Annotated in this window: 90 protein-coding genes, 1 tRNA gene, 3 pseudogenes and 1 other annotated feature (2 of these 95 only partly in view); of the genes and pseudogenes, 37 read left to right on the forward strand and 57 right to left on the reverse strand. The window is 40.8% G+C overall.

The window, feature by feature from the left end; all coding sequences use genetic code 11:
- The 3 genes in view from HGO23_RS09245 to HGO23_RS09255 are tightly spaced (each overlapping or abutting the next) and all read right to left on the reverse strand, a layout consistent with a single transcriptional unit that may run on beyond the window.
- Window positions 1-1217, reverse strand: partial view of an ABC transporter ATP-binding protein gene (locus tag HGO23_RS09245; protein WP_209028617.1) — the 5' portion only. 598 nt of this gene lie to the left of the window's left edge; only the first 1217 of its 1815 coding nucleotides appear in the window; the start codon lies at window positions 1215-1217; its stop codon lies off the left edge, out of view.
- Window positions 1207-2454 (reverse strand): MFS transporter, encoded by a 1248-nt coding sequence (locus tag HGO23_RS09250; protein ID WP_099135167.1) that lies wholly within the window; start codon window positions 2452-2454, stop codon window positions 1207-1209. Before HGO23_RS09250 ends, HGO23_RS09245 begins: the two co-directional genes overlap by 11 nt.
- Window positions 2451-4448 carry a TonB-dependent receptor gene (locus HGO23_RS09255; protein ID WP_209028618.1) on the reverse strand — a complete coding sequence of 666 codons (1998 nt, stop codon included), beginning with the start codon at window positions 4446-4448 and terminating at the stop codon, window positions 2451-2453. The genes HGO23_RS09250 and HGO23_RS09255 overlap by 4 nt, the downstream gene beginning before the upstream one ends.
- Window positions 4449-4713: 265 nt before the next feature.
- On the opposite strand from HGO23_RS09255, the gene HGO23_RS09260 reads away from it, so the two are divergent.
- Complete coding sequence (locus tag HGO23_RS09260; RefSeq protein WP_244589861.1) at window positions 4714-5727, forward strand: helix-turn-helix transcriptional regulator; 1014 nt, start codon at window positions 4714-4716, stop codon at window positions 5725-5727.
- Between the two features lie 291 nt (window positions 5728-6018).
- On the opposite strand, the gene fabI is transcribed toward HGO23_RS09260, so the two are convergent.
- From fabI to pspF, 7 genes are all read right to left on the reverse strand, one after another.
- Window positions 6019-6807: an enoyl-ACP reductase FabI gene (gene fabI, locus HGO23_RS09265; RefSeq protein WP_099135169.1), complete on the reverse strand. Its 789-nt coding sequence runs from the start codon at window positions 6805-6807 to the stop codon at window positions 6019-6021.
- A gap of 164 nt (window positions 6808-6971) precedes the next feature.
- Window positions 6972-7781, reverse strand: coding sequence for a putrescine export ABC transporter ATP-binding protein SapF (gene sapF, locus HGO23_RS09270; protein ID WP_099135170.1), 810 nt, complete (start codon window positions 7779-7781; stop codon window positions 6972-6974).
- Complete coding sequence (gene sapD, locus HGO23_RS09275; RefSeq protein ID WP_099135171.1) at window positions 7782-8774, reverse strand: putrescine export ABC transporter ATP-binding protein SapD; 993 nt, start codon at window positions 8772-8774, stop codon at window positions 7782-7784. It lies immediately after the preceding gene.
- Window positions 8774-9661, reverse strand: coding sequence for a putrescine export ABC transporter permease SapC (gene sapC / locus HGO23_RS09280; RefSeq protein WP_209028619.1), 888 nt, complete (start codon window positions 9659-9661; stop codon window positions 8774-8776). The genes sapD and sapC overlap by 1 nt, the downstream gene beginning before the upstream one ends.
- On the reverse strand, window positions 9648-10613 hold the full coding sequence (sapB, locus tag HGO23_RS09285) for a putrescine export ABC transporter permease SapB (protein WP_099135173.1): 966 nt from the start codon (window positions 10611-10613) through the stop codon (window positions 9648-9650). The genes sapC and sapB overlap by 14 nt, the downstream gene beginning before the upstream one ends.
- Window positions 10610-12355: an ABC transporter substrate-binding protein SapA gene (sapA, locus tag HGO23_RS09290; RefSeq protein WP_209028620.1), complete on the reverse strand. Its 1746-nt coding sequence runs from the start codon at window positions 12353-12355 to the stop codon at window positions 10610-10612. The genes sapB and sapA overlap by 4 nt, the downstream gene beginning before the upstream one ends.
- Before the next feature lie 331 nt (window positions 12356-12686).
- The gene (gene pspF / locus HGO23_RS09295) at window positions 12687-13715 is read right to left on the reverse strand and encodes a phage shock protein operon transcriptional activator (protein WP_099135175.1); all 1029 of its coding nucleotides are present in this window, start codon (window positions 13713-13715) and stop codon (window positions 12687-12689) included.
- Window positions 13716-13943: 228 nt separating this feature from the next.
- Here pspF and pspA point away from each other — a divergent pair, with 228 nt between their 5' ends.
- From pspA to tyrR, 6 genes are all read left to right on the forward strand, one after another.
- On the forward strand, window positions 13944-14615 hold the full coding sequence (pspA, locus tag HGO23_RS09300) for a phage shock protein PspA (protein WP_099135176.1): 672 nt from the start codon (window positions 13944-13946) through the stop codon (window positions 14613-14615).
- A gap of 44 nt (window positions 14616-14659) precedes the next feature.
- Window positions 14660-14881, forward strand: a complete 222-nt coding sequence (gene pspB / locus HGO23_RS09305) for an envelope stress response membrane protein PspB (protein WP_099135177.1) — start codon at window positions 14660-14662, stop codon at window positions 14879-14881.
- The gene (pspC, locus tag HGO23_RS09310) at window positions 14881-15240 is read left to right on the forward strand and encodes an envelope stress response membrane protein PspC (RefSeq protein ID WP_099135178.1); all 360 of its coding nucleotides are present in this window, start codon (window positions 14881-14883) and stop codon (window positions 15238-15240) included. The genes pspB and pspC overlap by 1 nt, the downstream gene beginning before the upstream one ends.
- Before the next feature lie 239 nt (window positions 15241-15479).
- On the forward strand, window positions 15480-16877 hold the full coding sequence (locus tag HGO23_RS09315; protein WP_209028621.1) for a YcjX family GTP-binding protein: 1398 nt from the start codon (window positions 15480-15482) through the stop codon (window positions 16875-16877).
- Window positions 16874-17977, forward strand: coding sequence for a YcjF family protein (locus HGO23_RS09320; RefSeq protein ID WP_209028622.1), 1104 nt, complete (start codon window positions 16874-16876; stop codon window positions 17975-17977). Before HGO23_RS09315 ends, HGO23_RS09320 begins: the two co-directional genes overlap by 4 nt.
- 155 nt (window positions 17978-18132) lie before the next feature.
- A complete protein-coding gene (gene tyrR / locus HGO23_RS09325) occupies window positions 18133-19716 on the forward strand; it encodes a transcriptional regulator TyrR (RefSeq protein WP_099135181.1) in 1584 nt (527 codons plus the stop codon).
- 102 nt (window positions 19717-19818) lie between these two features.
- Here the strand turns inward: tyrR and HGO23_RS09330 are convergent, their stop codons facing one another.
- The 21 genes from HGO23_RS09330 to tpx form a co-directional block, all read right to left on the reverse strand.
- A complete protein-coding gene (locus HGO23_RS09330) occupies window positions 19819-20787 on the reverse strand; it encodes a serine/threonine protein kinase (protein WP_099135182.1) in 969 nt (322 codons plus the stop codon).
- A 50-nt stretch (window positions 20788-20837) separates the two neighbouring features.
- Window positions 20838-23480: a type VI secretion system ATPase TssH gene (tssH, locus tag HGO23_RS09335; RefSeq protein ID WP_099135183.1), complete on the reverse strand. Its 2643-nt coding sequence runs from the start codon at window positions 23478-23480 to the stop codon at window positions 20838-20840.
- A 92-nt stretch (window positions 23481-23572) separates the two neighbouring features.
- Complete coding sequence (gene tssG / locus HGO23_RS09340) at window positions 23573-24613, reverse strand: type VI secretion system baseplate subunit TssG (RefSeq protein ID WP_099135324.1); 1041 nt, start codon at window positions 24611-24613, stop codon at window positions 23573-23575.
- Window positions 24614-24638: 25 nt separating this feature from the next.
- Complete coding sequence (tssF, locus tag HGO23_RS09345; protein WP_209028623.1) at window positions 24639-26513, reverse strand: type VI secretion system baseplate subunit TssF; 1875 nt, start codon at window positions 26511-26513, stop codon at window positions 24639-24641.
- 26 nt (window positions 26514-26539) lie between these two features.
- On the reverse strand, window positions 26540-27094 hold the full coding sequence (gene tssE, locus HGO23_RS09350) for a type VI secretion system baseplate subunit TssE (protein WP_209028624.1): 555 nt from the start codon (window positions 27092-27094) through the stop codon (window positions 26540-26542).
- 75 nt (window positions 27095-27169) lie between these two features.
- A complete protein-coding gene (locus tag HGO23_RS09355; protein ID WP_209028625.1) occupies window positions 27170-28921 on the reverse strand; it encodes a type VI secretion system-associated FHA domain protein in 1752 nt (583 codons plus the stop codon).
- Between the two features lie 88 nt (window positions 28922-29009).
- Window positions 29010-29489: an Hcp family type VI secretion system effector gene (locus HGO23_RS09360; RefSeq protein ID WP_099135187.1), complete on the reverse strand. Its 480-nt coding sequence runs from the start codon at window positions 29487-29489 to the stop codon at window positions 29010-29012.
- Between the two features lie 153 nt (window positions 29490-29642).
- Window positions 29643-31145: a type VI secretion system contractile sheath large subunit gene (gene tssC / locus HGO23_RS09365; RefSeq protein WP_099135188.1), complete on the reverse strand. Its 1503-nt coding sequence runs from the start codon at window positions 31143-31145 to the stop codon at window positions 29643-29645.
- Between the two features lie 3 nt (window positions 31146-31148).
- Window positions 31149-31685 (reverse strand): type VI secretion system contractile sheath small subunit, encoded by a 537-nt coding sequence (tssB, locus tag HGO23_RS09370; protein WP_099135189.1) that lies wholly within the window; start codon window positions 31683-31685, stop codon window positions 31149-31151.
- 108 nt (window positions 31686-31793) lie between these two features.
- Window positions 31794-32900, reverse strand: coding sequence for a type VI secretion system protein TssA (gene tssA, locus HGO23_RS09375; RefSeq protein ID WP_209028626.1), 1107 nt, complete (start codon window positions 32898-32900; stop codon window positions 31794-31796).
- Complete coding sequence (tssM, locus tag HGO23_RS09380) at window positions 32897-36592, reverse strand: type VI secretion system membrane subunit TssM (RefSeq protein ID WP_209028627.1); 3696 nt, start codon at window positions 36590-36592, stop codon at window positions 32897-32899. The genes tssA and tssM overlap by 4 nt, the downstream gene beginning before the upstream one ends.
- A 10-nt stretch (window positions 36593-36602) precedes the next feature.
- On the reverse strand, window positions 36603-37817 hold the full coding sequence (locus HGO23_RS09385; RefSeq protein WP_416778488.1) for a DotU family type VI secretion system protein: 1215 nt from the start codon (window positions 37815-37817) through the stop codon (window positions 36603-36605).
- Window positions 37818-37831: 14 nt separating this feature from the next.
- Window positions 37832-39172, reverse strand: coding sequence for a type VI secretion system baseplate subunit TssK (gene tssK / locus HGO23_RS09390; RefSeq protein ID WP_099135192.1), 1341 nt, complete (start codon window positions 39170-39172; stop codon window positions 37832-37834).
- 7 nt (window positions 39173-39179) lie between these two features.
- A complete protein-coding gene (tssJ, locus tag HGO23_RS09395; protein ID WP_244589862.1) occupies window positions 39180-39761 on the reverse strand; it encodes a type VI secretion system lipoprotein TssJ in 582 nt (193 codons plus the stop codon).
- Between the two features lie 49 nt (window positions 39762-39810).
- Window positions 39811-40203 (reverse strand): DUF4150 domain-containing protein, encoded by a 393-nt coding sequence (locus HGO23_RS09400; protein WP_099135193.1) that lies wholly within the window; start codon window positions 40201-40203, stop codon window positions 39811-39813.
- Window positions 40204-40212: 9 nt separating this feature from the next.
- Window positions 40213-40830, reverse strand: a complete 618-nt coding sequence (locus tag HGO23_RS09405; RefSeq protein WP_099135194.1) for a DUF3540 domain-containing protein — start codon at window positions 40828-40830, stop codon at window positions 40213-40215.
- 14 nt (window positions 40831-40844) lie between these two features.
- A complete protein-coding gene (locus HGO23_RS09410; RefSeq protein WP_209028628.1) occupies window positions 40845-41909 on the reverse strand; it encodes a pentapeptide repeat-containing protein in 1065 nt (354 codons plus the stop codon).
- Window positions 41906-44482, reverse strand: coding sequence for a DUF2169 family type VI secretion system accessory protein (locus HGO23_RS09415; RefSeq protein WP_209028629.1), 2577 nt, complete (start codon window positions 44480-44482; stop codon window positions 41906-41908). Before HGO23_RS09415 ends, HGO23_RS09410 begins: the two co-directional genes overlap by 4 nt.
- A gap of 22 nt (window positions 44483-44504) precedes the next feature.
- Window positions 44505-46670, reverse strand: a complete 2166-nt coding sequence (locus HGO23_RS09420; RefSeq protein WP_244967930.1) for a type VI secretion system Vgr family protein — start codon at window positions 46668-46670, stop codon at window positions 44505-44507.
- A gap of 350 nt (window positions 46671-47020) precedes the next feature.
- Entirely contained in the window at window positions 47021-48988 is a 1968-nt protein-coding gene (locus tag HGO23_RS09425) for a type VI secretion system Vgr family protein (protein ID WP_209028631.1), read from the reverse strand.
- A gap of 440 nt (window positions 48989-49428) precedes the next feature.
- Complete coding sequence (gene tpx, locus HGO23_RS09430; protein ID WP_209028632.1) at window positions 49429-49932, reverse strand: thiol peroxidase; 504 nt, start codon at window positions 49930-49932, stop codon at window positions 49429-49431.
- 202 nt (window positions 49933-50134) lie between these two features.
- On the opposite strand from tpx, the gene HGO23_RS09435 reads away from it, so the two are divergent.
- The 3 genes and pseudogenes from HGO23_RS09435 to zntB all read left to right on the forward strand — a co-directional run bounded on the left by HGO23_RS09435 (window position 50135) and on the right by zntB (window position 54061).
- Window positions 50135-51721, forward strand: a complete 1587-nt coding sequence (locus HGO23_RS09435; protein ID WP_244967955.1) for a peptide ABC transporter substrate-binding protein — start codon at window positions 50135-50137, stop codon at window positions 51719-51721.
- 347 nt (window positions 51722-52068) lie between these two features.
- Window positions 52069-52892: pseudogene (locus HGO23_RS09440) on the forward strand (Thoeris anti-defense Tad2 family protein).
- Between the two features lie 185 nt (window positions 52893-53077).
- Window positions 53078-54061: a zinc transporter ZntB gene (gene zntB / locus HGO23_RS09445; RefSeq protein ID WP_209028635.1), complete on the forward strand. Its 984-nt coding sequence runs from the start codon at window positions 53078-53080 to the stop codon at window positions 54059-54061.
- Window positions 54062-54316: 255 nt separating this feature from the next.
- On the opposite strand, the gene ttcA is transcribed toward zntB, so the two are convergent.
- From ttcA to nhaB, 3 genes are all read right to left on the reverse strand, one after another.
- Window positions 54317-55231, reverse strand: coding sequence for a tRNA 2-thiocytidine(32) synthetase TtcA (gene ttcA, locus HGO23_RS09450; protein WP_099135203.1), 915 nt, complete (start codon window positions 55229-55231; stop codon window positions 54317-54319).
- 181 nt (window positions 55232-55412) lie between these two features.
- Window positions 55413-55931 carry a disulfide bond formation protein DsbB gene (dsbB, locus tag HGO23_RS09455; protein ID WP_209028636.1) on the reverse strand — a complete coding sequence of 173 codons (519 nt, stop codon included), beginning with the start codon at window positions 55929-55931 and terminating at the stop codon, window positions 55413-55415.
- A gap of 96 nt (window positions 55932-56027) precedes the next feature.
- Window positions 56028-57581 (reverse strand): sodium/proton antiporter NhaB, encoded by a 1554-nt coding sequence (nhaB, locus tag HGO23_RS09460; protein ID WP_209028637.1) that lies wholly within the window; start codon window positions 57579-57581, stop codon window positions 56028-56030.
- A 236-nt stretch (window positions 57582-57817) separates the two neighbouring features.
- On the opposite strand from nhaB, the gene fadR reads away from it, so the two are divergent.
- The 3 genes from fadR to alr all read left to right on the forward strand — a co-directional run bounded on the left by fadR (window position 57818) and on the right by alr (window position 61454).
- Complete coding sequence (gene fadR / locus HGO23_RS09465; protein WP_099135206.1) at window positions 57818-58540, forward strand: fatty acid metabolism transcriptional regulator FadR; 723 nt, start codon at window positions 57818-57820, stop codon at window positions 58538-58540.
- A 523-nt stretch (window positions 58541-59063) separates the two neighbouring features.
- Window positions 59064-60365, forward strand: coding sequence for a D-amino acid dehydrogenase (locus HGO23_RS09470; protein WP_099135207.1), 1302 nt, complete (start codon window positions 59064-59066; stop codon window positions 60363-60365).
- Window positions 60366-60386: 21 nt separating this feature from the next.
- Window positions 60387-61454, forward strand: coding sequence for an alanine racemase (gene alr, locus HGO23_RS09475; protein ID WP_209028638.1), 1068 nt, complete (start codon window positions 60387-60389; stop codon window positions 61452-61454).
- Between the two features lie 93 nt (window positions 61455-61547).
- Here the strand turns inward: alr and HGO23_RS09480 are convergent, their stop codons facing one another.
- Together HGO23_RS09480 and gapA are read right to left on the reverse strand one after the other, a co-directional pair.
- The gene (locus tag HGO23_RS09480) at window positions 61548-62423 is read right to left on the reverse strand and encodes a D-hexose-6-phosphate mutarotase (protein ID WP_099135208.1); all 876 of its coding nucleotides are present in this window, start codon (window positions 62421-62423) and stop codon (window positions 61548-61550) included.
- A gap of 123 nt (window positions 62424-62546) precedes the next feature.
- A complete protein-coding gene (gene gapA, locus HGO23_RS09485; RefSeq protein WP_099135209.1) occupies window positions 62547-63542 on the reverse strand; it encodes a glyceraldehyde-3-phosphate dehydrogenase in 996 nt (331 codons plus the stop codon).
- A gap of 342 nt (window positions 63543-63884) precedes the next feature.
- Here gapA and msrB point away from each other — a divergent pair, with 342 nt between their 5' ends.
- A complete protein-coding gene (gene msrB, locus HGO23_RS09490) occupies window positions 63885-64292 on the forward strand; it encodes a peptide-methionine (R)-S-oxide reductase MsrB (protein ID WP_099135210.1) in 408 nt (135 codons plus the stop codon).
- Window positions 64293-64412: 120 nt separating this feature from the next.
- Window positions 64413-64697, forward strand: coding sequence for a YeaC family protein (locus tag HGO23_RS09495; RefSeq protein WP_099135211.1), 285 nt, complete (start codon window positions 64413-64415; stop codon window positions 64695-64697).
- Window positions 64698-64834: 137 nt separating this feature from the next.
- On the opposite strand, the gene pncA is transcribed toward HGO23_RS09495, so the two are convergent.
- The 3 genes from pncA to sppA form a co-directional block, all read right to left on the reverse strand.
- Window positions 64835-65470, reverse strand: a complete 636-nt coding sequence (gene pncA / locus HGO23_RS09500; RefSeq protein ID WP_099135212.1) for a bifunctional nicotinamidase/pyrazinamidase — start codon at window positions 65468-65470, stop codon at window positions 64835-64837.
- Between the two features lie 20 nt (window positions 65471-65490).
- Window positions 65491-66510, reverse strand: a complete 1020-nt coding sequence (gene ansA, locus HGO23_RS09505; RefSeq protein WP_209028639.1) for an asparaginase — start codon at window positions 66508-66510, stop codon at window positions 65491-65493.
- Between the two features lie 131 nt (window positions 66511-66641).
- Window positions 66642-68537: a signal peptide peptidase SppA gene (gene sppA / locus HGO23_RS09510; protein WP_209028640.1), complete on the reverse strand. Its 1896-nt coding sequence runs from the start codon at window positions 68535-68537 to the stop codon at window positions 66642-66644.
- A 170-nt stretch (window positions 68538-68707) separates the two neighbouring features.
- Between sppA and HGO23_RS09515 the strand changes: the two genes are divergently transcribed.
- Entirely contained in the window at window positions 68708-69259 is a 552-nt protein-coding gene (locus HGO23_RS09515; RefSeq protein ID WP_209028641.1) for an NAD(P)H nitroreductase, read from the forward strand.
- Window positions 69260-69422: 163 nt separating this feature from the next.
- Window positions 69423-71339, forward strand: coding sequence for a DNA topoisomerase III (locus HGO23_RS09520; protein ID WP_209028749.1), 1917 nt, complete (start codon window positions 69423-69425; stop codon window positions 71337-71339).
- A gap of 90 nt (window positions 71340-71429) precedes the next feature.
- Here the strand turns inward: HGO23_RS09520 and xthA are convergent, their stop codons facing one another.
- Window positions 71430-72236 (reverse strand): exodeoxyribonuclease III, encoded by an 807-nt coding sequence (gene xthA, locus HGO23_RS09525; protein ID WP_099135216.1) that lies wholly within the window; start codon window positions 72234-72236, stop codon window positions 71430-71432.
- A 649-nt stretch (window positions 72237-72885) separates the two neighbouring features.
- Between xthA and HGO23_RS09530 the strand changes: the two genes are divergently transcribed.
- Complete coding sequence (locus HGO23_RS09530; protein WP_099135217.1) at window positions 72886-73749, forward strand: helix-turn-helix domain-containing protein; 864 nt, start codon at window positions 72886-72888, stop codon at window positions 73747-73749.
- A 345-nt stretch (window positions 73750-74094) separates the two neighbouring features.
- Here HGO23_RS09530 and HGO23_RS09535 read toward each other — a convergent pair.
- From HGO23_RS09535 to HGO23_RS09545, 3 genes are all read right to left on the reverse strand, one after another.
- Window positions 74095-74179 (reverse strand) — tRNA-Tyr (locus HGO23_RS09535).
- Between the two features lie 190 nt (window positions 74180-74369).
- On the reverse strand, window positions 74370-75218 hold the full coding sequence (purU, locus tag HGO23_RS09540; protein WP_209028642.1) for a formyltetrahydrofolate deformylase: 849 nt from the start codon (window positions 75216-75218) through the stop codon (window positions 74370-74372).
- Between the two features lie 69 nt (window positions 75219-75287).
- Window positions 75288-75749: a YchJ family protein gene (locus tag HGO23_RS09545; protein ID WP_099135218.1), complete on the reverse strand. Its 462-nt coding sequence runs from the start codon at window positions 75747-75749 to the stop codon at window positions 75288-75290.
- A 449-nt stretch (window positions 75750-76198) separates the two neighbouring features.
- Here HGO23_RS09545 and galU point away from each other — a divergent pair, with 449 nt between their 5' ends.
- Genes galU through HGO23_RS09560 form a run of 3 tightly spaced genes read left to right on the forward strand, consistent with a single transcriptional unit; the run spans window position 76199 to window position 79503 of the window.
- Window positions 76199-77116: a UTP--glucose-1-phosphate uridylyltransferase GalU gene (gene galU / locus HGO23_RS09550; RefSeq protein ID WP_099135219.1), complete on the forward strand. Its 918-nt coding sequence runs from the start codon at window positions 76199-76201 to the stop codon at window positions 77114-77116.
- Window positions 77117-77140: 24 nt separating this feature from the next.
- The gene (locus HGO23_RS09555) at window positions 77141-78484 is read left to right on the forward strand and encodes a UDP-glucose dehydrogenase family protein (protein WP_099135220.1); all 1344 of its coding nucleotides are present in this window, start codon (window positions 77141-77143) and stop codon (window positions 78482-78484) included.
- Window positions 78485-78492: 8 nt separating this feature from the next.
- Window positions 78493-79503 (forward strand): NAD-dependent epimerase, encoded by a 1011-nt coding sequence (locus tag HGO23_RS09560; protein WP_099135221.1) that lies wholly within the window; start codon window positions 78493-78495, stop codon window positions 79501-79503.
- Window positions 79504-79754: 251 nt separating this feature from the next.
- Here the strand turns inward: HGO23_RS09560 and hns are convergent, their stop codons facing one another.
- Window positions 79755-80156, reverse strand: coding sequence for a histone-like nucleoid-structuring protein H-NS (hns, locus tag HGO23_RS09565; protein ID WP_099135222.1), 402 nt, complete (start codon window positions 80154-80156; stop codon window positions 79755-79757).
- Between the two features lie 646 nt (window positions 80157-80802).
- Here hns and HGO23_RS09570 point away from each other — a divergent pair.
- A pseudogene (locus HGO23_RS09570) lies at window positions 80803-81407 on the forward strand (thymidine kinase).
- A gap of 104 nt (window positions 81408-81511) precedes the next feature.
- On the opposite strand, the pseudogene HGO23_RS09575 reads toward HGO23_RS09570, so the two are convergent.
- Window positions 81512-81711: pseudogene (locus tag HGO23_RS09575) on the reverse strand (hypothetical protein); the annotation flags it as partial.
- 22 nt (window positions 81712-81733) lie between these two features.
- Here HGO23_RS09575 and HGO23_RS09580 point away from each other — a divergent pair.
- The 7 genes from HGO23_RS09580 (at window position 81734) to oppF (ending at window position 90032) form a co-directional block, all read left to right on the forward strand.
- Window positions 81734-81946: a hypothetical protein gene (locus HGO23_RS09580; protein ID WP_099135224.1), complete on the forward strand. Its 213-nt coding sequence runs from the start codon at window positions 81734-81736 to the stop codon at window positions 81944-81946.
- 742 nt (window positions 81947-82688) lie between these two features.
- On the forward strand, window positions 82689-84329 hold the full coding sequence (locus HGO23_RS09585) for an ABC transporter substrate-binding protein (protein ID WP_209028643.1): 1641 nt from the start codon (window positions 82689-82691) through the stop codon (window positions 84327-84329).
- Window positions 84330-84458: 129 nt separating this feature from the next.
- Window positions 84459-86099, forward strand: a complete 1641-nt coding sequence (gene oppA / locus HGO23_RS09590) for an oligopeptide ABC transporter substrate-binding protein OppA (protein WP_209028644.1) — start codon at window positions 84459-84461, stop codon at window positions 86097-86099.
- Window positions 86100-86181: 82 nt separating this feature from the next.
- On the forward strand, window positions 86182-87102 hold the full coding sequence (gene oppB, locus HGO23_RS09595; protein WP_086953278.1) for an oligopeptide ABC transporter permease OppB: 921 nt from the start codon (window positions 86182-86184) through the stop codon (window positions 87100-87102).
- 15 nt (window positions 87103-87117) lie between these two features.
- Window positions 87118-88026, forward strand: coding sequence for an oligopeptide ABC transporter permease OppC (oppC, locus tag HGO23_RS09600; RefSeq protein ID WP_099135227.1), 909 nt, complete (start codon window positions 87118-87120; stop codon window positions 88024-88026).
- Window positions 88027-88035: 9 nt separating this feature from the next.
- Window positions 88036-89034: an ABC transporter ATP-binding protein gene (gene oppD, locus HGO23_RS09605; RefSeq protein WP_099135228.1), complete on the forward strand. Its 999-nt coding sequence runs from the start codon at window positions 88036-88038 to the stop codon at window positions 89032-89034.
- A complete protein-coding gene (oppF, locus tag HGO23_RS09610) occupies window positions 89031-90032 on the forward strand; it encodes a murein tripeptide/oligopeptide ABC transporter ATP binding protein OppF (RefSeq protein ID WP_099135229.1) in 1002 nt (333 codons plus the stop codon). Before oppD ends, oppF begins: the two co-directional genes overlap by 4 nt.
- A 345-nt stretch (window positions 90033-90377) precedes the next feature.
- Here the strand turns inward: oppF and HGO23_RS09615 are convergent, their stop codons facing one another.
- On the reverse strand, window positions 90378-90737 hold the full coding sequence (locus tag HGO23_RS09615) for an HI1450 family dsDNA-mimic protein (RefSeq protein WP_244967932.1): 360 nt from the start codon (window positions 90735-90737) through the stop codon (window positions 90378-90380).
- A 158-nt stretch (window positions 90738-90895) separates the two neighbouring features.
- The gene (cls, locus tag HGO23_RS09620; protein WP_099135231.1) at window positions 90896-92356 is read right to left on the reverse strand and encodes a cardiolipin synthase; all 1461 of its coding nucleotides are present in this window, start codon (window positions 92354-92356) and stop codon (window positions 90896-90898) included.
- 322 nt (window positions 92357-92678) lie between these two features.
- Between cls and HGO23_RS09625 the strand changes: the two genes are divergently transcribed.
- Together HGO23_RS09625 and tonB are read left to right on the forward strand one after the other, a co-directional pair.
- A complete protein-coding gene (locus tag HGO23_RS09625) occupies window positions 92679-92855 on the forward strand; it encodes a YciY family protein (protein ID WP_099135232.1) in 177 nt (58 codons plus the stop codon).
- A 110-nt stretch (window positions 92856-92965) separates the two neighbouring features.
- Window positions 92966-93673: a TonB system transport protein TonB gene (gene tonB, locus HGO23_RS09630; protein ID WP_099135328.1), complete on the forward strand. Its 708-nt coding sequence runs from the start codon at window positions 92966-92968 to the stop codon at window positions 93671-93673.
- Window positions 93674-93757: 84 nt separating this feature from the next.
- On the opposite strand, the gene yciA is transcribed toward tonB, so the two are convergent.
- Both yciA and HGO23_RS09640 read right to left on the reverse strand, forming a co-directional pair.
- On the reverse strand, window positions 93758-94192 hold the full coding sequence (gene yciA / locus HGO23_RS09635; protein WP_038270132.1) for an acyl-CoA thioester hydrolase YciA: 435 nt from the start codon (window positions 94190-94192) through the stop codon (window positions 93758-93760).
- A gap of 75 nt (window positions 94193-94267) precedes the next feature.
- On the reverse strand, window positions 94268-94804 hold the full coding sequence (locus HGO23_RS09640; protein WP_209028645.1) for a septation protein A: 537 nt from the start codon (window positions 94802-94804) through the stop codon (window positions 94268-94270).
- A 175-nt stretch (window positions 94805-94979) separates the two neighbouring features.
- Between HGO23_RS09640 and HGO23_RS09645 the strand changes: the two genes are divergently transcribed.
- On the forward strand, window positions 94980-96722 hold the full coding sequence (locus tag HGO23_RS09645) for a SulP family inorganic anion transporter (RefSeq protein WP_425330510.1): 1743 nt from the start codon (window positions 94980-94982) through the stop codon (window positions 96720-96722).
- Window positions 96723-96762: 40 nt separating this feature from the next.
- On the opposite strand, the gene HGO23_RS09650 is transcribed toward HGO23_RS09645, so the two are convergent.
- Window positions 96763-97503, reverse strand: a complete 741-nt coding sequence (locus HGO23_RS09650; RefSeq protein WP_099135234.1) for a YciC family protein — start codon at window positions 97501-97503, stop codon at window positions 96763-96765.
- Between the two features lie 377 nt (window positions 97504-97880).
- Between HGO23_RS09650 and ompW the strand changes: the two genes are divergently transcribed.
- A complete protein-coding gene (gene ompW / locus HGO23_RS09655; RefSeq protein ID WP_099135235.1) occupies window positions 97881-98522 on the forward strand; it encodes an outer membrane protein OmpW in 642 nt (213 codons plus the stop codon).
- Between the two features lie 160 nt (window positions 98523-98682).
- On the opposite strand, the gene HGO23_RS09660 is transcribed toward ompW, so the two are convergent.
- From HGO23_RS09660 to HGO23_RS09690, 7 genes are all read right to left on the reverse strand, one after another.
- A complete protein-coding gene (locus tag HGO23_RS09660; protein ID WP_099135236.1) occupies window positions 98683-98997 on the reverse strand; it encodes a BON domain-containing protein in 315 nt (104 codons plus the stop codon).
- Window positions 98998-99224: 227 nt separating this feature from the next.
- A complete protein-coding gene (gene trpA / locus HGO23_RS09665; RefSeq protein WP_209028646.1) occupies window positions 99225-100031 on the reverse strand; it encodes a tryptophan synthase subunit alpha in 807 nt (268 codons plus the stop codon).
- A complete protein-coding gene (trpB, locus tag HGO23_RS09670) occupies window positions 100031-101221 on the reverse strand; it encodes a tryptophan synthase subunit beta (RefSeq protein ID WP_209028647.1) in 1191 nt (396 codons plus the stop codon). The genes trpA and trpB overlap by 1 nt, the downstream gene beginning before the upstream one ends.
- A gap of 80 nt (window positions 101222-101301) precedes the next feature.
- Window positions 101302-102669, reverse strand: a complete 1368-nt coding sequence (gene trpCF / locus HGO23_RS09675) for a bifunctional indole-3-glycerol-phosphate synthase TrpC/phosphoribosylanthranilate isomerase TrpF (RefSeq protein ID WP_209028648.1) — start codon at window positions 102667-102669, stop codon at window positions 101302-101304.
- Window positions 102670-102671: 2 nt separating this feature from the next.
- Window positions 102672-103670, reverse strand: coding sequence for an anthranilate phosphoribosyltransferase (trpD, locus tag HGO23_RS09680; RefSeq protein WP_099135240.1), 999 nt, complete (start codon window positions 103668-103670; stop codon window positions 102672-102674).
- Between the two features lie 19 nt (window positions 103671-103689).
- Complete coding sequence (locus HGO23_RS09685) at window positions 103690-104286, reverse strand: glutamine amidotransferase-related protein (protein WP_209028649.1); 597 nt, start codon at window positions 104284-104286, stop codon at window positions 103690-103692.
- On the reverse strand, window positions 104286-105845 hold the full coding sequence (locus HGO23_RS09690) for an anthranilate synthase component 1 (RefSeq protein ID WP_209028650.1): 1560 nt from the start codon (window positions 105843-105845) through the stop codon (window positions 104286-104288). Before HGO23_RS09690 ends, HGO23_RS09685 begins: the two co-directional genes overlap by 1 nt.
- A 39-nt stretch (window positions 105846-105884) precedes the next feature.
- Window positions 105885-105987, reverse strand: a sequence feature (Trp leader region).
- A gap of 490 nt (window positions 105988-106477) precedes the next feature.
- On the opposite strand from HGO23_RS09690, the gene HGO23_RS09695 reads away from it, so the two are divergent.
- The 4 genes from HGO23_RS09695 to HGO23_RS09710 form a co-directional block, all read left to right on the forward strand.
- Window positions 106478-108895 (forward strand): hypothetical protein, encoded by a 2418-nt coding sequence (locus HGO23_RS09695; protein ID WP_209028651.1) that lies wholly within the window; start codon window positions 106478-106480, stop codon window positions 108893-108895.
- A gap of 28 nt (window positions 108896-108923) precedes the next feature.
- Window positions 108924-113984: a trypsin-like serine protease gene (locus HGO23_RS09700; RefSeq protein ID WP_209028652.1), complete on the forward strand. Its 5061-nt coding sequence runs from the start codon at window positions 108924-108926 to the stop codon at window positions 113982-113984.
- A 267-nt stretch (window positions 113985-114251) separates the two neighbouring features.
- Window positions 114252-115124, forward strand: a complete 873-nt coding sequence (rnm, locus tag HGO23_RS09705) for an RNase RNM (protein WP_209028653.1) — start codon at window positions 114252-114254, stop codon at window positions 115122-115124.
- Window positions 115125-115161: 37 nt separating this feature from the next.
- A protein-coding gene (locus HGO23_RS09710; protein ID WP_099135246.1) for an L-threonylcarbamoyladenylate synthase crosses the window boundary here: on the forward strand, window positions 115162-115343 show its 5' end (the start). It continues 439 nt past the right edge of the window; the window shows 182 of its 621 coding nt (coding positions 1-182); its start codon is at window positions 115162-115164; its stop codon lies off the right edge, out of view.

The following is a 115343-nucleotide window of genomic DNA, read 5'->3' on the forward strand; positions in this document are numbered from 1 at the left end:
TTGCCTTGCTGCGGGTCCCAAAGACGAGCAATCAAACTGGCTACTGTGGATTTACCAGAACCACTGGCTCCGACCAGAGCCATTGAGCTTCCGGCCGGTACGGAGAATGAGATGTTATTTAAGGCATTATCCTGCTCATCTTGGTAGGAGAAACTGACATTTTGCAAAGTTACACTGTTATCAACAGGTGTGTGACTCTGAGCACATGGTGCTAGTTCAGGTTGGTTCATTAACCAGTGATAACGTGTGATTAATGCTTCTTGCTGTTGCAAGCGGGTCATTACAGCGAACATGGAGGAGGCAATATTGCCGAACGCCATGGCAGCCAGAATAAAGAAGGTAAATTCAAATATCGAGATTTCTTGTCGGTTAACTAACCAGACCGCCAAAGGGAGTACGAACAGTAAATTGGCGCTGGATAGGACAAAAAATCGGCTGGATTTGACCTGCACCTTCTCTACCCAAACATCGATAATACGTGTCAGAGCGGTAAATGCTTTTTCGGCACGCTGTAGCGCAATATTGCCGCCTGAATAGGTTTTTACTACGGGGATTGCATTGATAACTTCTCCCATCGTCGAAGCAATGCGATTTTGGGCTGCGTAAAAGCGCTGAGTTGTGGTTTGAACTTTCATCTGGATATAGATGAACAGTAGACAAGCGCCTAAGGTTGGAGCAAATGCCGCCAATGCCAGTCGCCAATCGATAGCCAACATGACGCTCACCGCGATCAGCGGGCCGAACAGGGTTGCTGACATTTCTGGAATAATGTGGGCAATCCCATCTTCGAGCTGTTCGACGTCATCTAACATTATCTTTTTGATTTCAGTACTGTCAGTTAGCATAAAGAAGCCCAGAGGAACGGACTTCAACTTATTACTGATATTACGCCGAATATCAGCCTGAACGTCGGCAGCTATCAAATGAGAAACAAACGTTGAAGCACTGAAAGTCAACATAGCGGCAAAAGTAGAACTTAATAACATGACACCATAACTCAGGAGTGTGTCGTATTGCCTGTTATAGATGGATTGAGTAATCAGCCCAGCAACTGCCGCCGGCAAAATTTGCAGGCCAGCGGAAACAATGGCAAGTGCAATAGCTACGTAATTCAGAGCACGGTATGGGCGCATCATATTCCATAATGCTTTAAGAACGCCGGCATCAGCGGCACGTTGCTCTGGCGAATTCTGGACAGACGAGTCGTTACTGAGCATAGATGTTTTCCTTTTGGAAATCGTGGTACTTGCGTAGTGTCCAGAACAGGCCAGCGAGGGTGAAGAGTGATGCGAGAGCGAAAAGGGAAGAATAGCCCGCTTTGGTAACCAGCAGTCCACCGAGCATTGAACAGATGATCGCAATGCCCATATCTGCCGATTGCATCACAGCAAAATCCACACCAGATTGGGTGCCTACTGCCAGAGACATCATCTGGGTGTATAAGGCAACAAATTTTGCCGCAGTGATCAACGTGATAAAGACGTATGCTGCTGAAAGCAAAGATACGGAGGATTTTGGTTGTTGGGCAATCCAAAAAATCCCCACCAGCACTATACATTCAAGCAGCATAAGGCCCATTAATGTTTGCATGGTGCCCAACTTACGTACAAGAATACCGCCAAACAGGACACCAGATAATCCGGCTAATGCACCTCCGCTGGCTGCAATAATGCCTAATTGAGTTAAATCCACTCCGCGATCGACCAAAAATGGAGAGAGCATACCGAGTGACAGACGTGTACCAAGCATACATAACAGGATTAAAACCAATGCCTGTTTAACCGGAGTACGGCGAAATGCAATCTTGAGGGATGGGGGGGCGGTAGACTTTGAAACATCCGGTTCTCTCTTTTCCTGTATTTTTCGGATGAATAAAATAGGCAGCGACATCAAGAGAATCACTATGGCTAATACGCCTGCTCCAATGTGCCATCCATACAGTGAGGTCAGATATAAAAACAGGCCGCTACCGATAATTGCTCCCAGATAACTACCACCAACCTGCATGACATTGCACCAGGGGCGATGCTGTGGTGATAACCGATCAATAGCATGACCATCTGTGGTAGTATCTACGACGGTCAGGCAAAGTGTTATCAGAAATAGCGCCGCTATAATTAACGGCATATGTTCGGCAGGTTTTGCCAATGATATTAAACAGAAAAGGAAAAAAATTAAAATGTTACCACAGAGCATGATGCGGCGGGGGTTGGTATCCCCCGAACCTGATTTACGATAATGCTCTACAATCGGCGCCCAAAGAAATTTGCATGCCCAGGGTAACATTAACAGATAAAGTAACCCTATTTTATCCGGCGTTACACCGTGACTGCGCAGAAACGCAGGCATGCTTTGTAACGTTAACATACCAATGGTGCTTTGTATGGTGTAAACACCAGCCAAAGTCAGAAGTAGTAACGAAACATGACGGGAGTTTGAAATATTGCTCGTCATAGTGCAATGCTCACATCCAGCCCAACATTCAAGCCCTTACTCATCATACTGAGCGTATGGCCTTTCGGGAAACTAGAAACACGGTACTTTTTATTGCCCAGGTTTTCGCCATAAAGCTTAATATTGACACCATGGGTCATCTCTAAACTTAATGAAGCGTCATAGAGAGTATATGCACCTTGTTCAAGGGTATTTGCTTCATCAAAGTAGCTTTTTGAATAATGGCGGGCACCAGCATTGACATAGAGATTTCCTGGTAAGAATGTCTGTTTAATCAGATAGTCGATACCTGCATTAAGCATGACATTTGGTGCATAAGGCAGACGTTTGCCGTTGTAACTTACGCCAGTTGTTGTATCGGTTGCATAAGTGAAATTTGATTTACCAACGTTAGCGCCAAGAGAAAATCTGAGCCCCTGCATTGGTTTAATCTGGCTACTCAGTTCAATACCTTTACTTTCTGCTTTTCCGGCATTGCGAATGGATTGCATGGCAATAGGTCCAACATAGATCTGTTTGTCTTTTGAATAGATGTAATAAATCGCGCTGTTTAATGTCACGGCATCATCAAAGAATGCGCTATTCCAGCCGAATTCATAATTGTCTGAAGTTTCGGTATCGTAAGGCTTTCTATCCTCAGCAGAGGAAATAATGTTATTGAATCCGCCGGGTTTATAACCTTTAGTGGCAGAAATATAGAAACGGGTATTAGGCGTGAATTGCCAGCCCAAAGCCGCTTTAGGTGTAAACTCATTGTTGGAAACTTGATTTTCAAAAGCGTTGATCGTCTTTATGCCAGAACGGCCTGCATAGGCTATCTGTGATTTTTCATGTGACAAACGTCCGCCAAGAGTCAGATCCCATTGAGAAGCGAGTGGTAATTTAACCTCACCAAACAGTGCCAGGGATTTTGTCTTAATTGTGTTCAGGGAATCACTATAGTAACCAGGATAAGCACCAACCAGATGTTTACTATTTTCATTTGAGAACCAACCGCCGAGAACACTGGTGATTCCATTTGAGTAGTTAGAATTTAAACGCAGTTCTTGGGTTGTGGCGTGGTGCTTCTCTTTCCATTGACCCCCGATGAAATTACGGAAAATATCGCGATCCTGATAGGAAGTGACACTGGTTAATGCACTGTTGCCGAAATCATATTCAGCCTTCAGTGCATAACTGTTGACTCGCCGTTTTAAATCAGGAATAGGGCCATCGTACTCTTTCCGACGGAATTGCTCGTCGGTTAAATAAAGCTCTTCATGTGAGTTGAGATCCTCGTGAGCAAAGCTAAGTTCAGCATTGAAAGGTGAATCATCTGGCGCAAATGTCAGTTGGCCTTTACCTAACCAAGTTTTACTGGAGTCAATACTTTTACGATTTGGTGCATCAATTTGCCCAGGTTCTTTTACCCAACGTAGGCTCGTACTGCCATAAAGAATGCCTTCTATAAGAGGCGTTGATCCGCTGAAGGAACCGCCTTGTTTCAATTTAGAATAATTACCAGACAGGTTAAGCCAGGGACCTTCTTTGGGGGAACGGGTAACAATATTGATAACTCCCGCTTGGGCGTTCCTGCCGTATAAAGTGCCTTGAGGGCCACGTAATAATTCTACGCGTTCTACATTAATTAATTCTTGTGTTAGGAATTGATGATCCTGAGGAACACCATCAACATAAATTCGAACGGAAGGTGAATAATAGTCAGGTGAACTGATACCGCGGATTGTGGTTGCCGAATAGGTTCGGTTACCGCGAGAGCGAATTTGTAAACCGGGGAAGGCACGTTCAAGATCCTGCACTTGGGTAATTCCCGCTTGCTCAAGTTCTTCGCCAGTTTTAACCAAAATGCTGCCATTAATTTTATTTAATGCTTCCTTCTGTTTGTTAGCCGTCACGATCAAAACATCTTCTTTCGCTTCAGATGTATGTTCCGCCCAGACTACGGGTGTAATTAAGCAACATAAGACAGACGCATTAGCATATTTTTTTTTCATATAAGTACTCATTATGCCCTTTCAAATCATGTTTTACAAAAATCAGGTATGGTAAAACGAAGAAAACTTATCAGGGAGGCTAACAGGAATAGAGAAATAGGGCTAACGGGATAGGGACAAAAGTAACGCGATACGTACTATTGATAATAATTATCATTAATGATAAATTGCGTGATATTTACATTATGTATATATATATAAAATAAAAGCATAATGAATCTAGCACGAACAATATACTGTTTTTATTGTGGAAATAGCTTTTTAAATGGAATCTGATGCTAATTTTACAGAGGATCTCATGAAGACGATTTATAGCGAGAAATTGTGCATTTTCACTGCTGGTCATTGCAATTACATACGTCCACAGGTGGTGGAAAATAATATAAATCCCCCGTTACTTACTGAGGAATTATCTGACGGAATTCATATAAACCGTATTCGTCTCGATCTTAACAAAGATTTAACAGAATATTGTGAAGGGCCACCAACGGTATCAATTGCTTTTGTTCTAAGTGGGAAAGGAAAAATGGCGATTGAAAACGGCGATATTTTAGATATTAATCCGGGAACAATGATATTTTTCTATTCCCCTAAAAAAACACGAGGTATGAATTTTTTTGGTAGTGGAAAATGGCATATTCTTGATATTCGTTTTTCTCTGAACGAAATTGAAGCTCAGGAATTGCCATCTTTTACCAAATTAGCGACTAGTTTTGAAAAAAATGTTAGTTACAGTAATGTATTAATGATGGCTGGTCCTATTCATCCGCCATTTATGCAGATAGTTAATCAAATAGAAGAATGTCAATTAAATGGTAATGTCCGCAAGATTTATTTAAAGGCAAAAGCATTAGAAATTCTCGCGTGTGTGACGGCTCAAGTTTATGATTGCCAATATAATGCGATTAACGGCTTACAGCGTCGAGCTGTTTACAATGCAATAAAAATAATTAATAACGACTATCATTACCCTTGGACAATAAAATCATTATCAAGAGCAGTAGGTTTGAATGAGCGGAAATTAAAAGAGGGATTCCGTGCGGTTGTTTTTCGTACCTTCCATCAATATCTGGAAAATGTTCGTATGATCACGGCAGAAGATTTATTGAAAAAAGGGATGAGTGTTATTGAAGTTGCTACAGCAGTAGGTTATTCCAGTCCAAGCCATTTTTCTAAACGTTTTCGGCAACATTATCTGATCAATCCGAAAGCATGGCAGGCGAAATATGCTGTGAATCATACAATAATGACAGAATATATTGCAGTAGGAGGTCAATAGCAGGTTTGATTGTGACAACAATTTGTTGATTGATATTATAGTATTCTTATTTGGTAACTATTTGAGTTCAAGAAAACAAGTCCTTTTTTAAAAGTGTGAAATCTCTGAATTCGACAGACAGATCATTTTTAAGCTCTCACTTTTTCGACAAAACTCTAATACCAATGAAATTTGGACTGAAATTCGTGACCATAGTACAACCGGAATAATCTAATTATCAGGAAAGAAGAGATAAGTTCAGAGATAATACTCTCTCTTAACTTATCTCATTGTATCAAAAATTTACCGAAATTATTTCAATTCCAGTTCATTCATAGCAGCGATGCTGAATCCGCCATCAACATGCAGGATCTCACCAGTAATACCGCCAGCCAGGTTAGAGCACAGGAATGCAGCAGCATTACCTACATCTTCTGTGGTAACGGTACGACGGATAGGTGTGACAGATTCACAGTGTGCCAGCATCTTGCGGAAGTCCTTGATACCAGATGCGGCCAGAGTGCGGATTGGGCCTGCGGAAATACCATTAACACGAATACCTTCAGCGCCCATCGCATTTGCCATGTAACGTACGTTTGCTTCCAGAGACGCTTTTGCTAACCCCATAACGTTGTAGTTAGGGATTGCGCGCTCTGCACCTAAATAGCTTAAGGTAAGCAGGGCAGAGTCAGGATTCAACATGCTGCGACAGGCTTTTGCCAACGCAACAAAGCTGTATGCACTGATATCATGTGCAATTTTGAAGCCTTCGCGATTGACGGCATTGACATAATCACCGTCAAGTTGTTCAGCAGGTGCATAGCCGATAGAGTGAACAAAACCGTCGAATTTCGGCCATACTTTACCTAGTTCAGCGAACAATGTGTCGATACTTTCATCTTTAGCCACGTCGCATGGCAGAACGATGTTCGAATTCAGTGATGCAGCGAATTCTTCGACACGAGGTTTCAATTTGTCATTTTGGTAGGTAAAAGCCAGTTCAGCACCTTGATCGTGCATTGCCTTAGCAATTCCATAGGCAATAGACAGTTTACTGGCGACGCCAGTGATTAGAATGCGCTTGCCGGTCATGAAACCCATAGCAGTTCCTTATTGTTCTTAATGATCAAAATACCAAAGTTAATATTGTGGAATAATAATATACTCACTATAACTAGGGTATCATTGTTAATAAACGGGTATGATTCTACCACGCTGGAAAAAAATGTGGTGAGTTTCCACTGCTGTTCCGATCAGTGATAAAATCAAGTGATATCCTGTCTCCATGCTTCGGCGGACAGAGGTTCGCCAAAATGGCTGGCTATCATCTTGCGTGTAATATCATGTAATGGAGACGCCAGCACTTCGGCAGTATTACCGCGCTCTACGACTTCCCCCTGATGCATGACTAACACCTGATCACTGATGTGTTTCATCATACCGAGGTGTTGGGTGACATATATGTAGGCAATACCATGTTTCTCCTGTAATTCCAGCATCAGATTAATAATCTGGGAACGCATAGACATATCAAGAGAAGCTAATGCTTCATCAGCAACAATAATTTGTGGTTGTAATATTAGTGCTCGTGCCAGTGCCACACGTTGCTTCTGACCTGAAGCCAGCATGTGTGGGTAATAATTGGCATGATCGGGCAACAGCCCGACTTGGCGTAATGTCTGATTGATGCGTTTTTCCCGTTCAGAAGGAGAGAGTTTCGTATTCAGGATTAAAGGCATATCCAGAATTTGACCAATCCGTTGACGAGGATTTAATGACGTACTGGGATCTTGAAAAATCATGCGGATGAGCTGGCTACGATAACTATAATCCCCGTAAACCAGTTTATGGTTGTTGATCAATATCTCACCTGCTGTAGGTTCGATAACCCCTGACAGCATTCTGGCCAGTGTAGATTTGCCTGAGCCATTTTCTCCGATGATCGCCAGTGTTTTGCTGGGTTGCAAAGTAAAACTTACGGGTTTCACGGCATTAAGATGATGACGGCGGAAAAATCCGGCACGATAACGGAACGTTTTCGTCAGGTTTTTAACTTCCAATAATGTCTTGACCATTTATTGTTCCTCCATGTTCAAGGGGAAGTGACAAGCAAAGGTATGACTTTTGACCCCCCGCAATCGTGGCGTTTCAATACAGGTCTTCTGGGCATAAGAGCAACGAGGCCCCAGCCGGCATCCAATCGGCAAATGTTCCAATGATGGAATCACACCGGGTAGGGTGTTCAGGCGACTTTTATGGGGTAGTGGGCTATCGAAGTCAGGAATTGAACGAATCAATGCCTGTGTATAAGGATGACGAGGAGTTACCAGCAGCTCATCAGGTGTAGCACTTTCCACCGTTTGACCACAATATAACACGTTGATGCGCTTTACTAATTTACTCATTATTTGCAAATCATGGCTAATTAACAAAATCGTCATGTTGTTGTTTTGATTCAGACTCGATAGCAAACGGAATATTTGGGCCTGCGTTGTTGGCTCCATTGCATTGGTCGGTTCATCGGCAATCAGCAATCTTGGCTGATTGGCAAGCGCAATGGCAATCATCACTTTTTGACACTCTCCATCAGTTAACTCATAGGGATAAGAGTTCATAATGTCATGGTGATCTTTGATGCCCACCCGATGGAGCAATTCAATAGCACGGCGTTTTTTCCAGTTAAATCGTTGCCACCAACGACCTTTAAACGTCCAGCCGGGAATAGATTGAATAAGTTGTTTACCAATACTCTCCGATGGATCGAGGCATGATTGGGGTTCTTGAAATATCATTGAAATATTGTGACCAATGATTTTACGGCGCTGTTTTGGTGTCAGGCGTAATAAATCAATATCATTGAAGCGGAAACGATCTGCGGTAACTGTAAGGTTATCTTTTGTGACACCACAAATAGCCTTGGCGATCAGGCTTTTACCAGAACCTGATTCACCGGCCAGTCCGAGTATTTCACCTTCTGTTAACGAAATACTCATCCTGTCAACGGCTTTGACAGGGCCTTCTGCCGTCATGAATTCAATTGTAAGATTACGGATATCGAGTAACGGCATTATTCGACTCCTGCATTAATAGCACGGTGCAGGCCATCACCAAGTAAGTTAACCAGCAGGACGCTGAGCATAATCGCCACACCAGGTAACATCACTGTCCAGGGGGCAGTGTAGATTAATTCCAGTGATCCACCGAGCATAGCTCCCCATTCAGGTAATGGCAATTGTGCGCCAAGATTGAGAAAACCTAAAGCTGCAATATCAAGGATGGCAATAGAGAAAGTACGTGTTAATTCACTGACTATCACAGCAGTAATATTCGGAAAAACGGCATAACGTAAAATATGATAATTTGAAGCGCCATCCAAACGGGCAGAAATGATATATTCTTTATCCAACTCGTCATGCACAGCGGTGTAAATGGTCCGCACGATCCTTGGTAATAAGGCCAGCCAGATAGCAATCATCGCATGTTGCAGACTGGCTCCCACAAAAGCAACTACAATGATGGTCAATAGCAGTGAGGGAATAGAAAGTAAGGTGTCAAGAATGTGGTTCAGAATTGCAGACTTCAACCCATGTGTTATCCCAGCAAGGCTGCCGATAAATAATCCGACAATGGCTGCTGCCGTAGTCACAACCAATGCCGCACCAAAAGTAGAAGAAGTGCCAATCAATAATCGACTGAAAATATCCCGCCCAAGATCATCTGTGCCAAGAAAAAAGGCCACATTACCGTAATGTGACCACGAAGGGGGCATTAACTGGTCGATAAATTGCTGATCAAGCTGATATGGAGCAATATAGCTACCGAAAAGACTTAAGACAATTAAAATCAGTACGCCATAGAAACCCGTCATTGCCAGTGCGTCAGCATAGAAAAAACGCCAGATAACTTTTAGGGGTGAAGGCGTTTTCTTTTCACGGTATAAATTATCTAAGGGCATACCATTCCTTATGTTTTAAGGGATTAGCCATCGCGCCAATAATATTTGTCAGCACGTTAACTGAAATAACTAAAGTTCCTATTATCATCACCCCCGCAGAGATAGTCGAATAATCCTGTTGACGAATGGCACTGATGAGCCAACGTCCTAATCCCGGCCAATTGAAGACTTGTTCTGTGACCATGGCTAATGTGAGCATGGTTGAGAATTGTAATCCCAGCTTGGGGATAATGGGAGGCAGGGCATTATGCAGTAAATGACGACGGATAATCGTCAGTCTTGATAAGCCACGAATGGAAGCAGATCTTATATAGTTGGATGCTGAAACCTCTTCCGCACTATTACGCATCAAGCGAATAACATCAGTCATCGGAGCAACTGACAGTGTGATAACAGGTAAAATCATGTGCAGGATGACATTCATGATCATTTCATTACGATGAGGGCTTTTTGATAACCAGGCATCAATTAGTGCTGAACCTGTTACGGGTTCCATCCGGTACAGCAAGTCAATCCTTCCTGATATTGGTAACCAACCTAAATGCAGTGAAAATAAGAGAGTGAGTAGTAAAGCCAGCCAGAACACTGGAATAGAAAAACCAAACAGTGCAAGCGTGCTGATAATTTTATCTGCCTTTTTATTCCGCCATACACCAGCAATAATCCCTAAAGGGATACCAATTAATAACGCCAGAGTGAATGAAAGCAGGCAAAGTTCAAGAGTTGCCGGAAATACATCATACAGTTGTTCAACAATTCTCTCACCATTAATGCTGGAAATGCCAAAATCCCACTGTAGCAGGCCGTGAAAATAGAACAGATAGGCATCAATCAGTGATGCACCGCTCAAAGGTCCGTGAGGAGTAAAATACACCAGACTAAAGCTGATTAATGAGAGAAAAAATAACGTCACAACCAGCAATAGCAAACGACGCAGAATATAAATAATCATTTGCTTCCCTTTTCGTTTTTAGCCGGCGTAAGTTTAGTAGATATATGTTCAGTAGATATATAGTGTTCCTGCTCTCGGTAAACACCGGCAAAGGAGCTATTGCCAAAAGGACTCAGAACTAATCCTTTAATATCATAGCGAAATATCTGTGATCTCATTGGATAGGCTAATGGTAATACAGGTAATTGTTGGGCAAGGATTTGCTGTGCAATATGATAACTTTTGATACGTGACGCGAGTTGTTGATCTAACAGTGCCTGGTGGATTGCATTATCAAAAGTCGGATCACACCAGCGGCTCAAATTTGTTTGAGATGCGATAGCTGCACAACTAAAAAGCGGGCGGAAAAAACTATCGGGATCGTTACTGTCAGTAGACCAACCCGCTAACGTCATATCATGGGTTTTGTCCATTAATTGGTTTTCCTGAAAACGGCCTTCAACAGAGCGGATAGACATGTTAATACCGACATGTGCCAGATCTGCTTGAATCAACTCCGCCATTTTCAAAGGACTTGGGTTATAGGGTTGTGAAGTGGTTGGCACCCATAATGTCAGCTCCAGTCCAGTTAAACCCAATTTATGCAGGATCTTGCGGGCTTTTGCCGGATTATATTCGGTGATTTCAGCCCGATTATCATAAGCCCATGATGCTCTTGGTAAAATAGATGCCGCGGTTTCAGCCGTACCATAATAGATAGTTCGCATCAATCTTTGGTTATTAATGGCATATGCAATGGCCTGACGCACTTCCAGTTTATCTAATGGCGGTTTACTGGTATTGAATGCAAGATAGGCAATATTCATCCCTGAACGTAAGGTCAGGCGCAAGTTTGGATCATTATGGAGTAAGCTCCATTGGTTAGCCGTTGGGTAGGCTAATACGTCACATTCACCAGTGAGTAATTTGGATATCCTGCCTGTACCACCCGCTCCAGTATCTACAACGAATTGTTCCATCAATGGCTTACCTTTCCAATAATTATCATGCCGGACAAGACGGATATATTGCCCCATCTGATAATCTTCCAGCATGAATGGCCCTGTCCCGACGGGCTGCCAGTCAATTTGTTCCTCTCTGTTTGTGCTATACAGTTTCTGCCCATATTCCGCAGATAATATAGGAGAATAATGAGTGGCTAAATGCCAGAGAAAAGAAGCATCAGGGGCGTTCAGGCGGAACTCGACAGTATATGTATCTATTTTTCGGATATCCTGAACGGAATCACCAAACTGTAAACTATCAAAATAGGGGTAATGCCCACCGTTGATATAATGATAATAGTGCGTTTTGTCGAATAAACGGCGGAAGCTGAAGATAACATCATCAGCATTCATCATACGGGTCGGAGTAAACCAGGCAGTTGACTGAAAAGCAACATTATGACGCAGGTAAAAACGGTATGTTGCTCCGTTATCCCTTACTTCCCAGCGAGAAGCTAATTCTGGCATTAAACGATAAGTCAGAGGATCTACTCCCAGCAGGCGATCATAAATCTGGGCGGCCAGAGTATCTACGGTCAGGCCGCTAATAGCCATTTGGGGGTTAAAGGTATTCAGGTTACCGTTGACGCAATAAATAAAACCATTCCGCCGCAGGGCTGCCGGAACATAGGATATACCTTCTGATATATGTCCATGAGCCACTTTGGCAGTAGCTTTAGTCGTTTCTGGAATTGCTATCTCAGCAGCCAGAGTGGATGCTGAAAACAATAATATGATCCAGTAAATCAAATAGCGCATATGAAACATCAGATCAGTTATGGGAAAAAGTCTGGCTATTGTAGCTTAACTAACCCTTCTTGCTCAAAAACAATGGGTAGATCACGATAGTGAGAAAAATTCTCAATAAAATACTTTACAATCACTATTGATAAGCATTATCATTCTCATCGTGCTGTTGAGATGTATTTCATGACCCCAGTCTGTTGTCTCAACAAGCATGACATTGCTCACATTGCTTCCAGTATTTTTATTATTAGCCAGCTCGGGTGCTGGCTATTTTTTTATCTGCACAACCTTCTGCATTTTTTCTTTTATAGCCCAAAACTAACCCATAAATAGCCGATAATTTTTAATCCATAACATGGATATTGATGTGATGTTTTTTGATTAACCCACGTAATTGATGGTATGTCAGGTTGAGTTTTTCAGCCGCTTTTTTCTGGCTGTATTGGCTTTCTGTTATTGCTTGTATAATCAGTCGCTTTTCACAGTCATTTTGCCATTGTCTTAAATCGAGAGGTAAATCGGGAAGAAAATAGTCACTGGCTACATTATGGTTGGAGGTCTTATCTGACACCGTTTGTGCGGAAGATGAAGATATTGGTGATGTTGAAAAAGGATTGATAATAACAGTATTTAATTCATTTTGATTATCTCCATGGCGGTAGATAGAGCGCTCTATAACATTTTTCAATTCACGAACATTGCCGGGCCAATGATAATCAAGTAACTGCTGTTTGGCTTGTTCGGTAAATCCCGGAAAGAAAGAAAGGCTTAATTCCTGACACATTTGAATGGCAAAGTGTTGTGCCAGTAACATAATATCTTGATGTCTTTGGCGCAATGGAGGGATGTTGACAACATCAAATGCCAGCCTGTCGAGCAAGTCAGCCCTGAATTTTCCATGAGCTGCCATAGCAGGTAAATCTTCATTGGTGGCACAGATCAGCCGGACATCAACTTGTAAGGCTTGGCTGCCTCCCACGCGTTCAAAATATCCATACTCAATGACCCTTAATAGCTTTTCTTGTACTTGCATTGGAGCAGTAGCAAGTTCGTCAAGAAACAGTGTTCCGCCATCGGCCCGTTCAAAACGCCCCAGATGCTTCGAACGGGCACCGGTAAAAGCACCAGCTTCATGACCAAAAAGCTCTGAATCCAGTAAATTTTCGTTGAGGGCGGCACAGTTCAGTGAAATAAAAGGGCCTTGCCACCTGGGAGAAAGATAGTGCAAACGGCGGGCAATTAGTTCTTTACCTGTTCCTCGTTCTCCCAAAACCAAAACAGGTTTATTTAATTTTGCCAATTCAGAGACTTGTTCCAAAATCTCAATAAAATTGTTTGCTTCCCCTAATAGGTTATCAGTGAACTGATTCATAATTTTTCCACTAATAGATGGTGTTTTTAGCCAGTTACTGGTTGATTTGACTACATTAAAACATTGTAAGAAAAAATCAAATGAAAATTAAACGATATATTTCAATATGATAATTGAGAGATAAAAGTTGGCACGTATCTTGTATTTAACTGAATGCCTTACTCTGTATCTTACTTAACAGTACACAGGCATAACATACATATATTCTAATGAAAGAGGTTTATGACTATGGGTATTTTTTCTCGTTTTGCTGATATCGTTAACGCTAATATCTCTTCTTTGCTGGATAAAGCAGAAGATCCACAAAAAATGATCCGCTTGATGATTCAGGAGATGGAAGATACGCTGGTGGAGATACGTTCAACATCTGCCCGTACATTGGCTGAGAAAAAGCAGCTTCTGCGCCGTATCAGCACCGGAGAAAGTCAAATTGAAGGTTGGCAGGAAAAAGCCGTATTGGCATTGAGTAAAGATAAAGAAGACCTGGCTCGTGCCGCCTTGATTGAAAAACAAAAAGTCAGCCAATTGGTTGAAACGCTGAAAAACGAACTGTCTATTCTGGATGAAACGTTTGACCGTATCAAAGGAGAAATTGCTGAACTGGAAAACAAATTGACAGAAGCGAGGGCAAGACAACAATCTTTGACTTTGCGTCATCAGGCGGCGGCTTCTTCCCGTGAAGTACGTCGTCAGTTAGACAGCGGTAAAATTGATGAAGCCATGGCACGTTTCGAGCAGTTTGAGCGCAGAATTGACCACATGGAAGCAGAAGCGGAAGCTGTTGGTCTGGGGAAAAAACAATCACTGGAACAGCAGTTTGCAGAATTGAAAGCGGATGATGAAATTAGTGCACAGCTTGCTGCACTCAAGGCTAAAATGAGTGCGAAAGATTCACTGTGATAGCAAATGTTATTTGCACTTCCATTTACAACTAAGGAAAGGTAATGGCCAATATATTTCTGGGGATCCCACTGATCCTGTTTGTACTCTTTGTGTTACCCATCTGGTTATGGCTGCATTACAGCCACCAGAATCGCGGTAAATTAGAGAACAATGAAATTCAACGTTTGGAGCAGCTGGCAGAAAATGCCCGGCGTATGCAGGAGCGAATCAAAACGCTGGAAGATATTCTTGATGCAGAACATCCAAACTGGAGACAGTCATAATGTCTAACTCTTACCGTGGAAAACTTTACCGTTTGCCAGAACAGGGAGTGATTAAAGGCGTGTGTGCCGGGTTAGCGCACTATTTTGGTGTCCCAGTTGCGCTCATCCGTACCATGACAATATTGTCACTATTCTTTGGATTATTTGGCATAACAGTATTGGCCTACATTATCCTGACCTTTGTGTTAGATCCCGCACCTACGGGATATCAGGCAGAGGAAAACCGGGCACCATCAACCCGAAAAATGTTGGATGAAGTTGACTACCAATTGCGGGCAGGGGAAGAACGTCTGCGCCAAATGGAACGTTATGTTACTTCTGATACCTATAATGTGCGCAGCCGCTTTCGCCAGCTTTAAGCGATGCCGGATAGATTTTCAGTGAGGCAACTTGAATTATTGGCAGAGATCTAAAGGTTGCTCCGGCTGCAATCCCTCGCCCATTATCTCTCACCCATTGGGTTGGGTGAGGGAATTCACCTATTCGGAAAATCAAAGCCATAATAAACAAGTCATGATAAAAATGGACGACATTGGAGATGTCTTTATTGAAATATGGCAGGCATAAACAATGTCATAGTGTCTAATTCAGGAGAAACATGAAACGATTGCAAAATGAACTGACGGCACTTGTTAATCGTGGAATCGATCGCCATTTACGGCTGGCAGTAACAGGATTAAGCCGTAGTGGGAAAACAGCATTTATTACTTCTTTGGTCAATCAGCTTCTGCATGTTCACAATGGTGTCAGGTTACCGCTGTTTTCAACTGTACGTGATGGGCGTTTATTAGGTGTGAAACGAGTACCCCAGCGGGATTTTGGTGTTCCCCGTTTTACCTATGATGAAAACATTGCCGCGTTGCATAACATACCGCCTTATTGGCCAATTCCGACCCGGGGAGTAAGTGAAATCCGTCTTGCTCTGCGTTATCGTTCAAAAGATTCTTTATTTCGTTATCTCAAAGAAACCTCCACCCTTTATCTGGAAATTGTCGATTATCCGGGAGAGTGGTTATTGGATTTACCCATGCTGGAACAGAGTTATCTGGCATGGTCATGGCAGATGAACGGATTATTGAAAGGTGAAAGGTTAAGCTGGGCCGAACCGTGGTTGGCATTATGTAAACAGTGTGACCCACTAGCACCTGCCGATGAAAATCTGTTGGCCAGAATTGCGCAGGCTTATACGGATTATTTACACCAGTGTAAAACAGAGGGGCTACATTTCATTCAGCCGGGGCGTTTTATCTTACCGGGAGATTTGACGGGAGCACCTGCACTGCAATTTTTTCCCTGGCCGGATATTGATCGAATCGGAGAGCCTCAACTACTTAAAGCGGATAAAAATACCAATATTGGTATGCTGCGTGAACGGTTTACGTACTACTGCAATCACATCGTAAAGGATTTTTATAAAGAACACTTCCTTCGTTTTGATAGGCAAATTGTTCTGGTTGATTGTTTGCAGCCATTAAACAGTGGCCCACACGCCTTTAACGATATGCGTTTGGCGCTGACACAACTAATGCAGAGTTTTCATTATGGCAAACGGACGCTATTTCGCCGTTTATTTTCGCCTTGCATTGACAAGTTAATGTTTGTAGCCAGCAAAGCGGATCATGTCACAGCGGATCAACATGCCAATCTTGTTTCCCTTCTCCAGCAACTTGTACATGAAGCATGGCAGAATGCTGCATTTGAAGGGATCAGTATGGATTGTGTTGGTCTTGCGTCAGTTCAGGCAACTGAAAGTGGTATTGTGGTGCATGAGGGAGAAAAGATCCCGGCTATCAAGGGAAACCGTTTGTCAGATGATAAGTTATTGACATTTTTTCCGGGGGAAGTGCCACAACGTTTGCCTGACAATGCTTTTTGGCAAAAGCAGGGTTTCAGTTTTGAGTCATTTCGGCCAAGACAAGTTAATATTGATGAGCCGTTACCTCATATCCGCATGGACAGTGCGATGGAGTTTTTATTAGGAGACAAACTGACATGACGGATTCCTTGAAGACGGAGCCAAAGGGATCTGGTTCCTTAAAACCAAGAGTCGATTTTGATAATCTTTTATCAACATCATCAGAACCTTCTCTGAAATCCCAAAAAGAATTCAATGAACAGGAGAACGAATTCTATCCGGCTATGCCTGAATTGAATGCTGAGGAGCAGGAAAGTGAATTTGAAGGAGCTGTTAATGCAGCATTGAAGCCTAAGCGCAGCTTGTGGAGAAAAGTTTTTTCTGGCGCAGTGCTATTATTGGGAGTCAGTGTTATTGCCCAGTTTATTCAGTGGATATACCAGTCATGGCAACAACAGAATTGGATTGCGTTGGGCGTAGCAGCCGCAGGCAGTTTGATTATCTTTGCGGGAATAGGTGGTGTAATCAGCGAATGGCGTCGTCTTTATCGTTTACGTCAGCGGACAGAAGAGCGCGATATCGCCAAAACATTATTACAAAGTCATGGCATTAGCAAAGGACGCCAATTTTGTGAAAAATTGGCAGAACAAGCAGGTATAGGGCAACAACATCCGGCTTTGCAACGTTGGCAGACTGCTGTGCATGAAACTCACAATGACCGTGAGATAGTTATGTTATACAGCAAGCTGGTTCAACCTGTTCTGGATGAGCAGGCCAAAAAAGAGATCCGTCGTTCGGCGGCAGAATCTGCACTGATGATCGCTGTCAGTCCACTTGCTGTGGTGGATATGGCCTTCATTGCATGGCGAAATATTCGTCTTATTAACCGGATTGCGGCAATATATGGAATTGAATTGGGGTATTTCAGCCGTATTCGTTTGTTTCGGCTGGTATTTCTGAATATTGCCTTTGCGGGTGCGTCAGATTTGGTCAGAGAAGTGGGAATGGATTGGTTATCGCAGGATATTGCTGCCCGGCTTTCAGCCCGTGCTGCGCAGGGTATTGGAGCAGGGTTGCTTACGGCTCGTTTGGGAATTAAGGCAATGGAGCTATGTCGTCCTTTACCCTGGATTGATGACGATAAACCCAAATTGGGGGATTTCCGTTATCAGCTGATTAACCAGCTTAAAAATACGTTGGCGACTAAGTCCAAAAGTGAAACCAAAAAAACGGGATTGTAACCAACTAGAAATCGTAACCAAATAGAAGCGACTGCCATTTAAATTTGACACTTTGCTTTATTGTCAACTTTAGCTGACAAGGGGCTTCATCTATTGCACAGTAACGAGTAATATTTCAGGTGGCTATGAACATTGTGTAAATAAGGTCGGAATAAATGCGATTGGAAGTTACTTGTCAGGATCGAATTGGGCTGACTCGCGAGTTACTTGATTTATTGGTTTTAAGAAATATTGACCTGAAAGGAATTGAGATCTCTCCTGAGCGTCGTATTTACCTTAGTTTTACTCAAATTGATTTCAATACCTTTCGCCTGCTGATGGCAGAAATCCGCCGTATTAATGGTGTGATAGATGTCAGGACAGTGGCTTTTATGCCATCAGAAAAAGAGCACAGAGCTATGTGGACATTACTGGAGTCTGTGCCTGAGCCTATCTTGTCCATTGACATAAAAGGAAATATTGATTTGGCTAACCTGGCATCCCAGACATTGTTTGGCATTAGTAAAGGAAAAATCAGCCAAAAAAATATCAGCCAGCTTATCAGTAATTACAATTTCCTCCGTTGGTTGGAAAGTGATCATCATCAGCCTCATTCGACAACGTTAACTATCAAAGGAAAATCTTATTTGATGGATATTACTCCCATGCAACTGACTGATGAAAATCAGAAGGTTAAATGTGTGGGAGCGGTGATTATGCTACGTGCATCCGTTTATGCGGAACCTGTGCAGAAAAAATTGACAGTGAATGACGATCAGGCCTTTAAGGATATTGTTGCTGTCAGTCCGAAGATGGTTCATATCGTTGAACAGGCCCATAAAATTGCTATGTTGGATCTGCCTTTGTTGCTTATTGGTGATACAGGAACAGGGAAAGATGAATTTGCCAAAGCGTGTCATCTGAGAAGTGCAAGAGGAAAACAACCTTTTCTTGGACTAAATTGTGCATCTATGCCGGATGACGTAGTAGAAAGTGAACTGTTTGGTTATGCGGCAGGTGCGTATCCGAATGCACTGGAAGGTAAAAAAGGCTTTTTTGAGCAGGCAAATGGAGGCACGGTTCTATTAGATGAAATTGGTGAAATGTCACCACAGATGCAGATCAAATTACTCCGTTTCCTCAATGATGGAACATTTCGTCGTGTTGGAGAGGATAACGAAGTTAAAGTGAATGTCAGGATCATCTGCGCCACTCAGAAGAATTTGGTTGAGTTGGTGCAAAAAGGGGAATTCAGGGAAGATCTCTACTATCGGCTCAATGTATTAACAATCACTTTGCCACCTTTACGGGAGCGTCAGGCTGATATCATTCCATTGACGAATTATTTTGCAACCCGGTTTGCCAGAGAGCAAGATGTAGAAAAACCCAAATTCTCACCTGATCTGGAACAATTCTTGTGTAGCTATTATTGGCCCGGAAATGTGAGGCAGTTGCGTAATGCCATCTATCGGGCATTAACGCAGCTTGAAGGTAACCAATTAAGCCCACAAGATATTCAGTTACCGGAATTAGAAACAGAAACCGCCTTTATCAATGAAGACATTCTGGTTGGCTCTTTAGATGAAATCAGTAAGCGTTTTGAACGTTCTGTCTTGACCCGTCTTTATCGCCATTATCCCAGTACCCGCAAGTTGGCAAAACGGCTTGGTGTTTCTCATACCGCTATTGCCAATAAACTGCGTGAATATGGATTGAGTGGAAAAAAACAGACAGTTGAATTGGATTCGAGTGATGAATAATGCCTGTTTGTGCAAACTACAGGCTTTCTCCGAGGGATAACGTTTTTCAGGAGATAATTTTCGGCTGCTCTTCCTTGCTCAGATCTCCTGAAGGCAGATAGGTCAGGAGATTTGATAAAGGAATGGGAGATGCGATGTGGGAATTTGACAGGCTTGGATGATAGCGGGCTTTATCATCGCAGCTAATTTTGAAATAGAGGGCGGGCGGTCTGACACTTTTATTGCCAACATACAATCAATTACATGCAGAAATGATAAGGAATAACCTGTAGGGCACCGTTTGGTTAAAGGTTGATAATGATCTTCAATACTGCGCACAATGCTGACGGGTGGTGGTTTCCCGACAATCAAAGTATGTAATACAGCCCCTAAGGCATAGATATCAGTCCAGGGGCCTTGCTGTCCTTCTTCATTGGCAGTGTATTGTTCACAAGGCGTGAAACCAGACCTGACAGTGATTTCTTCATCATCAGATAAATGTTCTGTTGTTTTTCGGGCCGATCCCAAATCAAGCAGTATTGGTAACTGATTGTTCTGAATTAAAATATTATCGAGAGAAATATCGCAGTGCAGATAGCCTGCCTGATGAAGCGTATTGAGGGCATCAAACAAGGAAAACAAAATACGACACAGCCAGTTTTGTGTAATGATCTTTGGGTGTTTTAGCTGCAACAGTTTTAGTGTTATGCCTCTGTAAAACGGAGTGGCAATATAAGCCGTGCTATTTTGTTGCCAAAAACGCAAGAAACGGGGCAGGCATGGATGATTAAAGTAAGACATTATATGGGCTTCACGCATAAAACTATGAAGACCGATTTTGAATCTCTTTTGCAGACTTGAGCAACGCAGGTTTAATTTCAAATCATTGCGACGGATCACAACTGCCGATGGCAGATATTCTTTAATGGCAACAGCACATTTTTTACGGTGATCCCAAGCCTTATATACGATGCCAAATCCACCTTTACCTATAATCTTCTCAATTTCAAACTCATTGAAGCAGTACCCAATAGGTAATGCCTGCAATAATGGGTGCCTGTTATTAAAATAGTTATAGTAGGAATTCTGCATCGGAGATGGCCTCTTGAACCTATGGGTATACACAAGATGTTATGCAGGATCTATTGATTATCATCCGAAAACTGGAATTGAAGTTCCCCTTGTTCGAGTGATACTTGTAATCGGTTATATTGTTCATCCTGAGCACTGGCAGAGAGCAGCCGTTGACTGATTTGTGGCAATATGGTGTTAGTCAAGATAGCATCAACCGTACGACCACCTGATTCAACCTCAGTACAACGGCTGACAATATTTTCAATCATAGCGTCATCAAATATTGCAGCAATGCCATGGTTCTCCAGTAAACGTTTTTGAATTCGCCCTAATTGTAAGTGGACAATATTAGTCATCACTTCGTCATTCAATGAATAGTAGGGAATAACCAATAAACGTCCCAATAAAGCTGCTGGGAATGTGTCTAATAATGGCTTACGTAATGCAGAACTGAGCTGTTCCGGCTCTGGTACGCTATTATCTTGTTGGCTATGCTGGCGGCATAATGAACTGACTAAATCGGCTCCCACATTGGATGTCAGGATAATAATGGTATTACGAAAATCAATGTGTCGGCCTTCACCATCTTCCATCCAGCCTTTGTCGAATACCTGAAAGAAAATCTCATGAACATCAGGATGTGCTTTTTCGATTTCATCTAACAATACAACACTGTAAGGACGGCGGCGAACAGCTTCGGTTAATACACCTCCTTCACCATAGCCAACATAGCCGGGAGGTGCGCCCTTCAATGTTGATACGGTGTGTGCTTCCTGAAATTCACTCATATTGATGGTAATGAGATTTTGCTCGCCACCATATAGTGTTTCAGCCAGAGCGAGTGCTGTTTCCGTTTTACCCACACCAGAAGGGCCACATAATAGAAAGACACCAACCGGTTTATTGGGATCATCTAATTTCGCCCGTGAAGTACGTACCCGTTTTGCGATTATTTCCAATGCGTGGTACTGACCAATCACCCGCTGACTGAGTGTATCAGCCAACTGCAATACGGCTTCGATTTCATCTTTCATCATGCGGCTTAGCGGGATGCCGGTCCAATCTGACACAACAGCGGAAACAACGTTACTGTCTACTGCCGAAAAAATGAGAGGCTCTTCCCCCTGTAAAGTTTCCAATTGTTGTTGCAGATCAGTTAATTCAGTATGGAGAGTAGCGGTATCATTATTTTGGTCTTCATTTAATTGGATGCGTAATTGAATAATTTTCTCTGTTAGAGAAAGTTCTTGTTGCCAGCGTGCTTCTAGCTGCTCTTTTTGTTCTGCCAGAGTGGCGAGTTGATTGAGGATATTTTCTGCTCGCTGCGAGTCACCCATACCGACTTTTGCTTCTCGCTCCACAATTTCCAGCTCAACATTCAGTGCATCTATCTGATGGCGGCAGTTTTCTAGCTGAGGAGGCTCAGCATGTTGGCTGACAGCAACTCTGGCACAGGCTGTGTCCAGTAATGCGATGGCTTTATCCGGTAACTGACGGGCAGGGATGTAGCGGTGGGAGAGGTGCACTGCGGCTTCTACTGCCTCATCTAATAAAAGAATACGGTGGTGTTTTTCCAGTGTATTGACCAGACTACGCAGCATTATCAGAGCTTTGGTTTCGTCAGGTTCATGAACCTGCACAACCTGAAAACGACGAGTCAAGGCAGGATCTTTTTCGATATATTTTTTGTATTCTGACCAGGTTGTAGCACCAAGCGTACGTAGTTGACCTCTCGCTAAGGCTGGTTTTAATAAATTGGCAGCATCACCAGTTCCTTGCTGTCCACCGGCACCAATCAAAGTATGGATTTCATCAATAAACAAAATGATGGGAGTTGGACTGGATTGCACTTCTTCAATCACTTTTCGCAGACGGGATTCGAATTCTCCTTTGATACCTGCTCCTGCTTGTAACATGCCAATATCTAACAACCAAAGCTGAACATTTCGTAAAGGAGGGGGAACTTCGTCTGCGGCAATCCTCAGTGCTAATCCTTCAATTACCGCAGTCTTACCGACACCAGCTTCACCTGTCAGTAATGGGTTATTTTGACGACGGCGCATCAGAATATCAATGATCTGGCGGATTTCTTCATCACGCCCAGACACAGGGTCAATCTCGCCATTACGGGCCCGCGCCGTCAATTCCTGACCATATTGTTGTAGCGCTGAGCCTGTTGCAGTTTGTGCTGTTGCCCCTTGTGTACCTGTTGATGATGCTGTGATCTCCTGAGCTTCATCACTGCCGTCGAATATTGCGTGAAAATTATCGATCAGGACATCTGTATTAATGCGATCAAACAGGGGAGAAATGGCTTTCAGCGCATTGCGTAGATTGAACGTTTTCAATATGCCTATCAGTAAATGGGCACTGCGAATTTGATCAACCCCGAATTTCAGTGAACCGTAAACCCAAGCCCGTTCAACGGCACTGTCAATATGTTCTGAGAGGTCAGAAATGGCGCTGGCACCACGTGGCAGGCGATCCAGTGCTGTAACAATGTCTTTGGTCAACGCAGATTCATCCAGACCGAAGTGATGGAGAAGTTTCTGTAAATCACAGTTTTGTTGCTGCATGATTTGGTGTAGCCAATGCACTAACTCAACATAAGGATTACCACGCAACTTACAAAAAGCAGTGGCACCTTCTAACGATGTGAATAATGTGCGGTTAAGCTTACCAAATAGTACGGAGCGGCTGATTTCTGACATAGCGTGTAATCCGTGATGTTATTACTGACAGTGTTTTGTAGAGAGTGATTATATTGTTGTTTAGTGAAATTGTTGTTTGTTGAAATTGTTATTCAGTGAAATTCTGGATTATAGATTAAGTCACCACAATGGGATTTCTGTTCAATGTTGCCAAGCCAGCTACTTAATCCTAATTTTACTGGCTCTGACAGATGAATACCTTTTATATCGGCTCGATTAAGTATCAGGCGGATATCCCATGCGTATTCGATCCCAAAATATTGATATACCCAATCACGTAGTTGTAGTGACTTTGGTTGGTTTGGTAAGAACGCTTCATACTCAGCTAGGGTTAACGGGCCGAGTTCAAGGCGGAATTTATATTGAACATCATATAATGCTATTCCCAAAAAGGCCGATTCGCCCAAACGAGGCATACTGCGTCCGGCTTTTAACCGCGCCTGATCCTGAGTTTCAATTTTCAGCCATTGGGGAATATTTTGTATAACTTTTAATGGAATATTGAAGTAACTAAATAATATTTTCGCCAACCCTTCCGCACCATGCCCTTGCCGGGATAAATGGCCTGATAACGAATAGCGGGCGTGTTCACTAATTGAATCTGATTGTTGTTGAGCAGGTAACCCCATACCAACCAGACAAGCAAGGTAATGACAGAAACGTTGATTATCCTGACGATCAAGCGACACTGTTGATTGGGAATTAGCCCAGGCACGATAGAACAGCAGTATTAGCCGATGGTGAAATAAATTGGCAAATGCGTTCAGTGTTGGGTCTTGATAGTTATATTGTCGCGCATAAGTATATTCGGTGATATGGAGTGGCAATGGCCCATTCGGGCCGAACAAGCCAAAACTGTAAATCAGTATGTCATACAGTTTTGAGTTTTCGCGTTTTTTGGCTTCAGCAATGGTAGATGGTGCGAATATCATTGATGCTTTTTGACCTAACCGCAGCAGGTCGTATCGCGGCAATGGGGCTGAACCCAGCATATAATACTCCCCGGATTGGGCGTCTATTCGGCGCAGGGTCTGAAATAGATCGAATTGCCACGGTGTCTGGGTTAGTTGCTGCCAAAAATTATCCGGCAGGTGACATATGCGATGTATGGAAATGGCACTTGTTTCGCTCATATTCATTTTTATCTGTAAATACTGGCTATATCAGTTTCTTTTTTCCCATCCGGGCCGGCCAAAAACCGATCCTGCCACGTTGCTGGCTATAGAGAGTCATTTCAGTAAAAGAGTTCATGGTGACCAGGCGTGAGAATAATTTTTCCAGAACACTTCCCAGTAACCAGGGGCTGTTGCCGGCAAATTCTTGCTCATCCACTTCCAGCTCAATGCTGACTCCACGGGCAAAAACGATCGGGCCAGGTTCAGGGACTCTCCGATAAATGGTTTTTAATGAACAATGGCGAATACCATTAATCTGACGGGCGATAGCTGGTTCTGAAAGATTGGCATACAGGCTGAGTAATTGCCGTAATGCCTGAGTCCCTTGCTCATCATTTTTATCCATAAAATTTAGATAGTTGAGCTGGAGGTGACTGATTAATTTCCAGGATATTGAGCCTTGTGCTAAGGCTGGGCGTGGTATGGTTGGTCTTTTAAGAAACACAATCTGGTTGATGGGGATAGAATCCAGCATAACGAAGCTATCAAGATCTTGTTGACGCAACATTGCAGATAAATCACGGTTGGTGCACATGACATCGGCAGTCAGGAACTTGAGTTCATTCGGCCAAGGAGAATGTTGTTCATCAACAATAGAAACAAAGGATTCTGTACCGATATAACTGGTTCGGGTGCCGTAATGATGGGCATGTTCAGATAAAATGCGGGGATCACGGCGCACGGAAAAATAGGCACCGTAATTGCCTTTATCATCACTGAAAGTAGACCAGAAAGGTCTGAAAATTTGTGTTTCTCTGTGTTTAATATCTGCACCATGCAAATGTTTTACGGAAAAGATTTCATAATCCAGAGGCCGGATATTATCGACAACTAAATGATACTCATTAGTACTTTCTTCTACCGTCACACGTTCAGTCAACTTAGGGAATAAATTAATTACGGGTGTACTATTGAGGGCTAAATAAGAGGCATCAACCAGATGCTCCAAATCCATGTCTATTTTGTCCAAAAGCAGGATCAGTTCAAATTCACTCTCTTTTTGCGTTTTTTCCAGCAGAGATTGCATGCCACTAATGCTGAAAAATTGAAAACGTGCCGGAAAAGCGAAATATTCCTGGATCTGACGATAGCCACTGAAAGTACGCGGATCGTTAGGTAACAATGACTGATCATCATCAAACCCTTCATGATGTGGAGAAATATCAGGTAAAACTTGATACTGGGGAGTATCACCAAGGGTCTGACATACTATGCCGACGCAATGTTCCATAAGCAATTCTAACAATCGTTGGGATTGAATATCCGGCCCTGAAAGAAAGAATACCAGTTTATTGAGATCCAATTCGTTGAGGAAAAATTTTCCTTTGCAGGAGAGATGAATGCGCAGCGCACTGACAGCACCGGATTGGTGAAGATTTAAAGTTGCCAGAGGAACGTTGGCAGGGAGTTTACCCAGTTCAACTTTCTGCAAATGTAATGGTTGCAAAATAACGTCTTGTGCTGTGCTGTACTGGAATGTGATGCCATCTTTTTTCAATGTCTGACAGTGCATGAGCGTTCCGCGTGGCACTAAAAATCCATGGCTGATATCCCCTTTACTGGTATCAGGCTGGAGTTCGACGATTGTCATTGATGGAGTAGGAGCCAGATAATTAGGGTAGAGCATCTCCAGTAATTGCTGGGAAAAATTTGGAAATTCAGCATCCATTTTCAACTGAATACGGGAAGTTAGAAAAGCAAAACCTTCCATAAGTCGTTCAACATAAGGGTCAGCAACATCAATACCATGCATACCCAGTCGATTGGCGACTTTTGGATAACGTTCGGCAAATTCTTTGCCCATCTCACGTAAATAAACTAGCTCACGATTGTAATATTCAAGAAGTTTGCTATCCATGTATCCGTATCCTCTCGTATCTGTTTTTACCCTGCTTCTTTGATAGTGAAATAACCGTTTTCCAGATCAATATCACTACGGAACAGGAATTCGAGTGGCCAGGGAACACACCACAAAAAACCTTTAATCTCAATGGATAATGTATTGTATAGGTTCAGAGAATCAGTATCGGAAACACAACTCACTTCAAGCTCATCGGCAATAATGCGTGGCTCAAATACATGTATAGCCTTAATGATTTTATGTTGAATATCTTCCCACTCTATTTCAGACATGCGTTTACCCGCCAGGGGTTCCAGCCCAAAGTTATAAACAGAACGGCGTATTTCCGGATACAGGGTAAGATCTTGCTCGGATTCACAGTTGATGCTATTGAGCAACCACTGTAAATCCCGCAGAACATTTTGTCGTAATGTACTGTGTGATATCAGATAGTTGCTGATTGCCTCTTTTTTCTTATCGGGGTCGTTATCAGTGAGCCTATCCAGCAAGGAAGGCTGCATTCTGTCTCTGGCAGTGATACGCTTGGCATTACTCCGACGATGATAACCACCATGTATTAAAGTTATATTGTCATTCATGGAGTACCTATTGGTCGTAGTGATAATGGGCAATAGGGGAAAGATTGCTGAGGCAATGAACTATTTTTAATTTGCCTATTTTTTTAGTTTACTTTGAGAATTTTTATATTTATTGACCTCTTTTTCATAGGCTTGCAGGAAGTTTTCACCAAACAGAACTGAATTTTGCTCAAATTCATTGGCTGTTTTTTGATAGTATTTGGTGAGAAATTCCCACAATGATGTTTTGTAGGTTGACGACAAAGACAAACGCGGCATGCCGCCTTCATCCTGTGCTTTCTGCTCAAGATTTCCGGGATGGAAGAGTTGCAGGATATCTCTCGTAATGGCACGTACTCCTGCAATCATTCCTAATTGGTGTGCTTGTAATTCAATTAAAATATCGCGGGTTGCCTGCTCAATAGGCATAAATCCAGGCATATGATCACCAAACATCTGCACTAAAACAGATTGACCAGAAGGTAATAGCTTAAATGGATTATTGGCATCCAATAGCATTTGAGTCATATCCGCATCAGCTTCCCGTTTCAGCATCGTGCGTGAAGTATTGAGTGCGACGACCCCTTGAGATAACTGGCTGATAAACAGACCTAATTGATACATGCGGTGTTCATCAAATTGTGGTTGGTGAAGATTTTTGAGTCCCATTCCCTCTAATAGCGATGCCAGTAATTTCCCCTCCAGTTTGATCCCGTCTGTTTGATGGTTAGAGGAACTATAGCTTATTGGATCAATACCAAGCCGTTCATAAGCATGATTGTCATGAGTGATGTGAAGGGAATTATTAGCATTACTCACTTGGTGCTTAATATGAGTCTGGTGATTAGCGCTAGCCTGATAATCAGGATATTCATTTGAAGGAACAGGGGGAAAAGGAGGAAAAATATTTTCTTTTGTTTTGGTTTCTTCTATACCTGTATAATTTTTGGCTAAATCTTTACTGAGTTCCTTAGATATCTCTTCTGTTGTGAAGAGTGAAGGTAAAGAAGGTGGCTGAGCAATGGATTGTTTATCCTGAGCAGATATGGGCTGTGATACAGGAGCAAACTGAGAATCGGAAATTTTTGGGTTATCAGGTGATGTTAGTGGTACGGCATTATCTAACATCAAGTTTAGCGGGTCGTCAATTTCCTGGTCATCGTACTGGAATAATGTTGTGGGTGTATTGTTATTCAGAATATCTTCCTGTTGGAAGAGGGCATCTGAGTGGAACATAGTCACGGGATCGGTCGCCCGTAATTGAAGTGTCTCTAAATCGGTTGTGTTTTCAATTTGTGCCAATGGATCAATTGGGTTACGTTCGTCGTTTTCCTGTTGTTGGGATTTGAGTAGTGGGTTATTGTCATTCCCCTCTGATGTTGCCTGATATCTGTTAGGGGAGGACGAAGTATCGGGGGCAGTGAAAATTTGTTCCAGACCATCCCAGATCTCATTGGGAATGCCTGAGCAGTTGGTAGCCGATTGGGATTCCGTATTGATAACCCGGGTAGTTGCTTGCGGAGGCGCACTTTTATTGATATCAACTGCCTGAATCTGATAGTCGCCAATATTCAATACATCACCATCGCGGATTTCAACCTGGCGATCCGGAGCCAATGGTATTGTGTTTAGTAACAGCTCAGATGCAGAGCCACGATTGGTAATCCTACACTCACCATCAGCAGAAATAGAAACGACGGCCTGAAGCCGGGCAATAGCCTGTTCTTCATCGGGTAAAATCCAGTTATTGTCTTTGCTGCGACCGATAGTTCCCCCCGGAGGCGAAAAGTCATAACTCAATTGTATGGGTTGATTTGTACCGCTGTTTTTAACAATGGTGAATCGCATAAGCGTAGATCCCTATTTTTTGATAAGGATAGATTAGTAGAAATAACCTCCCTGTTTCAGGGAGGTTATCGGGTAGTCAATTATGTAATTAGAGTGGTTTATGAGCGAAAGAATCCCATCCATAGGTGACTTCAGCACCTTTTTTACCTGTGAAGTCCAGAGGATAGTAGCTTTCTTTATGGGTTTGGAAGGCCAACTTAACAGTAGAAATATATTGATCAAATGAAAATCCGAGCGATGTGCTTGCTACCATAACGTTTGTCATGACTATACTGTGCCAAAGTACGTTTTCACCTCCTTGTCGCATTACTTCAATTTTAACTTCTTTGATATGTTTACCTATCGTCAAATAATTAGATAAACTTATGCATGATTTATCAAAGAAGAGGCCTACAGTAATACCAGGAACGGTAACTATACCTGAACTCAATCCGCTAGACTGGGTATTTGTAGAAACTTCATTAGTCATTCCCAGTTCAAAAACATGGACGGCTGTCCATTCTTTATGGGTATCGTCACCTGATTCACCTTTAATGCCAGTAAAAGTAATAAACGCGTTGTTAGACATAATCTTTGCCTTAATAGAGTTGAATGGGATGATTGAATCCAATAGATGTATTGGAGTGCGTATATACGTCTAGAAATGCATGTGTATTGTTACTGGAAGCCCCACTGTGCGAGATAATTTTTGATTTTGCTTAGATAAAATAATTTTTTAGTATCATGCTCCTTTTAATGAGGGTAATTTTGAAACCAGACGTAAAGAAACGGTTAATCCTTCTAATTGATAATGGGGTCGCAGGAAAAATTTAGCTTGATAATATCCCGGATTGCTCTCTATTTCTTCGACCAGGACTTCTGCGGCTGCCAGTGGCTTCTTCGCCTTGGTAAGCTGTGATGAATTGACCGGGTCACCGTCAACATAATGAGTGATCCATTCATTCAACCAACGTTCCATATCACTACGCTCCTGAAAAGTCCCGATTTTGTCGCGTACAATACATTTCAGGTAATGAGCAAAACGACAGCAGGCAAATAAATAAGGCAGACGAGCGGAGAGGTTGGCATTTGCTGTAGCGTCAGGATCATAATATTCTGATGGTTTTTGCAGCGATTGGGCACCGATAAAGGCGGCCATATCGGTATTCTTACGGTGCAAAAGTGGAATAAAACCATTTTTGGCTAATTCAGCCTCACGACGATCGCTGATGGCAATTTCGGTAGGACATTTCATATCCACTCCGCCATCATCAGAGGGAAAAGTATAGCAAGGCAAATTTTCAACAATGCCACCGGATTCTACGCCGCGGATGGACGTGCACCAGCCATATAGTTTAAAGGAGCGGTTGATATTGACCGCCATGGCGTAAGCGGCATTTGCCCAGGTATAATTTTCGTGAGTGGGGCCTTCGGTATTTTCCTCAAAGTTGAAATTATCAACGGGATTAGTGAGAGCACCGTAAGGTAAACGGGACAGAAAACGTGGTAGTGCTAATCCGATGTAACGTACATCTTCTGACTCACGTAAACTACGCCAGGGGGCATATTCCGTATTCTGGAAAATCTTGGTGAGATCACGGGGGTTAGCTAGCTCCTGCCAGGATTTCATTTGCATAACACTTGGGGCTGCCCCTGAAATAAATGGACAGTGTGCAGAGGCACTAATCTGTGATATCTGACGCAAAAGTTCAACATCCGGCGCGGTGTGGTCAAAATAGTAATCGCCTACCAGACAGCCGAAAGGTTCACCACCAAACTGACCGTATTCTGCTTCATAGATCTTCTTAAAGAGTGGGCTTTGGTCCCAACTGACTCCTTTGAAACGTTTTAGCGTGTTGCTTAGTTCTTTTTTGGAAAGGCACATCACACGGATTTTCAGCATTTCATCGGTTTCTGTGTTATTAACCAGATAATGCAGCCCACGCCATGCGCCTTCCAGTGTCTGGAATTCATCATAATGCAGGATATGATTCATCTGTTGTGATATTTTGGTATCAATTTCAGCAATCAATGACTGGATAGTACGGTAAGTATCGCCAGAGATGGTGACGGTATTTTCCAGTGCCTGCTGGGCCAGGGTTTTTACCGCATTTTCAACGGCATCACGTGTCTGATCGCTTTGCGGACGGAATTCCTTACCGAGCAATACACTTAATTCATCAACTGTATATTCTTTCGGTGCCTGCTCTTGTTGAGCCAGGTTTTCTTGTTCAGTCGTACTCATCAATTACTCCTTATCTTCAGCACCTTCATCTGAAGCTGAAGTGCTATCTTCAGGTTTTGGCGCTTCCGCCAGTGATTTCAGCAGAGCAGGATTTTGCAGTATTTCAGCAATCAGTTGTTCTGCACCACTTTTACCATCCATATAAGACAGTAGGTTTGCCAGTTGGGTACGTGCTTCCAACAGTTGAGCTAAAGGTTCTACCTTTTTAGCGATAGCATCCGGTTGAAAGTCTTCCATTTTTTCAAAAACTAACTCGACATTTAGTTTGCCATCACCTGTCAGGGTGTTATCAACCTGAAAGGCTGCTCGTGGCTTTATTGACTTCATGCGTTCGTCAAAGTTATCAACGTCAATTTCCAGAAATTTTCGGTCGTTAACGTCTGGTAGGGCTTCTGTGGGTTTTCCTGCCAAATCAGCCATAACGCCCATGACAAATGGTAATTGGACAACTTTTTCTGAGCCATAAAGCTCGACATCGTATTCAATCTGGACACGAGGAGCACGATTTCGGGCTATAAACTTTTGTCCACTGGATTTCATGACAATTTCTCCATTACTGGCTAAATAGGTAAGTTAAGAGATAAACGGGCGATATACCCTTCGTCTTTCAAGTTGACTCTTTGTTGGTTGGATAAATACAAGAGACAACTAATTTGTATCAGTGTCAGAATTATCAGTATGACCAAAGATGATGGCGAGCTGATTTAATCCTTCTGGTGCAAGGTCATAGACAATGTCGATAAAATCACGATCAATCAGGCGTTGAATACGGTCAATCATCATCGGAGCAGGATGGCTTGGTTCGTGTGTAAGAAAATAGGTTTTCGCTTTTTCCAATAGCATGCGTGCTTCATCACGATTATTGACTTCTACTCCGTACCAATTAGATGAGGACAAACCAGCCGGAGCTGCTGTATCTGTTGGTGATTGATCTATAGACGATGGGTCTATTGATGATCGCATTGTTGCCTGTTTTATCACTGATGCAGATTTAGGTTCTCCTTTATTGCCGGGAGTTACCGAAGCGGTTGTTGCGGGTCCATTTAATGCGCTAAATTCAATAACAGTATTCAGGTTTTTTAGGAATCGCGATAGTTCAGGCATATGGCCGGCAGATAAGTACTGGCGAATAATATCAAGCAGGACAGTAATATGATCGCGAATGATGACTAATGCTGATATTTCCGGAGTGTCAACTTGTTGTTTTAGCTCATCTTGCAGGCGGGTTCGCCCTCCGGTGTAACCACTAATTTCTGTTATCGAACCATCAAGCAGTGAACAAACTTCCCGGAATGACAATTCTTGTGAAATACTTTTCAGCAGAATGGAGTGTTGTACTTTTATTGAGAGAGGGGAACCATCTTCAATATCTGCCAGAGCATTGAGGCGAAATAAGGGATCGTATTCACCATCAAATTCCAGTCTTGGCCATACCTCTTCCCAATAGCGCTCCAGTGTTTGTCGGAGTAGCCCTAGACCATAGGCATAGCCACATATTCCCTGGGTTTCTACCCATGCATGTATGAGAGCGATGATAATACGCAGATCTTTGGTACGGGACAGCAGTAGCGTTGTGGCCTGTTTTTCCACTTCTAACCAATCGGGTGGTTCCGCAGGGATAACAAAATCACCAAACTGTTGCTCTGCTTTTCCGATAAGGCTTTGTTCCAATAAAAGAAATACATCATCGTATTCGAGATTTTCCCCACAGGGAGACTCTTCACTGATTGGTGCAAGTAAAGCATCAATATTCATGGTGTTTTTATACTCTTCAGGTTCGGGCAGGAGAAATCAGGCAGTTGAAACGGGCTGAAAATACTATTTGGTGTGAACTCCAGTAAAACCATATGCCCCTTGATATTAAACATTGCCTGTAAGCCAGCATCATCACTTTGAGTTGAATTTCCTGTGCTGTTTTGCCAAATACGCTTCGCTTGATCCAGTAACCGATTCAGTGCCCAGGGGCCAGAAGTCGATAAGTTTGCTGTTGTGCCATTTTCTAAATTTAATTGAATGCGGGCCAGATTGGTTCCCGCAGAGCCTGGCCAGCTAATGAGCTGCGAAAGTTGAGGGCCGTGACTATATTGCAGTTGTTGCCCATCAACATCCAGTACCATACTCAATATCTCATTATCCATACTGATTGGGCGAACCATGACATGAAATGACGGTGTGAGAACACCACTGGCAAAGAGAGTATCGCGAATAATCTGTGCCTGCTGGAAAGGTTTGAGCAACTTCTCTCCACCGGGTAAAGGCTTACCATCTACCCCCGGCATAAATCGCCATCTTGGCTGAGTTGTATCAACCTTGCCCACTAAATTTTTTTGGAAAAAACTGTCCATTAAGCCTTTTCCGGGAGCAAACATCCGTGTCATGTCATCAGGTTTGATATCCTTGCGCGCTTTAGGCATCAACGGATAACCATTGGCAATAGCCTGTTGGCAAAAACCACCTATTTCAGCACCGAGATGTTTGCCGACATTGTTCATATCACTGATTTGTGTATCACTACTGGCGCCGATTGCCAGTGCAGAAATCATATCTCTGAATGGTATTGGCAGGCGTTCAGATTCTGTTTGTAACTGGGTAATAATATTGTTGGGAGGAAAAGGCATACCTGTATTGACGGCATTTTGCACTGAAGCCAGATACTGATATAAGTCACCGATTTTTTTCAGTATATCGTCAAAAGGTATTTTTTTATTTTTTCCATCCGGGCTTTTCGCCAGAGCGGTAATTTGTGCAAAATGTTCTGCTAACACTTGTTCCGGTGACAGTTGACCATTATCCGGCAAGATTTGTTTCGGAACTAAATTTGTTAACTTACTGTTTGTGAAGTTACTACTGATCTTACCCTTAGCCTTCTTCATGAGGTTATTGAGTTGATTATTAGTTAGCGTGACATTTTTGCTGATATTGATTAGCAGGGTACGCATCGGTGAAGCTGAAGAAGAGAGTAAACGTGCTGTGCTGGCACGTTGATTTAATTCACTAATATTGTTCAAACGAATATCAGTCAGATATTTGTCCCACTGGTAAATATAGTCATTGATATAAAATTGTCGGACAGATAATTCGAGATCTTTAACTGACTGTTTTCTCGCATAGGAACCCAGTACCCAATTGTCCTGTGAATTCAGAGTGACAAGAAAAGTCATCAGATCTTTGCCGATACTTTTTTTATAGCCCGCAGGGGTGAACATTCCCGGTATGCCACTGGTTATTGGTGCTCCACTGATGCGTGAGAAAGCCAATTCAGCTTGAGGACCGGCAAGTGTGACTAAATTTACTGATGCTAAATTGGGATCAAGTAGCAAATTGTGTTTCAGGATATTGTAAGCACGCTGCGCAGTGGGAATGCTGCCAATTAATGCTTGTTTCTGTTCAACCAGATAGTCATTACGAATGTACGGCGATGTGACAACCTGATTATCCAGTAGTTGGCTGAGATGCCCGTTAAGTTGTTGCAGTTGTGCCTGGGTTGTTTCTGGATCTAAGTGTGCTTTCAGATATTGCATCACCCAATTACGTAGAAACTCACCGTTATAGTGTTTGGGCTGATATAACATCTGATACGCTTTTAACGTATTGTAGGTTTCCTCTGTATCATTGCCGTTAGCATTGTGTAGTTGGCTGGTGATTAACTTTGTTATTTGTGGCAGTAGTAGTGTTTGCAGTGCTTTCATATACAGAGTACGGCTTGCATTACTGACCTGTTCACCACTATACAATCCCATGCGGTAAGATATCGGGGGATCATCCAGCGAAAAGTTCTGGTTTTTAGCGAGGTTGGCCAGACTGTTCAAAATTGGCAATAGATTATAGGTGTTATTTATCTCATCAGTGTCGTCATGATTTTTATTTAATTCAGCTCCCTGACGCAAAATGGTCGGAATTTTAGCCTGAACTTCCATCAGATAGTTTTTATTATTGTTGTAACTGGTCAGAAATGAAGTGGTTACTAAGACCAGAATTGCTATTAATGTCATGTTGCCTAACCAATTAAGCAAGCGATTCTGGTATACCCACCAACGGTTGTAGCCGGCGAGTCCTGCTTCCTGAAAAATACTATCCAGTAAATTTTTCAGGAAATAAGTTTGGCGAGTCTGAGGTTGATATAAAATACCTTTATCATCATTATTTCCCCATGACATTGAGATACTGTTATTGTCTGTTGGTAATTGGAAATTGCGGTTAAATTTTTCCATGACACCATCAAATGGTATCCCTCCCTGTGTTCCACTGGTGAAATAAAGTCCTCGTGGGTAACTGGCGACTTCAAATCCTGATCTTGCGAATACAATTTCAAGGTATTGCGCAATACGTGGACATAAAGCAGCAAACTCTTGTGGAAACAGATAACTTTCGGCACATTGCCGCGGATCAGACTCATTTAAGAGAATATAGGGTAACTCTGCATTCAGTCGTAGTTGTAACTGGTTATATTGTTCCTCAAATATCGAATTGATATTCCAGTCAGTTTTTTTGTCTTGTGGGAATGTTAACCCCCAAATTTGTTCACGCGATGCTTTATCAAAATGGGTAAAATAGGCGTTAAATCCTTTTAGTAAATCGGTTTTAGTGATGAAAATGTAAATCGGAAATTGGATCTTAAGTTTTTCACGTAATTCAGACAGGCGTCTGCGTAACATATAGGCGTGTTGATCACGGGCTTCTGTTGATGGATTTAGTAAGTCTTCCACACTGATAGTAAGGATGACCCCATTGATTGGCTGGCGTGGACGATATTTTTTTAACAGCCTGATAAAGGTTTTCCATTCTCTGCTGTCTGCTGCGTGTGGATTGTTATCTTGAGTAGCATAGCGACCTGCGGTATCAAGCAGGACAGCTTCTTTCGTAAACCACCAGTTACAACTATTCACATCTCGCATGCTGTATAGGGCAGATTTGCCGAAATAGTCTAATAGTGGAAAATTCAGCCCGGAATTTGCCAGCGCTGTTGTTTTACCTGAATGTGGGGCACCGATAACGAGATACCAGGGTAATTGGTATAAATATTGACGGCTGAACAGCCCCCTCCAGCCAGGTTTAGATTTACCATTTAACCCGGAAAAATAGCCGGAAAAATAAGCTTTTCTCAATAATTTGACAGCGTCAGAAAAGCGTTCTGATAACGTGAAATATTGTTCATCGTGTTTTTTTTCCTGTTTCTGTTCTTTTTTATCGTCTTTAATGATATTCAATTGGTTAGCTAATTTTTTGTTAAGCCATGTCCGATATAACAGTGGGATTAACTGACTTAAGAGCCAGGCTAAGAAAAGTGAAATAATGGTAAAAATTCGTATGAATTTTGACTCAAAAGGAACTGAGTTACCGACAGAAATAATGGGTCCTATGAACCAGATAATGGCAGAAATTGCCGTTACACCGAGAAAACTCCACGTTAATCTGCTGGTAAGGATAGAAAAGAGTACATTCAACATTTTAGTTTCCTCACTTTATTTGATCGGCTGGAGAAACTAACAGTGTGATTTCTACTCGTCTGTTTTTAGCCCGGTGACTGGGAGTATCATTGGGCACAAGAGGATCACTTGCGCCTCTTCCCTCGGTTTTGACTCGCTCAGGCTGATTCAGATAATGCTGAAGTTCTCTCTGGACAGATTTAGCTCTGGCCAGCGATAAAGAGTAGTTAGAGACGAAATGAGAATAGATGGGGATATTATCGGTATATCCGACAACTAAAATCTCACCTTTGTAATGGTTTATCGCTTCCGCTATACGCCTAATAACATCCAGGTAACTGTTTTTGATTTGTGTCGAAGCTGACTTGAATAAACCGTCTCCTTTCAAGGTGACTATGCTTTTATCAGCCATATCGGTTACAGTTAATAGCCCGGTTGAAATTTCATCCTGTAACCTGCCTTGTAGGTTCAGCGTCGGAGGAACAGGTGGGGATATCCGATCATCAATGAGCACATTTGGCAGATTGGTCTGATAGATAGATGATAAAACCGGGGTAGATATATCACTTAATCGCCAATTCAGGCCGATATACAAGATACATCCCAGAAAACACAATAATGCTATACAAATCCACATAGGCAAAAAAGGTTTCCAGAGTTTGTTGGGGTTTGTGATGACTTGTACATTGGGAGACAGTTCAGCGGGATGATTGCCGCGGATTGAGCGAATTAACTGAAACAGGCGTTGTTTTAGCGTTTCTAACTGAGAACGTCCGTTGTCCATGATGCGGTAACGTCCTTCAAATCCAAGTTGGAGACAAAAATTAATCAGCTCCAAGAGGAATAAATTTTCTTTGGGGTTCTGTGATAATTTAGCTAACAGTTGGAAAAATTTTTCACCTCCCCAGGTTTCATTATGAAAAGTAACCAGTAATCCACTACCTGACCAAACACTGCGACTTCCCCAAGGTGTAAGTGCGGCTGCTTCGTCCAGTGCAGTACATAGACAGTAGCGTGCGCCGATAATGACTTCATAGGGTTGTTTGGCATGCTGACACGCGACTTCAAAACGTCGGATTTCATCAATCAATTTTTGACGTAAACTCGCTGGATCTGGATGAACAGTAGTATGCCGGATTTGGGGAAGAGTATTCAGCAGAGGATTTGCAGCGGCAACCAGAGGATTATCACTGGCTTTACCAGAAAACCATGTATGCTCAATCTCCTGCATTTCTTGTCTTATCATAGGCGTCATTACCTCTATTTAGGCTGATTACGGACAGCCCAAAACTCCATATTTAAACCGGGGAACTCGCCAGCCAAATGCAATGCAAAACCACCTGACTTATCCATTTGTTTCCATAAATCCCCGTCTTTTTCCAGTTCAAAATAGATATATCCTGAGTGCCAGGGGATCTGTCTTGGCACGGATGGCAAAGCTCGTATTGAAATACCGGGTAATTGCAACTGAACCAGTTCGCGTATACGACCGACAGGGGCAATTTTCATTTGGGCTGGGAAATGACTCATCAGTGTGTCATTGGCGATATCAGCGTAGACAGCCAGAATAAAGCTGAATGTATTGACCATACTGGCGTTGGGTAATGTGGCGATGTTCAAACCATGAGAATATTCTGTCAATGGTAGCTGGATGGCATGCTCTTCCAGAATGATTGACAGCCCTTGACGCAACTGGAACATGAGTTGATTGAAACATAGCGTCAAATTATCGTGATCATAGAGTGGGAAGATTTCATCCGGTACACGGTTTTGGGAGAACGTTGCTAATTCAGTGGCAAATTGCAGCCACTCACTAAATAACCTCTCCGGATGCAGTAACGATATATTCCGTATGTGGTTTACCTGACCACTATAGCGATTAACCAGGGACAGCAACAGGAAGTCCATGATTTCGGAATCATTGTGCCGTCCCAATTGTAATAAACGTTGGCTTATCTGCTGGCGGCGTTGCTCTAATAACCCCTGGATATCGGTGATAAATCCCGCCACTTGTGGGCTGGCGTAACAATTAAGCAGGGGAGGAATGAATTGTTGATCAAGATAGATTTTATTATCACTGGTTCCATTTACGACATGCACAATACTCAATGCAGTCCATTCTGGTGTCAAATCAGACTCCAGCATCAGGCGCAAGCGCATTTTGCCGAATTGTACAGCGGCACTGCCGACTGACATGGCATTAAAATCATTCACTTCGGCTTCAAAGCTGATAAAACGTGCCAAAGAGTCTTTTTTTTCACTGAAAATGACTTCTTCTCTGCCCTGCCGAAAAAGAGGAAGGGCGAGTACTACATTAATATCTGTCTGATTTTCAGCGAGTTGTAAAGGAGCAGGGGTATTTGCGCCGTCAAAACTGAATGGGGTTCCATCTGGAAAAATACCACTCGCTGAGGAAAGCATGACTTTACCCTGATTGAGTAGTTCTTGATCCAGTTCGAGTGTCAGAAAACCCCAGTAATAGGACATTTGGGATTTTCCCCAGTCGCGGACATAAGCTTCCAGATAGTTTTCAGTCTGTTGGAAATGATGAGGGCGCAGAAACATGCCTTCGGTCCAAATGACTTTTTCTGATCTATTCATGATTTTTTCAGTTTCCTGCGGCACAATTTAAGGTGGGACTTAAGCCTTTGCCAGTAACCTTAACGCACACTTGTAGTTCATCGGGGGCAAAACGCCAGAATTCGTAAAAAGGGGGTTTTTCTGGTACGGGGACTGGAAACGAAGTACGCCATTTTTTGCCATCTAGTTGTTTATACTCGGCAATAATTCCGATATAGCTAATTTCTGGTTGATTTTTTTCCAACAAATAATGTGCACGTTCGAAAGGAAGTATAAAAAATCGATCTTCATTGACCAATTTATCACCTAGTGTGTCTTTTACTTTGTCTTGTAATGAAAAAAAGTCTGTCGACATAAATTCTTCATTCGATTTCAATAAAAAAACATGTACTTTCAGTGGCGCTGAATCATTTACATTAGATGCGATATTGAAAATTAATTTATAAGGGGGCAACTTTTCCGGTTGCGATGAACAGCCTGTCATTATTAAGAGAAGCGATATTAATAAAAACGACGATAAAAACGCCCCTTTAATCCAATAAATAATTGAATATAACGTTTTGATTAAGATTGTTTTTCTGAGTGAAAAATGCAATATCATAAAGTTCATTAATTATTCAGGCATAGCCAGCATTGAATAAAATAAAAAGTCGAGTGTATCAGGCCGCTGAAATAAGCACTTTTGTCTGGCTGGGAGTAATGCGGGCACCTACAGCGTTCGTTGAATTCTGCATAGTGAGGCTTGTGAGCCGTGTTACTGGCGAGCCTTTAATTAAGACGGAGTTAGCCCCTAATGTATGCCGGGCTGGTCCCATTACTGTTCCGGAAGCCACTCCCATATTAACACCAGCGTTATCACCTGTTGTCATGGGAAAGTTTGTCGCTATGTTATGTACAGGCGAACCTGCAAATAAGATGTTCATGGCATTAGTGATGCCGGTAGGCCCTTGTGCCATATTGGGATAAGGCACAGGTACAGGAAAGGGGCATGGGGTCAGGCAAGTATCAGGTGCCGCTAAATCCATTCCACCAGCTTGAGTATTGGCAAACATGATATCTCCTTAACCAATATGAATTTGTTCAGCATCTATCTTGGTGACAGCTTTTGCAGATACCATAGTATTTTGGGCATGTAATCGGATATAGCTTTCAGCCTGCATATCTAACTGGCCTGCCTGAACTTGTTCTGTCTGTGTTGTATGACGAAATAGTCGGTTGCTAAGCTGTGTTACTGTCTGCCAGACAGACTCAAATTTATTGCCAACCAGTTGGGTGATTGATACCCATGCAGACAGTGATTCACCACTGTATTGCATTTTGCTGATATGGCAGTTTCCAATGCTGGCCGCAATATTCAGTCCGTTGCTGTTTAAACTTAAATCTCCCTGAGAAGAGATAGCCAGATCACCGGGCACGCTGATTTCTGCTAGATATTGTTGTTCAGATCGCTCTAATACGGCCAAAACCCACAGTTGATCATCAACTGTCGTCACTAAAACGGTATCTCCCAGTTCAGGAGTCAACAGGCAACTGGCAGCTCGTCGGCAGTGCCATCCCCGGTTGTTATTTTCCACCATTAAACTACCGTCTTGAAGGCGATTAACAACCTGACCTGCAACTTGTTGTAAGGGTTCGGTAGTAAGAGGGTGTGAAGAAAGCGCATAAGAAGGTTTTGACATTTTGATTCTCCCGGTTAAATCTTACGTTGCATACTCCACTCTTCGGCTGCAAACAGTTCAGGATCATTTTCCAGGATGCCACGACGGTCAGAAAACAGTGCTTCAGTTTGTTGGGCACGATGAAAAAGTGTTCTCATAAAGTGTGCTGTACGAAAGTCACTATTGTTGACATTAGCATAGGAAAGATCGGCATAAGACATATCACAGCCGGTAAATTGTGCATTCACTGCATGTACTTTGTGCATAATGGACTGAATTAATTTGCTTTGCCTGAAATCAGCAGATTCAAGACAGGCACCGACGAAAATCGCCTGTTCAAACAGGCTATTGCTGCAACATGCCTGAGTTAAATCTGCTTCAATGAATAAAGCTTGGGTTGCATTGACATTCGATAACATTGCACCTTGTAAAGTGGCACCCTTGAAATTGCAGTTAGTCAACCTTGCATGATTGAAGTTTGCTGCTTCAAGTTGACAGTCTGTGAACAGGCACTCTTTAAGTTGTTGTGTCTGATAGTTCTGACCACGGAGATCACATTCAAAAAAAACAGCTTTAGTGTATTCATTGGCAGAAAAGCCTGTTTCCCGTAAATCCAGCCGAAAAAAAGTGACCAGAAACAGATGGTTATTCGTTAATTTTGCTTGTTTAAGTGTTGAATCAGTAAATGTTACCCGCTCAAGATCACTATTGCTAAATTCCACACATTGCAGTGAACTGGATATAAACTGAGTTTCGTTTTGCTGAGTTTCTGTAAAACGTGCTTTCTGCAAAATACATTGATTAAATACGCTGTTTGTTATTTCACTTTTGTCGAATACAGTGCGGATCATATTGCATTGTTCAAAAACACTCTGTTCGAGCAGGGCTGAATCAAAAACGGCTTCTTCGAGTTGGCATTCAGTAAAAACGGTTTCTTTCAGTTGAGCGTGAGAAAAATCCGTACCAGAAAAATCAACTTCTCTGAAAATCCCACCAGATAAATCCTGCCGGGTGAGCGACATATTCTGCAAGCTGACTTTCTCAATTATCTCCCCTTGTTTGATTTTTGTTATCAGATCACTTGTTGACAGCGAATTCATATCACTTCCTTATCTCGTTTAGGTAAGGTTTTAGTTTGCTGTGTGTAGACACCTTCAAACAAGGTTGAGTCATCAACGATGGATTGGGACATATCGGCGCGGAATAGATTGGTTTCCCGTAAGTCCGTACCATTAAAGCTGCATTTTTGCATCAGAGCATTCATCAGATTGGCATTGTTCAACAAAGCCCCCCGAAAATCTGTTCTGATAAATATGCTTTTTATCGTATTTAAATACTGCATATCGGCTGACTGGCAGTTGGCTTCACTCAGATCACAGTTGTTTAAAGTCGCAGAGTGAAATACTGACTGAACCAAAGGCATTTTGCGCAGATTGCACTCTGTTAAAGTAGCCTGACTGAAATCAGCCTGGTTAAGTTCGCTGTTCATCGCAAAAGCACAAGTTAACAGATTAGCGGAGCGAAATCGGATCTTGTTTGCTTCAGTTTCTACCCAGGCACAGCTTTCGAGGAGTGCATGGTCAAAAATAGTTTGTTCCAGTTTGCACTTGAGAAAAGATACCTTATTCAGGTTTGCATGATTGAATTTGAGTGCAGGTAATTGGAGTTCTGCAAAGGTACAATCTTTCCACTGGGAATGCTGAAAATCACAATGAGTAATAAAAACTTGTTGCAGGAACAGATCTGTGAATGTTGCGCGGTTGAACTGGCAATGATCAAACAGTGCTTCCTGTAACTGTGTTTCTTTGAAGCTGGTGGCAGAAAAATCGCTCTGTTCACATTTAGCCAGTATTAAGTTGGCATTATCCAGTTTAACTCCAGACAGGGAAGCGTTGCAGATCTCTGTTCTGGCCAGCATAGCTTCACTGAAATTGGCTTCATCCAGTTGGCTGTTATTGAAACAGGCGCTTTCCAATAATGCCCGGGAAAAATTGGCTCCGCGCAGATCCATGTTTGACAAGTCTGCTCCGGTAAAATCCATACCACTGAAATTACCGTCTTGCTCCATGATCTTTTGCACCCGTTTACGGATGATTTGCGACAAACTACCGGTCAGGCGTAAGGCGGGGTTTTGTGATTGCACTGAAAAAAAATAGGTATCACGTAGTGATTGTTCAATTTGTGCTAATTTTTGGTCATCAAACGCTATTTGCTGTTGTTGCTTCTGCAATATATCCCGCATCTTATAGAGATTTTCCGGCCCTCTGGCTTGGTTTTCTGTCACAGATTGATCAATATCAATACCCAGTTGTTTCGCTTTGTCAGCCATTTCCACTCGCTTTAGCTCTGCTTCGGCACGCTTTTGGGTAGCATCCTGCTCTATTTTCTCCACAAATTCTGGCAGTTCATCCAATCTGGGGGTAGCAGGAGGTGCAGATGTTGTGGGGGAAGCAGGAATGATAGTATCGATATCGTAACCATATTCAGCTAAACGTTCTTTCTGTTGTTCACGGAGACGTTTTTCACGATTAAGCACGGTTTCTTGGATTGGATTATTTTCAGGTTGTTCCGTATCTATCCACGGGCCAATAATTTCTTCAGGGATGAGATCTTTTTCCCGGAAGCTATACAAAACGCCTTTTTCTTTATCCATACGTTGGTTGAGTACTTGCAAATAATGATTTTCCGCAAGGGGGTTATCATTTAATTCCAGAGCCGATACCATTTGTAATACATCCGCTGCATCATCTTCATTAATCCGGGAACATCCATGCCATATCAGGATCATTTGTTCCAGATGAGGGAAGAACCATACTGTCGTCTGGCGCATGCCTATTTCTTCAAAAATCTCCTCATCAAGGCGTAATCGCTTGATAAAGCAACGCGCACTCCACGCAGGCAAAACGCCTTCTTGTACTGGTTTTTCAGGATGCATATTCTCAATACGCCATGCAGCCTGAACCGGCAGGGAAGTTATCTGATCCAGCCATTGATCCCTTGGGGCTGCATTAAATAGTCGCCAGTCAATATCATGGGCAAACCCCGGAAATTCATTTTCCAGCCACTTTTTGTCATACTTTTTACCAATACGGGTAAAACGACGCGGCCATGTAAAATCCAGTGGACAAAAACTGGCAGGAGTAGGGATCACCTCTGGTGATAACAACTGTTTGTGCAATGTTTCGATATTGGGCAGATGATGGATTTTTACGCCATTTTCCATCAATTCCGGGTTGAAACCGATACCGTGTGGGTTCTCTTCATAGCCTTCACCACCAAAAGCCCGGCTCCAGTCCAATCGCATTTGTTCAAATGCCTCAGATTTTGAGGGAGTATCACCCATCCAATAACGATCACCGAAAGCAACCAATGTTTTTTCCAATTGATCCACTTGAATACGTACTGTACAGGCTGTTTTATCGGCTTGGTGATGCGTATAGGCATAGCCTGTGGCCAGAAATTCAGCACAGGATTTAGGCATCGCGAGATCAACAATACCGTTGCAGGTTTTCAGTTCTTTTTCTGCAAGTTGCCAAAGCTCTGGTTCTGGGCGTAAGCGTGGAGTAGAACTCATATCAGCTAGCGCCATGATAGAAATCCCGAGATGGTTTTTTTGCATCCAGCGATAAGGCCGATAAAGCACACTTAAACGCAGAGGTTTGACGATTTTCATTAAAATTTGCCAGATATATTGGTCAACTGATGATATGTAAACTGCTGTTTAAAATATTAGCGCTTGTCTGTACGATCGAAGTAATTGATTTAGCCAACTTCGTATTAGCTTGCGAAAGTTCTGTTCCCGTTTTACTTAAGGATGTCCCAGTTGAGCTGATAGAAAGCGTCGTGGATGAGAGGCTTGTATTGGTTGAACTTATACTAAGTTTTGTGTGGGATAATGATGTTGAAACCGAATTTATGCCCACTTTTACCGAAGAAACACTAAATATCTCGGAAGTGTAAAAAGATTGTGGACAATCTATTGCGACATGAGTATCACTCTTTATCGTAATGAGATTAGGACTGGAGATTAGCGTCGTTCCGGTAATATTCTGTGTCCAGTTTCCGTCAATTTTGGCACTTAAATCCCCTTTAAGTTTATAAGTATCCCCATCACTAATCTCTGTTTTTCTTCCTTTCTTAATAGTTCTTTGCTGGCTGTTTTCAACAGATAATGTGTCTTTACCTTTAACCGTCGTGTCACGAGCATCTTCGTAAGTGAAACTTGCTTTACCTGTTACTGTATCTATTTGCTGTTTTTTTATTTCAGTCGTACGGTTCCCATCAATAGTGACTTTCTTATCTTTTTCCACGGAGATATTCATGTCACGTTCTGCATGCAGATCAAATAACTCTTTATCCGGAGCATCATCCATAAAGAGGTAATTTGCTTGTTCATGCTTACCTTCCTTTGTATTCGACATCACACCACTCCGGGTTTCATATTTGGGAAGCTCCCAAGGGGGCATATTTTCATTGTTATAGGCGCTGCCAATAACAAAAGGCTTATCCGGATCACCATTGACAAAACTAATAACAACTTCTTCACCCACACGGGGTACATACATACTGCCGTACCGCCAGCCAGCCCAACGGGTTGCTACGCGTATCCAGCAAGAACTGGTATCATCTTTTTTATCGCTCTTATCCCAACGGAATTTTACTTTTATCCGACCATACTTATCAGTCCATATGGGCTTATCTTTAGGACCCGTTACAACAGCGGTTTCAAGACCTGTTGCTTTTGGCCAGGGGGTTACTGCTGGTGGTTTCCAATGGACATTGGCAGGGATAGCATCAAATTGGACAACATTTTTATCTTTATTGGGTTTATCGTTTTCACAATCGTCGTCGTCATATTCGCAATTAAGAGCGAAGCCATAGCATGATTCATAAAAAGTATATTGAGCACTGGTAATTAAGTAGTCATTGTAGTCATCACCTTTAATATCATTAGGTAGTGATAGGGTGAAAGTATGTCCTGGAGCCATGCCCAACACATTACCTTTACCATTAATCAGTTCACTTTGTGCTTCTGCGGCTTGTTGAAGCACTCGAGCATAAAATTGCCCCTGTCCACTTTTTACATAGCGTCCGGGCCACATGAATATTTCTGTGTTATTAATCGAACTGAGCGATGTCTGAATGGCCGCCTGTAACTTAGCTCGTGGTTTGCGGAAATCGTAGTCATCAAGACTAAAATTGTTTGGTATCGTGGTACTGCGAATATTCCAATTATAAATATATTCTTTACCCGGTTTTTTGGATGATTTGCCGACATTGAAGTAATTGATCGTATCATATCCAGACATGGGACCAAGCATCTGTGGCATATCTACCAAAACCATAGTGTGACTTCCCATGTCATGTTTGAAATAGTAATAAATCCCTTCGTGCGCCATTAGCCGATGGATGAAATCAAAATCAGTTTCATTATATTTAACGCAATATTCCCATGTGCGATATTTTTCAAGGAGCCGATCCTCAAAAAAGATACCAGCATCCACCAATACAGTCGCAATAATCTCAGGTACTGTCTTTTCTTGCCAAATACTGTATCCAAGTTTTTTTTTCAATTCCCATAGTTTAGGTCTGACTGTAGCCGTGTACAAGTAAAGCCTGTCATCATATTTATAAAAGGGATCATAAGATATCTGCTCTATATAACCACTTAAATATCTTGTTTGTTTTGACCGGGTTTTTATTTCTACAGTCAGGACGGTATTATGTAGAGATATTGGATCGGATAATCTCTTTTCACTCAGTAATTCAACCTCAAACTTATAAGCTTCCGATAATCTTTCTATTCCATTCAGTGACTTAAAATATAAAGTTTCATCGGATGAGGAGTGTGCGATAAACATTCTCTCCATAAGATTTGCTCGCTTTTGTTTAAAGCTACCGCATACTCCAGGTAGGTTCAGGAATATAGGGTAGTTAGAGGAATATATAGTGTTGGTTTTCTAATTACTGAGTTAAGCATAATGGTTACCATTTGTAATCAGTGAATGTCATTTTGTTGATGTAATATGTAATTAATTTTTATGTTTTTGGTTTTTATTTATTCCATCTCCTTTGTATATATTTATTTTTTATATATAAAGTATTTTTGGATTATAAAATTCATTTTTTATGAGAAAAGGTGTTAATTTAACGAATTGTATTTTGATAAATATTTATTAATATCGTTTGTTGGGTAATAGTAAATGGAAAATCAACCAATCTTGATTAATGCACCAGAGAGAGTAATGCATGTAGTGCCCTTAATTTCAGTACTTACTGTTGCACTTAAAGTGAGAGTCGAAATAGCTTTCACCTCGGCTGAGCCAGTGACAGATTTTTTCCAATTCCCTGTAATACTGCCTTCTTCGTTTCCGGTGATTGATTCTTTTTTATTGCCACTGATATCTGCTTGATAATCACCAGTTATATTATATTTAATGCCACCACTAGTGACTTCAACTTCTTTACCATTAGTCACCGTTGTTTTCTGTTTATTCTTGAAAACTGCTGTTTCTTCTTGTTCAACGGTCGTGTCACGTTTTGCCTTATAGGTAAAACTTGCATCTTCTTCTACAATATCAGTTTGTTTTTTCTTTATTTCTGTTGTGCGGGAGCCATCAATAGCTATCTTTTGATCATTTTCCACAGAAATATTCATATCTTTTTCTGCGTGTATATCAAAAGATTCTTTATCCTGGGCATCATCAATGAATAAATAACTGGCGTTATTATTTCCACCTTGTATGCTCCGTGACATAAAGCCTATCTTTGTAGCTTCTTTTGGCAATTCCCACGGTGGCATATTCTCTTTATTAAAGGTACTGCCTATTATTAGTGGCCGATCAGGGTTGCCGTTGATAAAGCTGACAAAAACTTCATCTCCAACCCTGGGGATTTGGACTGCACCGAATTTGGTACTGGCCCAGGTACTAGACCAACGTATCCAACAAGAACTTGTATCATCTTTGGCGCCTTCTTGATCCCAATGAAATTGCACTTTGACCTGAGCATATTCATTTGTCCAGATGTCTTTGCCATTCGAACCCACGACTTCTGCTGTTTCTATGCTAGCGATCGGCCATGGTGTTAAACGGGGAGCTCGCCAGTTTACTTTGGCCGGGATCGCGGTGAAACTGGTTTCAATTTTGACTGTGCTATTATCATTGGTATCAATATCACCGGAATAATAACTAGATTCAGAAAATTCATATGTGGCACTGACAATCAGATATTCACTATTATCCCCGTCTCTAAATGCTTTAGAAAGCGTAAAGATATGTCCCGGAGCTATACCAATTTCAAGACTCTTGGCTTTAATATAATGACAATGAGCGGTATAGGATTGCTGTAAAACCAGAACATAAGATTTTCCTTGTGAAGTTTCAGTATAATTTCCCGGCCATTCATATATTTTTGTGTCGGGAACCGAAGAATCCGGGTTTTGTTGTGTTTCCAGTAACTGAGCCCGTGGTTTGAGGAAATTGTAATCATTCATTGCATAGATCTTTGGTGCAATTGAATAACTGACATTCCAATCATATAAATAGAGTTTCTCTTTATTTCTTGGGGGCGAATGATTTGGATAATATTCTATAGATGAATATCCCGATAAGGCAGAATGGGATTGGGGGGAATCAGCTAATATCAGCGTGTGATCACTGACAATGTGTTGAAAATAATAATAAATTCCCTCATGTTCCATTAATCGACTGATAAAATTGAAGTCAGTCTCGCGATATTGTGTACAATATTCAAGTTGTTGATATTTATCATTTAATTTACTTTCAAACTTGATGCTGTGTTTATTCAGTATATCTTTGATAATTTCAGGGGCAGTTTTCTTTTGCCATATTTGACAACCCTTGCTTTTCTGTAGAATTGATAACTTTGGTTGAAGAGTGAATTTATATTTATAGAAATAAGAGTCATAAAAATCACATACTATACCATCATGAACTATGCCATTCAGATAACGTGCGTTTGCTGACGGGTTAGCAGGGTTATTTATTTCAATAGTAATTGATTTTCCTCGTAGTGATTTGATATCAATATCTTTTTTTTTACTTATTAATTCAATATCAAAGCTATAAATAGTTGATAGTTTTTCTTCACCTTTTAATGAACTAAAAAGTAAAGTATTTTCACCCAGTGGGGTATGCGCAATAATATTTCTTTTCATTGAGAGTACCTTTTTTAATTAAAAGCTACCGCATGAACCTATCAATAAAGGACCAGATAAGAAATTAAACTCTATTGTTATTACTGATCGTTCATTGCTATTAATTTCAATTATCATACAATATTTCACAAAAGAAACTGTATCTCAATGTTATTATCACTATGTTTCTATTTTTTACAAAAAAAAATTTAAAATTACAAATATGTATCTTTCTAATAAATGAAAATATAAATCATTTTGATTTAGATGAAAAAACTATCTTTACATAAGAGGTGGTTAGGAAAAGTGAGGAAAGGGAGAAGGAGGATAAAAAAGTTGGCAGCAATTATGCAGCCAACAATTACCGCCAGAGGTTGGCTTTATTTATAAAACAATGCATTAACGATGCCTGGAAGCAAGAAAATACATTGTTTCCAATAATGAATTTATTTTAGTCCTGTTTATTTCAGCACTGATAATGCGTTGTCATAGTCAGGCTCGTTGGTAATTTCATCCACGAGTTGGCTATAAATGACTTGATTATTTTCATCCAGAACAATAACAGCTCGTGCAGTCAATCCGCTTAATGAGCCTTCGCTTATTGCGACACCGTAATTTTCCTGAAACTCGCCGCTACGCAGTGTTGATAGAGTGACGACATTTGAAAGGCCTTCAGAGCCACAGAAACGAGATTGTGCGAATGGCAAGTCTGCTGAAATGCAGAGTACGACGGTATTGTTCAGTTCACTGGCATGTTGATTGAATTTACGAACAGAAGTTGCACAAACGCCGGTATCAACACTTGGAAATATATTGAGTACTTTACGTTTCCCTGCGTATTGGCTCAGTGCCACATCAGTGAGATCTTTGGCTACCAGCGTAAATTCTTTTACTGTTTCACCTGCTTGTGGAAAACTTCCGCTCACGGTGATATCGCTACCTTGGAATTTGACGGTTTGTGTCATAATTTTATCCCTCTATATAAGTAAACTTCGGTGCCAGTGTAAAGGAATAGTGCGATCTTGCCCACAAAAATAGATGTAATATTTAGAAATACTCACCTATTGTTTAATTAACAGTGTCTTATAATTTATTTTAGGATGATTTTCAGGCCAGTAGAGTAAAAAATTTATGTATAATTTTACCTTATTCCCTTCTGTATTACTGATGACCGGACTTTCTTTGCCTCTTACTGTTTCTGCTGCTGATATACCAGTGGGGACTCAATTAGATCCTCATCAGGAATTGGTTCGACATTTGAAAGATGAACCGGCGTCACTTGATCCGATTAAATCTTTTGGCTTAACAGAAGCACAGGTATTACGTGATTTGCTAGAAGGTCTCGTCAATCAGGATGCTTATGGCAAACTTATTCCCGGTGTTGCTATTGACTGGCAAACGACAGACAACAAAACATGGATATTTACACTGCGACAGAATGCCCATTGGTCTAATGGTAACAAAGTGACAGCTTCTGATTTTGTATATAGCTGGCAGAGACTGGTTAATCCTAAAAATGCTTCCTCATTTTCCTGGTTTGCGGCTTTGTCAGGTATTCAGAATGCTCAGGCTATTATTGATGGTAAACTGCCAGCCGAAAAATTAGGCGTTGAAGCTCTTAATGCTTATACCCTGAAAGTCGCACTGGATCGCCCTATACCTTATTTTCCTAGTATGACAACTAATTTTAGTCTTTATCCGGTCAATAAACAGAGTGTCGAAAGATACGGTAATGACTGGACCAGAGTCGGTCATTTGGTTGGTAACGGTGCATTTATGCTTACGGGGCGGGTGGTAAATGAAAAAATTGTTTTGACGCCTAACCCTTATTATTGGGATCACAAAAATACGGTATTGGAAAAAGTCACTTTTGTACCTATCAGTCAGGAATCCCATGCGGTTAAGCGTTATCTGGCCGGAGATCTGGATATTACAGAATCTTTTCCTAAAAATATGTACCACAAGTTACTGCGTGATATTCCGGCAGAAGTTTTCACTCCCGATCAATTGGGCACTTATTATTACGCATTTAACACTCAACGGGCACCGACCAATGATATCCGGGTCAGGCAAGCTCTTGCTATGACGATCGATAAAAATCTGATTGCGGAAAAAATCCTGGGAACGGGAGAAAAACCTGCATGGCATTTCACGCCTGATGTTACAGCCGGGTTCCAGCCAGAAAAGAGTCAACAAGAGAGGTTGACGCAGCAGGAAAGGGATAAGAGAGCCAAAACCTTGTTAAAAGAAGCGGGTTATAGCTCTGAGAATCCATTAAAACTTTCTTTGCTCTATAACAATCTGGAAAATAACCAACGTATTGCCATTGCAGTAAGCTCGGAATGGAAGAAAAAGTTGGGCGTTGAAGTGAAGTTAGTTAATCAGGAATGGAAAACTTATGTTGACAACCGTAATACCGGCAATTTTGATGTTGTCAGGGCGTCCTGGACTGGGGATTATAATGAACCATCAAGTTTCCTGTCTCTTTTAACATCAACACATAGCGGGAACCTGGCTAAATTCTATAATCCAGCCTATGACGCCTTGTTAAAAGCAGCCAGCCAGGAAACAGACAGCGCAGCCAGAAATCAGGATTACAATCAGGCAGAAAAAATGATTGAAGAGCAAGCGCCAATTGTACCGATTTATCAATATACCAATGGCCGATTAATCAAAAAGTGGTTAAAAGGATACCCGATCACCAATCCTGAAGATGTGGCCTATAGTCATACTATGTATATCATTAAGCATTAGTCTGCATAGGCTGGTAACTGTGATTTTTCAAAATTAGCTAACTAATCGTAAACTGGTCAATTCGTATTTCTGCGTTTGACCAGTTATTACGTTATATTTTTGAATAAAAATTGATTGAATAAAAACGCATTTTCAGGATTAGCAGTAAACTTTGAATTTACAACCCAGTGAATCCTGCACTCGACGAAGAGTCAAGTTTTATAATGCACAACCCTATTTTAATGCGTATTAATTGCTGCTTTATGGTTCTCTGTTGATATAAAAATCTGACTTAAGTAATATTAACTGGCTATTTGGCAGTAAGATGAAATTACCTTGAATTTTAACAAATAATAAGTGAGGAATTTATGTCTGAAATTAATAAGCCAGAAGATAAAAAAACTGACCTCAACTGCCCATTCAAACCAGAACAATACCAGATTGGCAAGGACAGTTAACTGTCCCCGCTGGGACTTTCGCCTGGGCGTCAAGCCATGTGTATTTGGGGAAACAAGTGTATCGTAGTGGCTGGAATGCCCCTAAAGAGCACATGCGCCTTGCCCATAAATCGGAAGCGGGGAGTGCAGGTGATGGAGCTGCTTATATTGAAAAGAGTGATAATGAGGGTTATTGGGCTCATTGGCAGCCAACACAAGAAGACCTAATGGCTTGTGACTGGAATCTGTTGAAATCAGAACCTAAACCTAAACCTAAACCTAAACCTAAACCCAAACCTGTTGATTGTATGTTGGAATTTGATCTTAATGTGGGAGTTAACACTTGGGTTGTAGAAAGCACACCTCTTTGGGGAGCAAACACAGAGCCGAGTTTAAGTGCTGCTCCTTTTGGTGATTTAAATATGAGACCAAATAAGCTAGATATTGTAAACATATACGCATTCGCTGGCGGACGGAGTATGTGGAGGGGAGCACTACTTTTTATCGGTATAACTGTTAAACAAGATAAAGGAAGTTATCAAAAGGTAAGAGAGCTGTTTCAAAATAATGACCTTTGGGTAACGGTTGATAGCAAACATTATAATCTCGGCCATCCATCTGAGCGGGATGACAACTCGCCATCGCCTTATGATTACCTGTTTTCATATACAGGTACTGATGATGGAGAAAAATTAAGTGAGACAATAGAACAACATGTAAATAAAACCATGCACGTTTGTTTGAACTGGAAATAACTCACTAAATTTGCATTCTGAATTCAAGGCGGAACTTCGGTTCGGCCTTTTTCTATATTGGTCACAGTAAAATTTTCCTAAAGTGATAACTATACTGATCGAGACACAAAGTATCTTCAATGACGTTTGGTATGTATTGTATTTATTTTATGCAATTTAACATCAAGTGTTAAACAGGAGTGGGTGTGGAAACGATTTATGGCTCAGCATTTAAAAATTCAAATGCTGTGTATGCTTGCCAATTGAATGGTAAGGGCGGTATCACAGGCTTTGGGGAAAATTCACTTGCAACGGCAGAGCAGCCTTTCTGGCAGCATCTTGATTATAAAAATCAGGCCAGTTATCAATGGATTATGAATACAAATTTGCTACCCTCTCCGGTAAAAGAAGGGCTGGCAGGTAAAAGTGTTCGGCCTAAGCTAATTCGCACTGGAGAAGGTGCGATGATTACATTGCGGACAATTAACCGTAATGAAAATGCTCGTCCTGATCATTTGGTTTCATTCCGCATCTATATTAATGACAGAATGATTATTTCCAGTCGTCATCGGAAAATCTATTCGATAGATCAGGTCTTAGATAATTTGCACAATGGCATAGGCGCAAAAAATACGGGACATTGGTTGGTTGAAATAGCGGACTCTATTACCGATGAAGTGAACGATTTTATTGACGCGTTGCATGATAACTTGATTGAGTTTGAGGATGGCATTCTGGAACAGAAAATTCCCGGACGAGGTGAGTTAGTGTTATTGCGTAAGCAATTAATTGTTCTGCGTCGTTATATGGCACCACAGCGCGATGTCTTTATGCGTTTAGCCAGTGAAAAATTGCCCTGGATGAGTGATGAGGAGCGTCATCTGATGCAGGAAATTTCTGATCGCTTAGGGCGTGGGCTAGATGATCTGGATGGCTGCATTGCCAGGACGGCTGTTCTTGCGGATGAGATCACTTCTATTATGGCAGATGCTATGAACCGCCGTATTTACATGATGTCTTTGTTAACAATGATATTTTTACCCAGTACCTTTTTAACCGGGTTGTTTGGCGTTAATCTTGGCGGGATCCCAGGGAATGAATATAAGTTCGGGTTTGGTTTATTCAGCCTGTTATTGTCGTTATTGATTGCTGCTTTCACCTGGTGGTTAAGGCGCAGCAAATGGTTATAGGGTGCTATGAGGTATAAGGAAATCGGTGTTTCATATCCACTTTCCCTAAATCAAACGGTTAATCCCATTCAGTTTGAGATATATCAATAATCTGGATCTACAGTTAAGGCATTATAACCGTGCAGGTGAATACAACGTTGAGCGATGAACGTTGTGCTCCATATCCATAATTGTAGTGTTTCTCATATTGAGTTTATACAGAGTAATTGACGTGTTGTGCCGATGCTAAAATTAGCATCGGCCGTTTTTTTGTCATTATCTGATTTCGATGACATCCAATCGTTCTGCTTGAAAATCAATCTGTTCATCGGGGCTGATAGCAGGCTGTATCGGTAGCTCTTCCCGATCAAAAGCCAAATCTCCACCATCAATAATTTCACTGTCATGATTAATGCTTTTGAAATCGAACAGATTAAAGTCACTAAGATGTGATGGAACCACATTTTGCATGGCACGGAACATGGTTTCAATACGGCCCGGATAGCGTTTATCCCAGTCACGCAGCATATCTTTAATGACCTGACGTTGTAGGTTAGGTTGTGAGCCACACAAGTTACAAGGAATGATTGGAAATGCTCTAGCTTCAGCGTAGCGTTCGATATCTTTTTCCCGGCAGTAAGCAAGTGGGCGGATCACAATGTGCTTACCATCATCACTGATCAATTTTGGGGGCATACCTTTTAATTTGCCGCCATAAAACATATTCAAAAAGACAGTTTGTAAGATATCATCGCGATGGTGCCCCAATGCAATTTTGGTGGCACCTAACTCAGTCGCTGTGCGGTACAAAATACCCCGGCGTAAACGGGAGCACAGAGAGCAGGTTGTTTTTCCTTCAGGAATTTTTTCTTTAACAATACCGTAGGTATTTTCTTCAACAATCTTATACTCAATTCCCAGTTCATCCAGATAAGCCGGCAGTATATGTTCAGGAAAACCCGGTTGTTTTTGATCCAAATTAACTGCTACAAGGGAAAAATTAACGGGGGCGCTTTTTTGCAGATTCTGCAAAATGGACAGCAGAGTGTAGCTGTCTTTGCCACCAGAAAGGCAGACCATGATGCGATCACCTTCTTCGATCATGTTGAAATCTGCAATGGCTTGGCCCACATCACGACGCAGACGCTTTTGTAATTTATTGAAATTATACTGTTCTTTTTGAGTGTTCATCTCTGATTGTTCTTACTGTTTCTGATAGCTGTTCGGCTAAAGGCCTTTAAAAAATGATGATGATTTTATGGCGGAGAACATGAAAAGGGAACAATGATAGCGGATGAAAAGGGATTATCAATCAGAGTTAGCGAAAAATGCTTTATATCTCCCCACATGGGGGAGAAAGTCATTTTTATCCTTAGTATTTATTCTGAACCGGGAAGAACTGGATGATTAGAACTAAAATACCCACCAGTAAATAAGCGGTAAAAATACCAATTAACCATTGCGGCATGTCTAATGTCAGAAATGACCATTGTTTCATTGAACAATCACCAAGAGCTTGAAATACCGAAGGTAGCCATTCATTCAGTGGTAACCATGATGGGAATCTGGCAAAAAATTCACAAGTGTTAAAAGGGCCAGGGTCTAACTGCATCATGGTATGATCCCATGCCAGTTGTAATCCGCGCCATGCACTATAAAGCCACAGTAAAATAGCGAGCCAACGTAACGGGGTTTTGGGGGCAATAGCTCCCAATAGTGCTGCTCCCAAAATACCAAATAGAGCAACACGCTCATAAATGCACATTACACAAGGTTGTAGTTGCATAACATGCTGAAAATAGAGCGCAATAGCTTCTAATATAAGAGCGGTTAGCGCCATCAATAACCATGCACTTCGCCCTTGGGAACTCCGTTTTAAAAAATGAAACATGCTTCTTTTCCCATATCTTGAATATAATTAGTTACTTATTTTGCCGTTTTTCAAATCGCAAAAAAATAAATTTCAGTAATTAATAAATTTTATTAATTATAGTGGGATAACCCAACCGATTTTGACGAGATATTCAGTAACCGGAAGTAGCAAAAATTCGACACACAATAATCCTACTAATGTCATCACAATGGTGTAAGGCAATGCCATGATAACCATGCGACCATAAGATAAGCGAATTAATGGCGACAGGGCTGATGTCAGCAGGAACAGGAACGCTGCTTGTCCATTCGGTGTTGCCACTGAGGGTAAGTTAGTTCCTGTGTTGATAGCTACAGCCAGAAATTCATATTGCTGTTGTGAAATGAGGCCATTTTTGAGAGCGTTTAAGGCTTCATTAATATAAACCGTACCTACGAATACGTTGTCAGATACCGCAGAGAGCAGACCATTAAACAGATAGAATAGTGAGAGCTGTGAAGCAGGTGAAGATTGCAGTACAAATTGAATAAACGGCGAAAACAGTTGCTGATCAACAATAACGGCAACCACAGAAAAGAAAACAGTTAATAACGCAGTAAATGGTAAGGCTTCTTCGAAGGCTTTGCCTAAAGCATGCTCTTCAGTGATACCACAAAATGCAGTGGCCAGAATAATGACTGATAAGCCAATTAATCCCACTTCCGCTAAATGGAAAGCCAGAGCCACAATCAGCCAGATACCAATTAAAGCCTGAACCACAAGCTGAGTTTTTTCTTGGCGTGTACGTTTTTCACTCGCTTTCTGGGCATAATCTTCCAAAACGGAACGGACGCGCTCAGGTAACTCAGCGCCATAACCGAACAGCTTGAAATGTTCAACCAGCAGGCAGAGCAACAGACCACAAATAAAGACAGGGACAGTAACGGGCGACATACGGATAAAGAATGTCATGAAGTCCCAGCCAACGTGTTTGGCAATGATTAGGTTCTGTGGTTCGCCGACCATGGTCATTACGCCACCTAGCGCTGTACCGACTCCGGCATGCATCATCAGGCTGCGTAAAAATGCCCGAAATTGCTCCAGCGTCTGCTTTTTATCTTCATTATCAATGAATTTGTCATCGCTGAGTTCTGTATTGTCGTTTTGGCTAGCGCTGGAAAGGTAGCGGTGATAGATGGAGTAAAAACCGACAGATACACTGATAACAACGGCGATAACCGTCAGGGCATCAAGGAAAGCGGATAAGAATGCACTTGCCAGGCAGAATGCCAGTGCCAGCATTTTTTTGGAACGAATACTTAGCAGTAGCTTAGTGAAAACAAATAATAATAGCTGTTTCATGAAGTAAATGCCGGCAACCATGAAAATCAGTAGCAAGATCACTTCCAGATTGTTGGCTATCTCATGCCCTACTTGTTTTGGTGAAGTCATACCGATGATAACGGCTTCAATAGCGAGTAATCCTCCGGGTTGCAGAGGATAACATTTTAAAGCCATCGCCAGCGTGAAAATAAATTCAACAACGAGCATCCAGCCAGCAATAAAAGGACTGACAAAGAAAAAGGTCAGTGGATTGATAATAAGAAAAACAATGATGACCAGCTTGTACCAGTCCGGAGAATTGCCGAGAAAGTTTTTCACCACTGCGCGTCGGATACTGATTTCCATTATTATTAACATTCCTCTTCATGGATACATGGACGATTCTAAAGAATCATAGTACGCTCTAAACAGTACTAATTTAAGGGGATAAACTCATAATTAATCAGATAATAATTATATTTTTTTATGACCTCTTTCACTCTTTCGTGGTTTACTTACTATGTAACTATGTCGATCAGATGCATTCTGGTATGATCAGTGCCTATTATTAGCTAAGAAAACTGCTTTGGAATAGTTAAAATATGGTAATTAAGGCTCAGAGTCCTGCGAGTTTTGCGGAAGAGTATCTTATTGAAAGTATATGGAATAATCGCTTTCCACCAGGCTCCATACTGCCAGCAGAGCGTGAGTTATCTGAATTAATCGGTGTCACCCGAACTACTTTACGTGAAGTGTTACAACGCCTTGCACGTGATGGCTGGTTGACTATTCAGCATGGAAAACCAACAAAGGTCAATAATTTCTGGGAAACATCCGGCCTTAATATTCTGGAGACTCTGGCGCGTCTGGATCATGATCGTGTGCCTCAGTTAGTCGATAATTTACTGTCAGTCCGCACTAATATTGCAGCTATTTTTATTCGTACGGCATTCAGGCACCATCCGGAAAAATCATTGGAAGTATTGGCGGAAAAGAACAACGTAGAGGATACTGCTGAATCTTTCAGTTCCGTGGACTATGACATTTTCCGTGGATTGGCGTTTGCGTCAGGGAACCCGATTTATGGTTTGATTATTAACGGACTGAAAGGGCTTTATACTCGTGTCGGTCGTTATTATTTCTCGAATCCTGATGCTCGTAAGCTCGCTTTAAATTTCTATCAGCAATTGAGTGTACTATGTCAGGAACAGACCTATGACAAAATTATGGCATGTGTGCGCAATTATGGTAAAGAAAGTGGGATTATTTGGCATGGAATGCAGGGCATCATGTTCAATGAGTTAACGGAAGCTCGTCAAGGCTGATCAAATCCATCACCAATCTAGTTCATTGTCTAAGCTATTCTTTAAAGGCGTGCTGCTTTATGCAGTTCGCCTCTTTTTAGTTCATTTTATCACCATACCTATATCATGGTATTTTTGCCTTTTAATCAGTATTGACCCCTCCAAACTGTAAAATTCAAATTTTTAAATTATTATTCTGCTTAGTTTATATTGATTAAGATTTTTATTCTGAAATAAAATAAAAATAAGGTTTTAAATAAATTCACAAAATGTGAATAAAATGTTTCTTTTTGCCGAGAAAAACACTTTTTAAGATACTAATATAAGAAATTAATAGCATTTAATTCTTTTTTAATATGTTGTATTTAAAGTTATTTTAATATTTTTCTCATGATTTGAGAGATGGTATCCGTCATTATTTTGTAATTAAATTGTGACTTGAATCCTAAAATTCAACTAATCACTTTATAGTCTATTGTTCTGTATTGGATTTTCATGTTTAGCATATTATGCTTGCGTATATTACTCACCAATAGGGGGCAGAATGAAGGTCCTTATTTTAGGTAGTGGCGTTATTGGCGTCACTAGTGCCTGGTATCTGGCTCAGGAAGGCCATGAGGTTATCGTTGTTGATCGTCAGCATAGTGTTGCTGAAGAAACGAGCGCAAGTAATGCCGGGCAGATTTCACCCGGGTATGCAGCACCTTGGGGGGCACCGGGGATCCCATTAAAAGCAATAAAATGGGTGTTTCAACGACATGCCCCATTGGCTATTCGTTCTGATGGCTCACTATTTCAGTTACGCTGGATGTGGCAAATGCTGCGTAATTGTGATGCAGACCATTATGCTATGAACAAAAGCAGAATGGTGCGTTTGGCCGAATATAGTCGTGACTGCATTAAACAATTGAGAGTGGATACAGGTATCCAATATGAAGGGCGTCAAGGTGGTACGCTACAATTGTTCAGAACTAACAAGCAGTTTGATAATGCGGTTAATGATATTGCGGTGTTAGAGCAGGAAGGCGTTCCTTATCGGCTACTAACCTCAGATCAATTAGCATCAGCAGAGCCTGCACTCGCTTATGTTTCCCATAAATTAACGGGAGGATTACAGCTTCCTAATGATGAAACCGGTGATTGCCAAATCTTTACAAAAGAATTAGCAAAAATGGCAGAAAAAGCGGGTGTCAGATTTGTGTTTAACCGGCAGGTGAAACAAATTCTGGTGGATGGCGATAAGATAACAGGTATTCAGTGTGATAATGGCATCATGACAGCGGATCAGTATGTTATAGCAATGGGTGCCTATTCTACTGAATTATTGAAAGATCTTGTCACAATTCCGGTTTATCCAATGAAAGGTTATTCGCTAACAATGCCGATAATGGATGAAATGCGCTCACCTGCTTCAACAGTATTGGATGAAACTTACAAAATAGCCATTACCCGCTTTGATAATCGAATTCGCGTTGGAGGAATGGCAGAAGTCGTTGGTTTTAACCTGAATGTGCTGAAAAGCCGTTGTGAAACACTCAAAATGGTAGTAGAGGATCTTTACCATAATGGTGGCAATATTACTGAAGCCTCATTCTGGGCCGGATTACGACCAATGACACCGGATGGCACTCCCATTGTTGGTCCAACCAAATATCCTAATCTTTATTTAAATACCGGGCATGGAACATTAGGCTGGACGATGGCCTGTGGTTCAGGAAAATTATTATCTGACTTAATCTCTGGTAGGAAGCTTGAAATTGCGGCAGATGATCTCTCTGTATTCAGATATATCAATGGATTTAATACAAAAGTACTTCGGACGAAGCATCGTTTACATACCGCGTAAAGTAAATTAAAAGAGGCCATCATGCCACGTCCTATTTTGGCAACCATCCATCTCGACGTATTTCGTCATAATTTAGCTGTTATCCGCCAAAAAGTCGGTAATAGTAAAATCTGGTCGGTAGTGAAAGCGAATGCATATGGGCATGGGTTGGACAGAATATGGCAATCACTTAAGCAGACGGATGGATTTGCACTGCTTGATATGAATGAAGCTATTTACTTGAGAGAGCAGGGGTGGCAGGGGCCAATCCTGTTGTTGGAAGGCTTCTTCAAAGTTGAAGATTTGCAGATAATTAATCAATATGACCTGACAACCACAGTGCAGAGCCATTGGCAACTCAAGGCGGTGGAAGAAGCGGAATTAGATAAGCCCATCGATATTTATTTGAAACTTAATAGTGGTATGAATCGTCTGGGATTTACCCCAGACGAATATCCGCAGATAGTTTCAATGGCAAATGGGATAAAAAATATTAATTCAGTGACTTTAATGACGCATTTCGCTAATTCCGATAATGAAATTGGTGTTGATGGGCAATTCACCGTTGTTAATCGGCTGAATATGAATTCACTCCCTCACTGTCTGGCTAATTCTGGGGCAGTCTTATGGCATCCGCAAACACATGGTGATTGGGTCAGACCTGGAATTATTCTGTATGGTGCATCTCCCAGTGGGAAGTGGCGTGATATTGCGGATGTAGGCTTAAGACCAGCGATGAGTTTAAAAAGTGAAATCATTGCGGTTCATGATCTTGCCAAAGGAGAGAATATTGGTTACGGCAGCCGCTATACCACCCAATGTATGACTCGTGTGGGAACAGTAGCATGTGGTTATGCTGATGGCTATCCACGACATGCACCAACAGGAACGCCGATTATTGTTGATGGTATCCGTACTCGCTTATTGGGTGCTATATCAATGGACATGATGTCGGTTGATCTGACTCCATGCCCACTGGCAACAATTGGCAGTTCAGTCGAATTATGGGGTGAAAAATTACCGGTGGATGAAGTCGCAGAGTCAGCCGGAACGATTGGTTATGAACTGCTATGTGCTTTGGCCAGACGTGTCCCGGTCGTTGTAGAGTAGCATCAGTTTTTAGACAGGCATTTGTTCGTGCAGAGTTTTGTGCGAAGTTCTGTACGGAATAAATGCCTGTTCAGAACCCACACATTACCAGACTCAACTTTTATTTTGGCGGCAACGAATAACGGTAGCAAGTCTGCCTGGAGAACCATTTTTAGAAGGTTGAGGGGTGTTGATACGTGCAGTTTCAACGCAGGCAATGTTCTTATAGCCTTCCTTACTGATATCTTGCATGCTACTCGCTAGCTCAGCACCGGGATTCCAGCAGACTACATCACTATGGTGATAATGGTGAATTTCAATGGTACGTTTCCATAACTCATCCCTAATCAGACTGAAATTCTCTGGCTCTGTATAAATGCGATCCGTTCTTCCTTGGAAGCGCAAGTCTTCATTAGTGTATTGCTCTCTGTTTGTAACAGTATCAATAAAGTGATTACCTAACCCGCTGACCCGGATTTGATTGATGTTACTGATATTGAAGTAAGAGTGTAGGGCACAAGTGACTTGATAATCTCCGTGAGATTCCAGCTCTATTTCGCAAGTCTTCCCCAATTTAAAACGGGCAATAAGTGTGAATTCATGTGACCACAATTGTTTTGTGTATGCGCTATCTTGTAGTGTGAACATCAAAATCACACCATTCTCATTTTCATGATGAGCTTTGAATTCCCACGGTAATATCCGGGCAAAACCATGACTTGGTGTGCCCAGAGAGCCAAACCAAGGCCAACAGATGGGGATACCACCACGAATGGCTGTACCCTCGCGGAGTTTTGTATTATTGCTTAACCATAATACAGGTTTTTCACCGCAGGGTTGCCATGCCATAAGATGAGCGCCCTGGATACTGATTGCACCCCGGATTTTGGGATGAGAAATCACAATCAGCGGGAATTCATCAATATTCCTTTGACTGATATAAGGAGATATTTGTTTTACAATCGGTAATGAGAAAATTTTATCAAGCATCTACATGACCTTATATAAACCTGAATTGGATAATTGGTGAAGGCAAGGATAGCTTATTGCGGAAGAGAGGGGAAATAAAGCCACCTGTAAAGGTGGCTTATTAAACAACCGTTGAAAGTTCAATTAGTTAGAGATATGAGCAATCAGATCCAGAACTTTGTTAGAGTAACCAGTTTCGTTGTCATACCAAGAAACCAGTTTTACGAAGTTGTCGTTCAGAGCGATACCCGCTTTTGCATCGAACACAGAGGTCAGTTTTTCGCCATTGAAATCGGTAGAAACAACATCATCTTCAGTATAGCCCAGAATGCCTTTCAGTTCGCCTTCAGCCGCTTCTTTGATTGCTTCACAGATTTCTTTATAAGTCGCTGGTTTTTCCAGACGTGCAGTCAGGTCAACAACAGAAACGTTAGGAGTAGGTACACGGAAAGACATACCGGTTAGTTTGCCGTTCAGTTCTGGAATAACTTTACCTACTGCTTTTGCAGCACCGGTAGATGATGGAATGATGTTTTGTGCCGCACCACGGCCACCACGCCAGTCTTTTGCAGAAGGGCCATCAACCGTTTTCTGAGTCGCAGTTGTTGCGTGAACAGTTGTCATCAAACCTTCAACGATACCAAATTTATCATTGATAACTTTAGCTAGCGGGGCAAGGCAGTTGGTTGTGCAGGATGCGTTGGAAACGATGTCCTGGCCTGCATAGGCATTGTGATTGACACCCATAACAAACATTGGAGTGCTGTCTTTAGATGGGCCAGTCAGAACAACTTTTTTCGCGCCAGCAGTGATGTGCTTACGTGCAGTTTCGTCAGTCAGGAAAATGCCGGTTGCTTCAGCAACAACATCAACACCTACTTCGTCCCACTTCAGGTTAGCTGGATCTCTTTCAGATGTAACGCGGATGGTTTTGCCGTTAACAACCAGATGACCGTCTTTAACTTCAACAGTGCCGTTGAAGCGGCCGTGGGTTGAATCATATTTCAGCATGTAAGCCATGTAATCTGCATCTAACAGGTCATTGATTGCAACGATTTCAATGTCAGAACGCTCTTGTGCAGCACGGAAAACAATACGGCCAATACGACCAAAACCGTTAATACCTACTTTGATAGTCATAGTATTCCACCAGCTATTTTTTAGTGAATTAAAAGTTATTTCTAAAGTTACCAAAATCTTGTCAGTCGTCAAGCGGAATCGTGTCAACAATTGAAAAAGATCAATTTAGAAACCACTATCTGAATGCTCGCTATTCAACCGTAACAAGCTCTACGCCCATCATTATCGGGGTATAAAGAGATATTTAAAGTTATCATTGGTTAGATATGTGAGACTTATCACAATTAGTAAAGTAAATCATTATGTTGAATGCGTTAGAATGCCTTTTAACATTCTAATATTTGCTTTTTGTTGTTTTCGGTGTTTTTTAATTGAAAATATTGGCCTCAAAAGGTGGTTTCCATGGCTAAAAATATCTCCGTTTCTCTGGAGCAGCTTAGTGAAATGCAGCGTTATGTCACGCAGGAAGCAGGTACTGAGCCGCCATTTTCAGGAAAACTGTTGCACAACAAAAAAAGTGGCATTTATCATTGTTTGTGTTGTCATCAGCCATTATTTTTTTCTGATACTAAGTTTGATTCTGGATGTGGATGGCCAAGTTTTTACCAGCCAATCAATGATAAATCCATCAAATATATTGATGATTACTCCCATAATATGCATCGAATAGAAGTGCGTTGCAGTCATTGTCAGGCACATTTAGGGCATGTTTTCCCTGATGGCCCTAAACCTACCGGAGAGCGCTTTTGTATTAATTCGGTTGCCTTATGGTTTATTGATAAGGAAACAGGAGAAGAAACAGCAGGTTAATATCATGACTCCGGGTGTTTTTTAACAAATGCAAGTGTTTTTAAATAAATATAAGCAAAATGAATTGGTAACTAAATTAGAATCGATTCAGCTAAAATATGTAGCCGTAAGGAAATGTCGATGAAGTTGGATGATTTACTCTCTGCCATGACACCTGAGATTTATCAACGATTAGTTCAGGCTGTTGAATTGGGCAAATGGCAAGATGGCGTTCCATTAACACCAGAGCAGAAAGAACATAGTTTGCAAATGGTGATGCTTTGGCAAGCCAGGCATAATCATGATCCTGAACATATGACGATTGGCACGGATGGCCAAATTACGATAAAAAGCAAGCAAGAACTGAAGGCTATATTCCAATCAGAAATGGTTGCTAAGTTAAAACCTCAGTCAGAAGAAGAATGAGCCAAAAAGCTAAAATAATAACCTCGCTCTTTTTAATGAGTCTGCAATAAAAAGACGAGGTTGATTTCAGGTATATTCAGAAAAATTTATAGCAACCTATAGGTTAAGATAATTTTTTCTTTTTCATACGAAATAACTTAAAAAAGCGTTGTTATTTCATTCAATGAAGTTAACTTGGCACCTTTGGCTGTCATTTCTTCAATGGCTCGTTGGCTGTCATCCGCTTGAATATTGACTCCACGGCAACCCTCAACGATCACGTAAGTTTCATACCCATGTGCTAAAGCATCTAAGACCGTAAATTTTACGCAGTAATCAGTGGCAATTCCCAGAATCAACAGGCGATTGATATGTTGCTCTGATAGCCAACCATGTAGTCTGGTAGCATTTTTATGATCGTTATCAAAGAATGCGCTATAGCTATCTATTTGCGAATTTTCGCCTTTACGAAAAATTTTCTGGATAGCAGACTGATTCAGCGCTGGATGGAAGTCTGCACCCAATTGTCCCTGTACACAATGCACAGGCCACCATATCTGAGGGATACCATTTAGTTCCCCCAACTCACCGACAAGCTGACCAGAATTGACGGCAAAACTCATGTGATCGGATGGATGCCAATCCTGCGTTGCGATAATGGTGATGTTGTGTTGCTGACACAATTCAATAGCTTTATTTGCCATTTCGATAACTTCTTCGCTTTCCTTGACCGCCAGAGTACCACTTGTGCAGAAGTCATTTTGTAGATCGATAAGTAATAATGCGGTTTTCATTATATTCCTCGATTTATTTTTTATTTGTCGGAGTAGCTCAATTCTCCGCGTAGATTCTGCTGCATTAGCGAGCGGATTTCTTCGGCTTCGTAGTGCTGACTCAACAAGTAGTGTAGTTTGGTCAGTGCTGCTTCAAAAGTCATATCATAGCCGCTGATCACGCCTGATGTAGCTAGCGCATGGCCATTGGCATAACCTTCCATATTGACTCTTCCAGAGATACATTGTGTTAAATTGACCACAATGATGCCTCGTTCAGTCGCTTCTCTTAAGATTTTTAACAAATCGGAGCGCTGTGGGGCATTACCAACACCATAAGAGCGTAAAATCAGCGCCTTGACAGGTTGCATCAGGATATTTTCAACCACCTGACAGGATAATCCCGGATAGATAGTTACAACGCTGATTGGCTGTGATTTGATTTGATGTACGATAAAATTGCCATGAGCGGTTGGTATGGGAGCAGTATTAAATGTACGGATATTGATCCCCGCTTCAATGAGTGGAGGGCAGTTGGGAGATGAAAAGGCGTTAAAACCATCGGCGTGGGCTTTAACTGTTCTATTCCCTCGAAACAATTTATTGTTAAAAAATAAGCTAACTTCGTTAACGGGATAATTAGCTGCCAGGTACAGAGCATTCAGTAAATTTGTCTGACCATCTGAACGCAGTGCTTCTAAAGGTATTTGCGACCCTGTCACGATAACGGGTTTGCTTAGGTTTTCAAACATGAAAGAGAGTGCTGAGGTAGTGAAAGCCATGGTATCTGTACCATGCAGGATCACAAAACCATCGTAATCATGGTAATTCTGGTAAATATCGTTGGCGATAATCCCCCAATCATCCGGACTCATGTCAGAAGAATCAATAAGAGGATGATGTTCACGGATCGTGAACGTTGGCATTTCTGGACGGTGGAATTCCGGCATCTGTGCAAGTTGCCGTTGTAAGTGACCAGAGACAGGAATGTAACCATTGGGAGAATGCCGCATCCCAATTGTGCCACCTGTATAAACAACATAGATAGATTTCTTCTGCATGGAAGTACCCCAATAACAGTACCTGATAAAAATATTCAGCCGATTATAGGAGGTATATGGAATAAAAAAAGCCTGATATATAAGGATCAGGCTTTTGGGTATAACTGTTATCGCATTTTAGTAATAACTTTCTAGCGGATATTCTCGCAATTCAGGCAGAACGCATAAATATTCTGCGGATCGTTCATGCGATTATAAAATATTGCTTGCTGTTTCATATCTTGTGCAGCCTGAGCAAATGATGCTGGCAGCACTGATTGCAGAATATTTGGCATAATTGCCTGAGCAGATGAAGAAAACTCCAGCATAAGTTTTTCAGTGAAGGAAAGCTCTGGTTGCATCCAGTCTAATGATGCTGTTTTGAGGTCGGCTAATTCAACAGCTTTCTTCACCGCATCATCGAAATCACCTAATTGATCGACCAAGCCATTCTTTTTAGCATCACTACCACTCCAGACACGACCTTCGGCGATGTTCTTAATCTCATCTACTGATTTATGCCGGGAATTTGCTACCAGCCCGATAAATTGGTTGTAGCCGTTTTCAATCGACAATTGCATAACGTCAGAAAACAGAGGGTTTATACCTTTTGTTAATGAAATATCAGACAGTGGATGTGTTGAAACTCCATCTGTATTCACACCAAGATGATCCAGGCTTTTTTCAAAGGTATTGAAGACACCGAAAACACCAATGGAGCCGGTTAAAGTATTTGGTGATGCAATAATGTAGTTAGCTGGCGTGGATACCCAGTATCCCCCTGATGCCGCCAGACCCCCCATTGAAACAACGATTGGTTTCTGATTGACCTTTTTACCATTTTCATCAGTACCTTCCCGAATTGCCATGAGTTCACTGCGGATCAGCTCAGATGCGCTGATACTGCCGCCAGGGCTGTTTACACGTAATATAATGGCTTTGATTTTTGGATTCATACGTGCTTCTCGCAGTTGTGCTGCGATTGTATCACCACCTGCTATGTCATTGGACTGTTTACCGTCCATGATTGTACCTTCAATCATGATCACCGCAATGTTACCATTGTTTTGATAACTATTTTGGACTGGCTGTTTAGCAATATAGTCATTAATGCTGATGTAGTTGAAATGCTGATTTTGTTTATCCCAACCAAATTGATGTATCAGTTTCTTTTCAATGACATTCAGAGATGCAATTTTATCGACTAAACCGTTTTGAAATGCATAGAGTGCACCGTTTCCTCCAGCCTTACGGAATTTTTCAATAAACGTGGAAGGATCAGGAAGTACCTGGTCAAGAGGTATTTTCCTGTTGGTGGCGATAACTTGTCGGTAATTGTTCCAAAGTTCATTAAGCCAGAGAGTATCTGCTTTGCGGGCATCATCTGACATATCATTCCGCATCATTGGCTCTACTGCTGATTTGTATGTACCAACACGGAAAATGTGGGTAGAAATTTTCAGATTTTCTAATAATGATTTATAGAACAAATGGTTGGTTGAGAAGCCATGAAGGGACACACTTCCTTGTGGAGCAAGGAATATTTTATTTGCGTAACTGGCTAAATAATATTGTGCTTGGCTATAGTTATTCCCGATGGCAATAACTGGTTTACCTGAAGCCTTAAATTCATTGATGACTTTGCCTATATAGCTCATAGAAGACTGATCGGCACCAATAAAGTCATCTAACTTCAATACCATACCGGTAATTTTAGGGTCACTTTTCGCCCGTCGGATACTATCAACAATATCGAACACAGAGGTTTGTTGTGAACGGTTGCTGGAGGAGTCAACAAGATCCCGTCCGAGCTTATCCAGTGGATTGAGAACAGACACTTGATCAACAACGATACCGGATAAGTTGACATATAATGCCCCACTATAATCATTGCTTAAGCGGAACTGTTCTTTGTATATGAGAACACCAGTGGTGACTAATACAACTAATAGGATAAAAATCAGGTTGGAAATAAATTGGCGAACGAAATTTAGCAGTTTCCAACTCCATTTAAATATTGCTGCTATAAACTTCCATAAAGTACGCATATCGTCTCCAGTTATGGGGTCAAATAGGATTATCCTAATCAGCTGGTTGATAAATGTCAGCTGGAAATCACGGGAATGATTGAAAAAATAATAACATCTACTCTTTCATTCAGTAATGAATCAACAGAGAATGTCAGATCGTGATAGGTTATCTTATTCAGGAGGAAATTATGAATGCTTTGGAACTTTTATTGAATCGTCGTTCTGTTTCACGTTTAATCGCGCCAGCTCCGGAAGGAGAGGCATTGCAACATATTTTTGCGGCAGGAATGCGAGCACCAGATCATGGATCATTGCGTCCCTGGCATTTTATTGTGATGCAGGGGGAAGGGATTGATAAATTCAGCTGTTTGCTCGAAAAATCAGCAATTGACGGTGCTATGGGTGAAGATGTGGTGGAAAAAGCAAAAAACGCACCTTATCGAGCACCTATGATTATTACTGTTATTGCCAACGTTGTTGAACATGCAAAAGTGCCCGTCTGGGAACAAGTTGTGGCGGCAGGTTGTTCAGTTCATGCTATGCAAATGGCTGCGGTAGCTCAGGGGTTTGGCGGAATATGGCGTTCTGGCTCCTGGACTGAAGATCCGACAGTCAGAGCGGGTTTGGGCTGTGAGGAAAATGACAAAATTGTTGGATTCCTCTATTTGGGCACACCGGAACTTAAAGCTCCGACGAAAGGTTCAACACCAGATTTAACGGGTTTTGTCAGTTATTTCTAAAGTGATTGCTAAAGTGACTGGTGATATTGCCAGATGCTGTGGATCAGATGTGGTGGGGAAGATGAAAGCCGCCGCATCAATCCACTTTTTTAGTTTGATTGCCGTAGATGAACTGACTGAACCACGCTCAAACAAAGTATTGATTGAAGTTTTGAATAATTCCATGCGTCTTTTTATTGCAGAAAAACCTAGCCTGGCACGAGCCATTGCCGATGTTTTACCAAAACCTCATCGTCGGGGAGATGGGTTTATTGAGTGTGGTAATAACCAATTTGTTACCTGGTGTGTAGGCCATCTGTTAGAGCAGTCTGAGCCAGATGCTTATGATAGCCGTTATGCACGTTGGGTATTGGCTGATTTACCGATCATTCCTGAAAAATGGCAGTTGAAACCAAGAGTAGCGGTTGCCAAACAACTTAATACGATTAAATCTCTTCTGGAAAGGGCTGATGAAATTATTCATGCCGGAGATCCTGATCGTGAAGGTCAATTACTGGTGGATGAAGTATTGGATTTTTTGCATTTGGATAATAATAAAAAGCAAAATGTCCAACGCTGCCTGATCAACGATTTAAATCCACAGGCGGTGCTTAAAGCGGTTGAGCGTTTAAGGAGTAATCGAGAATTTATTCCTCTATGTGTTTCAGCACTCGCCAGAGCTAGAGCGGACTGGCTCTATGGCATTAATATGACCCGTGCCTATACATTGCTAGGGCAGAATGCCGGCTATCAAGGGGTGTTATCTGTCGGACGTGTTCAGACTCCTGTTCTGGGATTGGTTGTTCGTCGTGATGAGGAAATAGAGCATTTTGTACCGAAAAATTTCTTTGAGGTTAAAGCTTATATTGTTACTCCGAAAGAAGAACGGTTTACGGCTGTATGGCAACCCAGTGAATCCTGTATTGATTTTCAGGATGAAGAGGGCCGGATTATCCATCGGCCTTTAGCAGAGCATGTTGTAGCGCGCATTACGGGGCAACCTGCTTATGTTACTGCGTATCAGGATAAACGGGAATCAGAAACGGCACCGTTACCATTTTCACTCTCTTCATTACAGATTGAAGCAGCTAAGCGTTTTGGTTTAAGTGCTCAGGGTGTATTAGATATTTGTCAGCGACTTTATGAAACGCATAAATTGATCACTTATCCACGTTCTGATTGTCGTTACTTGCCGGAAGAGCATTTTGCAGGGCGTCAGGCTGTCTTAAATGCCATTTCAGTTCATACACATTTATTACCACAGGATGCGTTGGATACAGAGAAAAAGAACCGCTGTTGGGATGATAAAAAGGTAGATGCCCATCATGCGATTATTCCCACAGCCCGAAGCAGCCAGATTAATCTGACAGAAAATGAACACCATATTTATGGATTGATTGCCAGACAGTACTTGATGCAGTTTTTCCCGGATGCGGTATTCCGCAAGTGTACGATCGAGCTTGACATTGCAGGTGGAAAATTCATAGCAAAAGCTCGTTTTCTGGCAGAAGCTGGCTGGAGAACCTTATTGGGTAATAAAGAGCGAGATGAGGAAAATGAAGGCACGCCGCTGCCTGTTGTTACCAAAGGTGATGAACTCTTATGTGAAAAAGGAGAAGTGGTGGAGAGGCAGACTCAACCACCGCGTCCTTTTACTGATGCGACTTTATTGTCTGCTATGACAGGAATTGCCCGATTTGTACAGGATAAAGCACTAAAAAAAGTGTTACGAGCAACAGATGGTCTGGGCACAGAAGCAACGAGAGCAGGTATTATTGAATTACTGTTTAAACGGGAATTTCTGTACAAAAAAGGGCGCTATATCCATGCAACACCTGCGGGGAGGGCGCTTATCCATGTATTACCTGATATGGCTGTATTGCCCGATATGACAGCGCATTGGGAGTCAAAACTAACACAAATCAGTGAAAAGCAAGTCCGCTATCAGGATTTTATGTTGCCTCTTCACGAAACGTTGCAGCAGTTGATTTGGCAGGCAAAACAGTATCGAAATTTGAAAGTTTTTAGGGAGTTACCCCCTGTTCCCGTGAAAGGGAAAAAGAGTAAAAAGAAGAAAACAAAGACTGACAAAGCTGGGTAGATAAGGTCAAAACGATACAATTTAAAGCACCATAAGAAAAATCCAGCACTGAAATCGTAGCGGTGCTGGATTTTATTATTATTTTGAGAATCAAATTTTAAATTCAGCCCAAACAGGAGCGTGATCAGATGGTTTTTCCATGCTACGGATACCATAATCTATACCAGCAGAAAGGCATTTTTCCGCTAATGGACGACTGGCAAGCAATAAGTCAATGCGAAGCCCTCGGTTATCGTCAAACCCTTTCGAGCGATAATCAAACCAGGAGAATTGATCGTTGATCTCAGGATGATGTGCCCGAAACGTATCGATGAGCCCCCAATTTTTAAGGCGTTCCATCCACTCTTTTTCTTCCGGTAAGAAAGAGCATTTTCCGGTTTTCAACCAGCGTTTTTGGTTATTTTCACCGATCCCAATATCAAGATCAGTCGGACTGATATTCATATCTCCCATAATAAGAATATTGGATTCCGGGGATTGCTTTCTTTCCAGATAGGTTTGTAAATCTTGGTAGAATTTTGCTTTTGCAGGAAATTTGACCGGATGATCACGGCTTTCACCTTGTGGAAAGTAACCATTAATTACAGTCAATGAGCCTAGAGGTGTTTCAATATTTGCCATGATAATACGACGCTGCGCATCATCCTCATCCGTAGGAAAACCTTTCTGAACTTCAATTGGCTTCTGGCGTGTCAGCAGGGCCACACCGTAATGGGATTTTTGACCGTGATAGAAGACATGGTAACCAAGTTTACTAACTTCTTCCAAAGGGAACATCTCATCATGAACTTTTGTTTCTTGTAATCCAATCACGTCAGGCTGATGTTGTTCAACAATCGCAGTAAGTTGGTGAGGGCGAGCCCGCAGGCCATTAATATTGAATGATACAAATTTCATACCGTTATAATCACCTATAGAATATTTATCTTTTTAATCTTAACAGATATAAAAAAGGATGTAACCATTTATTAAATAATAATTTAAAGTAGGTTATCTTGATATTTCACTATTTTACTCTTATATGCAATGTTATATTGAGTATAATGCTCTTATTACTCAAATTTAAAGTATGTAATAGTGATAAATATTAAAAAACACATGATGAGCAAATGATGAATTAATGGATAAATACTTATTTAATTAATCATTCTTTGTTATATTCAACACCTGATACTATATTTTTAGGTGAGTGTTTTTATTCTTGAAATTTATTCTGTGTCACGCATTACAAAAAATAATTAATGAAAAAGTAGAAGAGTTAATCAATCTCTGATAGAAAATTGAACTTGTAGACCATGTTTATATTTATTAATGGTTTATATTCACGATGGAATATTCATCATGATACAGGTGAATAATATAGTTCATCTGAACCGCATTTTTGCATCAGGGGCTGGCATTACATATAAATGCCATTTGAAAAATAGCTATTTTTATTGTACAAAATTATACCTTCACAATATCAAGTTTGATTTAGCGGTTACCTGATGAGAAGGCCATTTCAAGGAAATTATTTTAGCCACAAGTTACATAGGAACGGTGAATTATGTTTTTTTCTCGTAAATTAGAAGCATTCATGGCGGTGGTGGAAATGGGTTCTTTAAGCAAAGCGGCAAGAGTGATGAACCGTACGACTCCCCCAGTCGCTAAATCAATTAAAGACTTTGAGGCGACGTTAGGAAAGCGCTTATTTAAAAGGGAGAAGTTTGGGATGATACTGACTAAAGATGGAGTGGAACTATATAATGACCTAAAAGAACTTTATTTGAAAGAAAAGGAAATTACAAAGAAACACTTTAGCGGAACTATTTGTAACAGTGTCAATATCTACTACGATTGGGGGAAAGACAGACATCTGATTTCACTTTATAAAGCAGCAGACAGAAATAATGCTCAAGTTAATATATTACGCTTTAGTTATGATAACATTGATGAAATAGTTGACTATGAGGGCAATACGATAATTTTAAGCTCAGAAAAAATACTCAGTGATAGATTCAGCTTGGTTCGTAAAATTGAAAGGCAGAATTTAGGTATTTGCTGCCGTCAAGAGTTAATAGATGAAGCTAATGGTGATTTAACTCAATTATTGAAAAAGAAAACGTGGTTGTGTGATCCAGTTCTCTATAAAAGCGATTTTATAAAGAATTTGGAAGAGGATATGATAAAGAACGGAGAGAAAGTTAATATAAGACAAATGGACAATATGGAGTGCTGTCTTAATTTCATTCAATCCAAAGATTATATTTTTATTACAGATGCCCGTTCTGGTGCGTTGGAGGAAGGAAAAAGCCTAGGCTTTATTCCAATATCACGGGCTGATGCAGTTAATCAGTGTTACGTTTATAAATCTAAATCCCACTCAAGTGTGTTAAATCGTTTTATCGACTCCGTTAGTGATATGGAGTAACCGATTGCATAAGCGGAGCAAATTGCAGATCCTCCAGAGCTCCGCTATTGGTATCCGGTGAACACGTAATTTTACGATATTCATTTGCTCATTGAGTAAACTAGATTGTTCTTCCCCCAAGCAGTATATCTGTTAATTTTAACAGTAAATGCAAATAATGGAATGTACCTTAGGATATGGTGGGGGAAGGATGATGCGCCATTTCTCGTTTTTCACCTTCCGGCTAACGTGCTGTGCGTAATCTCACTTTGCTATGTTCAATTCTCAATTAAAACTTCGATCGAAGGTCTTTGTCCTTGCTTTCAGTAGTTTTTATTCAGGAATGGGTAAGATGACATAATTAGATGGTGGTGGGGGAAGGATTCGAACCTTCGAAGTCTGTGACGGCAGATTTACAGTCTGCTCCCTTTGGCCGCTCGGGAACCCCACCAAATTTTGAATCGTACACTGTCATTATCAGCGGACGGCATAATATCAAATCAACCGCCGCTGTAAAGTAGCTATTTGAAAATTAAGTATTGAACGCTGTTTTTTTAAACTTTATGCTCGAATACCATTCCATTAGGGTATTTTGTTATCGAATAATCACTCTGTTATCTAACAAAAATACCCTTAACTTATCACAGAATAATAGTACGGTTACCATACACAAACACACGTTGAGAAAAAACCGAGTGTAATGCTTTACTTAGCACATTTTTCTCGACATCTCGTCCTGCCCGCATCATCTCTTCAGCAGTATAACTATGATCCACGTTAATCACATCCTGAGTGATGATAGGGCCTTCATCTAAGTTATCATTGACATAATGTGCAGTGGCTCCAATGATTTTGACCCCACGCTCATAAGCTTGGTGATAAGGACGGGCTCCTATGAATGCTGGTAAGAATGAGTGGTGAATATTAATAATTTGATTTGGGTAATGCTGAACGAATGCCGGTGTTAAAACACGCATGTACTTGGCGAGTACAACATAGTCAGGGTTATATTGATCTATCTGCGTCATTAACGCTTCATCGTGCTGTTCCCGGCTCAAACCTTCATGGCTGATATGATGGAAAGGAATATCAAACTGCTCAACCAATGGCTGTAGGGTGGTATAGTTGCCAATAACAGCGGCTATTTCTACATCCAATCCTTCATAAGCACTCTTTACTAATATATCACCGATACAGTGGGCTTCTTTTGTTACCATGATGACAATACGACGACGACCTGCTGTATTCAATTCACGACTTGAGCCAACAGGAAGAGCATCGTCTAGGTCTGTCAGAAATATTTCATCATTAAAGATACCTTCCAGCTCTGTACGCATGAAAAAGCGGCCAGTGAGATGATCGACAAACTCACTATTTTGTACAATATTCAATTGATGCTTGTAACAAATATTTGTGATCTTCGCGATTAATCCTTTGGAATCAGGACAAATTGTACGCAAGATTTTTTTTTGTATAATTGCGTTTTGCATGGATAACGTGATCCTCAAATGTTTTTCACTGTGTGTGAATGGTTGTGTTTAAAATATTTAAATATTGATTTAACTACAGCATTTTTTATATTTTTTGCCCGAACCACATGGGCAAGGATCATTGCGTCCTGTTTCAGGGCGAACACCATCTATATAGAACCAATGTTGGTCAATACGCAAAAAACGAGAACGCTCATGTATCAATTGCCTATATTGCTTTTCCTGCTCAATAAAGCAAGCTGAAAATTCGACGTAGGCTTCGTTATTATGTTGCCCTTTATTTGTGTTGATTACATTCAACCCTAGCCACTGTACACCAACAAAGCTTTGTTCTATTTCTGAACGCCAGGTTTCTGCCTCACAATCGGGATGCCAGGTTGTAATCAGATAATCGACATTCTCCGTCACATAAGCGCTATATCTGGAACGCATCAGAGATTCGGCATCTGGAGCAGGGTAGTGATTATCAATATAAGGGCCGCAGCAATATGCGAAAGGTGAGCCGCTGCCACAGTGACATATTTTTGTCAAAATAACTCCGGTTAGATTAAAAAGGTTGTTGTTAATATGACTAATACTGTAAAGGTATGTAAGCGTAAAATATATATTCGTATAAATAGTTATGATTGATTAGATTACCATCAATAATACCTGAATACAGGCTGTAGCTGCAATGTTTAGTGAGAGTACTCTTATTTATGCTTCAGAAAATTCATTTAACAGCTATTTGATATAAAGGTGTATTCAGAGTGTATATATCAGTTATGTAAATACCATAGTATGGAAACCATAATTAAATTTTTATTCACTGTATATCTGGCTGTGTTAGCTGGTATACTCTGGCGCACTATTTTTTTAGGTATGTGACTTTTTTCACATATACGATTTTTCACTTATACGATTTTTTAGAGAGTTGGTGCTATTGTTATAGCTGCAAAAGGAGTTTTTTAGCTATAAACATAGCTGTGGGAGACTATGTAATGTCAGTAATAAACAAAAAAGTAAAAAAAGCTGTAATCCCTGTTGCTGGTTTGGGAACCAGGATGTTACCAGCTACTAAAGCTATTCCTAAAGAAATGCTGCCTCTGGTTGATAAGCCACTTATTCAATACGTTGTCAATGAATGTATTAAAGCAGGCATTAATGAAATTATTCTGGTTACACATTCATCCAAAAACTCTATAGAAAACCATTTTGATACCAGCTTCGAACTAGAGGCAATTCTCGAGAAAAGAGTGAAACGTCAGCTCTTGGACGAAATCCAGTCGATTTGTCCTAATCATGTGACGATCATGCAGACCCGTCAGGGGATCGCTAAAGGATTGGGACATGCGGTGTTATGTGCTAAGCCACTTATTGGGGACGAACCATTTGCTGTTATTCTGCCGGATGTTATCTTGGATGAGTACAGTACAGATTTATCGAAATACAATTTGAGTGAGATGTTATCACGTTTTAACGATAGCGGAACAAGTCAAATATTGGTTGAACCAGTTCCTGTTGAGAATGTTTCTGATTATGGAATTGTAGATTGCTTTGGAGAAAACCTGCAACCAGGTGACAGTAAACCAATTGCCCGTGTTGTTGAAAAGCCTAAACCAGAAGAAGCCCCTTCAAACCTTTCCATTGTCGGTCGCTATGTATTATCTGAGAAAATCTGGCCATTATTGGCAAAAACAGCACCAGGAGCGGGGGATGAAATTCAGCTTACCGATGCCATTGCCATGCTGATGGAAAAGGAGCCGGTTGAGGCGTATCACTTAAAAGGCCGCAGTCATGATTGTGGGAATAAATTGGGTTATATGCAGGCGTTTGTTGAATATGGTATGAAGCATAAGCAGTTGGGAGAATCATTCAGAGACTGGATTATGGCTTTGCAAGATCAGATTGAAAAATAATCTATTAGTACTTTAGGATGTGAAATGAAAGTTACTGTATTTGGTATTGGCTACGTTGGCTTAGTCCAAGCGACCGTGTTTGCCGAAGTCGGACATGATGTACTTTGTGTTGATGTTGATACAAGAAAAGTTGAAAACTTGAAGAATGGCCATATTCCTATTTTTGAACCGGGATTGGAATCCTTGGTTAAAAAAAATTATGCGGAAGGGCGTCTGAACTTTACAACGGATGCTAAAGCTGGCGTCGCACATGGCAAATTACAGTTTATCGCCGTAGGAACACCTCCTGATGAAGATGGCTCTGCCGATTTGCAATATGTCACTGCTGTAGCTCGGACTATTGCAGAGAATATGGATAACTATAAAGTGGTGGTTGATAAATCAACCGTTCCTGTAGGAACTGCGGATAAAGTCAAAGCTGTCATGCAAGCAACTTTGGCTGAACGTGGAGCTAATATTCCATACGATGTTGTTTCCAATCCTGAATTTTTGAAGGAAGGGGCCGCAGTCGCTGATTGTATGCGTCCTGAACGCATTATCATTGGCTGTGATAACGACAGCGTGATTGATGTGATAAGAGAGCTGTATGAGCCGTTTAATCGTAATCATGATCGCATGATTGTTATGGATATCCGCAGTGCGGAGTTAACAAAATATGCCGCTAATTGCATGTTAGCAACCAAAATTAGTTTTATGAATGAAATTGCTAATCTGGCAGAAATGCTGGGGGCAGATATTGAACATGTGCGTCAAGGCATTGGTTCTGATTCACGTATTGGGTATCACTTTATTTATCCGGGTTGTGGATATGGCGGTTCGTGTTTCCCCAAAGATGTGCAGGCATTGATTCGCACTTCTGAACAAATCGGATATACCCCCAAGATTTTACAGGCAGTAGAGCAGGTTAACGAAAAACAAAAAAGGAAATTACCTGTTTTTGTTAAGCGCCACTTTGGTGATGATCTATTTGGCAAGACATTTGCAATATGGGGATTATCATTTAAACCTAATACAGATGATATGCGAGAAGCATCAAGCCGTGTATTGATGGAAGTATTATGGGAAAGTGGTGCCAAAATACAAGCTTATGATCCAGAAGCTATGCAGGAAGCTCAGCGTATTTATGGACAGAGAGATGATCTTGCGCTGATGGGTACAAAAGAAGCTGCATTAAAAGGTGCAGATGCTTTGATTATTTGTACAGAATGGCAAAACTTTAGGGCACCTGATTTTGATGTCATAAAAGATTCACTCAAAACCCCGGTTATTTTTGATGGACGTAATCTTTATGATCCTGAACGTCTGCAATCCAGAGGATTTATATACTACGGAATTGGTCGTGGTGCCTCTATTAATCCAGTCATTTGAGTTGTGATATGAAATTTTTAGTCACAGGTTCCGCTGGTTTTATTGGTTTTCATGTTAGCCAGCGGTTATTAAGTATGGGGTATGAAGTTGTCGGCATCGATAACATCAATAATTATTATGATGTTAATTTGAAGCAGGCAAGACTAAATTTATTACTCCCTCATCCGGGGTTTAAATTTGAAAAATTAGATCTGGCTGATAGAGTTGCAATTTCGGAGTTGTTTTCTGAACACCAATTTCAACGAGTTATCCATTTGGGGGCCCAGCCAGGTGTTCGTTATTCAATACAGAACCCAATGGCATATATTGATGCCAATATCGTTGGTCATATCAATATTCTTGAAGGATGTCGTCACAATCGCGTTGAACATTTATTATATGCGTCTTCAAGTTCAGTATATGGATTAAATAAAAAACAGCCATTTTCTACTGATGATTCGGTTGATCATCCAGTTTCTTTATATGCTGCTACCAAAAAAGCTGATGAATTAATGTCTCACAGCTACTCACATCTTTATCAATTACCAACCACAGGTTTACGGTTTTTTACAGTATATGGCCCGTGGGGACGCCCTGATATGGCCTTATTTAAGTTTACTAAAGCTATGTTGGAGGGGAGGTCTATTGATGTTTATAATCATGGTAATATGGTAAGAGATTTCACATATATTGATGATATTGTCGAGTCTATAACCAGATTACAGGCCATTATTCCCACTTGTGATAAAGATTGGTCGGTTGAAGAGGGACAGATATCTGCCAGCTCTGCACCATATCATGTTTACAATATTGGTAATGGTCAGCCGACAAAATTGGGTAATTTTATTGAAGCGATTGAATCGTCATTAGGTATAAAGGCAAAGAAAAACTTTATGGATATTCAGGATGGTGATGTACTATCCACTTGTGCTGATTCTAGCGCACTCTACGAGAAGATAGGTTTTTCACCCAACACACCAGTGAAAGAAGGTGTGAAACAGTTTGTTGATTGGTATTTGGATTTTTACCAGCAGACTTAACATTAGACTTAGTATTAGAATAGTAATAAAAAAAGGAGCTGTTAGCTCCTTTTTTAACTCTGTGTTAATAAAAAACTAAGTCGATGTTAAATGCTTTTTCTCACGTTGGGAATAATAAGGGAGTTTAAACCGTTAATATAACCCATGGTGTTTCGTACATCAGCCTGTAATTAACTTAGTTAGATATATTAACTATAAAACAAAAATACCCTTGACAGGGTATTTTTGTTATTAGTTTGCAAAATAACTGATTAGATCAGAAAATCTTCCAGTGACTTGCCTTCTTCTTCAACTGCTTTCTTGATTACTGCTGGAGTACGGCCTTGTCCAGTCCAGGTTTTAATTTCACCATTGTCAATGTATGAATATTTAGCTGGACGTGCAGCACGTTTAGATTTACCAGTAGTTTTACCACTTAAAGCGTCTACTAAATCGCTTAATTCAATACCGTCTTTTTCCAACATTTCACGGTATTCTTGAAGTTTACGTGTACGTTCTTCTATTTGAGCACGAGCTTGGCTTTCTTCATCACGACGTTCTTCAACAACAATCGTGAGTTTTTCCAGCATTTCTTCTAAGGTGCTAAGTTCACATTCTCTTGCTTGCGCGCGCAAAGTACGGATGTTATTTAAGGATTTTAAATTTTCGCTCATTGTCCTGGTCTCAAATTATAATGATGATGGCTGATGTATGGATAATAATAGAATGCTATTTTATTTTCTGCAATAGTGAATTTACTTTCTCAGGCTAAAACATCCCATTTTAAAATGCAATTTTTTTGATAATCGATATATTGTGTTTTAATTCTACTATTGGATTTATCATTTCTCGATAACAGTTAGACATAGATTACTCAAAGCAGAATGAGGATAAACTCGAACATATAAAACTAATTTATAGTCAATCCGTAAGAGATGTTAACTGTTCATCCCAAAATAAGTTGATGTCTAAAGGAGTAATGAAATTTTTTTTATGGGTAATCTATTGGTTATGATTATAGCGGAGTAAATTGTACAAAAGTAAACCTCTTTGATTATTAATATGCAAAGAATAGAATAAAAAATAGCTATTTCTTTCTAATGTTAAATTTGTTCATTTGTCATGCAATAAGTACTTGTGGTGCTGATTTTATATGCACAAATGTGACGATTATCATGAAATTATTCATTTAATATTTGTTCTGTTTTTTTCTCCTATGCCTTATTTGGTCAATAACAAAGGATAACCTTAAGTTGAGTTTGTGGTAAACTTACGGTGATATATCGTTTGGTTAAATTTGACAAAAGGATGGACGGGCCAATGGCTCAGTTTTATTTTTATTATTCTGCCATGAATGCAGGAAAATCAACTTCCTTATTACAGTCTTCTTATAACTATAACGAAAGAGGAATGAGGACGTTGATTTTTACAGCAGAAATTGATACCCGATTTGCAAAAGGGAAGGTGAGTTCCCGCATTGGTTTATCCGCAGATGCCTTGTTGTTTTCACCGGCAACTAATATCGCTGAACTTATCAGACATGAAAACAAAGTAGAAAAGATTCATTGTGTTTTGATTGATGAATGCCAATTTTTAACAAAAGAACACGTTAAACAGCTTTGTGAAATTGTTGATTACGATGATATCCCTGTTCTTTGTTATGGTTTAAGGACAGATTTTCAGGGAGAGTTATTTAGTGGTAGCCAATATCTTCTCGCTTGGTCGGATAAATTAGTTGAATTGAAAACGATTTGTCATTGTGGAAGAAAAGCCGGCCATGTACTGCGTTTTGGCAGCGATGGCAACGTTGTTCATGATGGTGCGCAGGTTGTATTGGGGGCAATGAAAAATATGTCTCAGTGTGTCGCAGGCACTATTCTGATGTCATTCGTGATGCTAAGGCTAAAAAAACTGAGCGGACATAATGCCTTTTGTATGAGTATTGTGATTAAGTTAAAACAAATGAATTAATAAAAAGGCATCGGGTATACCTGATGCCTTTTAAATCACATTGGTTTATCATTTCTTATTATTTTTCTTTCCCTTTAGATAAGACAGGCTCTATGAATTCACGGCCATAAGAGGAATCCAACATTAATTGCTTCAATTCAGTAATTAACGGATGCGAGGATTGGCACTGGTACATTGTTCGTCAAAGGCACCCTCTGCCAGTTTATCTATTTTTGCCAAGAACTCGCTTTCTTGAACTCCGGCTTCACGAATTGAAGAAAGAGTCTGTCACGATAAAGGTATGTTTTACCCCGTCTGTCGCGATTTCTTCCAAAGCGACAGGCAGGGAACCACGTCGAAAATAGCAGTTGAAGTCGGATTAATTGTCGGCCCATTCCTGATTCAGATACAGCTAATATTGCCAGAGGAATGCGGGCATCAGCAGCAAGAGCCACAGCACGGAATATGTGGTCAACTTGTTCTTGTGAAAAACTGGAGAATAGTTAAGTGTTAAGGATGTATTTTTTCTGAGAGTTTCTGTTTGAGTACAGCTTATCATTGACTGGTTTCCAAATAGTGATTTAGATCATGAAAACAGCAAGCTGACACCATTTAGTTAATAGGTTTTTGTTATTAGATATCAAAAAATTATTAGGACTGTTTTTAAATATTATTTAATTTTTATGGAGTATTTTGTTAAATAAATCTTGATAATATTTTTTTAGAAGAAATAAGTGAAAAATAATTAATAGACAACCAATAAAGAGTATAGACAGTTGATAAAAGCATTTTCGTATCTTGCCAAAAACTTACTTTTTATATTTTATTTGATAATTTGCTTCTTCTCTCTAAAAAATACTGTTTTTTTCCACACTATATTGCTTGCTATAGCGGGTCATAATTGGTGTCTTGTTTCACCATTTTGTGATGAATATGGGTTTTTAATCTGTGATGATTGCATTTTGTTAAAATAATGTTTATTTTCTTTTTTGTTGGAGTCTTTAGGTGTTCCGATAGATAAAAATAAATAAAAAATCATTTTTATCAGTATCTTATTGTTATTTATGTGAATGTATTCTATGTAAGAATAAATAATTACTTTAACAGCTTAATAAACATATTATAAAAAATATCATAACAAACTTTATAGAGATTGAATGTCTAACACATAAATTGTTCTTATTTAATAAAATGAATTGTCAGGGTTGCTAGATTAAAAAACGAGTAATTCGCTGTTTATCACTTGGAGAAGAATAATGAGAAAAATACCGTCAAAGTTGAGTCAGTTGATTTCCTCTATCGTTTTATTATCGTTTCCTATGACGCAAGGAATTGCTGCGCAGGTTCCCGCAGGTGTAGTGTTGGCAGAGAAGCAAGAAGTTACTATTAATAATGGTGTTGAGGTTACATCACTGGATCCGCATAAAGTTGAAGGTGGCCCGGAAACTAACATTATTCGTAATTTACTTGAAGGATTGGTAAGCACCGGGCCAAACGGTGAAATTGTGCCGGGAGTCGCAGAAAAGTGGGAAACTGATGATTATCAGGTATGGACATTTTATCTACGTGACAATGCCAAGTGGAGTGATGGTAAGTCAGTTACGGCACAGGATTTTGTTTATAGCTGGCGTCGTCTCTCTGATCCAAAAGTAGGGTCGCCTTATACCAGTTATTTGCAATATACCTATGTATTGAACGCAGATGATATCTTAAAAGGAAAAAAATCGCCTGATCAACTGGGTGTTAAAGCGCTGGATAAGCACCGTTTTCAAGTGACATTAAGTCGTCCAGTTCCTTACCTTATTAATATGTTGAGCCACACACCGCTGAAACCCGTCCGGCAAGATATTGTGGAGAAGTTTGGTATTAAGTGGACGTCACCAGAAAACTTTATCGGCAATGGAGCTTATATATTAAAGGATTGGGTTATTAATGAGCGAATCGTTTTAACACGTAATTTGCAATACTGGAACAATAAAGCGTCCATTATCGAAAAAGGTACTTTCTTACCTATTGTCTCAGGTATCAGTGACGTAAACCGCTATCGCAGTGGGGAAGTAGATATTACCAACAATGCTATTCCTCCAGAACTGTATCAAAAAATGAAACGGGATATTCCTGAGCAAGTGCAAATTTCACCTTACCTATGTACGTTTTATTACGAAATTAATAACCAAAAGCCATTATTTAAAGATAAACGAGTGCGTGAAGCCATTAAGCTGAGTCTTGATAGGGACATTATCACTAAAAGGATTATGGGACAGGGGCAAATTCCGGCATACGGTTTCACTCCTACTTTTATTGGTGGTGGTCTTACGATTAATCCAGAATGGGCGAATTGGACACAAGAACAGCGCAATCAACGGGCAAGAGAGTTATTAAAAGAAACCGGCTTTGATGCCAATAATCCACTCAAATTTACTTTGCTCTATAACACCTCAGAGCAGAACAAACAACAGGCTATTGCCGCCGCGTCGATGTGGCAGAAAAACATTGGTGCAAAAGTCACATTGCAAAATCAGGAATGGAAAACTTCACTGCAAAATCGCCACCAGGGAAATTATGATGTGGCGAGAGTTACATGGTGTGGCGATTATAACGAGCCTTCATCCTTTTTAAATTATCTATTGTCAGACAGTAGCAACAATACGGCATTTTATCAGAGCGCCGCATTTGATAATTATCTTAAGCAGGCTCTGACAGCTAAAGACGAAAAAACACGCAAGGAATTTTATCAGTTGGCAGAGGCTCAGCTTGATGCTGATTCGGGGTTGATTCCGGTGTATTACCGGGTTTCTACGCGCCTGATTCGCCCAACGGTCGGAGGAATGACAGGAAAAGATCCTTTAGATTACGTTGATCTTAAGAACTTATATATCAAAAAAATAGATAACTAACTGTTATTACAGTAATTCTATTGCTGTAAATGTAAATAAAGCAGTTCCTTTGGAAATGAGAAAATAATTAATCCTGAAAATAGGGTGGCTTTTATAAAAGCCTGATGAATCAATAGGAGTAATAGAAAGATGAAAAACACAATAAAAAAGAAGATTGCTGCTGGCGTTACGGTAGCATTAAGCATGATGATCGGGGCACAGACATTTGCTGCTAAAGTTCCTGCGGGTGTACAACTGGCAGAAAAACAAACTCTGGTACGCAATAATGGCACTGAACCACAATCACTGGATCCACATAAAATAGAAGGTGTACCAGAATCAAATATTGCCCGTGATTTGTTTGAAACACTAGTGATTAATGAGCCTGATGGCAAAATTATTCCGGGTGTTGCCGAAAGCTGGGAACATAGCCCGGATTTCACAGTCTGGACATTCCACCTGCGTAAAGACGCAAAATGGTCAAATGGTGATCCTTTCACGGCGCAAGATTTTGTTTACAGTTGGCGTCGAGCGATTGATCCAAGCACTGCATCCCCTTATGCAAGTTACATGCAATATGCTCATCTTCTGAATGTTGATGATATTATCAAAGGTAAGAAAAAACCGGAAACATTGGGTGTTAAAGCATTAGATGACCATACATTACAATTAATACTCAGAGAACCTGTACCTTATTTAGTCCGATTAATGGTTCACACATCAACATCACCTGTCCATCGTGCGACTGTTGAAAAATATGGTGAAAGATGGACACAGCCCCAGCATTTTGTCGGCAATGGTGCTTATAAAGTGAAAAGTTGGGTGATTAATGAGCGCCTTGTTTTAGAACGTAATTCAATGTATTGGGATAATAAAAATACAGTCATTGATCAAGTCACTGTCCTGCCTATCTCCTCTGAAGTCACTGATGTCAATCGTTATCGTGCCGGCGAAATTGAGATGAGTTATGACAACTTACCCGTTGAGTTATTCCAAAAACTGAAAAAAGAGATCCCTGAACAATTACGTGCTAACCCGAAATTGTGCACCTACTATTACGAAATTAATAATGAGAAGCCGCCATTTAATGATCCTCGAGTACGCACCGCGCTAAAATTAGGTATGGATCGCGATCTTATGACTAATAAGGTGAAAAATCAGGGTGATATACCGGCTTATGGTTATACACCACCCTATATCGCCGATTTTAAAGATGAGAAACCAGATTGGTACGTAAAACTAAATCAACAGCAGCGTAACGAAGAAGCGAAAAAGCTACTGGCAGAAGCTGGATTTACCAAAGATAAGCCACTGAAAATTAAGTTACTGTATAACACTTCCGATCTACATAAAAAATTAGCCATTGCAGCCGCGTCTGTTTGGAAAAAGAATATCGGTGTTGAAGTTTCTCTCGAAAATCAGGAATGGAAAACCTTCCTTGATTCCCGTCATCAGGGCAATTATGACGTCGCCCGAGCCGGGTGGTGTGCTGACTATAACGAAGCCTCTACCTTCTTGAACCCTATGTTATCCAATAGCAGCAACAATACTTCTCATTATAAGAGCAAAGAATTTGACGCCTTAATGAAACAGTCATTGCAAGCTAAAACTGATGAAGAGCGAGCCGAAATCTATGCTAAGGCTAATGCTCAATTGGATAAAGATTCCGCGGTGGTTCCTCTCTTTTACTATACAAAAACCCGTTTATTAAAACCTTATGTAGGTGGTTACACTGGCAAAGATCCGCTGGATAATTTCCACACCAAGGACATGTACATCATAAAACATTAGGAATCAGCAGGTGGCTTAAGTGATGAGCTGCCTGTATATCAATAATTAAGACCAAGGTTTGGTCAGACAATAGGAACGGGCAATGCTTAAATTTATTTTACGCCGCTGCTTAGAGGCGATCCCGACACTTTTCATTCTCATCACGATTTCGTTCTTCATGATGCGGCTTGCTCCGGGTAGCCCATTTACCGGAGAAAGAAAGCTGCCACCTGAAGTGATGGCGAATATTGAAGCAAAATACCATTTGAATGATCCTATCTATAAACAATATTTCAATTACTTAATCCAACTTTCCAAAGGGGATTTTGGCCCTTCATTCAAGTATAAGGATTACAGTGTAAATGATTTGGTGGCAGAAGCGTTGCCCGTTTCTGCTAAATTAGGCGCCGCTGCTTTTATTATGGCAGTTATATTTGGTGTCAGTGCGGGGGTTATTGCTGCACTGAATCAGAATACTAAATGGGATTATACGGTAATGGGGTTTGCTATGACGGGGGTTGTTATCCCGAGTTTCGTGGTGGCCCCTTTATTGGTTCTGATATTTGCCATTACATTAAAATGGCTGCCGGGGGGCGGTTGGAATGGTGGCGCACCTAAATATATGCTCTTGCCGATGGTTGCTTTATCCCTTTCTTATATCGCCAGTATTTCCCGTATTACCCGCGGTTCCATGATCGAAGTTCTGCATTCTAACTTTATCCGAACAGCAAGAGCCAAAGGGCTGCCATTACGAAAGATTATTTTCCGCCACGCATTGAAACCTGCCTTATTACCAGTGATTTCTTATATGGGGCCAGCCTTTGTGGGCATTATTACCGGTTCAATGGTTATTGAAACTATCTTCGGTTTACCCGGTTTGGGGCAATTGTTCGTTAATGGCGCTTTAAACCGTGACTATTCATTAGTGTTGAGCCTGACGATTTTGGTAGGTGGGCTGACCATTATGTTCAATGCTATCGTTGATGTGCTGTATGCCGTTATCGATCCGAAAATACGTTACTAAAGACTGGAGCACGCAATGTTAATAAATAAGAAAAATAGCGAAGCTCTGGAAAATTTCTCTGAGCAGCTGGAAATTGAAGGCCGTAGTTTGTGGCAGGATGCACGCCGCCGTTTTATGCACAATAAAGCAGCAATTACAAGCTTATGTATCCTATTTTTAATTACATTGTTTGTCATTCTGGCACCAATGTTATCTCAGTATACCTATGACGACACTGACTGGAACATGATGACCATGCCACCTGATTTTGAATCGCACCACTATTTTGGTACAGATTCATCCGGTCGTGATCTGTTAGTTCGTGTAGCCATCGGCGGACGCATTTCATTAATGGTTGGTATCGCGGCTGCTCTGATTGCTGTGATATTCGGCACATTATATGGCGCGATGTCAGGTTATCTTGGTGGCAAAGTCGATATGGTCATGATGCGTTTGCTGGAAATCCTGAACTCCTTCCCATTTATGTTCTTCGTCATCCTGTTAGTGACTTTCTTTGGGCAAAACATTCTACTGATTTTTGTTGCGATAGGCATGGTGTCATGGTTGGACATGGCACGTATCGTCCGGGGCCAGACATTGAGCCTCAAGCGCAAAGAATTCATTGAAGCTGCATTGGTCTGTGGTGTATCTACTCGTCACATCGTTTTACGTCATATCGTGCCAAACGTACTGGGTGTGGTGGTAGTTTATGCTTCATTGCTGGTGCCAAGTATGATCCTGTTTGAATCTTTCCTGAGTTTCCTTGGATTGGGAACTCAAGAACCCCTAAGTAGTTGGGGAGCCTTATTAAGTGATGGTGCTAACTCAATGGAAGTGGCTCCGTGGTTACTCTTATTTCCTGCGGGCTTTCTGGTAATGACCCTATTTTGTTTTAACTTTATTGGTGACGGCCTGCGAGATGCCCTCGACCCGAAAGACCGTTAAGGAGAGCCTATGAATAGCGTAGAAACGATAAAACATGCTGAACCGCTATTAACGGTGAAAGATTTAAACGTGGTATTCAGTACGCCTGATGGCAACGTAACAGCAGTGAATAAACTGAATTTTGATTTACAGGCAGGGGAGACTCTGGGCATTGTGGGTGAATCAGGTTCCGGTAAATCTCAGACAGCATTTGCATTAATGGGATTACTGGCCAGTAATGGTGCTGTCAGTGGATCAGCGGTTTTTAACGGGCGCGAAATTCTTAACCTGCAAGAAAAAGAGCTGAATAAGATGAGAGCGGAAGAAATCTCAATGATTTTCCAGGATCCTATGACATCTATCAATCCTTATATGCGGGTAGGTGATCAGCTGACCGAAGTGCTGATGCTGCATAAAAATATGAGCAAGAGTGAAGCTGTTGAAGAATCCATCCGAATGTTGGATGCCGTCAAAATGCCAGAAGCGCGTAAACGCATGAAAATGTTCCCGCATGAATTTTCTGGTGGAATGCGTCAGCGCGTCATGATAGCAATGGCGCTATTGTGTCAGCCTAAGTTGCTGATTGCGGATGAACCTACTACTGCGCTGGACGTCACTGTTCAGGCGCAGATCATGACTTTACTTAACGAACTGAAAAAAGAATTTAACACTGCCATCATTATAATCACCCATGACTTGGGAGTGGTGGCTGGTATTTGTGACAAAGTGTTGGTTATGTATGCAGGCAGAACCATGGAATATGGTACTGCGCGCGACGTATTTTATCGTCCGACACACCCTTATTCGATTGGATTGCTGAATGCCGTTCCCCGACTGGATGATGATGAAGAATCTCTGGCAACAATTCAGGGCAATCCTCCAAATTTGCTGCGTTTACCAAAAGGCTGCCCATTCCAGCCACGTTGTCAGTTTGCTACTGAACATTGTGTGAGTGAAGAACCACCATTGGAACAGTTTGACCTTGGGCGCTTACGTGCCTGCTTCAGACGTCAGGAGGAATTAGTATGAATACAACAACTGAAAAACGAGTTCTCCTGGAAGTTGACGATCTAAAAGTTTATTTTGATATCAAAGATGGCAAGCAGTGGTTCTGGCAATCAGCGAAAACATTGAAAGCCGTAGATGGCGTCACCTTGAGACTATACGAAGGAGAAACGCTGGGAGTCGTGGGTGAATCAGGCTGCGGTAAATCAACCCTTGCCAGAGCGGTTATTGGATTAGTCAAAGCATCTGGTGGTTCGGTTACCTGGCTTGGTCAAAACCTTTTTGATATCAATGAAAAGCAGTGGCGGGATATCCGTAATGACATTCAGATGATTTTTCAGGACCCGCTGGCATCCCTTAACCCACGTATGACGATTGGTGACATCATCGCCGAACCACTAAAAACTTATTCCCCCAAAATGAAAGATGCGGAGGTAAAAGAAAAGGTTAAAAAGATGATGATGAAGGTAGGTTTATTGCCTAACCTGATTAACCGCTATCCCCACGAATTTTCAGGCGGTCAGTGTCAGCGTATCGGCATTGCCCGAGCTTTGATTCTGGAGCCTAAACTGATCATCTGTGACGAACCCGTTTCCGCATTGGATGTTTCTATCCAGGCGCAGGTTGTGAACTTATTGCAGGAAATACAACGGGAGATGGGGCTTTCCTTGATCTTTATCGCTCACGACCTCTCAATAGTAAAACATATCTCAGATCGAGTATTGGTCATGTATTTGGGAAACGCAGTGGAACTGGGGACTTACGACGAGGTTTATCACAATCCTTTGCATCCATATACCCGCGCATTGATGTCAGCAGTACCTATTCCTGATCCAGATAAAGAACGTAATAAACATATTGAATTGCTGGAGGGAGAACTCCCTTCACCGATTAACCCCCCATCCGGATGTGTATTCCGCACTCGTTGTCCGATGGCTGATACAGAATGTGCCAGAACGCGCCCATTACTGGAAGGTAGCTTTAAACATGCGGTTTCTTGTCTTAAGGTTGATCCGTTATAGCAAGTGAACAAGAGGTTGTGGTAAGTAAATCGTTTATATGATGCTGTCACTAATATTTATTCAAGGCCCTCATTGTGAGGGCTTCTTTATGGATGAACAAAGCGTTAATCTTCCCATTTTATATGAAGGTTAAAAATAGTACGGAGATAGTACGGAGGCATCATGACCTCAGCCAGATACACTTCTCTTGCTCATATGTGGGAGATCACGTACAGATATAGAGCTGTAGTTTGCTTTGTCAAAGTTAAGATACCGGAAGCCTTACTAACTGGGATGCGTTCATATAGATGGGTATCAACAAAAATCAATGTAATTATTTACCCTAAGAAATATTACTTGTTATTTTTACTTCTTCCACAATACCCACCAAGTCGGATGCGCCTTTTCCCGGCAAATCAGTACCCGCGCAAAGATATCATCGATTTCTGCGTCATCAGATTCTGCCAGTCCAATAATCACCTCCGAAAAAAAATCAGGATCTAACTCAAAATCCACTTGTTCGAGCCATATTTTTGAGGGTTCTGATAACTCTGCACCACCACGTTCTTCAAACTGTAAACTAAACAGTAAACTATCCGCAGGATCAAGATTGGCGACTGCTTGTTCCAGAAATATGTCGTAGGCTTTTTCCAGTGCCTCATCTTCGGTCATTCGGTTATTGAGGTCTAATTGCAGAAAATGTGGATATGTTGGTCGATTTTCCATGGTGGTATTACCTGAACTTAATAAATAACTGAGAGAAATTAAAACATGAACAACAGTGGTTGGGTACTGTTAACCTAAAATAATAGCCCCATTGGTATTGATGGGGCTATGATGAATGTTCATATATCCGTATTCAGCAGCGCTTTTTGCGCTGCAACTCACAAAAGTGGACTGAAAAAATAACAAAGACGTTCAAGGATGCGGTGCCGGACAGGGCGCTTTAGCCATTCTTCACTATCAAGCAGTGTAGATCGGGTAATATAATCCTGTTGAACAAGCATTAAGTCACTGCCAAACAGCCCATCATCAATAATAACTGTGATTTCAAAGTTCAACCACAAGCTGCGCATATCCAAATTGACAGAGCCAACCATGCTGAGTTGCCCATCCACTAAAACGCTTTTTGTGTGTAATAGCCCATCCTCGAATTGATAAATTTTCACGCCTGCTTCCAGCAATTCTGTAAAAAATGCCCGGCTTGCCCAACGCACAAGGAATGAATTGTTCTGGCTTGGCATAATAATGCTGACATCAACCCCACGCATGGCCGCAGTACAGATTGCGTGCATTAAATCGTCACTGGGCACAAAGTAGGGCGTAGTAAGAATGAGTTGCTCTCTGGCAGCAAAAATAGTAGTCATTAGGGATTGCTGTATCAACTCATCGGGAAAACCGGGGCCGGAGGCAATGACCTGAGCGGTATGCCCGGATGCCTGTTCAAAAGGCATGATATTATTGTCAGGTGGCGGGGGCAGGTGGCGTTGACCCGTTTCCATTTCCCAGTCGAAAGCATAGACAATTCCCAATATTGCTGTGACAGGACCTTCCATCCTTACCATGATATCGATCCATTGACCAACTCCTGCATCCTGTTTGAAAAAACGGGGATCTACCATATTCATACTACCGGTATATGAAATATAGTTATCGATAAGAATAATTTTTCTATGCTGCCGCAAATCCATACGACGTAAAAACAGACGAAAGATATTAACTTTTAGTGACTCTACAAATTCAATGCCGCTCTTACGCATAATGTCAGAGTAGGGGCTGCGGCAAAATTGCCAGCTTCCGGCCGAATCTACCATTATACGGCATTTGACACCGCGCTTAGCTGCACGCATTAAAGCGTCAGTAACCTGATCAACCAACCCGCCAGCCTGCCATATATAAAACACCATTTCGATACTATGATCAGCATTTTCTATATCATTGATGATAGATTTCAGAGACTCTTCATAAGAAGTCATGAGTTGCATTTGATTGCCTCTGACTCCTTTTATTTTCTGGCGGCGTTCACATAACCGGAACAGTGGCGCAGCCACTTCACTATTTGCATTGGCAAAGATATGTTTCGATTTCCTTAGCTCAGAGAGCCAATTAGCTACGGACGAGCGCATCTGTTTTGCTTGTTCAACTCTGCGTTTACCCAGATGCAGTTCGCCAAATGACAGATAAGCAACAACTCCGACTAAAGGAAGGATGTAAATGATAAGTACCCAAGTCATCGCTGATGTCACTGGCCGACGTTTCATCAGGACTCGAATGGTGATACCGGCAATAATCAGCCAGTATAAGAAAAACGCCAGCCAGCTTAGTACAGAATAAATGGTTGTCATAGGTGGCAATCAATCCTGTTTAGGTATTTTAATACTGTTGTTAGTGTAAGTTTCTGGAAATTTAGAAAAACTATCAAGGGGATACAGTCAAATTAGCAAAAAATAATCAAAATACTGCCAATATCCAATCAAATACAGTCTTATATATTATATGATTGGGTTCGGCTCAATCAGATGTTATTTGTTTTGTTAAATTATGATGAAACATATTCAATATGAATATTGAGACAAATCTGTGATTAGTTGACATCCTTGATATTGACATTTAAGAATACTGCTATTCACTTGTATTGAGAGAAAGTTTAAACAACCAGGGTATTTTATGAAAAAAAGCAGGAATGAAGTAGGAAGATGGCGTCTCCTTCGTCAAAATATCCGCCGTCGTCGTCGTTGGTTAGAAGGTCAATCACGCCGAAATTCACGTATCTATACATTACGTAAGATAAATAATTACAAACATCGCAGGTCGATTCTGTTCATACAAAACGCAGAGCTGTAGCTGTTTTAAATATGATATGTGTATGTGGCATGGTGCAGATGTTTTTGGATCTTTATTGAATATGATAGTCATTTGCATTTAAACTAATGGCTATCTTAAAATTAACTATCATGCTGCTAATCAAGAATTTTCTTATGCGTTGGATACATTGGCCAGTACTACTCTCTGTTTGTTTACATATTTTCATTGCCGCGGCGCTTTTTGGCTCCATTAAATCTGGAGAACCGCCGGAAGCTCCTCCGATGTCTGTAGCCATGATCCAGTTGGCGGCGGAAGAGTCTCCTGTCTCTGAACCTGCTATGCCTGAATCCGTTTCTGAACCAGAGCCTGAACCGGAACCTATTGCAAAAATAGCGCTAGTTAAACCTAAGCCTGAAAAGAAACCGGAAAAGAAGAAAATTGCTAAAAAAGAGTCTAAGCCAAAAGAGATAAAGACGGAAAAAACGTCAGAAGAACCTGTGAAACCGATTACGGATCAAGAACTGCTGTTAGCAAAAAACTTGAATGACCAGAAACCAACTGACTCTGCCATCAGAGACACTTCTAGAGCACAAAGTGGGCCGAAGGCATTGAGCAGGATGGATCCTATTTATCCATCCAGAGCGCAACAGTTGGGTACAGAAGGCACTGTGCGGGTAAAATATGATATTGATGAAAATGGTCGGGTTAAGAATATCGAAATTATTTCTGCGGATCCTAAAAATGTTTTCGAACGTGAGGTGAAAAAAGCCATGAGAAAATGGCGGTATGAAAAGAAACCGGCAACGGGATATGTGACTACTATTGAATTTAGGTTGTCAGGCATTTCACTATCATAACTTATTAGCAATAAAAATTAGTAATAAAAAAGGAGCTCATTCAATGTGCTCCTTTAGTTTGTGAGTTACTTTTCTAATGAATCGTTACTCTGAATCACTGCTTTCCAGTTTGAAGTTTCTTTTCCCTTCCGGTAAAGGACGGGAAGTATTATTTTCATTAACGGCCACGTATGTGAAAACAGCTTCTGTTGCCCGGTAACGTTGCCCAACTGGTTCAGAGGCCACTTTCTTCACCCAAACTTCAATATGAATGGTGATGGATGAATTTCCCGTTTTCAGACAACGGGCATAACAGCAAACGACGTCACCTACCGCAACTGGTTTTAGAAAACTGATTCCATTTACGCTAACAGTAACTACGCGTCCCAGAGCAATTTCTTTTGCCAGAATTGCGCCGCCAATATCCATTTGAGACATCAGCCAGCCACCGAAGATATCCCCATTGGCGTTAGTGTCAGCAGGCATGGCCAGTGTACGGAGAACCAACTCTCCGTTTGGTAAGCATTGTTGTTGTGTCATTAGAAAACTTGCTTTATTTGGTGATTACAACAATACCTGCCAGTAATTCGGCAGGTATCCATATGAAAGTTATTATTATTCTTGTTTGCGAGGCAGATGGCGGTAGATATATATCACACTCAACACGGTAAAGACCAGTGTTAATGCTGTTAACCCGAACACTTTAAAGTTAACCCAAATATTTTGAGGTAGCCAGAAAGCAACATAAATATTTGCCAACGCGCAGGCGATAAAGAAGATTGCCCAAGCCATGTTCAGCTTGTTCCAGATAGTATCAGGTAATTTTAATTCTTTACCCAACATCCGTTGGATCAGTGGCTTTTTCATAACCCACTGGCTAATAAGCAGAACTAAAGCAAAAATAGCATAAACGGCAGTTACCTTCCATTTAATGAACAAATCGCTGTGAAAAGCCAATGTTAATGTGCCAAAGATGGCAACCATGACAAATGTAATTAAGGAGGATTTTTCAACTTTGCGATACATCAAATAGGCGATGACAATGGCCAGGCCTGTCGCTGCTATTAACGCTCCTGAAGCATAGAAAATGTCATACATCTTGTAGACGACGAAAAAAACGACTAATGGCAAAAAGTCTAAAAGTTGTTTCATAAATTGGACTCACTTTAATACCGATGGTGGCATGTTCCTGAATTTATGCCAGAGTGTATCAGATCTCAATGAAATGGTTTAAAGAAAAAGGTTGGGAGCGGAATGATGAGGATTGTGAGTTTTGATTTAACACAGCATTATAATGTGCCTCATTTCACGAAAGGACTGTAATGCTATGTTGTGGAAAAAAATATTGTGGAAAAGCGTGTTGAAGTGGAAAAGGTTATATCGCTGGATGCCGGGATTGGAGAGTCTTTGTCACTATCGTAAAGAGTATTTCAGTCATGATGTGCGAGCCGGTTTGTCTGTTGCTGCTGTCGCTTTGCCTGTTGCGATTGCGTATGCTGAATTAATGGGAATAAGCGCTATCATTGGCCTGTATGCTTGTATTTTACCCATGATTGCTTATGCGTTGTTTGGAACATCTCGCCAGTTGATAGTCGGGCCGGATGCTGCAACATGTGCTGTTATCGCGGCTGCGGTTACTCCGCTGGCGTTAGGGAATGAAGATGTTCGTTGGCAGCTCGCCATCGTGATGACATTGATGACGGGATTTTGGTGCATACTGGCAAGTCACTTTCGGCTGGGAGCATTTGCTGATTTTATCTCCCGGCCCATCTTAAAAGGTTTTATTAATGGGGTGGCGATTACTATTATGGCGGATCAGATCGCCAAAGTATTTGGGCTTTCCGGTTTACCACCAGAATTGATTGAACGATTGGTTGCATTAGCGCATAAGTTGCTGGCATCTCATTGGCCGACTGTCGGGATGTCCGCAATGACGTTATTAGTTTTGCTGAGTGTACGTTTTCTGCGACCAGGTTGGCCTGCACCGTTGCTGGCGATGATCATTTCTACTTATGTGAGTTGGCAATTTGAATTGAATCAATATGGTATTCAAATTGTTGGTCATATGAAGGACGGTTTGCCGATTGTCCCAATGCCTGAATTCGAGTTCAGCAGCATACGTGATTTGGTTGTTCCTTCCATCAACCTTGCGGTGATCAGTTTTGTCAGTTTCATGATGACAGCACGCAGTTTTGCCAGTAAAAATGGTTATCAGGTGGATGCTGATTTAGAATTACGGGCGTTGGGCATCGCCAATATTGCGTCATCGTTATCACAAGGATTTGCAGTCAGTGCCGCCAGCAGCCGTACCGCAGTCAATGATGCTCTTGGTGGGAAAACGCAGATGGTATCGGTTATTTCTGCAATAGCCATATTATTAGTATTGTTTTTTATGACTGAATTTCTGTCATATATCCCATTATCATCATTAGGCATTGTCCTGATCTTTTCTACATGGTCATTACTCGGGTTAAAGAATATCTGGGCATATCGGAAACGTAATCGTCAGGCTTTTATATTATCCATTTTCACATTGATTGCAGTTTTATTAGTCGGTGTGATTGATGGTATTGGTTTTGCGGTATTATTGGGTTTATTGCAATTTTTACGTATTATTTTTCGTCCTTCTGATCAGTTGTTGGGTGTAAATGAGCAAGGTATGATCCGTTCAATCAATCAAGGCAATGATATTGAACCAGTGAATGGAGTCATGATGTATCGTTTTAATTCACCTTTAACTTATTTTAATGTCGGGTATTTCAAGAAACGGATTTTACAGCATGTAAATAGCACCTTAAAACGTCCTGAATGGTTGGTTGTGGATGCAACAGTCAGTTTTACCTATGATGATGTGAGTGTGTTTGCTGCGTTGGATGAACTCATTTCGGAACTGAAACGAAAAAGGATAACGTTAATCCTTGCTGGCCGCAGAACTGAATTGAAGAACTGGATCAAACAAAACAAACTCAAGCGCAGTGATGAGGATTTAATTATTGTTCCTGATCTCTATTTTGCTATTCGTTTGATTCAGAGTAAGAAACAAGTTGAAGAGAAGAGCCTCGCTGAGTAGGGCGAGGCAATTGATTTCTTATGTGTAACTAACTTGTAATTTACTGATTTTGTGGTTTAGTCAGCATATACAAACGGAATAGATAAATCAGCAATATAGAAGACAGCAGATTATTCAGTGATGATAGTGCGATATCAGGCAGTTTGGACAAACCCAGTACTAAAATCAGTTTTATTGCAAGCCATAGTAGTACAGCAGGAACTAACAGGCGAAAATTATTGAACGCTAATCTCCAGCTTTCTTGCATGGAAGCAAAGACCCCTTTACCTTTATCAAGCAGAAAAATAGGGGCAAATGCAAATGTAATTGAAAATAGAACTCCTGGGATGTACATCAACGCATGACCTATCTGAACCAATAGAGTACAGATAAACATCAGCAATAACATCTTAGGTAATTGAATAAGCGATAGTTTACTGACCTGTAATGCATTGGTTTGATGCCCATTTGAAATAGCACTGATAAGTATCAATACACTGACAGTGAGTAAAGTATCGCCAAATATGTTGGAAAATAGGATCCCGAATGCTGTACGCAGGAACATTAACTGCTCTTCCGGGGTCAATTGCTCTACGAAGTTTTTAATGCCCGCATTGCCTGATTCTTTGAAAGCATCTTGTATCTCAACCAGTAACTTGAGTTGCTCACCATCAGGCATGAGAACATGTTCCAGCAGTGTTGTCACCAACGCGGCCAAAACAGAGAGTATGACAATATTCAACAGTTGATGCTTAAAGAAGTTGAGACTGTCACGATACAGGGTATTTGCCGTGATGGGCATGAAAATGGCTCCTATCAGATGAAACAATGATGATACCTAATTGTACCTTGTTCGACAGATTATTGGATACCTAAAAGATAAAGTTAGTCACTATTGCAGAATATTTGTTACCAGAAACGCTTTTTGGTTAATTTTTGTTCTCATGATAATTGCGTAAATTCTGTGTTAACTGAACAGGATCTAATTGATATATATTAGTTGTCAATATAATACTAATGTTCTTAATTATAAGTTGTAATCAAAAATTGATATAAAAATTTAATATTTACTTCACCATAAATATATATTCAAGTAATTTTGATTTGGATCAATTAAAAATATTCCATAGATGAAATAATAAATTTGTAAATAACAAAACCACATAAATGGGATTGATAATGAAAAAGATTTCTGCGCTTGTCTTGGCTGCTGCAACTCTGGCTCCATCATTGACTTTTGCCCATGAAGCCGGTGATTTCCTATTCCGTGCAGGTACAGCAACGGTAAGACCAAATGCTGGCTCTGATAACGTTTTAGGTTTAGGTTCATTTGATGTAAATAATAACACACAGTTAGGTTTAACTTTTGGTTATATGGTCACTGATAACATTGGTGTTGAGTTATTGGCTGCTACGCCATTTCAGCATAATGTTAACCTGCCGAAAGCTGGTGAGATCGCAAGGGTTAAACATTTACCACCAACATTAATGGCACAATACTATTTTGGTGATAAAGAAAATAATTTACGTCCTTATATTGGTGTAGGGGTAAACTACACAACATTCTTTGATGAAAAATTTAATAATAACGCAACTGTTAAAGCGGCGAATTTAAATAGTCTGGATCTGAAAGATTCCTGGGGGGTTGCAGGTCAGGTAGGTTTAGATTATCAACTGGATAAAAACTGGATGTTGAATACTTCACTCTGGTGGATGAATATTGAAACTGATGTGAAATTTAAAGCAGGCGATAAAGATTATAAATATAAAACCCGTCTTGATCCTTGGGTATTTATGTTTGGTGTCGGTTATAAATTCTGATTATTTGATGATGCGAGTGTAATTAACCTGTGTGTTTGATAACCCAATAGATTTCAAGTTACAGCTTTGTTAGCTGCAACTTAAAAGATAAAGGGTCTAAGAGAGAATCAATGGGGCATAGCATATGCTTGCCCCATTTTTAGGTATTTTCCCAACTTATTCACCGGAGTTTTATGGAGTTAATAACGGTTTTAACTCCCTTAATCCCTCTTGCAATTTGAATTGCTTGTTTGACTTCTTCAGGAGAACGTGCAAATCCACTTAATTGCACACGCCCTTTATAGGTTTCTACACTAATGTTATTGGATTTCAAATTCTTAGCTTCAAATAGTGCGGTTTTTATTTTGGTAGTGATCACCGTATCATCAATGTAGTTTCCAGTGCTTTCTGTTGTTGCCGTTGGAGCACATGCAGATACCGTAACGGCTATAACTGCCGCAATAAGAAATGCAGAAATGGCCTTCAATTTTTTCATAGTAAGTCTCCGTTGATGTCAAAAAATAATGTTGTTAAATATAAATATTATTCTTCTATTACTTTGATTTTTCATTTCATTTGGTTACATGGTTTTATTACAGAGTAATAATGTGATGACGATAATTAAGAAGTATTGTTGAAGACAGAATAAATTACAAATAACGGAGGTTCTTTTTCAGACAGCAATTTTCCTCCATAAACTGAGCTATGGAGGAAAGAGAGTGATTATTTCTGGGTTGCTGATTTCATGGAACGGACAAATATCGTGAGTTTTTCCAACATAATTTGAGGTTGATGTAAATTATTCTCAATGATATTTACCACAGCAGAGCCTGAAATAGCACCGGCAACCCCACTATTGATGACAGATATGACTTGCTCTGGTTCAGAAATTCCGAACCCTTGTAGAGCAGGTACTGCATGATATTCTTTTAGTTTATTAACCAAATGTGTCAGTGGTTGTTCCATCCGATTTTGAGTTCCTGTGATACCGGCTCTTGACAGCAGATAAATGTAACCGCGCCCTAATGAGGCAATTTCACGTAGCAAATTATCATCTGCATTGGGTGGACAGATGAAGATCGGTGCAATGCCATGTTTTATGGCCGCTGAATAAAAAGGGCGTGATTCAGATAATGGCACATCAGCAACCAGAACCGAATCAACACCCGCTTTTTTACAGTGATTGTAAAATTCATCTATCCCATGATGAAATACCAGATTTGCGTACATCAGCAGTCCGATTGGAATATCAGGATGTTTTGTCCGAATTTGTGCCAATAACTCAAGACATAATGTCGGTGTGACTTTGGCAGATAACGCACGCAGATTAGCATTTTGAATCGTCGGGCCATCTGCAAAAGGGTCGGAAAATGGAATGCCGATTTCTAAGGCATCGGCTCCACCGGAAATGAGAGCGTCGATAATATCTAAAGATAATTCAGGATTAGGATCGCCAAGAGTGACAAAGGGAACGAAAGCGCCTTGATTTTGTTTTTCTAACTTTTTAAATAACAATTCGTAACGTTCCATCAGATTTCCCCTCTTGATTTCAAAATATTATGAACGGTAAAGATATCTTTATCGCCACGACCGGATAAATTGACGATTAATAATTGTTCTTTATTCGGTTCTTGATGGATCATTTTCAACGCGTAGGCAAGCGCATGTGAAGATTCTAAGGCTGGAATAATACCTTCATTGATTGATAGTGCCTTAAACGCATCCAGTGCTTCATCATCAGTGATGGAAACATAATCGGCCCGTCCAATGCTGTTAAGATAGGCATGTTGAGGGCCAACGGAAGGAAAATCCAATCCGGCAGAGATGGAATATGACTCTTCTATTTGCCCATCTTCTGTTTGCATGATCGGCGATTTCATGCCAAAGTAAATTCCTAACTTACCGTGTCTTAATGGCGCACCATGCTCCCCGGTTTCGATACCATGCCCGGCAGGTTCAACACCAATCAGGCGAACGTGGGTTTCTGGAATGAATTCTGCGAATAATCCAATAGCATTTGAGCCACCGCCAATACAGGCAATGACAGCATCAGGCAGGCGTCCTTCTTTTTCCAAAATCTGGGCTTTGGCTTCTTCACCAATCATGCGTTGAAATTCACGTACCATTGTGGGGTAAGGGTGTGGGCCAGCAACAGTTCCGAGCAAATAATGTGCTTTATCATAGCTGCCAGACCAGTCACGCATGGCTTCGTTACAGGCATCTTTTAGTGTTGCGGAGCCGCTGTGAACAGGAATGACTTCAGCTCCCATAAGGCGCATACGGAATACATTGGGAGATTGACGTTCAATGTCTTTTGCTCCCATGTAGATGCGGCATTTCAAACCTAAAAGCGCACATGCCAGGGCAGTTGCCACACCATGCTGACCGGCGCCCGTTTCAGCAATAATTTCTTCTTTTCCCATCCGTTTTGCCAGTAATGCTTGCCCTAATACCTGATTGGTTTTATGTGCCCCTCCGTGGAGTAAATCTTCTCGTTTCAGATATAAATGGGTTTTCGTGCCTTTGGTTAAATTCTGGCATAGTGTTAAAGCAGTAGGACGGCCTGCATAGTTTTTCAATAAATCATGAAATGCTTGTTGAAATTCAGGATCATTCTTTGCCTCAATAAATGCTTCTTCTAATCGATCAAGGGCAGGGATTAGGATCTGGGGAACAAATTGCCCGCCAAAATCACCAAAATACGGATTTAACTTAGTCATTATTTTTATTTCCCACTTTCTGTTTAAAATTTAACTGTCCGAATATTAGTTTTTTGAATATTGGTTTTCTGAAAATATGACTAATAACAGCGTAGTTGTTGGAATACTTGTTTTATTTTCTGGCTGCTTTTGATCCCCGGCCTGATTTCAACACCGGAATTAAAATCCAGTCCGTAACAACCCAGAGCTGCGGCTTGTCGACAGTTCTCTGCATTTAAACCACCTGCTAATACACTGTTATGCTGAAAACTTTTGTCGATTAATTGCCAATCAAAGACTTTTCCTGTACCTCCAGAGCCATTATCCAATAATAGGTGATCAATATTGGAATTGGATATATCGAAAAGCGTTTCTGCCTGTGACATATCAATCGCTTTCCAGATCTCACAATTTTCCGGTAGTACAGAATGGAGTGCATTGATGTAGGTTTGATCCTCATGACCATGCAATTGAACGGCTGTTAGTGAAAGATTGCGGGCAGTATGATTGATGAATTCAATTGACTGATCCTGAAATACACCGACATATAACAAAGGGACTTCATTAATTATTTGTTGTGCTTGTTGCAGGCTTACTTTACGCGGTGATTTTTCAGCAAAAATCAAACCACCATAAACGGCACCAGCCTGTAATGCTGCTTTAGCATCTTGTGAACGGGTTAAACCGCAAACTTTATTGTCACCCAGAATCAGTCGTCGTAGAGCGAGATCCAAATCGGATTGAGCCATCAAAGCACTACCAATCAGGAATCCATGGGCAAATTGGCTTAATTCTCGTACTTGTTGGTGGAGGTAAATGCCGGATTCACTAATAACAATGGTATCTTCTGGCAAATCGGTGGCCAGCTTGCGGGTACGATCTAAATCTATAGACAAATCACGCAGATCCCGATTATTAATACCAATCACTTTTGCACCCAGCGCTATTGCCCGGCGGCGTTCCTCTTCGTTGCTGATTTCTGTTAATACCCCCATATCAAGGCTATGTGCCAGTTCGGATAGTTGACGGTAGGTATCATCATCAAGAACAGAAAGCATCAACAAGATAGCATCGGCCTGATAATAGCGGGCAAGGTAAACCTGATAAGGGTCAATAATGAAATCTTTACACAGAATGGGTTGATGTACAGCCGCACTGACTACGCGAAGAAAATCATAACTACCCTGGAAATACTTTTCGTCAGTCAGTACAGAAATCGCTGCTGCGTAGGGTTGGTAATTTTTGGCAATGCGCGCTGGATCGAAATCTGTGCGTATCAAGCCTTTTGAAGGAGAAGCCTTTTTGCATTCCAGAATAAAAACCGTCTGCTTATGAGTCAGTGCCTGATAAAACTGACGGTGGCTTGGTACAACGGAATCAATAAAACTTTCCAGTGGCTGTTTTTCCTTGCGAGTGATGAGATATAGTGCCTTATCTGCAACAATCTTCTGTAATACATTACTTTTCATGATTAAGTCCTTGCCGCTAATGCGATCACTTTTTCATAGGCTTGGCCGCTATAAATTGTATCTAATGCCAGTTGGGTATTTTGCCGTAAATCTTCGTTCCCATGTATTTTCATTAAGAGTGCGACATTAGCTGCCACTGTATCGGCATGAGCTTTTGCCCCCCGTCCTTGCAGTAATAAACTCAACATATGGCAATTTTCTTGCGGTGTTCCGCCATTCAGCGATGATATCGGATGATTGGGCAGCCCAAAATCTTTCGCTGTTAACTGATATTGAGTAATTTCACCGTAATTAAGTTCAGCAATTTGAGTAGGAGCGTGCAAAGCAACCTCATCCATGCCCCCGCTATGTACCACCGCAGCACGTTGATATCCCAATACTTGTAATGTACGCACGATAGGATCTACCAATTCTGGGCTGTAAACACCAATCAAGGTGAGAGGCGGTCGGGCAGGGTTGATTAGTGGACCAAGTACATTGAATAAAGTACGGGTTTTCAATTGCTGGCGAACTGTTACTGCATGATGAAATCCACTGTGGTATTGCGGCGCAAATAGAAAACAAATATTAATTTCATCCAAGGCACGGCGGGATTTTTCAGCGCTGGCATCCAGTGCTATACCAAATTCAGTCAGTAAGTCAGATGAACCTGAACGACTGGAAATGCTGCGGTTGCCATGTTTTGCGACTTTAAGGCCGCAGGCAGCGGCAACAAAAGCACTGGCAGTTGAAATATTGATACTGTTTGTACCGTCTCCGCCTGTGCCGACGATATCACAGAAGGAATAGTCAGGGCGTGGAAACGGAGAAGCATGGGTTAATAGTGCCTGTGCCGCGCCTGCAATTTCCTGTGGCTGTTCGCCCCGCAGTTTCATGCTGATTAATACAGCAGCTAATTGAGGCTCACTTAATTCACCACAAATAATAGCAGTGAAGAGTTTTTCGCTTTCTTTTTGGGTCAGGGGTTGGGCGCTGAACAGTTTTTTGAAAATTAATTGCATTTTCTTCATCCTCTTCTTTTTATCTGTTGAGTCTCTTTGGATGCAGCGCCCATACCAGAGTTTGTTCAAGCAACCTGGCTCCTTGCGCTGTCAGGATTGATTCAGGGTGGAACTGGAATCCACAAACTCTGTCATCATCGTGACGTACAGCCATGACTGTCTCACCACAAGAAGCCGAAACAGTCAGTGTTGCCGGAATGTTAACGCCTGCAAGAGAATGATAACGGGCAACGGGGAGAGGGTTAGGCAGATTGGAAAACATGGCTTGTCCATCATGTGTCGCCAATGTTGATCTACCGTGCAGAATTTCTTTGGCTGCCGAAATATCGCCGCCATATGTTTCGATAATCGCCTGATGCCCAAGACATATACCAATCACTGGGATTTGCCCAATGACCTGCCTGAGTAATTGTGGCATGCACCCGGCCTCTGACGGTTTTCCTGGGCCAGGGGATAACATCAGCAAGGGGGAGCCTATCTTTCCAAGTTGCGCTATTATTGTCTCTGTGGAAACCGTATTACGGTAGATAACCACTTGATGACCACTGGCACGGAGTTGATCCACGAGATTGTAGGTAAAGGAATCTACATTATCGAGCAGAAGAATATTTGCCATTAGAATGCAACCTCCGTATTGTGAGCCTGAGTTATAGCACGAATGACAGCTCTGGATTTATTGAGAGTTTCGGTGACTTCTGCTTCGGGAACGGAATCCAAAACCACGCCTCCACCTACCTGAACAGTGGCTTTACCGTCTTCTACATAGGCAGAGCGAATAACAATGCACGTATCAAAATCTCCTTTGCCGGTGAAGTAACCGACAGCGCCGCCATAACTGCCTCGACGTTCACCTTCATATTGAGTAATAAGTTGCATCGCCCGGACTTTTGGTGCTCCTGTCAGTGTTCCCATATTCATACAAGCCTGATAAGCATGAAAGACATCCAGGTCATGACGAATTGTGCCGACAACACGTGAAACAAGGTGCATAACAAACGAATAGCGATCGACTTTGGTTAAATCAGCGACATAGCGACTCCCCGGCTCGCAGATACGGGCTAAATCATTGCGGGCCAAATCAACCAGCATGACATGCTCAGACAGCTCCTTGGCATCGGTACGCATTTCTAACTCAATTCGGCTATCAAGATCGGCATCTAACTCACCATTAGCATTGCGTCCACGGGGACGAGTTCCTGCTATTGGATAAATTTCAACCTGTCGGCTATTAGCATCATATTTAAGGGCACTTTCAGGTGATGCACCAAACAGGCAAAAATCCTGATCCTGCATAAAGAACATATAAGGACTAGGATTTTGATTTTTTAAGGTACGGTAAGCATTTAATGGGGAAGGGCAGGGTAATGTGAAACGCCGGGATGGAACTACCTGAAATATCTCACCCTGACGAATAAATTGCTGTAATCGCTGAACGATATCTGCGTACTGTTCATCACTCCGGTTACAGGAAATCTCCATACCAGGTAATGTTATGGGCACCAATGGCTGACGAGGTTGAGCAATGATGTCAGTCAGTGCGGATAAGCGTTCTTCAAGGCGTTGTTTTTCTGTATCTGATTCACCGAACAGTGAAGTTTGTAACAAGGTGTGCCGGCTTTGATGGTCGATCACCATTAAGGTTTCTGCCAGATAAAAACAAAAATCAGGGCAGCGTTGAGAAGTTTTGACTTTGGGGAGTGGTTCAAACCCGACTACTAAATCATAGGCAAATAATCCACCTGCGAAAATGGCATCAGGTGTTCCTGAAAGAGAAGATAACGTGGTTAGAACGCGTAATGCGTCAAAAACAGAATCCGCTTTTAATCGGCTGTCTTCGTCTAAGTTTTTTTCAATGATAGGAAATTGTGCCTGAAAGGAGTGCGTATCAATACTGATTTGGGCTTTCTCTGACAGTAAATCAGCGAGAACAGGCAGCAAATTTCGGCCATTTTCAGTAAGCGCTGTAAAATTGACCTGTCGCTCATTGGCGGTAATACGTATCGCGCTATCAATGATCAACATACTTTTAAGATTTTTTTTACTGTTTATTTCAGCAGATTCTAGCAATAACGTTGCTGGTCGGTTGTTGCAAAGTTGATTGAAAAGTAGTGTAGGATCAGCCTGATAGACTGCTTCTATTTGATTTATTGAAATATTGAAGTCCTTACCTATCATACCCACCCCTTTTGTTATCTTTATCTACAGAAAATTGGTATAAAAAAACCCGCTTTTTCAGAGCGGGTTCTTGGCACTTTGGTTCTCTGCTTATGTGCGTAATTCAACCGCCCTGAATGGGGAAATTGAGCCACCAACGCATCTCCTGAGTAGTTTTCATAAGTATGATCATCTTAAGTGCCTTGTTAAGTAGAGTTTTAGTTAAATGTATCCAAATCAATCTTGCGTACTAGTAAACTGATTCGAGATTCACTTGTCAATGGTTTTTTGTGTTTGTAGAAAATGCAAAATTAATGGAGATTAGTCAAAAAATATAAAAACAAAATTATATCCGTCATTCCGCAGCTAAATCTGTAATATACTGATTTTAAAACGATTGCATAAAATTCACACTAATGTTAATTCTTAATTAAAACAATAAATTACGAATACGGTGCGGAATGTCGGTTATATTCTTATTTTTAGATAGTTAATGATATTTTATTTCAATTTAATGCAACTATATTCATTACCATTGTTTCTTTTTTTATGGAAATAATTTAGTCATAAATTTGATTTAATAGATCGGTATGATTTAAAAGAGTCATTTTAATTTTCATAATAATACATTTTTTTAATTGAGGGTTATAATTATGATTGTAATAAAAACAAGTCTATGTATCTTTTTGTTTTTTATTATATCTATTGTTTTTAACAACTCTTTTGCAATTGATTTGAAAAGTGATAATGTCATTTTTAATGAAGTAGGTTATAAATTTGATAAAAATAAAAACAGAAGTGTTTTATATGCTGATTATAATTTAATTTTTGAGAATAAAAGCAAATATGATGATTTACAAATCAAAGTTACAGATTATCAATGTATGTATAAAATTGGGGATGAAAGTATTAGTTTAAAATCAGGAGATAAATATTATGAAAGTCTCAGAGATAATAATGGGTTTTTTAATGGATGTTCAGGAATAGATAAATTTATAACATGGGAAGCCATTTCTTATAAGAACGGAGAGAAATATAAATCATGTTATTTTAGAATGAAAACTTATTTACCTTATTTTGTGTGGCAAACTGTAGTTGAAACAGGTGATATTACCTTTACCGACTTATTACACCCTATTGGCGGGAGTTGCAATCTTGGAATAACTGCAACATGTGATGGTTCAATCTGCTTAAATACAAGCGTTAATAGTAATACAAGTTATAACCCCAGTAATATTGTCATCACTATCAAAGATGATAATACTTGGGAGCCTCCCAGAATTATTTCGCCCTCATCTAATTCAACAGTTGAAAATAACTATATTACAATTTCAGGAAAAGGGCGTAACCAGGATGGAAATCTTCCTGGTCTTAAAACAAGTTTCAATGCCTATTATTATGAAGTTCAATCTACAGGAGATGACGATAATTGGGAAGGGCAACTCTGGATACAGTGTGGTATTACCGGTACAGTTAGCATCTTTGGGATAAATAATACTGATGTAACTTTTAATGGCCCGCCATGTGGAGCAACTATTACCTCAATGCAGGATGGGCAAACCATCTCTGCCGGGAAATACAATTTATCGGGCCGGGTGAATAGCGATACGGCTGATGATGCAAGGCGTATGCAGGTTCAAATCACGGGTTATAACAGTGATGGGACGATTTATACGCCAACAAAGAGTTATACTCCTAATGTTGATACTGGTACAGGTGAATGGCGTCTGGACGGTTTAGAGGCATTTTGCTCTATTCAATATAAAGCATCTGTATCCGGTTATTCATCAGAATCACAGGCCACTCATCAATCTTTCTTACCAGAAATATCAGGAAAAGAAGAAGTGAAGTATTCTGTGCAAAATTGCCCTCCAGAGATAACTAGTCCTAAGCCTAATTCAACCGTAGAAAATAACTATATTACAATTTCAGGAAAAGGGCGTAACCAGGATGGAAATCTTCCTGGTCTTAAGACAAGTTTCAATGCCTATTATTATGAAGTTCAATCTACAGGAGATGGCGATAATTGGGAAGGGCAACTCTGGATGCAGTGTGGTATTACCGGTACAGTTAGCATCTTTGGGATAAATAATACTGATGTAACTTTTAATGGCCCGCCATGTGGAGCAACTATTACCTCAATGCAGGATGGGCAAACCATCTCTGCCGGGAAATACAATTTATCGGGCCGGGTGAATAGCGATACGGCTGATGATGCAAGGCGTATGCAGGTTCAAATCACGGGTTATAACAGTGATGGGACGATTTATACGCCAACAAAGAGTTATACTCCTAATATTGATACCGGCACAGGTGAATGGCGTCTGGACGGTTTAGAGGCATTTTGCTTTATTCAATATAAAGCATCTGTATCCGGTTATTCATCAGAATCACAGGCCACTCATCAATCTTTCTTACCAGAAAAATCAGGAAAAGAAGAAGTGAAGTATTCTGTGCAAAATTGCCCTGTAAAGATAACCAATCCTAAAAAAGATGAGATGGTTTCTTCAACGACTCAAGATACACAGAATATCCTGATTGAAGGTCAAGCATCTAATGGAAGCACCGTCGATGTATCATATAAATATAATGATTTTGAATCTCCATCATATTCTGTAAGTTCTGATAGTAATAATTGGAGCTATGAAGTTCAGGGAGTGCCTGTAGGTTTTATAACGATAAGTGCAGTTGGTAGAAATACCTCAGATGAACCTATTCAAAATAACAAAGATGAAGTGATAATATTTAGCTCTAAAGTTTTTTCTGTAAAAACTAGAAACGATAGTGTTTTCACTGAATTTTATGGAACATCTATGCCAACTATTGATGTTAATGAAGGATCTTTGATGTCTGATGTCGAAATATCTCTTGATGGATTTGAGTATTCAGAAAATGCTGAATCAGATGAAAACGGCAATTGGACATATGAGTATAAACATTATGCCAAGAGGGGAGAGTATATTTTTAAGTTCAAAGAAAATAGCGATAGCCATCTTTATAAAGGTAGAGATTATAAAAAATTTAAATGCATAGGTAGCGATTTAGGAATGAATTGCATTAATGAAAATTAGTTGTCGAATTATATTTAAGGAGATTGAAATGATGATTATTAGAGTAATATTTATATTGCTACTTTTATTCCATTGTAGTAATTCATTTTCTGATAGTGCACTTAAATCGCTACCTTTAAAGGCTATTGCAGGGGGAGAAGAAAGTTGTAAGGATATTAACAGCGATAAATGCAAGTCTTGGGTCGTTAGTATTTATTATGTTGATCAAAAAAACGAAGAAAAGATGTTATGTACCGGCTCATTGATTGCACCAAACTATGTTCTAACCGCTGCACATTGTGAAGAAGTAAAAGCTAAAAATTATTATGTGATTAGTTCATATGATAAAAGTAAAAAAGTCACTGCATCTACCTATAATTTTATAAAGATGGAAATTCCGGGGGCATTTGGACCGGATCCGCATGATTTAGCGATTTTAAAGCTGGATAAACCGTTAGAGTTGGATGGAAAATATGGCCGCATTCGTCGTTTCTTCAATTATGATGAAGCTTATGAAAAATTAGATAGCAGTTATTATCAATCCTCTATTTATGGGTATGGTTATAGAGGAATTGATGAAACAACAGGCGAGCCGAAAAGGAATAGCGACAATGCTCAGTATTATGCTGATGTTAAAATTGTTTTTCCAGCTTTTGATTATTTTGGCAACCAAGGGCTGATTATAGCAGCAAGTAAAAAGGAAGATTTAAAACCAGGTGTTATACAACATGGGGATTCCGGTGGTCCGATTATTTGGAACGATACAATTATTGGAGTGTCTTCCTTTGGATTTGAGGTAGCTAGTGTAAAACAAAAAACTGATAATAAGCGTGATTATCCTTTTTTTGTCGTTTCGGATGTTACTGGGAAGTATAATAAGCTCGGTTTTATCGATAAATTTTTTCCTGGCAAATGGTTTTCTCAGACAATGAAGCAGATCTGGATTGATACCCCAGATTGGAATGCTCATTTAAGAAAGAGAGATGAAGATATTCTTGTTAAGGGATGGGGAAGACCAAAAAGTGTAATAGAATTAATTTATTCTATTAATGATGGACAAAAAAAATCATTTAAATGTAAAGATGTTGTTGATAATAATGGAGAATGGAAGTGTAACATCCCGAATAATGATTTTTTCACTGAAATTAATAAAGAAGAAGAACATAATGTAATTATTACAGCTAAGGAATCATCTGATAATTTATCAGAAAGTGTATCGTGGAGAGAAGATAGCGTACAAGCAAAAATATCTTCCATTTCAAAAGAGTTTGGTATTGTTTATCCAGCAGATAAATCAACGGTATTTACGAAGGATTTTACGATACGTGGATATGCTGATCCTGGGTCAACAGTTGAACTTACATTGCAATCTACTGTAGGCGGTGATTTCTATACACAAGACGAACTATGCAAGGGAATAACTGATAGTCAGTTAATAGAAACAACAGATTATGGATTTTGGTCATGTACTGTAAATTACTCAGTTATTGAAGAATCTGAAGAGCTTAGTAGTGAAACAGAATGGAAAATAACGGCGATTCAAAAAACTGATAAATTAAATATTTATGATCAAGTTAATATACTGTTTAAACCTAAAGAAATTAAAAGACCAAATATTAAACTAATTAAAGATAACTTATACAGCAAGTACAGTAAAATGTTACCTTTTGATCTGGGACTAGATAATGCCGCAAGTTTTTTTTGTTTTTTTAATCAGTCATATTTAGACTGTAATGATGTTAATGACAAGATGAGTAGAGTTTATATTCCTAATAAGAAAGTAGATGGATTAAATGCCGGGTTACGGCAATTCAGTATTTTCGCAATACAGAAAATTGAGCACGTTGACCCGCTTGATCCAGTCTTATGGAATAGAGCCAGTGAACTAGGAGGGTATTTAAGCCCAACATTTAAGGATAAAAATGATATTAATAATCCGAGAGAGATAGATTCCAAAGATCAACAAAATCAATCATTTTCTGGCTATGGCGGTGATAGGCAAAAATATATTTGGCCAAATGGTGATATAATTTTACCATCAGAATATTCCATAAACATTAAAGAAGAGGATAAAAATATTTTTTCTCCGATAAAATTAGGTGAACATCGGTTATTTTCTTCTATTCCAATATATTCTGGGCAAAACAATCTTCCTGTTTGGGATATTTCTCTTCCATATTATTCATTAAAAGATGGACTTTACTATGTTGAAGTAGCGGATAAATATCATCCATTGGGATTGGAGAAATTTAAAAAATATTGGGCAGGTTCACCTCCTGAAAGAAGTTATTTCCGAATAACAACTCCTGAAATTAAAATTACAACTCCCTCTACAGGTGAGACAAGCACAGTGGGTACTTCAAGTTTTTTATCAGGTAGTTCTAATGTTCCCGGAGATGAAGTTGATGTCAAAAGGCGCAGAATAGATCTTTTTTCACCAAAGTTGGAGGGAGGCAATCAAGGACTTGTTAAAGAGACCTCTATCTGTACAGGTGCTGTGGTTAGTGACAATGGTAACTGGCAGTGCGACAGACCAATCATTTTTTCTAAGGGTACTTATGAACTCACTGCTGAATTAATTAAAGAAGGGAAAGTGGTTGCCACAGATGTTACACGTCTTACTGTTAAAGATAAAAATGATGACGATGACAACCCTGAAGAAAAACTTGAAATCGATAATCCCAAGGATAATTCAACTGTTGATCCGGATAACCCAATCCGTCTTTCTGGTAAGTATGGTGGTTCTGGAGGTAGTGTAGGCGGCGGATTTGGCGGTTTCTTAAGTAGTTTGACCGGAGCAGTTTTTGGCGGTGTTGAATCTTTGGTTGGTTCTGCCCTCAGCAGTGGTCTTGGCTTCTTTTGGGAGTTTACGATCATGCCTGAGGCTATTTCAGGCGGAGATACTTATACCTTAGGGATGCAGGAAACTAAAAATGGGGTACACGTCGGAGATCCTGTCATTTTGCATTTTACTATCCCTATACGTATCACATCTCCTGCCAAGGGAGCGCAATATCGTCTGTACGACGGGATTACCATTGAAGGCCAGGGAAGTCCTGGTCAGCTTGTTCTTGTCGCCGCGACGAAAGAGTTTCTGCCACAAGGAAAGATGACATTACCGATGTCTAATGAGGGAATAATTTGTTTCGTCACGGTTGATTCAACCGGAAAATGGGCTTGTTCTCATCAACCTGCATTGACGGCGATTAATGAAGGGGTATTTTCTCTGTATGCCGCTCAGTATAAAAAAACAAGTTCGACGGAGTTTGGCGGGACTTATGAAAGAACTTCGCAAGTGACGCGCAAATACGAAGTCACCAAAACAAAAATACAGATTACTCACCCTTCTCATGGAGCAAAGATAACGACGCTGCCTTTTACTATTGCAGGTACGGGTGAAAAAGGGGCTAAGGTATATATCAAGGGGTTTGGAGGCACTAAAGATTGTAATACCGCCGTTGACGCATCAGGTAAATGGTCTTGTGGACCTTATCAGCCGGAAGGGGGGAAATATTCTGTTGCAGCAGAGCAGTTTATTGATAACACATTGAACTCAAGTTCATCTGTTTCTTTTGAAGTACAAACCAAAACCATTAAGCCAGTGGTTATCACACAACCACACAACGGCGGCGTGTATCAGCATCTCGAAAACATTCTGCCTAAAGGCACCGGAGAGCCGGGAACGGTAGTGTGTCTGGACAAGAAAGCGTTGTCACAGATCTGTCAGAATGGAGTCACAGTGGATGATAAAGGGCATTGGGAATGGATTGATGGTTTGGATACTTCCGTCAGAGGAGAACAAAAACTGGCAGCTACAGCCTTTTTGGACAAGATAAGGCAATCCACCGCGAAAGTTACATTTGAGATAGTTCCTGCTCCCGGAGAAATCAAGCTAACAGTGAAATCCCCTAAGGAAGCTGAAATCATAAAAACACCTTCATATATCTTTAGTGGTACGATGCCGGGTAATGCAAAAACCGTTACGGTAAAAGCAGTTGGCGGTCATGATGATTGCTCTGCGAAACTCAATAAGGAAGATTACACCTGGACATGTGGGCCTTATAGTTCTGTGCCGGGGGATTACGATGTGACAATTGTGGATGATGCAGGCTCTCAGATTATTAGAGGTTTTAAAGTGCGTTATGGGGCTAATTTACAAATGCGTGTGCTTAGGCCTGCGGAAGGGGAACAAATTGCGACTCCGACGTATGCTATCAATGGTAAGGGGCAGGCGGGGGCCCGTATCACAGTTTCTCTTGCCGGTAAGCAAATCTGCGAAGTTGATGTGGATGAAAATCAGAATTGGGTTTGTCCTGACGAAATCGAATCCAAACCGGGAGATTATAGGATTTTGGCACAGCAATGGGTAGATAATGAGCCTTCAGGAAAGCCAGTAACACGTAATTTTGAAGTGATTTACATATCGGATATTACTATTAATCCTACAGCTAAACCGATCTGTACAGCTTCAAGTGCAAGTAAAATTGCAAAATCATCAGAGGAATTTACTCCCATGATGAAAAGTAATGGGACTATTTCTATTCCTATTACAGGAACAGCAACAAAAGGTGCTTATATTTCTTTGAAAGCTACATCTGAAAATGGAGATTCTCGGAACTGTGGCCCTGTACAGGTTTCAAAAACGGATGGTAAATGGAGTTGTAGTCTACATAATGTACAGCCGGGAACATATCAGATAGAAGCCACACAATCTATTACGGTTAATGACCAGCTTCATAAAAAAATGAAAGAAGGTAATGTTGATGCGTCTGTTTTGAGTATTTCAGTACCGTCAGAAGGGGCTGTTAAAGTTTCATATCATCCTCCAATAGATGTGAAAGTAACGGGAAATGCGCTGCCAAAAATAAAAGTTTCATATAACGTTCAGAATGATGGGGATTTTTTTTGTCATAGAACTCTTTTACCTAAAGAGCCCTTTCCACCTAGAGATACTAAAAAAGGAAGTATAGTGGCTGATGATCAGGGATACTGGCATTTTGATGCAAAACTCAGTCAATTTGGAAAGCAAAATATAACGGTTTCTGCACAATTTTGTGGGCAATTCATTCAGGTTGAAAGAAAGTTTTGTTATCGTCCATATATGAGATGAATATTTCATCTTTTGATTTGGATTTATAAGAAATAAAAACAACCAATAATCATGCATTTTCAACCCTATCTTCTATATTATCATTGTCACTTGGCACTTGAATCATAGATAGATAGGGTTTCAATTTTTTTTCCAGTCAATAATGAAATCTATTCAGGAATTAACCCCTTTAATTCCACCTACTGTGTTATTATTCTCGCTTCGTGCTTGATATCACGTGATAGATAGTTTTCTTGTTTCCCCACCCAACAAAACAGGTAAAAAACAATGGCTGAAGCTGCCAGTGAAATGACAAGACGCTATGATCTGCATAGCCATACGACTGCTTCAGATGGCGTTTTATCACCTGAACAGCTCGTGGACAGAGCGATTTCCATGGGCATTGATGTATTAGCAGTCACTGATCATGATACGACGGAAGGTATTTCACCTGCCTTAAACTATATCCAGCAAAATAACTTGCCACTAATGTTAATATCCGGCGTTGAAATTTCGACGTTATGGCAGAATTTGGAAATTCATATCGTTGGCTTAAATATTGATATCAACTCTGTTTCCTTAAGAAAATTTCTGGCTAATCAGGTTGATTTAAGGAAACAGCGTGGCATTGAAATCGGGCGTCGGTTAGCTAAAGCAGGTATTCCCGATGCGTGGGAAGGGGCATCTCGATTAGCTAATGGCGGGCAGGTTACTCGCGGACATTTTGCCCGTTATTTGATTGAAGCGGGAGTTGAGCCGACGATCCAGAAAGTTTTCAAAAAATATCTGGCAAAGGGAAAAATCGGTTATGTTCCGCCCCAATGGTGTACAATCGAGCAGGTTGTTGAAACCATTCACCAAGCGGGAGGGCAGGCTGTCATTGCTCATCCCGGCAGATATGGTTTGTCGATGAAATGGCTAAAACGCTTAATAGCCTGGTTTCAACAACATGGCGGTGATGCAATGGAAGTTGCGCAATGTCAACAAGCACCTAATGAAAGGCAACAACTTGGTCAACTGGCAAGAGAATATGAGCTGAAAGTATCATTAGGATCGGATTTTCACCAACCTTGTTCATGGATAGAACTCGGTCGTAATTTGTGGTTACCCGGTGATGTTGTACCGATATGGCACGACTGGTCACGGCTTGGGGCTGCATAGAACTTAAAGCTGCATAATAGAAGTAGAGGTTATCATTATGAGCCAGTTTTTTTATATCCACCCTGATAATCCACAAACCCGTCTTATTGAGCAAAGTGTAGAGATGCTGAAAAAGGGTGGGGTTGTTATTTATCCTACTGATTCAGGTTATGCCATTGGTTGTTGCCTTGAGAATAAGGATGCCATGACCCGTATATGTCGTATCCGTCAATTAGGTGG

It is taken from the genome of Xenorhabdus budapestensis (assembly GCF_017743015.1).
Classification (GTDB): Bacteria; Pseudomonadota; Gammaproteobacteria; order Enterobacterales; family Enterobacteriaceae; genus Xenorhabdus; species Xenorhabdus budapestensis.

Excerpts from the sequence above, each read along its gene's own strand:
- HGO23_RS09250 (WP_099135167.1), bottom strand. The coding sequence starts at position 2,454 with ATGACGAGCAATATTTCAAACTCCCGTCATGTTTCGTTACTACTTCTG.
- HGO23_RS09255 (WP_209028618.1), bottom strand. The coding sequence starts at position 4,448 with ATGAAAAAAAAATATGCTAATGCGTCTGTCTTATGTTGCTTAATTACA.
- HGO23_RS09260 (WP_244589861.1), top strand. The coding sequence starts at position 4,714 with ATGGAATCTGATGCTAATTTTACAGAGGATCTCATGAAGACGATTTAT.
- fabI (WP_099135169.1), bottom strand. The coding sequence starts at position 6,807 with ATGGGTTTCATGACCGGCAAGCGCATTCTAATCACTGGCGTCGCCAGT.
- sapF (WP_099135170.1), bottom strand. The coding sequence starts at position 7,781 with ATGGTCAAGACATTATTGGAAGTTAAAAACCTGACGAAAACGTTCCGT.
- sapD (WP_099135171.1), bottom strand. The coding sequence starts at position 8,774 with ATGCCGTTACTCGATATCCGTAATCTTACAATTGAATTCATGACGGCA.
- sapC (WP_209028619.1), bottom strand. The coding sequence starts at position 9,661 with ATGCCCTTAGATAATTTATACCGTGAAAAGAAAACGCCTTCACCCCTA.
- sapB (WP_099135173.1), bottom strand. The coding sequence starts at position 10,613 with ATGATTATTTATATTCTGCGTCGTTTGCTATTGCTGGTTGTGACGTTA.
- sapA (WP_209028620.1), bottom strand. The coding sequence starts at position 12,355 with ATGCGCTATTTGATTTACTGGATCATATTATTGTTTTCAGCATCCACT.
- pspF (WP_099135175.1), bottom strand. The coding sequence starts at position 13,715 with ATGAATCAGTTCACTGATAACCTATTAGGGGAAGCAAACAATTTTATT.
- pspA (WP_099135176.1), top strand. The coding sequence starts at position 13,944 with ATGGGTATTTTTTCTCGTTTTGCTGATATCGTTAACGCTAATATCTCT.
- pspB (WP_099135177.1), top strand. The coding sequence starts at position 14,660 with ATGGCCAATATATTTCTGGGGATCCCACTGATCCTGTTTGTACTCTTT.
- pspC (WP_099135178.1), top strand. The coding sequence starts at position 14,881 with ATGTCTAACTCTTACCGTGGAAAACTTTACCGTTTGCCAGAACAGGGA.
- HGO23_RS09315 (WP_209028621.1), top strand. The coding sequence starts at position 15,480 with ATGAAACGATTGCAAAATGAACTGACGGCACTTGTTAATCGTGGAATC.
- HGO23_RS09320 (WP_209028622.1), top strand. The coding sequence starts at position 16,874 with ATGACGGATTCCTTGAAGACGGAGCCAAAGGGATCTGGTTCCTTAAAA.
- tyrR (WP_099135181.1), top strand. The coding sequence starts at position 18,133 with ATGCGATTGGAAGTTACTTGTCAGGATCGAATTGGGCTGACTCGCGAG.
- HGO23_RS09330 (WP_099135182.1), bottom strand. The coding sequence starts at position 20,787 with ATGCAGAATTCCTACTATAACTATTTTAATAACAGGCACCCATTATTG.
- tssH (WP_099135183.1), bottom strand. The coding sequence starts at position 23,480 with ATGTCAGAAATCAGCCGCTCCGTACTATTTGGTAAGCTTAACCGCACA.
- tssG (WP_099135324.1), bottom strand. The coding sequence starts at position 24,613 with ATGAGCGAAACAAGTGCCATTTCCATACATCGCATATGTCACCTGCCG.
- tssF (WP_209028623.1), bottom strand. The coding sequence starts at position 26,513 with ATGGATAGCAAACTTCTTGAATATTACAATCGTGAGCTAGTTTATTTA.
- tssE (WP_209028624.1), bottom strand. The coding sequence starts at position 27,094 with ATGAATGACAATATAACTTTAATACATGGTGGTTATCATCGTCGGAGT.
- HGO23_RS09355 (WP_209028625.1), bottom strand. The coding sequence starts at position 28,921 with ATGCGATTCACCATTGTTAAAAACAGCGGTACAAATCAACCCATACAA.
- HGO23_RS09360 (WP_099135187.1), bottom strand. The coding sequence starts at position 29,489 with ATGTCTAACAACGCGTTTATTACTTTTACTGGCATTAAAGGTGAATCA.
- tssC (WP_099135188.1), bottom strand. The coding sequence starts at position 31,145 with ATGAGTACGACTGAACAAGAAAACCTGGCTCAACAAGAGCAGGCACCG.
- tssB (WP_099135189.1), bottom strand. The coding sequence starts at position 31,685 with ATGAAATCCAGTGGACAAAAGTTTATAGCCCGAAATCGTGCTCCTCGT.
- tssA (WP_209028626.1), bottom strand. The coding sequence starts at position 32,900 with ATGAATATTGATGCTTTACTTGCACCAATCAGTGAAGAGTCTCCCTGT.
- tssM (WP_209028627.1), bottom strand. The coding sequence starts at position 36,592 with ATGTTGAATGTACTCTTTTCTATCCTTACCAGCAGATTAACGTGGAGT.
- HGO23_RS09385 (WP_416778488.1), bottom strand. The coding sequence starts at position 37,817 with ATGATAAGACAAGAAATGCAGGAGATTGAGCATACATGGTTTTCTGGT.
- tssK (WP_099135192.1), bottom strand. The coding sequence starts at position 39,172 with ATGAATAGATCAGAAAAAGTCATTTGGACCGAAGGCATGTTTCTGCGC.
- tssJ (WP_244589862.1), bottom strand. The coding sequence starts at position 39,761 with ATGAACTTTATGATATTGCATTTTTCACTCAGAAAAACAATCTTAATC.
- HGO23_RS09400 (WP_099135193.1), bottom strand. The coding sequence starts at position 40,203 with ATGTTTGCCAATACTCAAGCTGGTGGAATGGATTTAGCGGCACCTGAT.
- HGO23_RS09405 (WP_099135194.1), bottom strand. The coding sequence starts at position 40,830 with ATGTCAAAACCTTCTTATGCGCTTTCTTCACACCCTCTTACTACCGAA.
- HGO23_RS09410 (WP_209028628.1), bottom strand. The coding sequence starts at position 41,909 with ATGAATTCGCTGTCAACAAGTGATCTGATAACAAAAATCAAACAAGGG.
- HGO23_RS09415 (WP_209028629.1), bottom strand. The coding sequence starts at position 44,482 with ATGAAAATCGTCAAACCTCTGCGTTTAAGTGTGCTTTATCGGCCTTAT.
- HGO23_RS09420 (WP_244967930.1), bottom strand. The coding sequence starts at position 46,670 with ATGTTTATCGCACACTCCTCATCCGATGAAACTTTATATTTTAAGTCA.
- HGO23_RS09425 (WP_209028631.1), bottom strand. The coding sequence starts at position 48,988 with ATGAAAAGAAATATTATTGCGCATACCCCACTGGGTGAAAATACTTTA.
- tpx (WP_209028632.1), bottom strand. The coding sequence starts at position 49,932 with ATGACACAAACCGTCAAATTCCAAGGTAGCGATATCACCGTGAGCGGA.
- HGO23_RS09435 (WP_244967955.1), top strand. The coding sequence starts at position 50,135 with ATGACCGGACTTTCTTTGCCTCTTACTGTTTCTGCTGCTGATATACCA.
- ttcA (WP_099135203.1), bottom strand. The coding sequence starts at position 55,231 with ATGAACACTCAAAAAGAACAGTATAATTTCAATAAATTACAAAAGCGT.
- dsbB (WP_209028636.1), bottom strand. The coding sequence starts at position 55,931 with ATGTTTCATTTTTTAAAACGGAGTTCCCAAGGGCGAAGTGCATGGTTA.
- nhaB (WP_209028637.1), bottom strand. The coding sequence starts at position 57,581 with ATGGAAATCAGTATCCGACGCGCAGTGGTGAAAAACTTTCTCGGCAAT.
- fadR (WP_099135206.1), top strand. The coding sequence starts at position 57,818 with ATGGTAATTAAGGCTCAGAGTCCTGCGAGTTTTGCGGAAGAGTATCTT.
- HGO23_RS09470 (WP_099135207.1), top strand. The coding sequence starts at position 59,064 with ATGAAGGTCCTTATTTTAGGTAGTGGCGTTATTGGCGTCACTAGTGCC.
- alr (WP_209028638.1), top strand. The coding sequence starts at position 60,387 with ATGCCACGTCCTATTTTGGCAACCATCCATCTCGACGTATTTCGTCAT.
- HGO23_RS09480 (WP_099135208.1), bottom strand. The coding sequence starts at position 62,423 with ATGCTTGATAAAATTTTCTCATTACCGATTGTAAAACAAATATCTCCT.
- gapA (WP_099135209.1), bottom strand. The coding sequence starts at position 63,542 with ATGACTATCAAAGTAGGTATTAACGGTTTTGGTCGTATTGGCCGTATT.
- msrB (WP_099135210.1), top strand. The coding sequence starts at position 63,885 with ATGGCTAAAAATATCTCCGTTTCTCTGGAGCAGCTTAGTGAAATGCAG.
- HGO23_RS09495 (WP_099135211.1), top strand. The coding sequence starts at position 64,413 with ATGAAGTTGGATGATTTACTCTCTGCCATGACACCTGAGATTTATCAA.
- pncA (WP_099135212.1), bottom strand. The coding sequence starts at position 65,470 with ATGAAAACCGCATTATTACTTATCGATCTACAAAATGACTTCTGCACA.
- ansA (WP_209028639.1), bottom strand. The coding sequence starts at position 66,510 with ATGCAGAAGAAATCTATCTATGTTGTTTATACAGGTGGCACAATTGGG.
- sppA (WP_209028640.1), bottom strand. The coding sequence starts at position 68,537 with ATGCGTACTTTATGGAAGTTTATAGCAGCAATATTTAAATGGAGTTGG.
- HGO23_RS09515 (WP_209028641.1), top strand. The coding sequence starts at position 68,708 with ATGAATGCTTTGGAACTTTTATTGAATCGTCGTTCTGTTTCACGTTTA.
- HGO23_RS09520 (WP_209028749.1), top strand. The coding sequence starts at position 69,423 with ATGCGTCTTTTTATTGCAGAAAAACCTAGCCTGGCACGAGCCATTGCC.
- xthA (WP_099135216.1), bottom strand. The coding sequence starts at position 72,236 with ATGAAATTTGTATCATTCAATATTAATGGCCTGCGGGCTCGCCCTCAC.
- HGO23_RS09530 (WP_099135217.1), top strand. The coding sequence starts at position 72,886 with ATGTTTTTTTCTCGTAAATTAGAAGCATTCATGGCGGTGGTGGAAATG.
- purU (WP_209028642.1), bottom strand. The coding sequence starts at position 75,218 with ATGCAAAACGCAATTATACAAAAAAAAATCTTGCGTACAATTTGTCCT.
- galU (WP_099135219.1), top strand. The coding sequence starts at position 76,199 with ATGTCAGTAATAAACAAAAAAGTAAAAAAAGCTGTAATCCCTGTTGCT.
- HGO23_RS09555 (WP_099135220.1), top strand. The coding sequence starts at position 77,141 with ATGAAAGTTACTGTATTTGGTATTGGCTACGTTGGCTTAGTCCAAGCG.
- HGO23_RS09560 (WP_099135221.1), top strand. The coding sequence starts at position 78,493 with ATGAAATTTTTAGTCACAGGTTCCGCTGGTTTTATTGGTTTTCATGTT.
- hns (WP_099135222.1), bottom strand. The coding sequence starts at position 80,156 with ATGAGCGAAAATTTAAAATCCTTAAATAACATCCGTACTTTGCGCGCG.
- HGO23_RS09580 (WP_099135224.1), top strand. The coding sequence starts at position 81,734 with ATGTTTTACCCCGTCTGTCGCGATTTCTTCCAAAGCGACAGGCAGGGA.
- HGO23_RS09585 (WP_209028643.1), top strand. The coding sequence starts at position 82,689 with ATGAGAAAAATACCGTCAAAGTTGAGTCAGTTGATTTCCTCTATCGTT.
- oppA (WP_209028644.1), top strand. The coding sequence starts at position 84,459 with ATGAAAAACACAATAAAAAAGAAGATTGCTGCTGGCGTTACGGTAGCA.
- oppB (WP_086953278.1), top strand. The coding sequence starts at position 86,182 with ATGCTTAAATTTATTTTACGCCGCTGCTTAGAGGCGATCCCGACACTT.
- oppC (WP_099135227.1), top strand. The coding sequence starts at position 87,118 with ATGTTAATAAATAAGAAAAATAGCGAAGCTCTGGAAAATTTCTCTGAG.
- oppD (WP_099135228.1), top strand. The coding sequence starts at position 88,036 with ATGAATAGCGTAGAAACGATAAAACATGCTGAACCGCTATTAACGGTG.
- oppF (WP_099135229.1), top strand. The coding sequence starts at position 89,031 with ATGAATACAACAACTGAAAAACGAGTTCTCCTGGAAGTTGACGATCTA.
- HGO23_RS09615 (WP_244967932.1), bottom strand. The coding sequence starts at position 90,737 with ATGGAAAATCGACCAACATATCCACATTTTCTGCAATTAGACCTCAAT.
- cls (WP_099135231.1), bottom strand. The coding sequence starts at position 92,356 with ATGACAACCATTTATTCTGTACTAAGCTGGCTGGCGTTTTTCTTATAC.
- HGO23_RS09625 (WP_099135232.1), top strand. The coding sequence starts at position 92,679 with ATGAAAAAAAGCAGGAATGAAGTAGGAAGATGGCGTCTCCTTCGTCAA.
- tonB (WP_099135328.1), top strand. The coding sequence starts at position 92,966 with ATGCTGCTAATCAAGAATTTTCTTATGCGTTGGATACATTGGCCAGTA.
- yciA (WP_038270132.1), bottom strand. The coding sequence starts at position 94,192 with ATGACACAACAACAATGCTTACCAAACGGAGAGTTGGTTCTCCGTACA.
- HGO23_RS09640 (WP_209028645.1), bottom strand. The coding sequence starts at position 94,804 with ATGAAACAACTTTTAGACTTTTTGCCATTAGTCGTTTTTTTCGTCGTC.
- HGO23_RS09645 (WP_425330510.1), top strand. The coding sequence starts at position 94,980 with ATGTTGTGGAAAAAAATATTGTGGAAAAGCGTGTTGAAGTGGAAAAGG.
- HGO23_RS09650 (WP_099135234.1), bottom strand. The coding sequence starts at position 97,503 with ATGCCCATCACGGCAAATACCCTGTATCGTGACAGTCTCAACTTCTTT.
- ompW (WP_099135235.1), top strand. The coding sequence starts at position 97,881 with ATGAAAAAGATTTCTGCGCTTGTCTTGGCTGCTGCAACTCTGGCTCCA.
- HGO23_RS09660 (WP_099135236.1), bottom strand. The coding sequence starts at position 98,997 with ATGAAAAAATTGAAGGCCATTTCTGCATTTCTTATTGCGGCAGTTATA.
- trpA (WP_209028646.1), bottom strand. The coding sequence starts at position 100,031 with ATGGAACGTTACGAATTGTTATTTAAAAAGTTAGAAAAACAAAATCAA.
- trpB (WP_209028647.1), bottom strand. The coding sequence starts at position 101,221 with ATGACTAAGTTAAATCCGTATTTTGGTGATTTTGGCGGGCAATTTGTT.
- trpCF (WP_209028648.1), bottom strand. The coding sequence starts at position 102,669 with ATGAAAAGTAATGTATTACAGAAGATTGTTGCAGATAAGGCACTATAT.
- trpD (WP_099135240.1), bottom strand. The coding sequence starts at position 103,670 with ATGCAATTAATTTTCAAAAAACTGTTCAGCGCCCAACCCCTGACCCAA.
- HGO23_RS09685 (WP_209028649.1), bottom strand. The coding sequence starts at position 104,286 with ATGGCAAATATTCTTCTGCTCGATAATGTAGATTCCTTTACCTACAAT.
- HGO23_RS09690 (WP_209028650.1), bottom strand. The coding sequence starts at position 105,845 with ATGATAGGTAAGGACTTCAATATTTCAATAAATCAAATAGAAGCAGTC.
- HGO23_RS09695 (WP_209028651.1), top strand. The coding sequence starts at position 106,478 with ATGATTGTAATAAAAACAAGTCTATGTATCTTTTTGTTTTTTATTATA.
- HGO23_RS09700 (WP_209028652.1), top strand. The coding sequence starts at position 108,924 with ATGATGATTATTAGAGTAATATTTATATTGCTACTTTTATTCCATTGT.
- rnm (WP_209028653.1), top strand. The coding sequence starts at position 114,252 with ATGGCTGAAGCTGCCAGTGAAATGACAAGACGCTATGATCTGCATAGC.